This window comes from Rhizobium sp. WSM409, from assembly GCF_057653825.1.
In genome coordinates this window covers 57,672-168,911 of the sequence record NZ_CM172794.1, presented here as the reverse complement: position 1 = coordinate 168,911, position 111,240 = coordinate 57,672, and the positions used below count along the sequence as shown (strand labels likewise).

Sequence of the window (111,240 nt, the reverse complement as noted above, 5' to 3'; positions counted from 1 at the left end):
AGCGATGCAGTCCAGCTGTATGCATCAGCCATGGAGAAAGAAAATTATAAAGATCATGGTCTTGCTGCACAGCGCCGATGGCATGGCTTGGCAGTCTCCCCCCAAAGGCACCAGCCTGAAGACACTGAGCGAAGCCGAGGAGCAAGGCTTCATCTTGATCCGCGGGGAATTTCAGAAACGCCAATTCCGTCTGACAGAGCTGGGCTCCAACTATGTCGAGCGCGACAAGCGGCGTCTGGAAGCGCGCAGGCTCTGAACCGATAGTGCCGGCTAAGCGCGAATTGAACGCATAAGCCAGGCTTCCGACGGCCGAAAGGCCAGTCTGACAATCGCGCTTCGCAACAGGAGCGGTCATCCCCGCATGGGAAGTACCAGCTTACAGAGCATGCTGGGCTTACAGCGCATCCCGGATATCGAAGCGAACAATTTTATCGCCCTGCATGCGGAAGATGTGCGTCACGGTCTTGTCCTTCAGGCCATGAGCCCGCCCTTCCAGCGGCCGGCCATCGAGGTCGAAGACCGACTGGATCACCTCGACAGCGATAGCGCCGTCTGGCGTTTCCTCAAAGGCCACCGGCTCGACGTGTGGACTGATGACGGCCCATTGGCGTGTCCAATAATCGCGTACAGCCTCACGACCATGAACATGGCCACCATCCATGCCGTTGGCCCAGGCGACATCATCGGAAAGCACGGCAAGCACAGCGTCGATGTCTCTGGCGTTGAAGCTGGCATAGATGCGCTTGATCATTTCGACGTCATTTTGAGACATATCGTTTCCTCAGTGGAGATTGAAACATTCGCTGTGCGGCATCGAAACGCCATTGCCTCGTGCCGCGCATCAAGTTACATACGTACATATATATCTTACGGTCAAGCGCAGGCAAGGGGTAAGCCGAATGGACGACGACGTGCTTTCAACGCCGGGGCATCTCGTCAGTCTTGCGGCGCGGGGCTTTGCCCGTCTCAGCGAGTCACGCCTTAAACCGCTCGGCTTCGGTGTCGGCCAGTTGCCGGTGCTGGTCGCGCTGCAAGATGGCAAAGCCAGCACTCAACGCGACCTCGCCCGCTTTGCCAGGATCGAGCAACCGCCGATGGCGCAGATGCTCGCACGCATGGAGAGGGATGGCTTGATCAAGCGGACACGCGACCCGGCTGACCGCCGCAGCAGCCGTATCGTGCTGACGAAAACTGCACAGGAACGTATGCCGAAGGCAATTGCGGCCCTATTCCAAGGGAATCGTGAGGCACTGGCCGGGTTCACGGATGCGGAAGCGGGACAACTTGCAGATCTGCTGACGCGGCTGATCGACAATCTGGATCAAATTGCGAGCGCAGAGCCTTCGTCAGGTGTTTGATGGTTTTGTGGCCAAACGGACAGTGTCTATTCGGGGACTGTGCCGCCTTCATTCGCGGTCGTACTGCCTTTCGGCGGGGAGCGCCGCTTCTCCAAAACGCGTGACAGCAAGTTCCGTTTTCTCTTGCGCTTGATCAGGTCGATATCGCTGACAAGCTTTGCGCCGCCCTCGCGCCGCTCGAGCGTGATCTTGCGGCTATGGAAGACTTCCAGCTCAGCGCGATGCGCGACGCTCAGGATGGTGACTTCAGGCAATTCATCGATCACCATCTGCATCATCTTATCCTGGCTCTTCTCATCGAGTGCTGCCGTTGCTTCATCCAGCACGATGATATCGGGTTGGTGCAGCAGCAGACGCGCAAAGGCGAGCCGCTGCTTTTCGCCACCCGACAAGGTCTGGTCCCAGGGCGCATCTTCCTCGATCTTGTCGTTCAGATAATCCAGTCCCACCTTGTCGAGAGCCGCCTTGATCTCGTCCAGCGGCCAGCTATCGGCGGCGCCCGGATAGGCGACCGCACGGCGAAGCGTGCCCGAAGGGATATAGGGCCGTTGCGGCAACATGAATAATCGCCGGTCGGCATGGAAATTGACGCTGCCGCCGCCCCACGGCCAAAGACCCGCGATGGCCCGCACCAGCGTGCTCTTGCCCGACCCGGATTCACCGGACACAAGCACCCGCTCGCCGGGCTCGATTTCGACCCGGGTTTCCGTCACCACGGCGGTGCCATCGTCAAGCGACACGGAGAGATCGTTGAGGCTGAGCATCGCCTCGCCTTCGGTTTCACCATGCTTGATGCGCCCGAGCGAGTCGCTCTGTTCGGCGCGCTCCAGCCCGTCGAGCGACATCATCAGCGAGGCGATGCGCCGTGCACAGGCATTCCAATCGGCAAGACGGGGATAGTTGTCGACCAGCCAGCCGAACGCGCCCTGAACGATGGCAAAAGCAGAGGCGGCCTGCATGACCTGTCCGAGGCTCATGCTGCCTTCGAGAAATTTTGGTGCGCAAAGCAGGACCGGGACGACTGGCGCAATCAGCATCGACCCATGCGACACAAGCGTTGTGCGCATGTGCTGGCGGGCAAGCAGCGCCCATTGCCTTAGCACATTGGCGAAGGTCTTATCGAGGTCGTTACGCTCCTCCTCTTCGCCGCCGAGAAGCGCGATGCTCTCGCCGTTTTCCCTGACATGCGTCAGCGTGTAGCGAAACTCGGCTTCTGCTTGATTTTTGGCCTCGGAGACGTGGACGAAATAGCGGCCGATGACCGCCATCGAAGTAGAGGTGATCGCGGCGTAGAGGACCGCAGTGACGACGAGAAAGCCGGGAATGGTAACGGGGAAACCTGCGATCGGCAGAGTGAGAGCCCCGCCGATCGTCCAGAGCACCACGATGAAGGTCGAGGCCGCCAGAAATGCGGAAATGACACCGGCGATGAAATCGACGGGTGCTTCGGTGGCAATCCGCAAATCCTCGGAAATGCGCGCTTCCGGGTTCTTGTGGTCGCCGCCGATGAGATTCAACTGATAGTAACGGCCGTTTGCAAGCCAGCGCGCGATGACTGATGTTGTCAGCCAGGAACGCCAGCGACGTTGGATCATCATGCGAACGGCGACCTGTATCGTGACAATGGCGACGGTTCCGAGCACAAGCGGCACGAATACGGCGCTCAGGAAATAGACGGTGCCGGCATCGTGTCGCTCTATGGCGTCGAAGATCCCGCGGTTCCACAGATTGATTCCGTACTGGAAGCCGACATTCATGCCGATCAGGGCCAATAGCCCGATCGAGAAGGGCCAAGCGAACTTGTCGCCACCGCGACCCCAGTAACGGCGCGCGCTGATCCAGAAACGTTTGAGCAGATACCGCTTGCGCGCCTGCTCGGCCTCTTCAGGTGTCAACTCCGGATCGGGCTCGATGGCATCTGGTGGCGGCATGACCTCGACAGTCGATGCCGTCTCCTGGGGCGAGTTCCCGGCACCGTGCGGTTCGGTGCCGTCGACCGATTTCGGTTTAAGTTTAGCGTCGGCCATAAGCGCGATAACGGCTTACACATCGAAATGTTTCATGATGGCTGCCATCCGCAGTATCGAAAACATCTGCCCCTCACCCTAACCCTCATATGCGCTAGGTTAAGCGAGCGTGTAGATCGTCGCATTGTTTTCGGCGTCGTCGCGGCGGCTCACAGAGGTGGCGACGACTTCGCGTGACGAGATTACAGACGGCCTGCCACAGAAGTGGTCCGCGGATGGCGGCGCAAATGGTGGCCAGGGCGATCTTCATGAGACGCCAGCGCGATGGGCTTGCCAATGGGGGGCTAGCCAGTGGGGTTGCCACATCCAGAGGGGGGAGAGTCCGGGACTTGCCCGGCAATCTGTTCGGCGATGATGGCGACGATCAGTCTGGCGTAGAGCCATGCCCGGGCCAGTTCCGGCTTCTTGGCCGGCAAGCTGTCGAGGCCGGCCAGGCTCTTGAACCGTTTGAACGCCAGCTCGATTTGCCAGCGGAAGCGATAGAGGGTGAGGATATCGGCCGGCGGGAAGGTGGCGGTCGGCAGCGAGGTCAGCAGCAGAATGTACTTCGCCGCCTCGAGACTGCGCGGATCGGGTTTTTTGCCGTGCTTGCGGGCGGCTTTGAGCAGACGCTCCTGCTCGGCTTGGGCCTGTTGCGGATCCTTGCGCCGGACAATGAGGCGCAGGACCAGCGGCGGTGGTGGCGGCGTCCCCGTCATGCCTTCGTGGACACGAACCTGCACCTCGCCTTCCTGCTCTTGCTGAGCGGCGAGTGCGGCAAACAGATCAAAGGGCTCGCCATTCGTCTGCAACAGGCGCAACGAGTTCCAGCCGGTCCGCACGATGAAGTCTGCACCGGCATCGATCACCGGCCGCAGGTCGCGCGGTCTTGCATAGTAGCGATCGGCCAGCACGATATCGCCGGGTGCGTAGGTAAGGCGCTGAAGGTTCTCGGCACCATGGATGTCGGTCAACTCAAGCTGATCGACCTGAGCCGTTGCCAGATCGTAGCCGACATGCAACCGCCATGTCGTGCGGTCAGCGCCCGGATGGCAGATCGACGTTCCATCGAGCACACGCAAGCGATATCCCGCAAAGCGCCCCGTCGGCACTTTGGCCTGTTCGGCAATCAGCGCGGCCACGATGTCGCCAAGCCAAGGCGCCGCTTTGCACAGCCGCTCGAGCAGCGATGGGTCTGACAAACGGGCGATCCCGCCCGCTTCGGCCCATGCACAGGTCTCGCGTAGCGACATGCCAAGGCCGCCATAGGCAAGTGCCAGCCGCAACAGCGTCTCGGCATTCTTGATTTCCCGCACCCGCGTAAAAGCACCGCGCAACCGCGCCGTTGCTTCCAAGTCAAAACCCGCCGGAAGCCGCTCGCGCACTTCCGGCCAATGATCCAAAACCTCAGGACGAATCTTCATCCAAAGCTTGAATCACAACCAGATTCCTTATGTCCAGGGCTAAACCTAGCGCATATGACCCTAACCCTCTCCCCGTTCTGACGGGGAGAGGGGACGTGCCATACGAGACGCGATAGAGGGACGGAGAGGTCGCGGCATATCCCCTTCGCCCCGCAAACGGGGGTCCGAAGGACGCGTCGAGACCCGTGGCTCGACCCCGGTTGGTGCCGGCAGGCGGATGAGGGGGCTGGCATCGGCGATCTCTGGGCCGAGATGTCCCCCGCTCAGGCGTTCTCTGTGGCGACTTGCGGCAGGGATTGCAGCAGGGTCTGGCGGGCGGAGTGCAGATGGGCGCGGCAGGCGGTTTCGATTGCTGGTTGGTCGCCGGATTCCAGCGCTGCGATATAATCCAGATGTTCGTGGATGGCGCGCTCGTTGCGCTGGCGGGCGGCGGCCTTGTTCCACTGGTAGTGATAGTGGAAGACGATGGCGATCGCGTCGTAGAAATCGGCGATGAAGCGGTTCTTCGAGGCGCGGTGGATCAGCAAGTGGAAGCGTTCGTCGAGGACGGAGAAATCCTTGAAGCGCTGGTTGATGTCGGCAAGCATGGCGTGATGTTCGTCGCGCATAGCGGCAAGATCGGCCCAGCTTTGATTATCCCTGGGAAGCCGGCCGAATTCGGCGGCGGAATGCAGCTCGAACATTTCGCGCACATCGGCAAGCTCGAGGGCGAATTCGCGGGTGAACCCTTTGAGCGTCCAGTGGCTGTTCGGCCGTTTCTCAATGAGGCCGAAGCGGGAGAAGCGGATCAGGAATTCGCGCACGCTGGTGGTGCCGGTGCCGATCTCGCGGGCAAGCTCCAACTCGTTGATCTGCATACCGGGTGCTGCATCATCGGCAAGGATGCGCTGCATGAAGCTGCGCTCGATGATATCATGCAGGGAGTCGGTTTCTTCGGAGGGAAAGAGATCATGGTCAGTCGGCTGGCGCAGCACGATCTTCTGGCGTTTGTTCCAGCGGATGATGCCTTCTTCGCTGAGCCGTGTGAGGATGGCGCGCGCCGTCGAGCGGCTGACGCCGAGTTGGGCGGCGATCTCCGGTTCCGACGGCAGCGCCGTATCCGTGCGCAGGGCTACGGCATACCTGTTATAGGCTTCCTTGAAGACCGTATTCTGCCTTGCCACCAGACCCCGCTTTCCGCCCTCGTATCCACCGCCCGCTCTCCAGCAGGGCAGAAAAATCGGGGCTTGTTCAAACGACCTTTAGCTTATTTCCGGTCGCCTGCGGCTCATTGCCTCCCTCGTCCACAGGATCAATATTCCCGTTGACTTGAAAATGTTTATTGTAGATAAAAAACAAAATCAATGCGCTTTCGCCGATGCAGCGAGCCTTTCCCAGGGAGAATAAATTGGACAAACTGCCTTGGATCATCCTTTCGGCCGGCGACAATGTCGCGGTCGCAACGGCGGCAATCGCGCCGGGTTCGACGGTTGCCGGCATTCAGACCCGTGAGAAGATCGACCCCGGCCACAAGGTGGCGATAGCGGATATTCCGCTCGGGGGACCCGTGGTCAAATACGGACAGGCGATCGGCCGCACGACGGCCGAGGTCAAGGCCGGCGACCATGTGCACAGCCACAACCTGCATTTCGAAAACGACCGGCTGGCGGCAACCGCCAATTCGGCGCCGGAAGCGGCGACAGCCGACGACGTCGGGCGCACCTTCATGGGCTATCGCCGCGCCGACGGGCGGGCGGCAACGCGCAACTATATCGGCATCATCGCCAGCGTGAACTGTTCCACCACGGTCTGCCGGGCAATCGCCGACGAGGCGAACCGGACGATCCTGCCGCATTATGAAGGCATCGACGGTTTTGTGCCGATCGTGCACGACCAGGGCTGCGGCATGAGCTCGACCGGCGACGGCATGAACGTGCTGCACCGGACGCTCGCCGGCTATACAAGGCACGTGAATTTCGGCGGCGTGTTGATGATCGGCCTCGGCTGCGAGGTCAACCAGCTGACGCTCTACGGCCAGAGTGGTGCCGGCGCCTCGAAGCGGCATTTCAACATCCAGGATGCCGGCGGGTCGCGCCGCGCGGTCGAGCGCGCCATGGGCATGCTGCGCGAAATCGCCGCCGATGTCGGCAAAGAAAAGCGCGTGCCGATGTCGATCGGCGAGATCATCATCGGCCTCCAATGCGGCGGCTCGGATGGCTTTTCCGGCATCACCGCCAATCCGGCGCTCGGTGTCGCGGCCGATCTGCTGGCAGCGGCCGGCGGCACGGCGATCCTGTCGGAAACCTCGGAAATCTATGGTGCCGAACATCTGCTGCGCAGCCGCGCCGTCAGCGACGAGGTGGCAAAGAAGCTCGACGACAAGATCGCCTGGTGGGAAGATTACGTCGCCCTGCACGGCGCCTCGCTCGACAACAACCCCTCGCCCGGCAACAAGCGCGGTGGCCTCACAACCATCCTCGAAAAGTCGCTCGGCGCGGTTGCCAAAGGCGGGCGTTCGCCGCTGACGGCGGTCTATGGTTATGCCGAGCGGGTCACGGCCCCCGGCCTCGTCTTCATGGACACGCCCGGCTACGACCCGGTCTCGGCGACCGGCCAGGTGGCCGGCGGGGCGAACATGATCGCCTTTACCACTGGCCGCGGGAGCTGCTTCGGTTGCCGGCCGGCGCCGTCGCTGAAGCTTTCCAGCAATTCGGCGCTCTATGCCTCGATGGAAGAGGATATGGACATCGATTGCGGCACGATCGCCACCGGCGATGCGACGATCAGCGGCAAGGGCCGCGAGATCTTCGACCTCATCGTCGATACGGCATCGGGGAAGAAGACCAAGAGCGAGCTCTTCGGCTACGGCGACAATGAATTCGTGCCCTGGCATCTCGGTGCGACGCTCTGACCTTTTTGTTTTACGCGATCCCGGACGGAAAACCGCTTCACACTTTTCCTGGGATTGCTCCCTAGACCAAGCTCAAGTTCTTCGCGAGGAGGCATGATGAAGACGAGACGGATCGGCAAGACCAAGCTGGAGGTGACCGAAATCAGTTTCGGCGCAGCCGCTCTCGGCGGTCTCTACCGCGCCTGCCCGCGCGAGCAGGCAATGGACACGCTGCAGGCGGCCTGGGATAGCGGCATCCGCTATTTCGACGTGGCGCCCTGGTATGGGCTCGGCCTTGCCGAACGGCGGGTCGGCGATTTCCTGCGCGACCAGCCGGACGGCTCTTACGTGCTGTCCACCAAGGTCGGCCGGCTGCTTCGGCCGGTGCCGACCGACACCGTGCCCGACTACAGCTATGTCGATCCTCTCTCCTTCGATGCCGATTACGACTATTCCTATGACGGCATCATGCGTTCGGTCGAGTTCAGCTATGCGCGCCTCGGCCTCAATCGCATCGATATTCTCTATGTGCACGATCTCGGTGTCTATACACATGGCGCGGCGAAGAATGCGGTCCACCAGAAGCAGTTTCTCGATTCCGGCGTGAAGGCGCTGGAGGAACTGAAGTCGTCTGGCGCGATCTCCGCCTTCGGCCTCGGCGTCAACGAGGTGCCCGTCTGCCTCGACGTCATGCGCCATTCCGATCTCGACTGCATCCTGATGGCCGGCCGCTACACGCTGCTCGACCGCTCGGCCGTCGCTGAACTGCTGCCGCTCTGCCGGCAGAAGGGCACCTCGCTCGTCGTCGGCGGCGTCTTCAACTCCGGCATTCTCGCCACCGGCCCGGTGCCGGGTTCGCATTTCGACTATATGCCGGCTGATGACGATGTGCTTGCCAAGGTCGGCGCCATGGAGGCGATCGCCAAACGCCACGGTGTGCCGCTGGCGGCGCCCGCCCTGCAGTTTCCGTTGCGCGAACCGATCGTCGCATCGGTGCTGATCGGCACGGCCAAGCCGTCGAGCCTGACGCGCAACATGGAGATCGTCGAGCCGCGGCTTGCCGACGAGATCTATGCCGAATTCGAACCCTATACGCTGGTCGCGCCGCCGCTCGGCGCCGAAGCGGTCCGAGTCTGAGGAGAGATTATGCTCAAGGGTATTCATCCGCTGCTTGGCCCCGACCTGCTCCATGCGCTGAAGACCATGGGACATGGCGACGATATCGTCATATCGGACGCCAATTTTCCCTCGGGCTCGATGGGCCCGCCGGTCATTCGCGCCGACGGCGTCAGCGCCACTGACATGGCCGAGGCCATCCTGACGCATATGCCGCTCGACACCTTCGTGCCGGAAGCGGCGTGGCGGATGGAGGTGGTCGGCGATCCCGATGCGGTGCCGGAGGTCTGCACCGAATTCCAGCAGATCGTTGCCAAGTGCGCCGGCGATTTCCGCATCGTGCCGGTGGAGCGTTTTGCTTTCTACGCGATGGCCCGCAAGGCGACCTACATCGTCGCGACGACGGAATTCCGGCTGTACGGCAACCTGATTTTGAAAAAGGGCGTCGTCCATCCGCACGAGATCAACAAGGCCTGATCCCTATTTTAGGGCAGCGTGGTATTGGAATAAAATCAGTTGCTTGGCAGGAGTTTAGCAAAGCAAAAAAGCCGGTTTGACGCTCTTGCAATTTGATTGCGCCTCGGCTAGCTTCACCTGGCAAATGTTTTTTATCGATAAAAATCGTCCGCCTGCGTTCTGCGGCCGATTTATTTGGAGGAGAACGCACCCTGAGAGGAGAACCCTTATGAGTATCGTGAAATCCCTTCTATCCCGCCGCGCCTTTACCGCGCTTGCAGGTGCCGCAGTCATCGCCTCGGCAATGCCGGCACCATCGTTTGCCGCCGACGTGACGATCCCGATCATCGTCAAGGACACGACGTCCTTCTATTGGCAGATCGTTCTGGCCGGCGCCCGCAAGGCCGGCAAGGATCTCGGCGTCAACGTGCCGGAACTCGGCGCACAGGCCGAATCCGACGTCAACGGCCAGATCAGCATTCTGGAGAACGCCGTTGCCGGCAAGCCGGCCGCTGTCGTCATTTCGCCGACCGAATTCAAGGCGCTCGGCAAGCCGATCGATGAAGCGGCCAAGTCGGTTCCGATCATCGGCATCGACTCGGGCGCCGACTCCAAGGCGTTCAAGTCGTTCCTGACGACCGACAACGTTCAGGGCGGCCGCATCGCCGCCGATGGTCTGGCTGCCGCCATCAAGGGAATGTCGGGTAAGGAAGAGGGCGAAATCGTCATCCTCACCAACCTTCCGGGCGTCGGCTCGCTGGAACAGCGCCGCGAAGGCTTCCTGGATCAGGTGAAGACCAAATATCCGGGTCTTAAGGTCATCGCCGACAAGTACGGCGACGGCCAGGCAACGACCGGCCTCAACATGATGACCGACCTGATCACGGCAAACCCGAACCTCGTCGGTGTCTTCGCCTCGAACCTGATCCTGGCGCAGGGCGTTGGCCAGGCGATCGCCGAAAACAAGCTCGGCGACAAGATCAAGGTCATCGGCTTCGACAGCGACGACAAGACGGTCGGCTTCCTCAAGGACGGTGCGATCGCCGGCCTCGTCGTTCAGGACCCCTACCGCATGGGTTATGACGGCGTGAAGACCGCGCTTGCCGTCTCCAAGGGCGAGAAGGTCGAGGAGAATGTCGACACCGGCGCAAACCTCGTCACCAAGGCGAATATGGCTGATCCGAAGATCGACGCGCTGCTGAACCCGAAGATCAAGTAACAACGACAGACAGGCCGCGCCGGCTTCAAAAACCGGCGCGGCCTTTTCTATCCATGGTATGGTCACCAGGGGTGGAGAGCAGAGGCGATACAAGGAGGAGAGGTCCATGATCGGACTGGAAGAGGTCAGTCATCGCCATGATGACAGTGCGACGCTGAAAGAAGCCAATCGAATTCCCGCCGGATCGCCTATCCTCGAACTCAAGGGCCTGCAGAAGAATTACGGTCATGTGCAGGCGCTGAAGCCAGCGACGCTGACCTTTCTTGCCGGCGAAATCCACGCCATCGTCGGCGAAAACGGCGCCGGCAAATCCACCCTCATCAAATTGCTGACCGGCGTCATCACCCGCACCGCCGGCGAAGTGCTGTGGTGCGGCCAGCCGGTGGGGCTGGCGACGCCGAACGAGGCGATCGCCCGCGGCATCAATGCCGTGCACCAGGAAGTCGTGCTCTGCCGGCACCTGACGGTCGCCGCCAATCTCTTCCTCGGCGACGAGGTCAACCGCTTCGGCCTGATGCGCAAGAAGCAGATGGAGAAGATGGCGCAGGCAGTGCTCGACGATCTCGGCTTCGGCCTGCCGGCCGGTGCGCTGTTGAGCTCACTGACGATCGGCCAGCAGCAGTTGGTGGCGACGGCGCGCGCGGCGATGCGCGGCACGCAGTTCCTGATCTTCGACGAACCCACGGCCTATCTGACGCGCCAGGAATCGGCGCAGCTCTTCAAGCTGATCCGCCGGCTGCAGGGCGAAGGCGTCACCATCGTCTATATCAGCCACCGCATGGAGGAAGTGTTCGAGCTTGCCGACCGTGTCTCGGTGCTGCGCGACGGCACGCATGTCGGTACGCGCCTGATCGGCGAGACCAACGACGCCGAGCTGATCGCGCTGATGATCAACCGCTCGATCGAACAGATCTACCACAAGGAAGAGATTGCGATCGGCGAGACGATCCTCACGGTCAACGGCCTCTCCGGCCCGGGCTTCGAAGATGTGTCGCTGAGCGTCAAATCAGGACAGATCGTCGGCCTCTATGGCCTGATCGGCGCCGGGCGCAGCGAATTCGCGCTCGGGCTCTACGGCCGCCAGCCGACGACAGCAGGCGATGTCCAATGGATGGGCAAGCCTGTCGATATCCGCAACGAACGCACCGCCATGGAGCTCGGCATTGCGCTGGCGCCGGAAAGCCGGCGCGACCAGGGGCTTTGCCTCAACCTGCCGATCGGCCTCAACATCAACCTGCCGGTGTACGGGCGGCTGAGCCACGGGCCGGTGATCAACCACGCGCGCGAATCGGCCAATGCCGACCAGCAGATCCGCAATCTCAGCATCAAGACGCCGAGCCGGCGCGTTCCGGCCTCCAGCATGTCGGGCGGCAACCAGCAGAAGATCGTCATCGGCAAGTGGCTGAGCCATGGTGCCCGGCTTTTCATCTTCGACGAGCCGACCGTCGGCGTCGACGTCGGCACCAAGGCGGAAATCTACCGGCTGTTCGCCAAGCTTCTGAAGGAGGGCGCCGGCATCATCCTGATCTCCTCCTATCTGCCCGAGGTCTACGAACTGGCCGACCGGCTGCACGTCTTTCGCGCCGGCAAAATCGTCGCGAGCCATGATTACCACGCGGCGACGCATGAAGAAGTGCTCAGCGAAGCGATCGGCGTCTGAGCCAAAAGAATAAGAGGGAGAAAATTCATGACTGCCACCCCCACCGAAATCGTCGCGCCGCCGCCGCGCCGGAAAATGAACATCCTGTTCGGCCTGACGCTGATCGGCCTGCTGATCTTCCTCTGGATCGTGCTCGGCGTTGTCACTCCGAGCTTCTGGACGCCGCTCAATATCTCCAACCTGCTGCGTCAGGGTGCGATGACGGCGATCCTGGCGCTCGGCCAGACCTTCGTCATCATCACCGCCGGCATCGATCTTTCGGTCGGCGCCATCGTCGGCTTCTGCACCGTCATCATCGCCTGGCTGCTGCAGGCGGGCGTGCCGGTCTGGGGTGCGATCGCGCTGACGCTGCTCATGGGTGTGGCGATCGGCGCCTTCCATGGCTTCGGCATCGTGCATATGGGCCTGCCGCCGTTCATCATCACGCTGGCAACCCTGACATCACTGCGCGGCATCGGCCTGCTGATCACCAACGGCTCGACGATCAACATCACCAATGAGGGCTTCAGCAATTTCGCCCGCGCCGATCTGCTCAGTATTCCGAGCCTGTTCTGGATGGTCATCCTGGTGGCGGTCCCATCCTTCATCTTCCTGCATCTGAGCCGCTGGGGCCGGTATCTCTTCGCGGTCGGTTCGAACGCCGAGGCGGCGCGCCTTTCCGGCGTCAACGTCAAGGGCATGATCTACCTCGCCTATATCCTGTCTGCCTCCTTCGCCGCCTTCGTCGGCGTGCTGCTCGCCTCGCGCATCGCGATCGGCAATGCGACGCAGGCCGACGGCTGGGAACTGCAGGCGATCGCCTCCTCCGTCATCGGCGGCACCAGCCTGTTCGGCGCGGTCGGCTCGGTGCACGGCCCACTGATCGGCGCCTTCATTCTCGCCACCATCAACAACGGCGCGAACCTTCTGAACGTCAACTCCTTCTGGCAGCGCATCATCACCGGTCTGCTGATCATCGTGATCGTGTTCTTCGACCAGCTGCGCCGCCGCCGAAGCAATTGAGAGGCGAGCAAGAGATCGCTGCCTGCCCCTCATCCGCCTGCCGGCACCTTCTCCCCGTTTTGACGGGGAGAAGGGGATATGCCGCAAACCTCTCCGTCCCTCGCCAGCATCCCGTTTGGCACGTCCCCTCTCCCCGTTTTTTACGGGGAGAGGGTTAGGGTGAGGGGCAGATGTTTTCGATACGGCGCCACATCGGCGCGAGCCGGCCTGACAAACCGGCTTCCTCCTTTCGAAGAATGTGAGACCCGTCATGAAAGCAGTTCTTTGCCGGGAGCCCGGCGTGCTCGATATCGTCGAGCGTCCTTCGCCTACGGCTCCCGCCGCCGGCTGGGTGCGGCTTGCCGTCAGCCATGTCGGCATTTGCGGCACCGACTACCACATCTTCGAGGGCAAACATCCCTTCCTCGAATATCCCAGGGTGATGGGGCACGAGATCTCGGCGACGGTGCTGGAAGCGGGCGACGGCGTCACTATCGCAGTCGGCACGCCCGTCATCGTCAATCCCTATCTCTCCTGCGGGCAGTGTGTCGCTTGCCGCCAGGGTAAGCCGAATTGCTGCACCAACATCAAGGTGCTCGGCGTCCATACGGATGGCGCCTTCTGCGAGGAGATTTCGGTTCCGGCCGAGAACCTCTATGCCGCCAAAGGTGTAAGCCTCGAGGCGGCGGCAACCACCGAGTTCCTGGCGATCGGCGCCCATGCGGTGCGCCGTTCGATGACCGGCGCCGGAGCGCGGGCACTCGTCATCGGCGCCGGGCCTATCGGGCTCGGGGCGGCGATCTTCTCGCGCATTGCCGGCCATGAGGTGACGCTGCTCGATACCAGCACCGAGCGGCTGCAGATGGCGTCGGAACGCTTCGGCTTCACCTCCGGCATCGTTGCCAACGAGGCGACAGCGGAGACCGTCCGGGAAAAGACCAACGGCGACGGTTTCGACGTGGTCTTCGATGCGACGGGTTACGGCCCTTCGATGGAGAAGGCCTTCTCCTTCGTCGCCCATGGCGGCGCGCTGGTGCTGGTCAGCGTCGTCAAGGACGATATCCGCTTCTCCGATCCCGAATTCCACAAGCGCGAGATGATGGTAATCGGCAGCCGCAACGCCACCCGCGTCGATTTCGAGCATGTGGCGGATTCGATCGCCAAAGGGCTGGTGCCGGTGGACAAGCTCATCACCCACCGCACGACGCTTGCCGATGCGCCGCGCGATCTCGCGCGCTGGGCGCATGAGAAGAATGGGCTGATCAAGGCGGTGATCAGTATTGGTGCTTAGGGCGTTTCCAGCGAAAGCGTGACGTGATTTCCGTGCGCTTCGCGCCGGCGGCTGCCCCTCACCCTAACCCTCATATGCGCTAGGTTAAGCGAGCGTGTAGATCGTCGCATTGTTTTCGGCGTCGTCGCGGCGGCTCACAGAGGTGGCGACGACTTCGCGTGACGAGATTACAGACGGCCTGCCACAGAAGTGGTCCGCGGATGGCGGCGCAAATGGTGGCCAGGGCGATCTTCATGAGACGCCAGCGCGATGGGCTTGCCAATGGGGGGCTAGCCAGTGGGGTTGCCACATCCAGAGGGGGGAGAGTCCGGGACTTGCCCGGCAATCTGTTCGGCGATGATGGCGACGATCAGTCTGGCGTAGAGCCATGCCCGGGCCAGTTCCGGCTTCTTGGCCGGCAAGCTGTCGAGGCCGGCCAGGCTCTTGAACCGTTTGAACGCCAGCTCGATTTGCCAGCGGAAGCGATAGAGGGTGAGGATATCGGCCGGCGGGAAGGTGGTGGCCGGCAGCGAGGTCAGCAGCAGAATGTACTTCGCCGCCTCGAGACTGCGCGGATCGGGTTTTTTGCCGTGCTTGCGGGCGGCTTTGAGCAGACGCTCCTGCTCGGCTTGGGCCTGTTGCGGATCCTTGCGTCGGACAATGAGGCGCAGGGCCAGCGGCGGTGGTGGCGGCGTCCCCGTCATGCCTTCGTGGACACGAACCTGCACCTCGCCTTCCTGCTCTTGCTGAGCGGCGAGTGCGGCAAACAGATCAAAGGGCTCGCCATTCGTCTGCAACAGGCGCAACGAGTTCCAGCCGGTCCGCACGATGAAGTCTGCACCGGCGTCGATCACCGGCCGCAGGTCGCGCGGTCTTGCATAGTAGCGATCGGCCAGCACGATATCGCCGGGTGCGTAGGTAAGGCGCTGAAGGTTCTCGGCACCATGGATGTCGGTCAACTCAAGCTGATCGACCTGAGCCGTTGCCAAGTTGTAGCCGACATGTAACCGCCATGTCGTGCGGTCAGCGCCTGGATGGCAAATCGACGTTCCATCGAGCACACGCAAGCGATATCCCGCAAAGCGCCCCGTCGGCACTTTGGCCTGTTCGGCAATCAGCGCGGCCACGATGTCGCCAAGCCAAGGCGCCGCTTTGCACAGCCGCTCAAGCAGCGATGGGTCTGACAAACGGGCGATCCCGCCCGCTTCGGCCCATGCACAGGTCTCGCGTAGCGACATGCCAAGGCCGCCATAGGCAAGTGCCAGCCGCAACAGCGTCTCGGCATTCTTGATTTCCCGCACCCGCGTAAAAGCACCGCGCAACCGCGCCGTTGCTTCCAAGTCAAAACCCGCCGGAAGCCGCTCGCGCACTTCCGGCCAATGATCCAAAACCTCAGGACGAATCTTCATCCAAAGCTTGAATCACAACCAGATTCCTTATGTCCAGGGCTAAACCTAGCGCATATGACCCTAACCCTCTCCCCGTAAAACGGGGCGAGGGGACGTGCCCTGCGAGAGCTGGGCGGGGGACGGAGAGGTCGCGACATATCCCCTTCGCCCCGCGAGCGGGGAGAAGGTGGCGGCAGCCGGATGAGGGGCAAGCCGCGGTCGCTAACTCACCGCCTCGATCGCCCTGCGCATCTGCCTGACAACGGCGACATCCGTCTTGTTCGTGCTTCTCGCCTCGAAACCAAAAGCGACCGCGCGTGGATCGGCGCTTTCGACCGGAGAACTGCAGGAGCCGTGGACCTCGCGGGCGCCGGTCGCCTTCAATATCTCTCCGACATTGGCCGGGCGGATGCCGCTGCCGGGCATGATGGCGATCCGGCCGGTGGCCTTTGCCGAAATGCGCTTCAGCGTTTCGAGACCGTCGGTGGCCTTCAGCGCGCAGCCTGATGTCAGGATGCGTTCGCAGCCGAGCTCGACTGCCTGCTCCAGCGCCTGGTCGGCATCCGGCACCAGATCGAAACCGCGATGCAGCGTCGAGCCGAGGCCTGCGGCATGCGCCTTCAAACGGTGGATCAACGGCATGTCGAGCGTACCATCCGGCCGGTTGGCGCCGATGACGACGCCGGCAAGGCCTGATGTGCGTACGGCATCGATATCGATCATCATCGCCTCCTCGTCCGCCCCGTCGAAGATGAAGGGCCCGGCGTGAGGGCGGATCATCGCGTAGACCGGAATGGAGGCCCTGGCGGCGATCCGCATCAGGCTCGGCAGCGGCGTCAGGCCGCCGAGCTCCAGCGCCGAGCAGAGCTCGATGCGCCCGGCCCCACCTTCGATCGCGGCGGCGAGGCCCTCGGCGCTGTCCACGCATACCTCAAGCAAGATCGTCACGCTGCAGTCTCCCTGGCTCCGGCATCCACCGGCCTTATGGCTCGTACGACGGATTCCGACGTAATTCTCGCCGCCGCCTCGATGATGACAGTGCAGGCATCGGCGGCGGCTTTGCGATGGTTGAAGGCGACGTGATAGGACATCGGCAGATGCTCGTCGAGATCGACGATGCGCACCTTGTCGGCAATCGGCATGGCGCTGACGCGGCCGAGGAAGGAGACGTAACCGTGATTGGCGACGAGGTCGACGATCACGGGCAGCGAATCCGCCGCGGTGATATCCTGGCCGCGCCGGCGCCGGTTGGGCGCCCGTTCGTAGCTGAAGGCCATGGCCGCATGGCCCAGGCCGGTGCGTGGGCTCGGCATGCAGATCGCATGGCCGGCAACGAGATCGGTGACATTGGTCTCGGTACTGTCAGGCGGCGCGATCACTACCATATCGGTCTGCAGCAATTCGCGATGCCGAAAGCTTTCGAGACCGAAGACCGAATCCAGGATTGCGACATCGATGCGGCCGTTCTTCAGCGCCTCGCGCAGATCGTCGGCGGTCATCGACACCAGCGAGATCTCATTGTTGTTGCGGCGCGCATTCCATTCCGAGACCAGCGATCCCAGGCAGCGCGCCACCCAGCTTTCCGATCCGGTCGGAATGATCGAGCCGATACGCAGCGACCGGGCGGTGCGCCGATAACGCTCGTCGGCCGACGACTTGAGATCGTTCCACGCCTGGCTGATCGCCATGAAGATCTGGTAGGCGCGCCTGCCCTCCTCCGTCAGCACTGAGCCCTGTGCCTGGCGCTCGAACAGGCGATGATTGAGAAATTTCTCAAGATTGGCAAGCTGAAGCGAAAGCTGCGGCTGACCGAGGCGAAGGCGGCGGGCGGCCCGGTTGATGCTGCCCTGGTCGGCGACTTCGAGAAAGCGCTCCATCGTGACGATCTTGACGGGAATGCGGGATGTCCAGGACTCGTCGATCTCGGCGCTGGCGCCGTCGTGACCGGCCCATTGGCCAAGCTCACCGATCGCAGCCATGATCGGCTTCAGGCCTTCCAGCACCCTGCCGCTCGCAATTAGCATCGCCAGCTCGCCGGAGGCGCGTTCCGTCAGCGTCATCGCCAGTTCGGTCTCGAGATTATGGATTGCCGTCGAGACGGTGGAGGGCGACAGCTGGAAGCGCCGCGCGGTCTCGCGGACCGAACCGGAGGTCAGGACATGGCTGGCGATGAACAGGGCACCAAGATGCAAACGGCCACCTCCGGAAAGTGCTGGAAAAACCGGACGATATGATGTGTTCAGGAAAAAAGATATCCCTGCCTCCGGAGAGCCGGGCTATCGTTCGATCATAGAAAAATCCGGGCGGCAGGAATCCGCAACAGAGCCTGGGAATATCGTGGAAACACGCAAGGGGACAAAAACAAATCGCGCCGGCCTTGGAAAAGGGAATGCGTTTCCGCGCGCGGACGTGCATTCGCCGCCATAATCGTGCCGCGACCGCAAATACTGGAGGGGGCTTGCATCGATTTTTCGGGCATGCACGCTATTTCCATCACGCACGCAATTCCGGCATGATGGCGGCCTCACCGCCTTCGCCGGCGGATTTCCTATGCGCAGGCCTCCCGCCCGGGGCTTGGGCCACTGCATAATTCCTTAAATCGGTATCGATTTAAGATAAAATTATGCAGCAATTCAAAGTGCTACAACGTCCTGGCACGTCTGAAAGACATGCGGCGCTGTAGGTCAACGGTTTTTGAAAAAGGGGACTTTCCATGCTGAAGAAACTCGCACTTGCCGTTTCGCTCTCCGCCTTCGCAGCGGGTGCGGCCCATGCCGCCGACATCGTCGTCTCGTCGAAGATCGACACGGAAGGCACGCTGCTCGGCAACGTCATCGCGCTCGCTCTCGAAGCGAACGGCATCAAGACGCAGGACCGCATCGCGCTTGGCGCGACACCCGTCGTGCGCAAGGCGATCACCGCCGGCGAAATCGACATCTATCCCGAATATACTGGCAATGCCGGCTTCTTCTTCAACAAGGCCGATGACGCCGCCTGGAAGAACATCGACCAGGGCTATGAGCTGGCGAAGAAGCTCGATTACGACGCCAACAAGATCGTCTGGCTGACGCCGTCGCCTGCTAATAACACTTGGGCGCTCGCCGTGCGCAGCGACGTTGCCGGCCCGAACAAGTTGAAGAGCCTCACCGACTTCGGCAAATGGGTTGCCGGCGGCGGTGCCGCCAAACTTGCCGCCTCCGCCGAATTCGTCAATTCGGCCGGCGCGCTTCCCGCCTTCCAGACGACCTACGGCTTCCAGCTGAAGCCCGACCAGATGGTCGTTCTTTCCGGCGGCGACACGGCGGCAACGATCAAGGCGGCCGCCGACCAGACGAACGGCGTCAACACCGCCATGGTCTACGGCACCGACGGCGCCATCGAAGCGGCCGAACTGACCGTTCTCGAAGACGACAAAAACGTGCAGCAGGTCTATGCCCCGACGCCGATCATCCGCGAAGAGGTGTTGAAGGCCAATCCGAAGATCGAGGAAGTGCTCTCGCCGATCTTCAAGAGCCTGACTGCCGACGAATTGCGCAAGCTCAACGCCAAGATCCAAGTCGACGGCGAGCCGGCAAAGTCGGTCGCCGAAGCCTATCTCAAGGAAAAAGGCTTCCTGAAGTAGTCATTGCCCGCTCCGCCCGATTACGGGCGGAGCTTTCTTTCCTGACAGGATTGGCTTTCCTGACAGGGTTGGCCAGACAGGATTGGGATTCATGGCAGAAACCTTAGCGGTCCGCAGGCTGGACCGGCTTGGCGTGGTTCTGGTGGCCGGCGGCATCGCGGCAACGGCACTGATGCCCTTCATCTACGTGAAGGCAAACCGCATCGCCGCCGGCAAGCCGATGCTGCTGATGCAGCTTCTTCCCCAGCCTTCCGTCATCATCCTGACCGTGCTTCTCCTTCTCACCGCCTTCGCCACGCTGTTCCTACGCCATGCGATCGCGCGGCTTGCGATTGCGACACTCTGTCTTGCGGCGCTGATCGTTGCGATCGGCCTCGTCTCGGCCGCGGCAACGCCGCCCGGCAGCACGGTGGCGCGCATGACGCCCGGCGGCGGCTTCTGGGTGCTGTTTGCGGTGATCGGGCTCGTCATATCCGATGCGCTGGTGAAGATCCGCCTTGCGCCCTGGATGCGGATCGCAGCCCTTGCAGCCTATACGGCGCTGCTCTTCATCTCGCTCTCCTCCGGCCTGCTCGACAGCCTTTCGATCATGAAGGAATTTTCGACGCGGGCTCCGCAGTTCGAGACGGAGGCGATCTCGCATCTGCTCTTGGCGTTCGGCTCGCTTGCGATCGCCATTATTCTCGGCCTGCCGCTCGGCATCCTCTGCTTCTGGGTACCGAAGCTACGCGCCATCGTGCTGCAGGGCCTCAGCCTCATCCAGACGATCCCGAGTCTGGCGCTCTTCGGCCTGTTGATGCTGCCGCTCGGTTACCTCGCCACCCATGTGCCGCTCGCCGCCGCAATCGGCATCCGCGGCATCGGCACGGCGCCTGCCTTGATCGCGCTGGTGCTCTATTCGCTGCTGCCGATCGTCGCCAACACCGTCGTCGGCCTGCAGGGCGTCGATCCCTCGGTGCGGGACGCCGCGGCCGGCATGGGGCTGACGCGGTGGCAGATTCTGACCGGCATCGACATGCCGCTCGCCTTTCCCGTCATCCTCACCGGCATCCGCATCGTGCTGGTGCAGGCGATCGGCATGGTGACGATCGCCGCACTGATCGGTGGTGGCGGCTTCGGTATCTTCATTTTCCAGGGGCTCGGCCAGACGGCCATGGACCTCGTCCTACTCGGCGCCGTGCCGACCGTCTTCTTCGCCTTCTCATCGGCCGTCATCCTCGATGCGGTCATCGAAAGCATCCGGGGATCTGCCGCATGACCATGATCGAGATCAGGAACGTCACCAAGCGCTACGGCACGGCTACTGTCGTCGACAACGTCTCGATGAGCGTCGAGAAGGGCGAGATCACCGTCATCGTCGGCACATCTGGCTCCGGCAAATCGACGCTGATGCGGATGATCAACCGGCTGGTGCCGATCACCGAAGGCGAGATCTTCGTCGGCGGACAGAATGTGATGGACGTTCCGGTGACCGAGCTTCGCCGCAAGATCGGCTATGCGATCCAGGGGCACGGCCTCTTTCCGCACCGGACCGTGGCGCAGAATATCGCCACCGTGCCGCAGCTTCTCGATTGGGATTCCGCCCGCATCGCCAAACGCGTCGAGGAACTGCTTGGGCTCTTCAACCTCGATCCGGCAACCTTTGCCGACAAATATCCTCACCAGCTCTCCGGCGGCCAGCAGCAGCGCGTCGGTGTCGCCCGGGCGCTGGCCGCCGAACCGGAGCTGCTGTTGATGGACGAGCCCTTCGGCGCGCTCGATCCCGTCATCCGCGGCAAGGCGCAGGACGACCTGCTGGCGATCCAGAAACAGTTCGGCACGACTGTCATCCTCGTCACCCACGACATGGACGAGGCCTTCCATCTCGGCAACCAGATCGCGGTGATGAGCGAGGGTAGATTGCTGCAATGCTCGACGCCGGAAAAGATCCTCACCGAACCCGCCGATCCCTTCGTGCAGCAATTGACCGGCACCTCCGACCGGGCGCTGAAGCTGATGTCGCTGCTGCCGCTGAAGGAAAGCATGGAGCCGGCCAAGAAAGGTCTCGCCTATGCCCTGCCGCAATCGCTCAGCCTGCGTGACGCATTGGCCGAAATGATCTGGCAGGGGGTCGACGAGGCGGCGGTTCAGGATGCGCAAAAGGCGCCGGTGGGATCGATCTCGATGACGCGGCTGCTCGAACTGGGCCGCAAGGCATGAAGCTCGTCGTCGCCAATCTCTTCCGCCTGGCGGCGCTGGCTTTGCTGCTCATCCTGCTGTTCAGGACGGAGTGGCTTTCCTTCATGCTGGTGCCGCTGACCAGCAACAATGCGCCTGCCGTCTATACGCAGAACAGCCTTGCTTCACTGGCCGCCGGCCATCTGCAGCTGGTGATCGGCTCGATCGTCTGCAGCGCCGTGCTCGCCGTTATCGGCGGCATCTTCGTGACGCGGGAAAGCGGGGCTGACTTCCTGCCGCTGTCGCGCGCCATCGCCAATGCGGGGCAGACCTTTCCACCCGTCGCGGTGCTGGCGCTCGCCGTTCCCGCCACCGGCTTCGGCGCCATGCCGACGCTGATCGCGCTCTTTCTCTACGGCCTGCTGCCGATCTTCGAAAACACCGTCGCCGGGCTGAAGCAGGTTTCGCCACAAGTGCTCGATGCCGCCGACGGCATGGGTATGAACGGCACGCAGCGGCTGTTTCGCGTCGAGCTGCCGCTTGCCCTGCCGCTGATCCTCGAGGGGCTGAAGGTTGCGACCGTCATCAATATCGGCACGGCGACGATCGGCTCGACGGTTGCGGCCAAGGGTCTCGGCGAGGTCATCATCGCCGGGCTGATCTCCGACAATACCGCCTTCATCCTGCAGGGCGGCCTGATCGTCGGCCTGATGGCGGTGCTGATCTATGATGCCATGGGCCTCGTCGAAGCGGCGATCACCCGAAGAATCGGCTTGCGCCCGGCGTAAGAGGACGGGTACCAAGATCGCAGTGATCGGCACATTGGGAGGCAGACTTGGCGAAGATGATCCACTCCATGATCCGCGTTCTCGATGAGGCGCGCTCCGTCGAATTCTACGAGAGGGCATTCGGCCTTTCGGTCGCCGACCGCGTCGATTTCGAAACCTTCACGCTGATCTATATGAGCAATGCCGAGACCGGCTTCGAGCTGGAACTGACCGTCAACAAGGGCCGAACCGCGCCCTATGACCTCGGCAATGCCTACGGCCATCTCGCCGTCTCCGTCGAAGAGGTGGCGGTCGAGCGCGAGCGGCTGTCGAAGCTCGGGCTCAAGCCCGGTGAACTGGTGGAGCTCAACCGCGACGGCAAGCTCTTCGGCCTGTTCTTCTTCATCAGCGATCCCGACGGCTACAAGATCGAGGTGCTGCAGCGCCACGGCCGGTTTCTCTGAGGCATCTGACGCCGAACCACCGATACGTTCCAAACCACAGATAATCCCACAGCTTCAAGCGGCATGCATCAGGAGCCCGCCATGATCGAAAAGACTGCGCTCAATTCCGGCTGGACGCTCTACTGCAACGATACAGCCAGGCCCGGTCTGCCGGCTGCAATACCCGCGACGGTGCCGGGCTGCGTGCATCTCGACCTTCTCGCCAACCGGCTGATCCCCGATCCCTATATCGACGTCAACGAAATCACCAATGACTGGATCGGCAAGACCGACTGGACCTATCGCTGCAGCTTCGAGGCGATGCCCGACGATGCCAGGGTGCATGAACTCGTCTTCGACGGGCTCGATACGGTCGCGGTGATATCGCTCAACGGCGAAAAGATCGGCCGCACCTTCAACATGCACCGCACCTATCGTTTCGATGTTTCCCGGCTTCTGAAGGCTGGCCAGAACGAACTCACGGTCACCTTCCGCTCCGCCTACGCCTATGGAGCGGAGATGGAAAAACATTACGGCTACCGTCCCAACAACTACCCGGGACCGGGCAATCTGATGCGCAAGATGGCCTGTAATTTCGGCTGGGACTGGGGGCCGACGCTGGTGACGGCAGGTCTCTGGAAGCCTGTACGGCTGGAAAGCTGGGACCGGGCGCGGCTTGCCGAGACACGGGTATCGGCAACACTTGCCGGCGGCGACGGCCTGGTGAAGGTCCATGCCCGGCTGGCGCGGCATGGAGATAAGACGCCGTTGAGGCTCGTTGCCGAAATCGGCGGCGTGAGCAAGACGGTGGCGATTGGGCCGGACGAAGATGCGGTTTCCTTCGAGCTTGCCCTCCCCTCGCCGCAGCTCTGGTGGCCGCACCATCTTGGCGCACAGCCGCTCTATCCAATGACGCTGAGGCTGATCGACGACGCCAGCGACGGTCTGCTCGACAGCTATCAGCGCGAACTCGGTTTTCGCTCGCTGCGGCTCGATACTTCGGCCGACGAACACGGCTCGGCCTTTACCTTCGTCATCAACGACGTGCCGCTCTTCATCTGCGGGGCGAACTGGATTCCGGACGATTGTTTTCCTCCGCGGGTGACGGCCGAGCGTTATGCCGCGCGGATCGAGGAGGCAAAGGCCGCCAATATTCATATGCTGCGCGTCTGGGGCGGCGGCATCTTCGAGGCCGACGAGTTCTATGAGGCCTGTGACCGCAAGGGCATGCTGGTCTGGCAGGATTTCCTCTTTGCCTGCGCCGCCTATCCGGAGGAAGAGCCGCTCAGAGGCGAGGTCGAGGCGGAGGTGCGTGACAACGTCGTGCGGCTGATGCCGCATGCCTCGCTGGTCCTCTGGAACGGCAATAACGAGAACATCTGGGGCTTCGACGAATGGGGCTGGCGGCCGATCATCAAGGCGAGCGAAAGCTGGGGGCTCGGCTACTATCTCGACCTGCTGCCGAAACTCTGCACCGAACTTGATCCGGACCGGCCCTATTATCCCGGCAGTCCCTATTCCGGCTCAATGGAGATCGAACCGAATGCCGACGGCCATGGCTGCAAACATATCTGGGACGTGTGGAACGATGTCGGCTACGAGGTCTACCGCAATTATATCCCGCGCTTCTGCTCCGAATTCGGTTGGCAGGCGCCGGCCGCCTGGGCAACGATCGAAGAGAGCGTGCACGACGCGCCGCTGACGCCGCAATCGAACGGCGTCTTCCACCATCAGAAGGCAACGGAGGGCAATGACAAGCTGATCCGCGGCCTCTCCGGCCATCTGCCGGAGCCTCGGACAATGGATGACTGGCATTTCGCCACCCAGCTCAACCAGGCGCGTGCCATCCGTTTCGGCGTCGAGCACATGCGCTCGCATCGCAATATCTGCAAGGGTGCGGTGGTCTGGCAGTTCAACGATTGCTGGCCGGTGACCTCGTGGGCAGCACTCGATTCCGCCGGACGCCGCAAGCCGCTTTGGTATGCGCTGAAGGCGGCCTATGATCCGCGCCTGCTGACGATCCAGCCGCGCGGCGGCGGACTTGCGGCGGTCGCCGTCAATGAACGAACCCTGTTCTGGCGGGCGAAGATCAGCGGCAAACGCCTGAAGCTCGACGGCACGGTGCTTGCCGAATTCGAATTCTGGCGCTTGCTCTGCGACCGTTTCGAGGCAAAGGAATTTCCGCTGCCCGAGGAGATCGTCACTCCCGACTTACCGAAGGACGAGCTCATCGTCGTGCAGATGCTGGACCGGCGGGCCTTCCACTATTTCGTCGAGGATATCGAGCTTGCCCTGCCGGCACCGCGGCTGACTGTCGATGTCGTCGGGATCGACGGCGGGTATCAGGTCAAGGTGACGGCGCAAAACTTCCTCAAGGATCTTTGCCTGATGGCCGACCGGCTGGATCCGGATGCCGTCGTCGACACGATGCTGGTGACGCTGCTGCCGGGCGAGAGCCATGTGTTTGCGGTGAAGACGGCAAGGACGATCGTGGCAGCCGACATTGTCGTCGGCACCGTATTGCGCTCGGCCAATGATCTTGTTGTCGGTTCGCGCTAGTGGCTGCCCCTCACCCTAACCCTCTCCCCGTAAAAACGGGGAGAGGGGAGGTGCCCTGCGAGAGGCTGAGGGAACGGAGAGGCCGCGGCACACCTCCCCTTCGCCCCGCGAGCGGGGAGAGCGACTGTCTTGTTTGTCAAGCGGTTTGCCATGGTCGTCCGTCCCTGATGATGGCGTTGAGGATGGTGAGTAGCTTGCGCATGGTTGCGACGATGGCGACGATCTTGGGCTTGCCGGCCGCGACCAGCCGGTCGCGGAAGGCCTTGAGGTCGGGGTTGTATCGGCTGGCGACGAGGGCGGCCATGAATAGGACGGCGCGCACTTTGCCTCTGCCGCCACCGATGAAGCTCTTGCCTTTCCATTTTCCCGACTGCCGCGTCCATGGGGCAAGACCAGCCAGCGATGCGATCTGGCGCCGGTCGAGGCTGCCGAGCTCCGGCAGTTCGGCCAGCAGCGTGCGCGCTGTCGTCGCTCCGACACCCGGCACCGAGGTCAACAGCGCCTCGCGCACCCGCCAGACCGGCGACTTGCGGATATGGCTGTCGAGATCGGCATCGAGGCTTTCGAGCTCGCGCCGCAAGGCTTTCAGCAAGCGCTTGATGCTTTTCTGCGCCTGCTTTGCCAGCGCCATGCGCAACCGGTTCTCCTCGGCCACGATCATCTGCACGATCTGGCGCCTGCGGGCCACAAGCTCGGAAAGAGCCTGCGTCTCGGCATCGCGCAACGGCCGGATCTCGGGCTTCGTCGCCAGAACGAAGGCGGCGATGACGGCGGCATCGATCGGATCGGTCTTGGCCTTGCGGCCGATCGCATGGGCATAGGCGCGCACTTGCGCCGGATTGACGACAAGGACCGTCAATCCTGCCGATGACAACCCGGCCACCGCCAGCGTCTCGTAGCCACCCGTCGCCTCAAGCGCGATCGCATCGGCGCCGATGGTTTTCAACCGATCAATCAGTTCATCGATGCCGGCATGGTCATTGCTAACGGCAAAGGCTTCCGCTTGCGGTAGGACCGCCACGTCGAGCCGATCCTTCGAAACATCGATGCCAACGATCTTTTCCATCTGATCCCATCCTTGCCTAATCGGGCTTTGCCTTCGCAAGCGGCCCTGGCGACTGTTCGGGTTCAATGGAACAGCGGATGGAGACCCACGCTCTCCCACGGGCTTGGTGTCCCAAAGGTGCATCGGTCTTCCATCCGCCACCGCAACAGGCATTACAGCGCCAAGAGCGGGTAAAGGGAAGTTACAAAGGTGGCGGCAGCCGGATGAGGGGCAACCATTGGCGCGAACCAACAATAGGCAGCCATCGGCACGAACCAAACACCAAAAAGGCCCCGCATCCGCGGGGCCCTTCCAGCTCGGCCTATCGGACGACGTTACATCCAGTAGGGCGGCACGCCGTAGTAATCATAGACCCGGCGGCCATTGTCGTTGTACCAGGTGTCGTCATCGTCCGAATAGCTCGGGGCGCCTTCGATCTGCTCCTTGGTCAGGTCGATGCGATAGCCATCCAGCTGGGTGTCGTAGTTCAGCTTTTCCCAGGGAAGCGGATAGTGATCGTGGCCGATGCCCAGGAAGCCGCCGAAGCTCAGCACCGCATAGGCAACACGGCCGTCGAGCTTTCCGATGATCAGGCGTTCGATCGAGCCGATATGCTTGCCATCGGCCCCATAGACACGGGTGCCTTCGACGCGGTCGCTGGCGATCAGCGAGTGGGTGCTCTTGACATTCGGGTCACGGCGGGTGGCGTCAGTATCCTGGTTCAACATTGTGCACCTCCTTTTGGTGTTCCTCGTGATGAGTATGCGAGATCAACGTCATGGCGGACTCAAAGTTCCCGATCCTTCCACCGATCGCGCAGCGAGCGAATGTTGACGTTTACGTTAAGGTTAGTATAGCTTCATTCGGCTTGAACCGTTCAGGTAATGGCATAAGCTGCCGGACTGGAAGATGGAGGACTCTTCCAGTCAATTGCGGGCCAGTCGCTTGCCGGCTCGGCGCCGGCGGTGGCAGCAAGGGAGAGAGGACAAAGATGAACAGCATTTCCGTCCATCCGAACGGAGCCAAGCCTGACAAACCCTGGCTTGCCGCCTATCCCGATATCGTTCCGGCAGAGATTCCGCCGCTGGAATATGCCTCGCTCGCCGAACTGCTCGAAAAATCTTGCGCCCGTTACGCCGACCGGACCGCCTTTTCCAGCATGGGCAAGGCGATGCGCTACCGCGAGCTGGAGAGCCAGACGCGCAAACTCGCCGCCTGGCTGCAAAGCACCGGCCTTCAGAAGGGCGACCGCGTCGCCGTGATGATGCCGAACGTGCTGCAGAACCCGATCGCGACCTATGCCATCCTGCGCGCCGGCCTCGTCGTCGTGAACGTCAACCCGCTCTATACGCCGCGCGAGCTCGAACATCAGTTGAAGGATTCCGGCGCCAAGGCGATCTTCGTGCTGGAGAATTTCGCACGCACGGTGGAGCAGGTCCTCAACAAGACGGACCTTCGCCATGTCGTCGTCACCTCGCTCGGGGAAATGCTGGGGCCGAAGGGACTGATCGTCAATTTCGTCGTGCGCAAGGTGAAGAAGCTCGTTCCCTCCTGGTCGATCCCTCAGCACAAGAGCTTCGGCCAGGTGCTGCGCGAAGGTGCGGGAAAAAAGCTCCAGCCGGTGACGCTGACGGGCAGCGATATCGCCTTCCTGCAATACACCGGCGGCACGACGGGCGTTGCCAAGGGCGCGGTGCTGACGCATCAGAACCTGCTTGCCAACAAGGCGCAGCTGTCGCTCTGGCTTCGATCGGCCTTCGAGCGCAAGAAAGAGCCGGAGGTGCTGAATTTCCTCTGCGCCCTGCCGCTCTACCACATCTTCGCGCTGACGGTGAATTCGCTGATGGGCATGTCGCTCGGCGCCCACAATATCCTGATCGCCAATCCGCGCGACATTCCCGGTCTCGTCAAGGAATTCGAAAAGTCGAAGGTGCATATCTTCCCCGGCCTCAACACGCTGTTCAATGCGCTGATGAACAATGCCGATTTCGCCAAGCTCGACTTCTCCTCGCTGATCATGTCGCTCGGCGGCGGCATGGCCGTGCAGCGCCCGGTCGCCGACCGCTGGCTGAAGATGACGGGCACGGCGGTGACGGAAGGCTACGGCCTTTCCGAGACATCGCCCGTTGCCACCGCCAACCGCTTCGATTCGCCTGAGTTCACCGGCACGATCGGTCTGCCGCTTCCCTCCACCGAACTCGACATCCGCGACGAAGCTGGCAATTCGCTACCGCTCGGCGACGTCGGCGAGATCTGCATCCGCGGGCCGCAGGTGATGGCCGGCTACTGGCAGAAGCCGGAGGAGACGGCGCGGGTGATGACCGATGACGGCTATTTCCGCTCGGGCGACATGGGCTTCATGGACGACCGCGGCTATACCAAGATTGTCGACCGCAAGAAGGACATGATCCTGGTCTCCGGCTTCAACGTCTATCCGAACGAGATCGAGGAAGTCGCCGCCATGCATGCCGGCATCCTCGAGGCCGCAGCCATCGGCGTGCCGGACGGACATTCGGGCGAGGCGGTAAAACTCTTCGTCGTCAGGAAGGATCCGAACCTGACGGAAGCCGAGGTGAAAGCCCATTGCATCGCCAACCTCACCAACTACAAACGCCCGCGCTTTATCGAATTCCGCACCGAGCTGCCGAAGTCGCCGGTCGGCAAGATCCTGCGCAAGGACCTGCGCGGCTGAATTTGACGATTTGATGAATTAGAGGCTTTCCTCAAGGGGCCATCCGCTTGCCGCGGGTGGCTTTTTTCCATTTCGACAGGTGGCTGAACTTGATTTGCGGGTGAGAAAGCGAATAGTTTCCGCAACCTTTCCGCCTCCAAAGGAGCCTCCCATGAACGCCATCGTCGAACAGCTGAAAAGCACCGCTGATGCCACCAAGGCAACCGATATCCGTGCCGCCTTCGCCACCGATTCGCAGCGCTTTTCGCGCTTTTCCGTCGCGCTTGACGACCTGCTGATGGATTTTTCCAAGACGGCGGTGAATGACGACATCCTCAAGCTCTTGGTGAAGCTCGCCGAAGACGGCGGCGTCGAGACGAAGCGCGAGGAAATGTTCTCCGGCAAGGCGATCAATTTCACCGAGGATCGCGCCGTTCTGCACACCGCGCTGCGCAACCGCTCCAACACGCCGGTTCTAGTCGACGGCAAGGATGTCATGCCCGACGTCAATGCGGTGCTTGCCGCCATGGGCAAGTTTGCCGACGACGTCCGCTCCGGCACGCTGAAGGGTGCGACCGGCAAGGCGATCACCGATGTCGTCAATATCGGCATCGGCGGCTCGGATCTCGGCCCTGTGATGGCGACGCTGGCGCTTGCCCCCTTCCATGACGGTCCGCGCGCGCATTTCGTCTCCAATATCGACGGCGCCCATATCGCCGATATCCTGAAGCTGGTGCAGCCGGAAACGACGCTGTTCATCGTCGCCTCGAAGACCTTCACCACCGTCGAGACGATGACCAATGCGCAGACGGCGCGCAATTTCATCGCCAAGGCGCTCGGCGAAGCGGCCGTGCAGCACCACTTCGCCGCCGTCTCGACGGCGCTCGACAAGGTCGCCGCCTTCGGCATCGACAGCGCCCGCGTCTTCGGCTTCTGGGACTGGGTCGGCGGCCGTTACTCGATCTGGTCGGCGATCGGCCTGCCGCTGATGATCGCAGTCGGCCCTGAGAATTTCGGCAAGTTCCTCGACGGAGCCCACGCCGTCGACAATCATTTCCGTAAGGCGCCGATTACCGAAAACCTGCCTGTGCTGCTCGGCCTGATCGGCTTCTACCATCGCAATGTGCTGGGCTACCCCACCCGCGCCATCCTGCCCTACGACCAGCGCCTGTCGCGTTTCCCGGCCTATCTGCAGCAGCTCGACATGGAATCGAACGGCAAGGGCGTCACCATCGACGGCACGCCGGTCGAAGGCAATTCCGGCCCCGTCGTCTGGGGCGAGCCCGGCACCAACGGCCAGCACGCCTTCTACCAGCTCATCCATCAGGGCACGAGCATCATCCCCGCGGAGTTCATGATCGCTGCCAACGCCTTCGAGCCGGAGCTGCGCCACCAGCACCAGCTGCTGATCTCCAACGTTCTCGCCCAGTCGGAAGCCCTGATGAAGGGGCGCACCTTCGCAGAAGCCAAGAAGCAGCTGACCGACAAGGGCATGGACGACAAAAAGGCCGATTTCATCGCGCCGCACCGCGTCTTTAACGGCAACCGGCCGTCGATCACCTTCGTCTACGACAAGCTGACCCCTTATGCGCTCGGCCGGCTGATCGCGCTTTACGAACACCGCGTCTTCGTCGAAGGCGTGCTCTTCCGCATCAACTCCTTCGACCAGTGGGGCGTCGAGCTCGGCAAGGAACTGGCAACGGGTCTGCTGCCTGTCGTCGAAGGCAAGGAAAGTGCGGCCGCGCATGACTCTTCGACGCAGGGCCTGGTTGCGGCACTGGCGAAGCTTGCAAAGTAAGCGATCGAGATTGCCCCTCACCCTAACCTTGCCGGGGTCAAGCCACTCGTCTCGACCCGTCCTCCGGACCCCCGTTCTGACGGGGAGAGGGACATGCCCTGCGAAAGGCGAGTGAGGAACGGAGAGGTCACGGCAAATTTCCTTCTCCCCGTCAGAACGGGGAGAGGGTGCCGGCAGGCGCGCTGACGCTGGCTCCAACCTTACAAATCAATCTCACGCGCCGGGGCGGATTGGCGCCAACATCGACATTGCCGCCGCAATGGTGAACTGATAGCGGTCGGCCTGGCACATCCCTTTTGATGGGGCCCACGGTGCGAAACCGGATGAACGTTCTCCTAATCAAAAAATTATAGAATGAATTCTTTCAATTCGTTGGAATCGCCCTAGATTCAAGCAAAATCTGTGCGGAAAATGCTCCGTTCGTTGTTCTTGTTGGCATCTGCACCGGACCGCTCGCGTCCGGGTCGGCTCTGTCGATGTCGGCGCCTTCACCGCATGGTCCCTGCCCAAGTTCAGGAGATGCCTCAAGACGCTCGTCACACAGCGTTTTCATGGCCCATCTTCACCAAAGGAAGCTCATGAGCCGTCTTGTCGTCGTTTCCAATCGTGTTCCCATGCCAGCCAAGGATGGGAGCGCCGCTGCCGGCGGCCTGGCCGTGGCGCTACAGGCAGCCCTGCAGGAGCGGGGCGGCATCTGGATGGGATGGTCGGGAGAATCGAGCGGGGACAGGGAACCTGGCCCGCTGTCGCAGCTGCAGAAAGGCAACATCACCTATGCGCTGACCGATCTCACCGACACCGATGTCGAGGAGTATTATCGCGGTTTTGCAAACCGCGTTCTCTGGCCCATCTGCCATTACCGCCTGGACCTCGCCGAATATGGCCGGAAGGAAATGGCCGGCTATTTCCGCGTCAACCGCTTCTTCGCACATAGGTTGGCGCCGATGATCGAGCCGGACGACATCATCTGGGTTCATGATTACCACCTCATCCCGCTGGCGGCCGAACTGCGCCAAATGGGGCTGAAGAACCGGATCGGCTTCTTCCTGCACATTCCCTGGCCGCCGGCCGACATTCTCGTCACGATGCCCGTCCATGAGGAAATCATGCGCGGGCTCTCGCATTACGATGTCGTCGGCTTCCAGACCGACTACGACCTCCAGAACTTTGCCGGGTATCTCAGAAGGGAGGGAATTGGCGACGACCTCGGAAATGGATTGTTCGATTCCCATGGGCGGATATTCAAGGCCGGCGCCTATCCGATCGGGATCGAAACTGCTGCCTTCGCCGAGTTCGCCGAGAGAGCCGCAAACAATATCATGGTACAGAAGACCCGGCGCAGCGTTGAAGGCCGGGACATGATCATCGGGGTCGACCGCCTCGATTATTCGAAGGGCATCATTCAGCGGCTGGAAGCGTTCGAAACCTTCCTCACCAGCAATCCTGCCTACCAGAACAAGGTCACCTATCTGCAGGTCACGCCAAAATCGCGATCGGAAGTTCCCGAATACGAGCATATGCAGAAGATGGTCGCCGAACAGGCAGGCCGCGTGAACGGCGCCATCGGGACGGTCGACTGGGTGCCGATCCGCTATGTCAACCGATCGATCAGCCGCAACGTGCTCGCAGGCATCTACCGGCTGGCGACGATCGGGCTGGTCACGCCGTTGCGCGATGGTATGAACCTCGTCGCCAAGGAATATGTCGCCGCCCAGGACCCGGATCGGCCGGGCGTATTGGTGTTATCGCGCTTCGCCGGCGCGGCTCGAGAGTTGAAGGGCGCACTGCTGGTCAATCCTTACGATGTCGAAGGCACTGCCAATGCCATCGCCAAGGGCCTTTCCATGTCGCTGGAGGAGCGCCGCGACCGCTGGAGCATGATGATGGAGCATCTGCTGTCTCACGACGTCTCACTTTGGTGCGAAAACTTCTTGGGGGATCTGGTGCTTGCTCCCGAGCTTCGCCCGGAGCGTGACCCCGGATAGTTTCCTGATCGATCGTCGTCGACCCGTCCTCGCGCATCTGACCCCTCGGGCAACCCCTCCTTCGGATTCCCGAGGAGAGAAGAGGGAATCGAGAGGCCGCGGCATATCCCTTCGCCCCGCAAGCGGGGAGAAGGTGCCGGCAGGCGGATGAGGGGCGGAGGCTTGCTCGAGCCTTAAAGCCCGATCTCGCGCGCCCAGGGCGGATTGGCGCCGGCGCGGGAGACGGTGACGGCGGCGGCTTTGGCGCCGAGGGTCAGGGCGTTGCGCAGCGCCTTTTCGTCGAGCAAGGCGACTTGCGCCTTGGTCAGCAGATTATCCATCTTCAGCGACGCCAGGATGCCGGCATCGAAGGTATCGCCGGCGCCGACCGTATCGACGACGGTGACCCGTTCGCTCGGTACCGTCACCTTGCGCTCCTTGGTATAACCGGAGGCGCCTTCTGCGCCCTTGGTGATGACGACGAGCTTGGCGCCGTGGTTCAGCCAGTGGGCGGCGAGCGCATCATGGTCGCCTTGCAGGCCGAACCATTCGAGATCCTCGTCGGAGAATTTCACGATGTCGGATTTGCCGGCCATGCGCTTGATGCGGGCCATGTGCGACGGCTTGTCCTTGATGAAACCGGGACGGATATTCGGATCGAGCGAGATGACGCGGCGTGCGGCTTCGCGGTCGAGCAGGGCTTCGTAGGTTTCGCCGCAGGGGCTGGGGATCAGGCTGATCGCGCCGAAATGCAGCGCCTCGCAATCATCGCCGAGATCCGGCAGGTCGGCCGTGGTGATCATCCGGCCGGCCGTGCCCTCGTCGTAGAAGGCATAGGTCGCCTGGCCGTTGACCAGCTTGACGAAGGCGATGGTCGAGGGACGCGGCGTGATGGCGCATGGGCTGTAATCGACATTGCTCGCCTTCAGCGTCTCGAGCAGGATTTCGCCCATCATGTCATCGGCAATGCCGGTGAAGAAGGCCGTGGGGATGCCGAGGCGACCGAGCGCGATTGCGGTGTTGAAGATCGCGCCGCCGGCATAGGGCGCAAAGCCCTTTTCGCCCAGCGTCGTGTCCCTCGGCAGCATGTCGATCAAGGCTTCGCCGCAGCACAAAATCATCGTATTCCTCCAACAGCACTTATGTGTTCATCAACCGATTAAGCGAGCTTTTGTCAACTAGCTAGAGCGAAAGCTCACTCACCCCGCCATTCCTTCCCGACCAGGCGAGCGGCGCATCGAGGAAGGCCTCGACTTCCGACAGCGTCTTGTCGTCGAAGAGCTTCTGCTCCCTGGCAACGGCCAGAACATTACGCCAGGTGGCGATGTGATGCAGCCTGACCTTGCCATCGGCAAAGCGCTGTTCGCCGAAGATGCCATAGAAGAACAGCGCGATGCCGTGATCGACGATACCGCCGGCGGAACGGACGGCATCGATGAACTTGAACATGCTGCCGCCTGCTGTCGTCAGGTCTTCGATAACAAGCACGCGCGACCCTTCCGGCATGTTGCCTTCGATCTGGGCATTGCGACCGTGGCCCTTCGGCTGCTTGCGGACATAGATCATCGGCAGGCCGAGACGATCGGCCAGCAGGGCGGCGAAGGGGATGCCGGCGGTCTCGCCACCGGCGATGCAATCGAACTGCTCGAAGCCGGCATCGCGCAGCAGGGTGCTGGCGGCGAAATCCATCACCGTCGAGCGGATGCGTGGGAAGGAGAGCAGCTTGCGGCAATCGATATAAACAGGGCTCGCCATGCCGGAGGAGAGTTTGTAGGGCTGGGCGGCATTGAAATGCACCGCCTTGATTTCCCAGAGCATCTTGGCCAGCAATTCAGCCATCACGGCGCGGTCGGGAAATGTGGTCTGGATCATGCGGCTCTCCTTCGGCTTGGATCCTTGCGGGAATAGCAGCAAGAGCCCGCCGTTTCCAGACGAAAGGCGGGCTATTGCTGCAGCAGGCGGCCGATATCAACGATCTGCATCTTCTTGAAGAGGGCGATCGCCTGGGCGCCCTCTTCCGCATCCAGCGACACCGCATAACGCACGGCGGCGGCAAGCAGCTGCATCGTCAGCCGGGCGATCGCGAGCAGTTCCCTGCGGTCGCGATCCGGCCACAGGCGGACCAGCACGGCGAGAAATGCCTGGGCATGGAATTCCATGTCCTCGGCATCGACCTGCTGCAGCAGCTTGTCGGTATGGGTCGCATGCCAGATATCGCGCATGACGGGCTCGCGGCGGAAGAAGGCGTAATATTCGTCGACAATATTCGCGAGCGCGCCCTGGAGGGCCGCAGCGTCGGTGACCTTCGCCAGCTCCTCTTCGACGCACCGCCTGCCCTCTTCGTTGAAGCGCTCGGCCAATGTGCGGATGATCGAGGTCTTGTCGGGGAAATATTGGTATAGGGCGCCGAAGGAAAGGCCGGCCTTTTCGACGATCTCGCTCATCTTCAAGCCGTCGCTGCCGTGGCTTTCGATCAGCTCGGCGGCCACGGTGAGGATCTTTTCGAAGCGCTCGCGGCCGCGCTGCTGGCTGGGAATGCGGCGCAGCTGACCGGTAGACTCCTGCTGGCGCCTGCGCGTTGCGACCGGCTGTTTCGACATGCTCTCTCCTTTTCCACGTTGACAAACAAAATAAGAGAGTTTATCTCATTTTGCAAATGAGAGAGTTTCTCTTGTTTGCAAAGTTTGGGAGGAGTTTTGACATGCAGACTTCCGAAATCGTCCTCGTCGGCGGATCGGGAAAGACCGGCAGCCGCATCATCAAGCGTCTGGAAGCGCGCGGCCTCACCGTTCGCGCGGCATCACGCTCCAGCGCACGGCCCTTCGACTGGGCAGACAGGTTGACCTGGCGCGGCGCGCTTGACGGCGCATCGAGCGCCTATGTCGCCTTCCAGCCGGACCTGTCCGTCGCCTGGGCGGCGGAAGCGATCGAAGCGCTCGCCAAGGTCGCGGTGGAATGCGGCCTTGAGCATATCGTGCTGCTCTCCGGCCGCGGCGAAGAGGGCGCGCAGCGAAGCGAAGCGGCGCTGAAGGCTTCCGGCATAAACACCACCATCCTGCGCGCCTCCTGGTTCTGCCAGAATTTCAGCGAGGGCGCCTTTATCGAGCAGATTCTGGGCGGCCGGCTGCAATTGCCGGCGGGCGAGATCAGCGAACCTTTCATCGATGCCGACGACATCGCCGATGCCGCCGTCGCCGCCTTGACCGATCCGCGCCATCGCAACAAGACCTACGAACTGACCGGCCCGCGGGCGCTGACCTTCCGCCAGGCGGTTGCCGAAATCGCTCAGGCCACCGGGCGGCCGATCGAATATGAGCAGGTGTCGATGGCGGATTTCACCGGCGGACTTGCGGCGGCCGGCCTGCCCCAGGGCCTGATCGATCTTCTGGAGGAGCTTTTCGGCCAGGTGCTCGATGGCCGCAATTCCAGCGTGATGGGCGGTGTCGCCGAAATTCTTGGCCGCGCCGCCACCGATTTCAGCGAATATGCCCGCCGGACCGCGGCAACCGGAATATGGAGCGCCTGACCATGCAGATCGTTCTCACCCTCTCCCTCGTGGCCGCGGCGATCGGCAGCGGCCTCGTCGCCGGCATCTTCTTCGCCTTCTCGACCTTCATCATGACCGCCTTCTCGCGGATCCCGGCGGAGCAAGGCATTGCGGCGATGAACTCGATCAACGTGACGATCGTCCGCTCGCCCTTCATGGGCCTCTTCGTGCCGACGGCGATCCTCTGCCTCGTCATCGCCGTGCTCGCCCTGATCGACTGGCGCGGCGGGGCATCCTTTCTGATGCTGGCGGGTGCAGCCCTCTACATTTTCGCCTCCTTCCTCTCGACCATCATCTTCAACGTGCCGATGAACGATGCGCTGGCAAAGGTCGGCGGCAATGGGACGGAAGCGGTTCAGCTCTGGGCCACCTATGTCAGGGACTGGACGTGGTGGAACCATGTGCGGACCATCGCCTCGCTACTCGCCTCGGTCGCCTTCGTGCGGGCGTTGATGATCGTCTGAATGGTTGCTTCCCGGCGATCCAACGCGCCTTTCAGGAATCGGGTGGTTGGCCCCGGGCGGGCATGCGATGTTGGGCAATCGCCGCGAAAGGACCGTCATGTTTACGCTTCACGATTATCTGCCGTCGCAAAATGGCTGGAAGGTCCGGGTTTTGCTCGGCCTGCTCGACATGCCCTATCACAGCCGTATCGTCTCGATCTTCGAGGGCGAGAACCGCACCGAGACGTTCCTGGAACTCAATCCGGTGGGCGCCATCCCGGTTCTCGAACTCGACGATGGTCGTGCGATCGCCGAATCCAATGCGATCCTCACTTTTCTTGCCGAGGGCACGCGCTTCTTGCCGTCAGATCACTATCTGCGCGCCAAGGTCATGCAATGGCTGTTCTTCGAACAGTATCATGTCGAGCCGGTCATCGGCTCGCTGCGCTTCTGGACGTTGACGGGACGGCTGGAGCGTAACCAGAGCATGGTCGCGGGCAAGCGCGAAGCCGCAGCCCGCGCGCTTGCCGCCATCGATCGCAGGCTGACCGACAGCCTGTTTCTTGTCGGCCAGCAGCTGACGATCGCGGATATCGCGGTTTACGCCTATAGCCACCGGGCCGAGGATTGCGGCTTTTCTCTCGCAGCCTATCCTACGTTTTCTGCCTGGTCCGGCCGCGTTCGGGATGCCATCGGCGCCGATCATCCGGTCTATCCCTATAGTATGGACCCACATTCGGCCGGCTAAGACAAAGTCCTACTCGTTCCGGCTATTTGCCAGCATCCCGGGTGCGGAACGCGCGCCAGGCTGAGATCACAGCGAGCAACAAGAACAGCCCTGCCAAACCAGCCCACAGAGAGCCGCCTTGCGTTAGATTGTCACCGTCGGGAGTGAGGCAACTGGATAGGGCTTGCGATATGCAACCTCGGAACTTCCAGTACCTTTCATAGAATAACCATCCGAAAAAAATCGACAGAAACGTTAGGACGAAGACTGGAAGGTATTCATTTTGCTCCTCTCGGCAGGCATGCCCGCGACCCACGGCGCCGTCCCGCGCCAGCGCCCCGGAGCGCCGGCATTCAAGAGAGCCTCATCCTTGTACGTTGCCGTTGCTGTATAAAGGGGCTGTGCGGCGGGGATGCGTGTCATCCTTGGGTCTTGAACTCGTACCTCAGCAAGCATCTCCGTCGCCATGTCTTCGCTCGAACGGTTGGTTGGGCTTCGAGCCCGCGTTGCAAGGAGGAGCAGTCATGCATATCCAGCAATCTTTCATGGTCGGTATCGATGTCTCGAAGGCCCATCTCGACGTTGCCGTTGAGGGCAAACGCGCCGTTGTCCGCTTCGACAACAATGCGCCAGGCTGTGCCGCACTCACTGCGGCAGTGGCCGGCGCAGAGCTTGTCGTCGTCGAGGCGACCGGCGGTTACGAGATGGCAATCGTCAGAACGCTTATGGCCGCCGGTATTGCCGTCGCCGTCGTCAATCCCCGCCAGGTGCGCGACTTCGCCAGGGCCAGCGGTCGTTTGGCCAAGACCGATCAGGTCGACGCCCGCGTCACGCTCCACTTCGCCAGAGCGATGCGGCCGGCACAGATCCCCCATATCGACGACGGCCGCATCGCGCTTGCTGCGCTTGTCACCCGCCGTCGCCAACTCATCGACATGGCGGTCGCCGAGAAGAACCGCCTCGAGCATGCGCCTGAGGCCGTCGCAGCGCTGATTGGCGAGACCCTCGCCGCCCTCAGGGCTCAGCTCGCCCGCGTCGATGCCGCCATCGCGCTCGCCATCGAGGCCGAGCCCGACATGGCCGCACGCCGCAATCTGCTGCTGACCGTGCCGGGCATTGGCGAGGTCAGTGCCGCCGTGCTCATCGCCGAACTGCCCGAACTCGGCGCCATCGACGACAAGAAGCTCGCAGCCCTCGTCGGCGTCGCCCCCATCGCTCACGACAGCGGCACATGGCGTGGACAACGCCATATCGCCGGCGGCCGCGCCACCGTCCGATGCGCCCTCTATATGGCTACGCTCTCGGCCATCCGTTGCAACCCGGCCATCAAGACCTTCCACAAAAGGCTGCGCGACGCGGGCAAACCGCCCAAGGTCGCCATCGTCGCCGCCATGCGAAAGCTCATCATCATGATCAACACTATTCTTAAAAGACGAACCCCATGGAACCAGCCCCAACAACACGGTTGCTGAGGTGCCCCGCAAGGGGCCTCGAAGGACGAGGCGGGCGTTCCGGCGTCGGATCTATGCAGGAAGCAGTGTTGCCGCATATCCTTCGAGGCTTCGCCCTGCGGGCTGCGCACCTCAGGATGAGGTACGTTGGAGGGTACCGCGGCTCCCTCTTCTCCCCGCCGGGGAGAAGAGACATGTGGCAGCGCCTTGCGTCTCTCCTTAGCCGGAGCGTGACTAAAGACGAGTTGGCCGGCTACTTCTGCTCGCAAAAGGCGATGCGGTTGCTGAAGGGGTCGATGACGGTCATCTCGAGCCCCCACGGCGCTTGCTCGACGCCGGGCTTCATGTAGCGGTAGTCCTTGCCTGAGAGCTCGGCGTGATAGGCCCTGATATTGGCGACGCGGACGAAGGCCTTGGCGCCGGGGCTGGCGTCGCCGGAATGTTCGCTGAGGTGCAGCGCCATGCCGTCGCGCGAGACCTGGCAATAGAGTGGGAAGTTTTCGCCGAAACGGTGCTCCCAATCGAGATGGAAGCCGAGAAAGCCGCAATAGAACTCCATGGCCTTTTCGACAGAGAAGATGCGGAAGATCGGCATCGGCGGCTCGATGCCGATGGCAGAGGGGTTAGCCCCCGCCGCATCGATCTTTGCCGAGAGGATATTCCACTGATCGAGCCCGAACTGCCGGGCGACGATTTCGAGCGTCTCGCTGTGGGTGAGCGAAATGTCGCGGTCGGCAAGGGCCTGCCGCAATGTCTTTGCCATGAGCTTGGCATCGCGAAAATCGCGCATGATGTCATCCTTCCGTTGGCGGCAAACAGGAAGATCAGTGCCCGCGTCTGCTGACCCGTTCGCCATCGATCGCCAAACGGCAAGGGATGTGAAGGATGTTGTCTGGATACATTCACCTTAACGCAGAAGCGTCGCGGGGCGGCTGGCCGCATCCGGCCGAGGGCGATAATATGAGAGGGTCGGTCAGGAATCAAGACGCGGTGCGTGTTGCCTCGACGGGAACCGCCTTGAGGTAGCTGGCAAGCTCGACCCGGTTGCGGCCGGCGCGCTTGGCGACATAGAGCGCCTTGTCGGCGGCACTCAGCATGGTGTCGAAATCCAAGCTCTTCGAACGGCCGGGGGCGACGCCGACGCTGACCGTGCATGTCAGCACCTCGTCGTCGATATGGATCTCGCGCGCCTCGAACGCCCGGCGGATGCGCTCGGCCGTCAGTTCCGCCCGGCCGGGCATGATCTCCTTCAGCACCAGCACGAATTCCTCGCCGCCGAGCCGGGCAGCGGTGTCGCCGGTGCGGCAATGCGCCGAAAGTTCGCCGGAAAAGACATTGAGCACGCGGTCGCCGGCGGCATGGCCGAAGCGATCGTTGACGGATTTGAAATGGTCGATATCGAAGACGATGACGGCCGTCGTCGTTCCCATCGGGCGCGTGCCGTATTGGTCGAAGAGGGCGCGGCGGTTGAGCAGGCCGGTCAGCGGATCGGTGATCGCATCGAGGCGATGGCGGGCAGCGAGCCGCCATTGATGCAGCGCCAGCGACAGCGCGCCGATCCCGGTCATGCCGGCGATGCAGACGGCAAGGCTCAGATCTTCGGCCCAGTTGCTGGGGGCTTTGCCGAGCACCAGCTTGCCGTCTGAAATCAGCACCGCGGCGCAGAGAACGAAGGAGATCGCCGTCAACGTATAGAGCACCGTGATGCCGAGGAGCGGCGCCGGTGCTTCGGCACGGGCGAGCCAGTATTGCCGGGCGGTGGCAAAGAGCAAAAGGGCGATGGCAAGATTGTCGGCGATGAAGGCCAGGCCGTCATAGCCTGACAGCATCGGCACGACGGAGAAGACCATCGCCGCAAGCGCGCGGATCGCGATGGCGGGGAGAGACACCCGGCCGGTGAGGAATTGTTTGCCGGCCCCCCAGATGGTGGCAAAACCGGCATGAAACAGCACGAAATTGGCGACGCCGAGCCATGTCTCCGGCGTATCGACATAGGCGCTATAGACGAAAATGCCGCTGACGACGAGGACAAGGCCGACGGTGGCGGTGAGCAGCACGGTTTCCGAGCGACGGACAAGCCAGCTGCCCATCAGCGTCACCGCAAGGCAGGCCGCGGAGACGCCGAGCGCCAACAGGAGGGAGTTATAGTCAAGCATCATGCTTTTCAGTCTCCGCAGCTATTGTCGCTTCGAATGGCAGCTTATGGGTCCGCGAGGAGGAATGTCTTATGCATCCGTTAACAAATGATGCACCGCACAATACAAATGTTACGCGTTTAACGTCGCGCCGAAGTTTAAGATGAATATTCTATTTAAAATTGAAATCTGAAAGCTTACGCCTGCTGTACCACCTGCCAATGCAGGGGAAACATCGGATCGAACACCGTCACGGGACCGGCGCCGGTTTCAATCCTCGCGGGAAAGACGACCGGGTCGGCCTGCCTCGCCAGGGTGATGCGCTCCTCGTTCGGCTGAAGCCCGTACCAGGCCGGCCCGTTCAGCGACACGAAGGCTTCGAGCCGCTCCAGAGCGCCCTCCTGCTCGAAGACATGGGCGAGGCAGCTCATCGTATTGACCGAGGTATAGATGCCGGCGCAGCCGCAGGCGCATTCCTTCAGCGGATCGACATGCGGGGCGGAATCCGTGCCGAGGAAGAAGCGGGCATCACCGCTGACGGCCGCCGCACGCAAGGCCAGCCGGTGGTTTTCGCGCTTGGCGACGGGCAGGCAGTAATAGTGCGGGCGGATGCCGCCGACGAGGATGGCGTTGCGGTTGATGATCAGATGGTGGGTGGTGATCGAACCGGCGAGATTGCCCTTGGCCGTCTTGATGTAATCGACGCCATCGGATGTCGTCACATGCTCCATCGTCACCTTCAGCTCCGGCAGGCGCTGGCGCAGCGGATCGAGCACGGTTTCGATGAAGACGGCCTCGCGATCGAAGATATCGACCTCCGGCGTCGTCACCTCGCCATGGACGCAGAGCGGCAGGCCGATCTTTGCCATGCGCTCCAACACCGGCATCGCCTTTTCCATATCGCGGACGCCGCCATGCGAATTGGTCGTGGCGCCGGCGGGATAAAGCTTGACGGCGGTGATGAGGCCGCTGTTCTTCCCCTCCTCGACGTCATCGGGGCTGGTATGTTCGGTCAGATAAAGCGTCATCAGCGGCTGGAAGCGATGGCCATCAGGCAAGGCCTTGAGGATACGTTCGCGATAGGCCTTGGCGTCAGCTGACGTGACGACCGGCGGCACGAGATTGGGCATGATGATGGCGCGGGCGAAGGTGCGGCTCGTATCGGCGATCACGCCCTCCAGCATGGCGCCGTCGCGCAGATGCAGGTGCCAGTCATCAGGACGGCGGATGGTGATCGATTGCATGGCAGGCCTCCGAAGCGATGCGTCTGCCGTCTCGATAACACTAAAGCGCGCCGCATTGAAATTGAATCATGCGACGCGCTTTAGCTCTTTTTTCCTGCGTGTCGCGCGGTATTACGCCAGCGCGATCTCCAGCGTCACATCGGCCGGGCGGCGGTTTTCGAGGATCAGCCGGCCGTTCGGCAGGTCGTTGCCGTAGACCTTGGCGTTGGCGGCCTCCTCGGTGAGGTTGTAACCGCGCCAGCGCGCCCAGAGCCGCTCCTCGAGCACCTCGATCGGCGGCGCCAGCATGATCGAAAAGTCGAAGACGCCTTCGAGTTCGGCCCATTTGCCCAGCGAAAAGAGCAGATAATTGCCCTCGACGATGATGAAGCGGTGATCCGGGGAAACGGGGCGAGCCGACGCAATGGCGAGTTCACGCGAGCGGTCGAAGACCGGCACCAGAACCTCCTGATCGGCCAGCCTGACGGCGCGGATGATATCGAGGAAACCGCGGACATCGAAGGTCTCGGGAATCCCCTTGCGCGCCAGCAGGCCGCGTTCGATCAGGATGGCGTTGTCCATGTGGAAGCCATCCATCGGCAGGACTTCGGCACTTTCGCCCTTGGCCTTCAGCGCTTCCGCCAGATTGTCGGCCATGGTCGATTTGCCGGCACCCGGCGGTCCGGCGATGGCGACCAGGAAACGCTTGGAATGGCCGGCGCGGTCAAGCACCTCGCCGGCGATTTCATCGATGCGTGCATTCATGCGGCGACGGGCTCCGTCGGCACCGCCTTGGCGCCGGTCATGAAGGCGACGGCGTCGGACATGGTGTATTCCTTCGGATCGATCACCGTCAGCCGCCGGCCGAGACGGTGGATATGGATCCGGTCGGCCACCTCGAAGACATGCGGCATGTTGTGGGAGATCAGCACGATCGGCAGGCCGCGGGCGCGCACGTCGAGGATCAGCTCCAGCACGCGGCGGCTTTCCTTGACGCCAAGCGCGGCCGTCGGTTCATCCATGATGATGACCTTCGAGCCGAAGGCGGCGGCACGGGCGACCGCAACACCCTGGCGCTGACCGCCGGAGAGCGTTTCCACTGCCTGGTTGATGTTCTGGATGGTCATCAGGCCGAGTTCGGACAGCTTGTTGCGCGCCAGCTTTTCCATGGCCGGCCGGTCGAGCATGCGGAACATCGAGCCGAGCACGCCCGGTTTGCGGATCTCGCGGCCGAGGAACATGTTGTCGGCGATCGACAGCGCCGGCGACAAAGCAAGATTCTGATAGACGGTCTCGATGCCGGCGTCGCGCGCCTCCATCGGCGAGCGGAACTGCACCTGCCGGCCTTCGAGGGTAATCACCCCCTCGTCCGGGGTAACCGCGCCCGATATTGCCTTGATGAGCGAGGATTTGCCGGCGCCGTTATCGCCGATGACGGCGAGGATTTCACCCGGATAGAGGTCGAAATCGGCATTGTCGAGCGCGGTCACGCGTCCATAACGCTTGACGAGACCGCGGGCGGTGAGAAGGGGTTCGCGAGCCATGATTACACCGAAACCTTTCTGATCCACTGATCGATGGCGACGGCGGCGATGATCAGCACGCCTGTCAAAAGGACTTTCCATTGCGGGTCGGCGCCGAGCATGTTGAGGCCCATCGACACGACGCCGACGATCATCGCACCGAAGAGCGTGCCGAGAATGGAGCCGCGGCCGCCGAACAGCGAGATGCCGCCGATCACCGTCGCGGTGATCGCCTGGAGGTTAAAATCGGTGACGGCCGACGACGGCGAGATCGAGCCGTTGCGGCCGATCGAGACCCAGGCGGCCAAGCCGGCAATGACACCCGAGATGGCGTAAACGGTCAGCAGCACCTTCTTGGTCTGAATGCCCGAGAGCTTGGCTGCCTCCGGATCGTCGCCGACGGCATAGACATGCCGGCCCCAGGCGGTGTGATTGAGGACATACCAGAGCACCAGGACGAGCAGCACCATGGCGATGACGCCGAGGGTCAGCACGGCGCTGCCGAGCTTGAAGCTCACGGCGAAAAGATGCAGCAGCGGCGCCTTTTCGTCGACGTCGGTATCGCGGATCGTCTCATTGGCGGAATAGATGAAATTCGTCGCCATGACGATGTTCCAGGTGCCGAGCGTGACGATGAAGGGCGGCAGCTTCATGTAGGCGACGAGGAAGCCGTTCAGCAATCCGCAAAGGCCGCCGACAAGCATGCCGGCTGCGACCGCGATCGGCGTCGGTATGCCGTAGGTGATGGCGACATTGCCCATGATGACCGCCGAGATCACCATGATGACGCCGATCGAAAGATCGATGCCGGCGGTCAGGATGACCAGCGTCTGGGCGGCGCCGAGAATACCGACGATGGCGATCTGCTGCAGGATGAGCGTCAGCGTATAGGACGAGAAGAACCGTCCGCCGATGGTGATCCCGAAGATGACGATCGCCAGCACCAGCACGATCAGCGGCACGGCGGCCGGCGTCGAGTGCAGAAAATGCTGCGCGCGCTTGATCAGCGAGACTTTCTCGTGCTCGAAGGAGGCAACGCTCTTGTCGCTGCCGTCGAGGACACGTTCGAATTCCTGTGTTCCGGTCATGGTTCCTCCTCCGCATCCGCGCGCCGAACTCGCGCGGGGGCCGTCACCGATATCCATCCGGTCTTTGATTAGCCGGTTCGTGAGGCGACGGCACATCGTCCGTCGAAAACGGCCGGGGATCAAGCCCCGGCCGGTCTGCTTTCAACAATCAGGGCTCAGCCCCAGCACTTGTCCGTGCCTTCCTTGGTGTCGATCGACTTGACGCCGGAAACCGGCTTGTCGGTGACGAGCGAGACGCCGGTGTCGTAGAAGGACTTGCCTTCGGTCGGCTTCGGCTTTTCACCGCTGTCGGCGAACTTCTTGATCGCTTCGACGCCAAGGGCTGCCATCATCAGCGGATATTGCTGCGAGGTAGCGCCGATGACGCCTTCCTTGACCGACTTCACGCCCGGGCAACCGCCGTCGACCGAGACGATCAGCACGTTCTTTTCCATGCCGACGGCCTTCAGCGCCTGATAGGCGCCGACAGCGGCCGGCTCGTTAATCGTGTGGATGACGTTGATGCTCGGATCCTTCTGCAGAAGGTTTTCCATGGCCTTGCGGCCGCCTTCTTCATTGCCGTTGGTCACGTCATGACCGACGATACGAGCATCGTCCTCGTCGCCGATCTTGTTCGGGTCCTTCGGATCGATGCCGAAGCCCATCATGAAGCCCTGGTCGCGCAGAACGTCGACCGTCGGCTGTGACGGCGTCAGGTCGAGGAAGCCGACCTTGGCATCCTTGGCCTTGTCGCCCATCGTTTCTTTGGCCCACTGGCCGATCAGCTTGCCGGCGAGCAGGTTGTCGGTGGCGAAGGTGGCGTCGGCGGCATCGGCCGGCTCGAGCGGCGTGTCGAGCGCGATGACCAGCAGGCCGGCATCACGGGCCTTCTTGACCGAAGACACGATGCCCTTGGTGTCGGAAGCAGCAATCAGGATGCCCTTTGCGCCGTCGGCAATGCAGCTTTCGATCGCGGCCACCTGGCTTTCGCTGTCACCGTCGACCTTGCCGGCATAGGACTTCAGCGAGACGCCGAGTTCCTTGGCCTTGGCCGTCGCACCTTCCTTCATCTTGACGAAGAAGGGGTTGGTGTCGGTCTTGGTGATGAGGCAGGCAGCAACGTCAGCCGCCATAACAGGAGCGGAAAAGGTGACACCAAGCGCGAGCGCGCCGAAAGCGAGAACAGATTTCTTCATGGAACTCCTCCCAGAGTTTGCCGGCGCCGCCCCTGCGGGGCCGGAAGCTTAAGATATGACACTTCGCCGTGGATCGCTAATGCCTCCCAGCGGTCCCGTGCCCTTGACGACGGCAATTAAGAGCGAAAAGAAATCGGCTTGTCAATAAATAAATCCAATTGAATTATTAATTCGATGTGGCATGCTCCATCGAATTCGGGCATAGGCCAACGATCGGGAGGAGCGGCCATGTCGACCTTGGATGGACCGGAACACACGCCGGTCCCGCCACCAATTCTGAATCCGGCCGGAGGTGCGAACCAGGTCAGGGTGCGAGCCTATAACGAACGGCTCGTGCTGTCGCTGGTGCGTCTCTACGGCACGCTGTCGAAGGCCGATATCGCGCGTCGCAGCGGACTGTCGGCGCAGACCGTCTCCGTCATCATGCGGGTGCTGGAAAAGGAAGGGCTGCTGTCGCGCGGGGAACCGGTGCGCGGCCGTGTCGGCCAGCCGTCGATCCCGATGCATATCAATCCCGATGCCGTCTATTCCTTCGGCCTGAAGATGGGCCGGCGCAGCGCCGATCTGGTGCTGATGGATTTCGTCGGCCGCATCCGCATGCAGCTGCACCGGACCTATGCCTATCCGCTGCCGGATGAAATCCTCGCCTTCGTCACCTCGGGCATCCGGGAGCTGGAAGACCGGCTCGACGACAAGCAACGTAGCCGCATCGCCGGCCTCGGCATCGCCGCCCCTTTCGAGCTCTGGAACTGGGCCGAAGAGGTGGGCGCCCCGCCGGGCGCCATGGAGGTCTGGCGCGACGTCGACCTGCAGGCCGACATCGCCGCCCGCGTCTCCCATCCGGTCTTCATGCAGAACGATGCGACCAGCGCCTGCGGCGCCGAACTGGTCTTCGGCGTCGGACCGTCCTACCCAGATTTCGTCTATTTCTTCATCGGCTCCTTCATCGGCGGCGGCATCGTGCTCAATTCGGCGATCTTTTCCGGCCGCACCGGCACGGCGGGCGCGATCGGGCCGCTGCCGGTGCGCGGCAAGAACGGCGAGACGATGCAGCTGCTCGAAATCGCCTCGATCTTCGTGCTCGAAAACATGCTGCGCGAGCGCGGCATCGATCCCGAGCCGCTCTGGTATTCGGCCGACGGCTGGGTGGATTTCGGCGAGCCGATGGAAGCCTGGATCCAGGACAGCGCCAAGGCGCTGGCGCAGGCGATCGTTGCCGCCGCCTCGATCGTCGATTTCAGCGCGGCTGTGATCGACGGCGGCTTTCCCGATTGGGTGCGCAGCCGGGTGGTGCAGGCCACGATCGACGAAGCCGCCAAGCTCGACCTGCAGGGCGTCGTCATGCCCGAAATCATCGAGGGCGCGGTCGGCGCGCAGGCGCGCGCCATCGGCGGCGCCAGCCTGCCGATCTTTGCGCGTTACCTCACCGACCAGAACGTACTCTTCAAGGAGGTAGACCATGCTGAAAGGACTTGACCCGCTGCTGAGCCCGGAGCTGCTTTTGACGCTTCGCGCCATGGGTCACGGCGACGAGATCGCCATCGTCGACGGCAATTATCCGGGCGTCGAACATGCCCGCCGGCTGATCCGGCTCGACGGCCACCACCTCATCCCGGTCCTCAATGCCGTGCTCAGCGTGCTGCCGATCGACGACTTCGTGGCGGAAGCGATCTTCCGCTCGACCGTCAAGGCCGAGCGCGACAAGCTCGACCCGGTGCATGAGGAGATGATCGACTGCTGCGCCCGCCACGAGCCGCACCGGCAGGTGGTGCCGCTGATCGGCCAGGATTTCTACGGAAGGGTGAAGACCGCCCATGCGTTGATCCAGACTGGCGAGCCCAGGCTCTATGCGAACATCATCCTGCGCAAGGGCGTGATCTATCCGAAAGAGCCGGGCACCCATGCCGCGGCCGGAGTCGATCCGTTCGTCTATTAGAATAATTCCGGCAAAAGTGCACAGCGGTTTGGTCGTCGGTAAGCTTTGGCTTTCGGTCCTGCTGAAGGTCAGTCTTTCGCCATTCGTTCGATGGATGTTATGGTGCGGCGGTTGCGTTGGTCCGCCGCGCCGGCAAACCGCTCGGCAAGCCAAATGCTGCGAACGGCGCCTCACCACCAGGAGCGGACGTCGCGCGGCTCTATGGACACGTGCGGGATCAGGCCGGTGAAGCGATGAGGAGACGGGTCTCACATGGCACCAGACATGAGCACGGTCCCTCGTCGCAGCACCACTGGTCTGCGCAAGTTTCTGGATCCTGAGCAGCAGCGCGATTGGGTAGAAGGCGAGGCGGATTTGATCGACGCCGAAGAGCGCTCGGAGTCCCTGGAACAGCGGTTCAAATACGTCGCCCGGTACGAGAAGCTGCTTCGTCGCCCGCAGGCGCAAGACGTTCTGGAAATTCTCAGGGTATATGGGCAAACCTGCATCCCCATCCCTCGCAAGACCGAGCGTCACTACTGGTCGGTTTCTTGTCTGCCCTCGACCTCAGACAAGCCGCTCATCCGCGTCAATGCGAGCTGGATGGAGCTTTTCACGCTCTATGCCGACGGCGAGGGCCTGCGTGCACGATTCCTCGTGCATCTTTCGCATTTCACTACGGACCATTCACCCGCGCAGGGCGATGTCGACGAGCCTTTTCTCGAGGACTGCGTCACGACGCCCGAAGACGTCGGTTATTTTTTTCCGCGCGGCGAGGACATTTTCGGCATCACTGTGCGGGGCTCGGCCTCGATCCGCAAATTCCTCGCGGAGCGCCGCATCTTGCGCGCCATTCGGACTTTCAATGTGACGCACATGAACCGAGGTCGGAACGCCTATCAGGCGAGCCACTGCTACAGCCTGGCGGATACCATGCTGGCAGATTGATCGCTCCGGGATGCGCCCGGCACCCATCCGGGGTCTGACGGCGGTCGGTTCGATGCCGATCCTCCGGCGGATTCTTCAGCCGATCGAAAGAATGGCTGTGTGCAGCGACCGATGGACCGGAACCGAATCCTCATCCAATTTGCGGCAAAGATATCCATTGTGCGCAGCGAAACTCCCGTGCCTTCGCAAAGGCAATCCACCATTAACCTACCAGGCGCATAGACGATCTTTGGGATTTGTCGGTGCTGCGCGGCTTCATCAGCCACTGCGATACCGGCCCTCTTAATTCCGCCCGAATGAATTGAGGCGGTCTTCGATCACGGCGTAGGACCGCCGATGCCGTGAAGTTGCGCCATCCGTCATCGGCATTCGGTGATACGAGCGTACCAAACTGGCCATGACGGCTCTTCACACAACAGGAGCCTGTTCATATGCCTCGCAGCCAACCAACCAGACCGCAGATCGAGATCGTTGCCTGGCTCGCGATCTTCCTGCTTCTCTTCTGCCTATCTTGGCTCTTCCAATGGCATGAAGGGCTGGATGAGTTTATCGAGAAGCATCATGACTATCCGCTGGACCACGCGCTCCTCGCCCTGAATATCTCCGGGTTTCTCGGGCTCATCTATTCCGCGCTGAGGATCCGGGATCTTTCGAGGGAGGTTCATCGCAGGCTGCAGGCCGAAAAGAACGTAGACTGGATTGCCTGTCACGACACGCTGACCGAACTGCCTAACCGCAGATTTCTGGATTCTATATGCGCGCAGGCGATGAGCGATCAGAGGGCACAAGAGACCTATGCCGTGTTCAGCATCGATCTCGACGGCTTCAAGAAGGTCAATGATCTCCTGGGGCATGATCACGGTGATGCGGTGCTGAAGACTGTTGCTCAGCGGCTCTCTTCCCTCTTTCCCCGTGAGCGCGTTTTCCGCCTTGGGGGAGACGAGTTCGTTGTTCTGGCGCGGCGCACTGGAAATCCCGATCTTGTTGCGTTGGGGAACCGCATCGTGACCGTGATCGGCAAGCCGTTCACATTCAATGGTGTCGCCGTCGACCTCGGCGCCAGTGTCGGCTTCGCGCTTTTTCCGGAGAACGGCGATGACCTCGGTCAGGTCATTCGACATTCCGACTGTGCGATGTATGTCGCCAAAAAGCAGGGGCGCAATCTGGTGAAGCCCTTCGTGCCTTCGATGCAGGACGAGTTGGCGAAGCGGGTCCGGCTGGAAGCTGATCTGAGAGCAGCCATCAAGAAGGCAGAGATCGTTCCCTACTATCAGCCGCTCGTGGACCTGAAAACGAATAGGATTATCGGCTTCGAGGCCTTGGCACGCTGGAAGACGGCCTCCGGCGAATTCATCCCACCGAACGAATTCATTCCGGTGGCAGAGGAAGCCGGTCTGATCGTCGAATTGACAGACCAGCTGCTTCGCCACGCCTGCGCCGATGCGCTTTCCTGGCCAAATGAGCTCGTCCTGTCATTCAACCTTTCTCCGATCCAACTAAGCGACCGACTGCTGGGGCTTAGAATTCTCAAGATATTGGGCGATGTCGGTCTGCCGGCGCACAGGGTCGAGCTTGAGGTGACGGAGAGCGCCATCATCCAAGACGCCGTCACTGCGCGAATCGTCCTCGACGATCTGGTGAACGCCGGCGTCAGGATTGCTCTCGACGACTTTGGAACAGGTTATTCCAGCCTCTCACAACTATCCAACTACCGGTTCGATAAGATCAAGATCGACAGGAGTTTCGTCTCTTCATTCGAAACCAATGATAAGCAGGACAAGGTGATCAAGGCCATCATCGCTCTCGGTGCGGGACTTGGCGTGACGATAACCGCCGAGGGTATCGAAGAAGAGAGCCAGCTTCAGCGGCTTCAGGATCTGGGTTGCGACATCGGCCAAGGATATCTGCTTGGTAGGCCAGCCCCGGCCGCGGAGCTTGCCACAGATCACGTCAGCACTAGAATTTTGCAACGCGGTTGATGGGCCGCGGCGTGTCGGATTCAGCCGCGAGATGCTCGAGGCTGTCGTCGAACAAGCGCTGTCCACCTGGCCGACCGGCCGTCCATGCTCTCCGAAACATCATCTTAAAGCTTAAGAGAGAAGCACGCCGGCCGTCGTCGCCTCCGTGACATCCTCGGGTCAAGCGGCGCATCCAACGAAGCATCGTGCGGACGCTGACACCTCGCCAGCGCCCGGAGCGGCGGCGTTTAAGAGAGCCTCATCCTGAGGTGCCCCGCAGGGGCCTCGAAGGACGAGGCGGGTATTGCGGCGCCGGATCATGCAAGGAGCGGCGTTGCGGCGTGTCCTTCGAGGCGATCCTGCGGATCGCACCTCAGGATGAGGTATATTGGAGGGTGCCGCGGCTTAGCTCTCTCTTCTCCTCAACGGGGTCCGGGTTGGAGTGAGGGGGTCATCGGGACGAAAAGAGGGACCAACATCTGTCGACCCCCCGTTTTTGCCGACGCAGGCAACAGATCCCGATTCAGGTGTTCAAGCCGCCATCCACTGTGAGGATGGTGCCGGTGATGTGCCTTGCAGCAGGGCTTGCGAGGAAAGCCACAGCAGCCGCCACATCTTCCGGCTCGCCATAACGGCCAAGTGGGATCAGGGCACGCTGGAAATCGGCGAAGTCGCCATCGGCGGGATTCATATCGGTGTCGGTCGAACCCGGCTGAACGAGGTTTACGGTGATATCGCGAGATCCGAGTTCCCGCGCGAGGCCGCGGGTAAACGAGTGGAGCGCGGATTTTGTCATGTAATAGACCGTGCCGGTGTCGCCGACGATGCGTTCGGCGCCGACCGAGCCGATGGTGATGACGCGGCCTCCCGCCTGCAGATAGGGAATGGCGGCCTGCGAAGCGAGCAGAGGCGACCGCACATTGACATCCAGCAGCGCATCGATCTGCTCGACGCTGACGTCGGCGATCGCACCGTAAAGCGCGATTGCGGCATTGTTGACGAGAATGTCGAGACCGCCAAGTGCCTGGGCGGCCTCGTCGACCGAGCGCTTCACGGCCGCCGGATCGGCGCTGTCGGCCTGGATGGCAAGCGCTTTGCGGCCCTTGCCCTCGATCGCTCGGACGACTTCGGCGGCGCGATCGGCCGAACGCTCATAGGTTATGGCGACATCCGCGCCTTTGTCGGCAAGCGCCAATGCGATGGCGGCACCGATGCCACGCGAGCCACCTGTGACCAGGGCACGCTTTCCAGCCAGTTCTGTCATGATCTTCTCTTTCTGTAGTGATCGACACATAAATAGCTAGGCACGTTGCGATGGGGTGTCAATGGGTTTATATAATGATCGATGCAAAAATCGGATGAGACCTCGAACGTCGATGAAACCCCGACCCGCGGGCGCGGACGGCCGCGGGCGTTCGATCGGGAAGCAGCCTTGGCGCAGGCGACCCGCCTGTTCTGGATCAAGGGCTTCGAGGCGACCTCGATCGCCGACCTCACCGAGGCGATGGGGATCGGATCGCCGAGCCTTTACGCGGCATTCGGCTCGAAAGAGGCGCTCTATGCCGAGGCGCTGCGCCACTATCGCGACAACAACGAGGCGCTCGTCTGGGGAGGCTTCTTTTCCGCGGGCACGGCCCGTGAGGCGGTGAGGTCGTTTCTGATGGATTCGGCCGCTGCCCTGACCGGCTGTGTCGTGGATATTCCCCGCGGCTGCATGGTGGCGCTCTCTTCGGTCGGCAGCGAGGGCCATGTGGAACTCGGCGAACTCGTGCGAGCCGCCCGCGCCGTCACGCTCGACCGCCTGAAGCTGCGCCTGAACCAGGCGATATCAGAGGGCGAAATTCCCGTCTCGACCGACGTCCATGCACTCGCCCGTTTCGTCCAGACCGTTCAGAACGGCATGTCGATCCTGGCCCGCGACGGCGCGACCCGCGGCGAACTGGAGGCAGTCGCCGAGTTGGCCATGCTGGGTTGGGACACTCGAACCGGGGATTCTGAGCGCAGGCAGACTTACGCCGATCATGCGTAACCTTTAGGCAGTCGGTCGCGGAAGCTCCGTAGGATCGTTGGAGCGTGCCGCTGCCCCTCATCCGGCTGCCGCCACCTTTGTAACTTCCCTTTACCCGCTCTTGGCGCTGTAATGCCTGTTGCGGTGGCGGATGGAAGACCGATGCACCTTTGGGACACCAAGCCCGTGGGAGAGCGTGGGTCTCCATCCGCTGTTCCATTGAACCCGAACAGTCGCCAGGGCCGCTTGCGAAGGCAAAGCCCGATTAGGCAAGGATGGGATCAGATGGAAAAGATCGTTGGCATCGATGTTTCGAAGGATCGGCTCGACGTGGCGGTCCTACCGCAAGCGGAAGCCTTTGCCGTTAGCAATGACCATGCCGGCATCGATGAACTGATTGATCGGTTGAAAACCATCGGCGCCGATGCGATCGCGCTTGAGGCGACGGGTGGCTACGAGACGCTGGCGGTGGCCGGGTTGTCATCGGCAGGATTGACGGTCCTTGTCGTCAATCCGGCGCAAGTGCGCGCCTATGCCCATGCGATCGGCCGCAAGGCCAAGACCGATCCGATCGATGCCGCCGTCATCGCCGCCTTCGTTCTGGCGACGAAGCCCGAGATCCGGCCGTTGCGCGATGCCGAGACGCAGGCTCTTTCCGAGCTTGTGGCCCGCAGGCGCCAGATCGTGCAGATGATCGTGGCCGAGGAGAACCGGTTGCGCATGGCGCTGGCAAAGCAGGCGCAGAAAAGCATCAAGCGCTTGCTGAAAGCCTTGCGGCGCGAGCTCGAAAGCCTCGATGCCGATCTCGACAGCCATATCCGCAAGTCGCCGGTCTGGCGGGTGCGCGAGGCGCTGTTGACCTCGGTGCCGGGTGTCGGAGCGACGACAGCGCGCACGCTGCTGGCCGAACTGCCGGAGCTCGGCAGCCTCGACCGGCGCCAGATCGCATCGCTGGCTGGTCTTGCCCCATGGACGCGGCAGTCGGGAAAATGGAAAGGCAAGAGCTTCATCGGTGGCGGCAGAGGCAAAGTGCGCGCCGTCCTATTCATGGCCGCCCTCGTCGCCAGCCGATACAACCCCGACCTCAAGGCCTTCCGCGACCGGCTGGTCGCGGCCGGCAAGCCCAAGATCGTCGCCATCGTCGCAACCATGCGCAAGCTACTCACCATCCTCAACGCCATCATCAGGGACGGACGACCATGGCAAACCGCTTGACAAACAAGACAGTCGCTCTCCCCGCCTGCGGGGAGAAGGGCATATGCCGCGACCTTTCCGTTCCCCATTGGCCTCTTGCATGGCACGTCCCCTCTCCCCGTTTTTACGGGGAGAGGGTTAGGGTCATATGCGCTAGGTTAAGCGAGCGTGTAGATCGTCGCATTGTTTTCGGCGTCGTCGCGGCGGCTCACAGAGGTGGCGACGACTTCGCGTGACGAGATTACAGACGGCCTGCCACAGAAGTGGTCCGCGGATGGCGGCGCAAATGGTGGCCAGGGCGATCTTCATGAGACGCCAGCGCGATGGGCTTGCCAATGGGGGGCTAGCCAGTGGGGTTGCCACATCCAGAGGGGGGAGAGTCCGGGACTTGCCCGGCAATCTGTTCGGCGATGATGGCGACGATCAGTCTGGCGTAGAGCCATGCCCGGGCCAGTTCCGGCTTCTTGGCCGGCAAGCTGTCGAGGCCGGCCAGGCTCTTGAACCGTTTGAACGCCAGCTCGATTTGCCAGCGGAAGCGATAGAGGGTGAGGATATCGGCCGGCGGGAAGGTGGTGGCCGGCAGCGAGGTCAGCAGCAGAATGTACTTCGCCGCCTCGAGACTGCGCGGATCGGGTTTTTTGCCGTGCTTGCGGGCGGCTTTGAGCAGACGCTCCTGCTCGGCTTGGGCCTGTTGCGGATCCTTGCGTCGGACAATGAGGCGCAGGGCCAGCGGCGGTGGTGGCGGCGTCCCCGTCATGCCTTCGTGGACACGAACCTGCACCTCGCCTTCCTGCTCTTGCTGAGCGGCGAGTGCGGCAAACAGATCAAAGGGCTCGCCATTCGTCTGCAACAGGCGCAACGAGTTCCAGCCGGTCCGCACGATGAAGTCTGCACCGGCGTCGATCACCGGCCGCAGGTCGCGCGGTCTTGCATAGTAGCGATCGGCCAGCACGATATCGCCGGGTGCGTAGGTAAGGCGCTGAAGGTTCTCGGCACCATGGATGTCGGTCAACTCAAGCTGATCGACCTGAGCCGTTGCCAAGTTGTAGCCGACATGTAACCGCCATGTCGTGCGGTCAGCGCCTGGATGGCAAATCGACGTTCCATCGAGCACACGCAAGCGATATCCCGCAAAGCGCCCCGTCGGCACTTTGGCCTGTTCGGCAATCAGCGCGGCCACGATGTCGCCAAGCCAAGGCGCCGCTTTGCACAGCCGCTCAAGCAGCGATGGGTCTGACAAACGGGCGATCCCGCCCGCTTCGGCCCATGCACAGGTCTCGCGTAGCGACATGCCAAGGCCGCCATAGGCAAGTGCCAGCCGCAACAGCGTCTCGGCATTCTTGATTTCCCGCACCCGCGTAAAAGCACCGCGCAACCGCGCCGTTGCTTCCAAGTCAAAACCCGCCGGAAGCCGCTCGCGCACTTCCGGCCAATGATCCAAAACCTCAGGACGAATCTTCATCCAAAGCTTGAATCACAACCAGATTCCTTATGTCCAGGGCTAAACCTAGCGCATATGAGGGTTAGGGTGAGGGGCAACCATCGGCGCGAACCATGCTCCTCGCAGTCAAATCTCCCCAGCCGATGGCCCCCACACATCCGTCAGCGCAAAACCGTTCGGATGCGGGTCAAAGGGGTCGAGTGCTACCTGGGTCAGGCCGAAGGTGAAGCCGCGGCCGGTGATGGTGGGGATGACGGCGGGGCGGCCGGCCACCTCGGTCACCGCCTGGAGGCCGACTTCGAATTCGGAGCCGATGATCGACTTCGAGGTGAAGGTGTCGCCGACCTTGGCCTTGCCGCGGGCATAAAGGGTGGCGAGATTGGCGGAATTGCCGGTGCCGCAGGGCGAGCGGTCGGCCCGGCCCGGCCACATGGTGGTGCAGGTGCGCACCGTGCCATCGGCTTCCGTGTCGCGGAACATCACATAGGCGACGCCCGAGATCGCCGGGATCTCGGGATGGACGACCTTGATGTCGCGGTTGATCAGCTCCTTGAGGATCATGCCGGCCTGGACGAGGCCGGCGGCATTGGCCTTCTCGATCGTCAGACCGATCTGGCCGACATCGACGAGCGCATAAAAGATGCCGCCATAGCTGATATCGGCCTTGATCCTTCCCCAATGCGGCGTGTCGATCGCGACATCGAGCTCATGCACGAAGGAGGGCACCATGGTGAGCTTGACCTTCTCGCAGCGCCCGTCTCGGCAGGTTGCCGTCGCCTTGACGAGGCCGGCGGCGGTTTCGAGCGTCACGATCGTCTCCGGCTCCTTCATCTCGACGATGCCGGATTCGAGCAGTGCCGTGGTGACGCAGATCGAGTTCGAGCCGGAGCTCGCATGCGCCTGATCGGGCTGCAGGATGATGAAGGCGGCGTCGGCCTCCGGGTGCCGTGCCGGCAGCAGCAGGTTGACCGAGCCGATCGGCGCGCCGCGCGGCTCCAGGCAAAGGAAGCGGCGCAGTTCGTCGCCCTTCGGATCGGTGTTCAGCCAATGCAGTTGGGCGGCGATGGTCTCGCCGGGGATCTTCGGCACGCCGCCGATCGCGACGCGGCCGATCTCACCTTCGGCGTGGACATCCAGCAGCTGGATCGTGCGCTTCCATCTCATATCGAAAACTCCAGATCAGACGTGACGGGTGACGCCGCCATCGACGCGGATATTCTGGCCGGTGATATAACCCGCGCCGTCGGAGAGCAGGAAGGCCGCGGTCTTGGCGATCTCCTCCACATGGCCGATGCGCTTCATCGGCACCTTCTCGGCGGTCTCGGGCTTGTGGTTGAGACTATCGATATAACCCGGCAGGATGCAGTTCATGCGGATATTATCGGCCGCATAACGATCGGAATAGAGCTTGGTGAAGGCGCCGGCAGCGGCGCGGTAGGTGCAGGAAACCGGGAAGACCAGCGTCGGCTCGTAGGCGGCGAAGGTGGTGATGTTGACGAAGGCGCCCTTGCCCTGTTTCAGCATAACCGGTGTGACCAGGCGGGCCATGCGCACCAGCGACAGGATCATCATGTCGGAACCGAGCGTCCAGTTCTCGTCTGAAATATCGAGCAGGTCGCCCTTCGGCGGATGGCCGCTCAGGTTGACGACGGCATCGATGCGGCCATAGGTCTTCATCGTCAGGTCGAAGATCGCCTTGAGATCCTCGGCCTTTTCGGCCACGCCGCGCGAAGCGACGCCGCCAAGTTCAGCCGCCAGCTTCTCGCAGCTTTCCGAAGGCGACATCAGCGCCAGCCGATAGCCCTGGGCCGAGAGCTCGCGGGCGATCGCCTCGCCCATGCCGCGGCCGCCGCCGGTGATCAGCGCTACGGGTTTGGTGGTATCGGACATCGGGGCCTCCTAATAACGGTCTATGCGGAACGGGGTCATATCGAGGGATGGTTTGAGCCCGGTCACCATATCGGCGATCACCAGCGCTGTCGTTGCCGAAAAGGTCAGGCCGAGATGGCCGTGGCCGGTCGCATAAAAAACGCCGGGCAGTTTCGACGACGGCGAAATGATCGGGATCGTATCGGGCAGCGCCGGACGGTGCCCCATCCATTCCGTCGTCTCCTCGACCTTCAGGCCGGGCAGCGCGCGCTGGGCATGGCGCACCAGCACCCGCGGACGGCGGAAATCGGGCGCGGCATCGAGGCCGGCGAGCTCGACATTGCCGCCAACCCGGATGCCGCCCGCCGTCGGCGTCACCATGAAGGCGCGATGCGGCCAGATCACCGAATAACGCATCGCGATGCCGGGCTTCATGATCTGCGTGTGATAGCCGCGCTCAGTTTCGAGCGGGATCGGCTCGCCGAGCTTTTCGGCGAGGAAACGGGTGTGGACGCCGGCGGCAAGCACGACCGAACCGGCCTCGATCCGCCTGCCATCCTCGAGGAGAACGACGGCCGTGCCATCGCCCCTGCGCTCGATATTCCTGACAGTGCCGGAGACGAAGGTCGTGCCCGCAGCCTTTGCGGCATCGGCGAGTTTGACCACCAGCTTGTAGGGGTCGCGGATCGACTTGTTGTCGGGGAGCAGTACGGCTTTGGCGATCGCCGGTGACAAAGTGGGTTCGTAATGTTGGATGGCGCCGTTGCTCAAAACCTCGAATTCGAGGCCGTAGCGCTGCATCATGGCGAGATGGCCACGGTCGGCGGCAAATTCCGCCTCGGTCTCGTAGATCGCGAGACAACCCTCCTCGGTCATCAACTCGGGTGCGCCAATCGCCTGGAGCATCTGCCTGAAATCGCCGAGCGCCCGGTTCGACAGGCGCATGCCGGCATCCTCGATCTCTCGGAGGCGCGAGGGCCGGCCGGCAGCGAGGAAGCGCAGGAACCAGGGCAGCATCCTGGCGGCATAGGAGGGCCGCAGCCAGACGGGACCTTCCGGATCGAGCAGCCAGCCGGGGATCTTCTTCCAGGTCGAAGGGCCGGAACCGGCGGCAAAATCGAGCGCGATGCTTGCCATATTGCCGAAAGAGGTGCCGCGACCCGGCTCGCCCTTGTCGATCAGCGTCACATCAAACCCGCGCCGCTGCAGCTCGAAAGCGATCGAGGCGCCGATCACGCCTGCGCCGACGACCGCTACCGTCTTCTTCGTCTCATCCGCCATGCCATCAACCCATCGCACGGCAGACAAAATTGCCGTCGTGAATCTGATATATCACATCAAGATGCGATGCCTAGAGAATTTCCGTTTTTTCCGAATCACGGAAATTCTCTATTTCTTTGTTTTTTTCGCAATTCCGAAACGCAAAACCGCTGTGCACTTTTGCTGGAATTGCTCTGTGGAATTTTTACTGGCTTGCCGGCAGGCCGGCGCCGACGCTGTCGCCGACCGAACCGACGGTATTGTTCATCGACTGGCCGAGACGTTTCAGCTGGGCATCGTAGTTGCGCCGGGTGCGCGGATCGAAGATCGCAATCGGCGTGCTGACGGCGACGCTGACGGCACTTCCGGCGGTCTGGGCAGCGCCCATCGCCACGGCGCCGACGGCCTCGCCGAGGCCGACATTGGAATCGGTGATCGTCTGGCCGGCAATCAGCCGGTCGCCGATCAGCTTCACCACTTCGGGGCTTTCGGCGAATTTGCCGTGGTTCAGCCGGTCGCCGCCCTTGAGCTTGGTGAGGTCGAGCACGGTGATGCCGGCCGCTTCGAGCTTGCTGCGATAGGGTTCGACGGAAGGATCGATCTGGCCGAGCCGGTCGACATTGCCGGAGATGCGCCGCGACAGCGCCAAAGCGCGATCGTCCTGCGAGACGAAGATGGTGAAGTGCGGCCTTTCCTTGCCGAGGCTGGCGAACTGGCGGCCGAAAACGTCGACATCGAGATCCGGCGAAGCGAGGATGACATTGTTGATCTTCGAGGCGACATGACCGTTGCGGATCGCCATCTGCCGCAGCGCTTCGACGGTGAGCCAGGTGCCCATCGAATGGGCCATGATGGTGACGTCGCTAACGGCGGGATTGGCGGCGGTGCGGGTCAACAATTCCTCCAGCGCGTCGCGGGAATAGTTGGTGCTTTCCTTGTCGTAATTATAATCGAAGATGCTGCCGCGCGAAGGCCAGGTGAAGACGACGGGCGCAACGTCGGCATGCGAATCGTGGACGATCTGCGCGAAGCGGTAGACGGCATCCTCATAACGATTGTTGAAGCCGTGGACGAAGACCAGTACGCGGCGGCTCTTCGGCATATGGGACTTCAGCCACGTCTCGCCGGCCCGCTCGCCTTCCAGCGGATCGACAGAAACTGTGACGAAATCGCGCAGCGGATCGGCCGGCAGGCGGCTTGGCCATTGCACCTGGCCGACCTTGCGATTGGCTTCCGGCGGAATGGAGACGTCGACGGCATTGACGGCAAGCCCGGTGCCGCGTTCGCCGGAGAAAAGCACGGCGGGATTGTCGTCGGCAGCGCGCGTCGTCGCGACGAGCAGGTCGACCTTGGAGGTGCCGGGGGCCGCGGTGCCGGCCGCCTGCATGACACCGACCGGCCTGCCGCCGCAGCCGGCGAGCGCCATCGTTGCAATCAGAAGACCTGTCAGAGCCGCGGGCAAGCCGCCTCTTTTGCCGATCATGACCAAACTCCAATCGGTTCACGCACCGGACAGGCGGCGCCCGTTCAAATAGTCCGACGAGGCTTGCCGAGTCAAACCGCGGGCGGTGGAAGCCTTTGTTTTGCGCAATCCCTCGTGAAAACGCAGGACTGGCGTTGCGCGGATCGGCAACCGATCGATTTCGATTTAGGGCGGAAGATTTGGGGGGGAAAAGAAAAAAGCCCGACGCGGGAGGAGGTGCGCCGGGCTCTTGATCCTGACTGACAACTGGGAGGAGGAGTGTTGTCAGTCCGATGTAAGAGCGCTGGGAGGAGGAGTGCGCTGCTTACGAAGATAGTAATAGCCAATTCTTTTGATTCGGAATAGCGAAAATACCGCAATGCAGCAATGCGCTAGATGCAAGGCTTGCCCTCAAAATAACAGGTATCCGCCTCATTTTGCAGCATGTTTGACCAGATGGTCAAAATTATGCCGAAAATTGTGGCCCTCTCGGATCGCCGATAGACTCGCCCCTCATCCGCCTGCCGGCACCTTCTCCCCGCTCGCGGGGCGAAGGGGATATGCCGCACCCTCTCCGTTCCCCACCACCCATCGCACCATCGCAGGGCACGTCCCCTCGCCCCGTTTTTACGGGGAGAGGGTGAGGGTCATATGCGCTAGGTTTAGCCCTGGACATAAGGAATCTGGTTGTGATTCAAGCTTTGGATGAAGATTCGTCCTGAGGTTTTGGATCATTGGCCGGAAGTGCGCGAGCGGCTTCCGGCGGGTTTTGACTTGGAAGCAACGGCGCGGTTGCGCGGTGCTTTTACGCGGGTGCGGGAAATCAAGAATGCCGAGACGCTGTTGCGGCTGGCACTTGCCTATGGCGGCCTTGGCATGTCGCTACGCGAGACCTGTGCATGGGCCGAAGCGGGCGGGATCGCCCGTTTGTCAGACCCATCGCTGCTTGAGCGGCTGTGCAAAGCGGCGCCTTGGCTTGGCGACATCGTGGCCGCGCTGATTGCCGAACAGGCCAAAGTGCCGACGGGGCGCTTTGCGGGATATCGCTTGCGTGTGCTCGATGGAACGTCGATTTGCCATCCAGGCGCTGACCGCACGACATGGCGGTTACATGTCGGCTACAACTTGGCAACGGCTCAGGTCGATCAGCTTGAGTTGACCGACATCCATGGTGCCGAGAACCTTCAGCGCCTTACCTACGCACCCGGCGATATCGTGCTGGCCGATCGCTACTATGCAAGACCGCGCGACCTGCGGCCGGTGATCGACGCCGGTGCAGACTTCATCGTGCGGACCGGCTGGAACTCGTTGCGCCTGTTGCAGACGAATGGCGAGCCCTTTGATCTGTTTGCCGCACTCGCCGCTCAGCAAGAGCAGGAAGGCGAGGTGCAGGTTCGTGTCCACGAAGGCATGACGGGGACGCCGCCACCACCGCCGCTGGCCCTGCGCCTCATTGTCCGACGCAAGGATCCGCAACAGGCCCAAGCCGAGCAGGAGCGTCTGCTCAAAGCCGCCCGCAAGCACGGCAAAAAACCCGATCCGCGCAGTCTCGAGGCGGCGAAGTACATTCTGCTGCTGACCTCGCTGCCGGCCACCACCTTCCCGCCGGCCGATATCCTCACCCTCTATCGCTTCCGCTGGCAAATCGAGCTGGCGTTCAAACGGTTCAAGAGCCTGGCCGGCCTCGACAGCTTGCCGGCCAAGAAGCCGGAACTGGCCCGGGCATGGCTCTACGCCAGACTGATCGTCGCCATCATCGCCGAACAGATTGCCGGGCAAGTCCCGGACTCTCCCCCCTCTGGATGTGGCAACCCCACTGGCTAGCCCCCCATTGGCAAGCCCATCGCGCTGGCGTCTCATGAAGATCGCCCTGGCCACCATTTGCGCCGCCATCCGCGGACCACTTCTGTGGCAGGCCGTCTGTAATCTCGTCACGCGAAGTCGTCGCCACCTCTGTGAGCCGCCGCGACGACGCCGAAAACAATGCGACGATCTACACGCTCGCTTAACCTAGCGCATATGAGGGTGAGGGTGAGGGGCTGCCATAGGCACAGACATCTTTCGCCGGTTTGCCCGTCAAGCAGCCTTGAAGACTTTGCTGCCCTCGGCGTCGAGGGCGGAGAATTCCTCGTCTGACAGCGCGATATCAACCGCCGCCACGTTTTCCTCAAGATGCTTGACCTTGGAGGTGCCGGGGATCGGCAGCATGACCGGGCTGCGCTTCAGCACCCAGGCGAGCGCGATCTGGCTGGGTGCGGCATTGTGCTTTTTGGCGATCGTATCGAGCAGCGAGCCGGGCTTGGCGAGATCGCCGGCGGCGAGCGGGTACCAGGGGATGAAGCCGATATTGTGCTTGGTGCAATAATCGAGGACGTCCTCGCTGGTGCGATCGACGAGATTGTAGCGGTTCTGGACGGTCGCGACCTTGAAGTGCTTCGAGGCGGCCTCGATGTCGGCAACGGACACTTCGCTGAGACCCGCATGGCGGATGAGGCCGGTATCGAGCAGCGATTTGATCGCATCGAACTGTTCCTTGGCCGGCACCTTCTGATCGATCCTGTGCAGCTGCCAGAGATCGATCTGCTCGACGCCGAGATTGCGCAGGCTCTTATGCGCCTGCTGGATCAGGTATTCCGGACGTCCCACAGGCAGCCAGATATCGGGTCCGTGGCGGGTCAGGCCGCCCTTGGTGGCGATGACCGACTTGCCGCCATAGGGATGCAGCGCTTCCTTGATCAGCCATTCGGAGACATCGGGGCCGTAGGAATCGGCCGTATCGATAAAGTTCACGCCGAGTTCCGGCAGGCGCTTCAGCGTACGGATGGATTCGGCATGATCGGAAGGCTCGCCCCAGATGCCCTTGCCGGTGACGCGCATGGCACCGAAACCGAGACGATTGATCTCGATATTGCCGCCGATCTTGAAGGTGCCTGACTTCGCTGCGTTGTATTGGGCTGCGTTGTAACTGGACATGGTCTTTCCTCTCTTATCAATCAATCATTGAAATTCGGTGGAACGGTCGGAGGCGGTTAAACAGCGGCGGCACGAATGCCGAGGCTTTCGGAGATGCCTTCGAGCGCGAATGTCTGCCCTGATCGAAAGCGATGCCCGGCATGGTGATGATCCGCCTATCGCGGGATCAGCAGAATGTGGCCGCTACGACGCTTGCAGATATAGGACGGCCCAGTCCCGATAACAGGGCCCGATGACAGGGATGAGTGGAAACATCGACATCGAACCGACGCATCGGGCGAGCGCAGTGATCCTCAGGCGGGCTGGGTCAAAGCCTGGTCTTCGCCTCGTCGCCGAATTCCGCCAGCATCTTCCAGAGGTCGGCGAAGATCTCCCGGGCGAAATCCTCAAGCGAGGCGCCCGGCGGGCGCTGCTGCCAGAGTTCCGCCCCGACGCGCAGCGCACCGATGACGACAGCCGCAAGGACGCGCATGCGGGGCCGCTCAAGCGGATCACCTCCCTTGCGCAGCAGCAGCGCCTCGGCGAGCTTCTGTTCGAGCCTGGCGTATTTCAGCTGGTCGCGGGCCTTCAGCGCCGGCGTGCGATGGATGAGTTCGCCAAGCGCCAGGCCAGGCTCGTCGACGGCAGCGATGACGGTTGCCGTGATCGCCGCCTCGACGGCGGCGACCGAGGATTCTGCCGCCGGCCTTGCGGCGACCGCCGCCATCAAGCGATCGGCGAAGGCATCCTGCCAGGCGAAAACCACCTCTTCCTTGGAGGGGAAATAATCGAAGAAACTGCGCTTGGAGACATCGGCCGCCTCGGTGATGTCCTCGATCGTCGTGCCCTCAAAGCCGCGCTGCAGAAAGAGGGACATCGCCGCATGCTCAATGCGCTCGCGCGTCTGCCGCCGCTTGCGTTCCCGCCTGCCTTCGGTTGTCTCCGTCCGCTTGTTCTCAGCCATTCCGGCCCGGCATCATCGTTCAGCCGCCGGTTTCGTTGGAAAAGGCGGCGACGTCGTCGATTTCAGTCTCGCTCTGGCGATAGCTGATGCGCTCGCGCGACAGTTCCAGCGGCTTGCGGCGTGAAATCCTGTAGACGGAGGCCGGCGGCAGGTTGCGCACCGTGCCGCCGATGCGCACCGCCTTCAGGCCGAGACGATCGAGGATCGGCCGCGGCACCGGGCAGCGCGGACCATAGGTAAACTGATAAATGGCTCCGCCCGGGCGCATATAGGCGAAGGCGCCGGCCATGATCGAGGCGATCTTGCGGGGCGACATGGAGAGCAGAGGCAGGCCGCTGACGACTGCGCCGACCGGTTCGCCCTCGAAAATATCGGCATGGGCGAGATGGGCGGCATCCATCTGCAACACGCGCGCCGTCGGGAACCGTGCCTGCAGCGAGGTGATGAACTCCGGGCCGTACTCGATCAGGGTCAGATCCGCTTCGCTGACGCCGCGCGCCAGCAGCGCCCGGGTGAAGACGCCGGTTCCCGGGCCGAGTTCGATGATCGGACCGTCGAGTGCGGCAATTTCACTGGTCATGATCCTGGCAAGCGAATCCCCCGACGGCGCGATGGCCGCGACCCGAAGCGGGTTGCTGATCCAGGAGCGGAAAAAATGCAGGAAATCGGAGCATGCGGCCTTTGCAGTCATGACTATCCCACCTGTCTGAAATTCGATTGATTATAAAATGCGACCATCGCGGCGAGCATGGCAATTCCAAGGCAGACGCGTCAATCGCTCTTGGCTGCGGCTTTTCGCAACACCCACTGTCACCAGTTTGCATGATTCTGTACTTATTGCATTTTTGCATTCGATGCAACATTTTCCAAACGGGCGACAATGGACCCAGCGCAACCAGTCACCCCGCATGCGAAAGGGCGACCCTGAGGCCGCCCCTTCAGCCCATTGCGGGCCGCTCACGATCGCGAAAACGCCGAAGCGCCTTGTCAGTAGTTGCAGCTAGAGCTGCTCGTCGGGTTGAAGCCGAGCTTGCAATCCTGGTTGAGCGGCTTCTTCGGGTTCATCATATAATGTGTCGAGCCCGTGGTTTCCGAGGCGCGCTCGCCGATCGAACCGGTGGTGCGCCTGTCGTGCTCAACCTTGGTTTCCTGTTGGGCAACCGGACGCGTCGTCGCACCCTGCTCCGTCGCGCTCGACTGAAGGGGAGCTGCCGTTGCCGAGAAGGCCGAGAGGCCGAGAATTGTGCCGAAGGCAGCGGCCATCAGGCCGTTCTTGAAAGTCGTGGTCATCATCGTCTCCTTGGGAGGATTCGGGGAATTTACGCCCCGGAGTTAGGAAGGCGATCTGTCACATACTACGGTGCCAAAGCAGAGGTCACGGACATGTGAGCGGCGGCCCGATCGAGAAAAAGGCGGCTCATCGCCGCCTTTTTCATTTGCCGGCTCAATAGCCGTTATCGCAAGGCATGCTACCGGGACCGATCGATCCAGAAAACGTAGGGTTGCACATTTCCGGAGCTGCCGGCCTGTTCACCGGCGGGCGGACGATGGAGCCTGTGGTGCCGGCCTCGACGCCGAAAGCAGCAAGCGGATACCAGTAGCCATCGGAATGGCGGCGGGTGCCGGGGCGCTCGGTGCGGAAACCTTGATAGCCATGCCAGGACCCGGGATGTGGTTTATATTGCACCATTTTCACGCCCGAGACAGCAGGCGGCCGAACCGCCTGGGCGGGCGCCGCCTGCGCGGGGATGATCGATGTGAGGGCGAGAAGGGCGCTAAGCGCGACGGTGGAAGGGGCAAGTCTGAGCATTTTCATGATAAACCCTCCTTACTGGATTTATCTCGAGAGAATGCCTTTCCCGCGTGCGGAGTTCCGCCGTTGCCTGCAACTTCCAAAACTCGTGATTGCAGGCGATCCGGCGTGACTAAATCGCCGAAAAACGTGAAAAGTCGCGATCAGGAAGAGGGCTCAAACGGCGCTGGTGAGGAAAGCTGAATTCTCTGTTCTCAATTCGCGTATAATGTCCGGTAGCCCTGGCCGGAGAGGCAGGCGACATATTGGCGATGGGCGGCGGCGCGCGCTATCGTTTCGGCCTCCAGCTCATCGGCCCCGGCATATCCGGTCAGTTGGGCGCGCAGCTGATACTGCTTCCTTGCCTCGTCATACATGGCGTTGCCGTCGGTCATGCAAATGCCGTGCGCAACAACAGGCGGATTGACCGGCACGCCGACCGCCAGGAGTACGGGATCATTGGCATGGTCGATGCAGCCGCCAAGGGCCGTCATCATCGCCAGGGCAGCCAGAGCCCGAAAAATTCCCACCGTCATGCATTCCTCCGGCTGAAGCGCCTCAAAGATCATCAAACCTGCGGATACATCAGGAAGGTTGCGCGAAACTAGGCTGACGGCTTGCCTCAATTCCGGCCGGACGGCGCCGCCCGTCCCAGAGATGTTTAAAATATTTCTAAAATAGTATATTAATGCTTGCTTATAGTCGTAGACGTTAATCTTTCAGGAGGGAAGGATTATGGCTTCGCCGTGGGTAAACGACGCGCTGTCGCACGCACAATCTGCGTTTTCCGGCAACAACAACACAGATATCCTTGAGGTTGGAGGCGGCTCCCGCACGCATATCCCCTTGAAAGGTGCGAGATATACCGTCGTTGATATCTCCAAGGAGCAGCTGGAGAAGAACAGGGACGCGGCCGAGCGGATCCTCGGCGATGCTCAAACCATCGACTATGGAGATCGTCACTTCGACGCCTGCGTCTTCTGGGACGTTCTCGAGCATTTGGAAAGCCCGCGCTCTGCCTTGTTGAGGGCCCATGACACCCTGTCTCCCGGTGGCCTGGTGTTCGTCAAGGGTCCGATCCTGAACTCAGCCAAGGGGATCTTCACCGATCTGACGCCCTGGTGGACCCACGTCTTGTTCTATCGCTATGTTCTCAGGCAGAAAAACGCCGGAAAGCCGGGCTATGCCCCCTTTCGCGTCGAGCACGCCGCGGAGGCATCCCATTCGGAGATTGAAGGGACATTGAAGGAACTCGGCATGGATGTGGTCTTCGTCGGCGAATATGTGTCGACGCAGGTGCACGCGCTCAAGGACCGAATTCCCCCACTTTATTGGCTCTATGAAGCTTTCGGCCTTCTGCTTCGCACGACTTCGGCTGGGAAGATCGGGGGGCGGGAGACGGAGTTCCTGATCGTGGCAAAGTGCCTTCGTTAGGGACAGCCCCACCAAGATCTATATAGCACTTCGGAATCCCGAAATTGGTTGCGGCATTGAAATCATTGCCTGTTTCTTCACCTGCGCAGCTCACGAAGCGCGGCGAATTTCGGAATCCCGAAGCGGGGGGATTTCGGGATTCCGAAGTGGGGTTTTTTTCTTCCTGCCGACGCGTCCGCGTTTGTCGGCGGCAATCTTGCGGTCGGTCTCGGACCATTTCCGGCACCTTTCCGCCGTGCATCGCTTCCACTCGTCGGTGGGCGGCGCACCTTCATGGTCACCGACAAAAGTCAGCGTGAACCGGTTGGGATGCGCGACACCGCTGCCCGCCCGGCCGCGGCGAACTTTTATCAACCCCTTATATTCGAGCTCATCGATCGCATCGGCCACATATTCGCCGGTCACGCCGTAAGACACGAACTGAGGATGGGTCACGACAAGCTTGCCGTTTTCCAAGGCGGCGTGCGACGTGTGCTCGATGACGATGCGGAAGAAGGCGCGGCAGGCATTCGCACTCAATGTCGTGAAGGCCGCAGATTCCAGCAACTGAATGGTGAACCATTGCCAGCGAAGACTGCCGTCATCCATGCCGCTCGGCGGAGCGGTATGCCTGCGCACCATCGCCCGCGTCTTTCCTTGACTGGTTCGGCTTTTGTCGCGAGGGTTGAATTCCGCCATCAGCCCCTCGCCCGTGTTGTCGATCGGTATCCGCCCGCCCTCCGGAGCCTGTTGCGGGAACTCCGTTCATGCCGCGCGTGACGGCCAAAGCTCGTCCACACCATCACCTGACCTCGGAGAAAAAATTTGCTCAACATCTAACAGTCCGTGGTTGCATTTGCGGCAAACCTAGCGCAAGAACGATCCGTGAACTAGGAAAATATTCTTAGTTATGATCTTCTATTATCCAGTCCCTTCTGATAGGATCCCTGCAATGAATCTCGGGGGTAGAAGCGCGATGCGAATAAGCTGTATGGGGGAGAAGAGCGTGGCCGTTTGCGTCCGGCGATTGTTGGCATTGATTTCGATCGTGCTGGGAAGCGCCGTCCAGGCTTTTTCCTGCGATCAGCCGATTGTCATATCCAATTGGTCGTTCTGTGCGCTCGCCAACGTGAGCGAAGAGGGCGGCGACGCTGATTGGAAAGTCGTTCCTGCCTGGACTCGCGAGAAAGCCATAAGCGCGTATTTCGGAAACGATCCGCGGCTCCTAGCAAACCACGGACTTTGCAACGCCAAATTCCATCACGTCGTACTCTGCCAGCCGGGATGGCAAACGGGCAACCCGGATGAGTGCTCATATCTGGTTTGCAGCGGCTATTACTCATCTTTGGTCGGGAAGGAAGAAAGGGAAGACTATTTGAGAGACCACCCGACCGCTCAATAGTTTTTCCCTTCGCTGCCTTGGTGAGACTGGAGCGGCCGACGAGAAGTGCTTATCGTTGATCTCCCGATCTCCATCTTGAAAACCTGAAGCAGTTTCGCGCAAAACGATTATCACAGTGTCGGCACTACCCATCCTCTTCGTCAGCCAATCAGCTCGCGGCCGGCAGCCGGAAGGCGCCGCTGGCGGAACAGTTGAGAGTTCCCGGGGCGAAGATTCTCGTCCGGTTACGCCCATGAGGGCGCCAGCTGTGTAAAGGCGGGCTTCAATCTTTCACTTCAGAAATCAGACGTATCAGAGTTCCATCATTCGCCGCAGCGCTAATTGCCGTTGCGATCTGCCGGAGCGGTCCACGCGCGACGAGCATCTCTGGCGGAGGAGGTTTTCCGGGACCCGGATCGATAAAGGCCGAACACAGGTGATCCGAGTCGCGCATCGCCATGAATGATGTGGCGACAATCGCTTCGCCGCAGGCGGCGCATCGGAGAATGTAGGAACCGCGGTGGACGATCGATTCTGTTTTGTCCAATCCGCAGGACGGGCAGGCCAACATATCGGTCATTGCTTCACCCCAGCCTGAGCACGCAGCTTATGAGGCAGCCGCCAGAACCACTGCGATCGCGAGCAGCAAGGGACCCATCCACTTGAAATGGCGAATCAACGGTGGCCGGCTGGCCGGCTTGCCTGGATATGGCAGATAACCAAAGCCGACTGATGTCATCCACAGGCCGGCGCAAAACATGATGATTTCATCAATATAGGCTGCGATCATGACTTTCCTGCCTTCGGAAGGGCTCGACGATATCTCCGTCTCCGCGCCCGATGCCACTCATCCTACCCATCAGCACGGCCAGACGGAAGAGAAGAGTGGAGCTGAGAGATTAAACTTGGGGTAGCATAATTACTTCGAATCCCCTAGGCATTCGAAACTCGCAACGCGCCAATCCGCGACAGCCACTCTCTCGGGAAAATATTCCGTGCACAACGCCAAATTCATTCGCCACGCTGCCGTCTCCGCATGCGTCGCTTTTGCGGCATTTCAGGCCGGGCAGGTTCTGGCCGATTCGGCCAATGACAAATTCTTTGACGCAGCCCTTTGCAAACCACCCTATACGATGACATCGGCAATGAAGGTCTATGATGTCGTGGAAGCTTTGGCCAAGCCGGACACGTCATCCTTGGGCGCGGCGATCTACAAACTCCCGAACCAGATAGGCCGCGACGGCTTTAAATCGACCGAGGTTTTCTTTGCAAGCAACGCGGTCGGAATTTTGGTCGAGGGCGAACGCGCCGACGATCTGGCCGCAAAATACGGTTTGAAGCCGGAGACCTCGGATCTACTGGGCACATCCACCAAGGGCTATTCGCGCGAGCTGCCGGCAGATCTGCAGCCGGAACCAGGAATGGCCGGGCCTGGAAAGGTCTCCATCGTTGCCCGCCAAGGCAACGCCTTGCCAGGAAAGACATTGCTGGCGTGTGAATTCGTTCAGGAGTTCTAGGCGTCGCATGCAAATGCGCGGTTATATTCGACTGCGGGTTTCATTGCTTCGAGGGCTCACACAGAGACTGTCGTGGGGGCGGCCATGAGTTTCCGGGCAAGACATGGGTCCTATAAGGCGGGCGACGATGTCCTCGCTGCTGGAGAAACTATCTCGTTCACCCGCTCACCTCGCCACGCTGGATGAACCGCGCTATGTGAGCAGCCTATAGAGAGCACGCAGCGGAGGTGCTGAGATCATGCAAACCATTTGGAAGAAGCCGGTGACGCTTGCCCTTGAAGGGCCGGATCAGTGGGTGGTGATCCAGACGACCCAGGCCGCGACATGGGCGCTGGTCGAAGACTGGCCGACCGAAGAGGGTCCTGCCCTGGATAGAGCCTGTGCGGTTTGCGCCGATGTGATGTCGGGCAAACGAAACCGGGAAGAGGCGCGGCAGGCGTTCATCGACGCTGCGATCGAAGCCGGAATCCCGATTAAGGAATGAGGCCACGACCCGTGCGGCGCCTATCTGGCGCTGGAAGGCGAGCGATCATCTCGGCCCGCCATCCAGCGTGATGATGCAGAGATTATGCGCGATCAGCCATCATAATGGCCCGACAATGCCGCGTCCGCAGACTTGACCACCACGGCCAGATTGACGCCCTTTGTCACGATTGCCCCGGTTGCTCGAAGGTCGGTTACCGCTTTCAGCCCGCCCGACTTGGGAGACGGAAGAGGCACCACCGTGCCGGCGTCCAGATCAGCGACCCAGAGATCATCGTCGCCTTCAACACTAATAACAACAACTCTAGCCATGCTTTTTCCCTCTTCTAATGATTGGTGTTTAAAATCCAGCTTTCTTCAGGCCTTCTCGGTAAAGATCCTTATGCCATTGCTCCTTACTCGGAACCGCAGACAGCCATTTGTCCACGTCGAAGTCCGGATTGACTTCGCGAAACCTCCTGACGAAGATCCGCGCCTTGTCCTGATGGCCCAACATGGCCCAGCTTGCGGCCGCTAGCCTGTCGGCCAAACTGGCATCGGCCATCTGCCCAATGTAATCCAGCGAAGCTTCGAATTCGCCAAGGGCATAATTTGCGCCGGCAGCGGTCCAGAAATAGGTGTCGGGGCTGAGCGGGTTCAGCTCGATTGCCCGCTCGATCTTTCGCAAGGCGATGGCAGGGAGCGAACAATGAACCAAAGTGTCGGCGTAGTCGGCAATAACATCCGCATAGTGCGGGGCGAGGCTCTCCGCCACTTCCATTGCCTCGGCGCTTTCGTCAAATGCACCCTGCAACAATTTCGCCACGCCGAACTCGCGATATCCATCGGCAAAATCCGGACGCGTTTCGGTGGCCTGCTTTGCCAAGGTCTCTGCCGTTTTCAACAGATCGATATCACCCCGCGCGGTCAACAGCCATTCCTTGGAGTAAGTCCGCGCCATTGAACTCAGCGCCGGTGCGAAATCGGGGCTGAGGCTGAGCGCGGCTTTCATCTCCTTGCGCGCACGCCGTAGATTCGGAAGCGTCAGCCGCGCCAGATGCCGCCTGCCAACGAGATATCGATGGTAAGCCGCCGGGTTCAAATCCTCGCGCAACGCCTCATGGCGCTCGATTTCGCTGGATATGGAAAGAGCAATCCGTCGAGAGACAGTCCTCCTGTCTTTGACAAGATCCCGATGATCAAGGCTGAACCTCTCTGCCCAGACAATTTGATTCTGGTCAAAAAAGATCAGTTGGGCGAACAGGGTGACGTCATCGCCCGCATTGCTGATCCGAGTGTCGAGAATGTAATTGACGTGATGTCGTTCAAAGAAGGCCTTCTGGGTCTCCATGTGGTGGCCAATTTGCACCGCCGAATATGGGGCTATGACCTGCAGGCTGTTGAAGGCGCAAAATCCAATCGTGATATCCTCCACCAAAGACGCAGCTAAAAAACCGGCTTGGGGATGAATGGATTGATTTCTGGGTGGAAGCAGCACCAGGCGAGGAATTGCAATGCTGACGTCCTCGGGCTCAAGGGAAGCAGCGGTTACGTGTTTTTCCCTTGACGGCACTAACGCCGGGCGAACGGGTTTTGTGTCAGCACCGTCGGATGCGCCGCGTACCGCGATCCCTCGCGAAATCGAATTGCGCCGCTGTTCGAAATAGGTCCGAAGCGATTCAACCTCTTCCTCCGCCTTGAATATCTCTATCAGCAACTGCAGCGTATCCGGATCCTTCGGTTCCGTCCGAAACAGGATAATGGCGGCCTTTCGCAGGAGTTCTGATTCCGCTCTCGACTGCGCTCGTCGCGATACCGTTTTCAATGTATTTGCGAGAAGGTCGATATGGCATTTTTCGCGCTCGGCAAGCCACTGTTGAAACTCGCGGCTGTGGCAGTGAACCGGCCCCAGAAAGGGTTGGTTCAGCAGCTTCACAAGATGTTTAAGCAGAGAGAACGACGCGACCGCTTCGTCGGTCTCGGATAGCAGGAGGTCGGAAGACAAGAACTTTCGGTCGAGAGAGACCATGTTGCCCTGGGATGAGAGAATGTTTATTCCGAGTTCGGCTTGACGGGCCTTCACTCTCGAAATCAGCTTACGCAACGTCGAAAGCGCAACGTCCCTATCGGCATCGCCCCACAGAAAACGCGCCAAGGTCGTTCGATCCGCCGAACTTTCACCGGTCGTCAACAAATAGACGAGAAGCAGCAAACCTTTCTCGGGAAAGGCGACGAGGCTCCCCTCCCCGTCAACGAGCTGCAACCTACCAAAGGTGTTTAGAACAAAAGCCATTTTGCCTTTACGTCACCACGTACCCGGGTATTCACATGAAAAGTGAAATGCACGCACTGCAATAATAAAGTCGCGAATTCGTTATGCGGCGGGCACCTTGTCCCAATGTCCTACGAAATTCAATATGCGCGAGAGACGCAAAGGTTGCGTTATGCTTGAGATCCTCGCCATTGCGAATAGATTTTTCGCAAACCAGCTTATTGCCGGTTAGCTTTAGAATAATTCTATATGTAATATCGTTTTCCGAAACACCTGCGATAGCGGTGTTTAGGCATTTTCCGCGGGGTTGAAGATATCCTTAGGCAAATTACTGCAAAGCCAAAAACCCAAATCAATCAATCGAGCAGCGCTGCTCGCTCTGTTGCTAATGAAACTTCCACCTGATCGCCCGAACGAAGGATAGCGTCGGCAAAGCACCTGGAACGGCAAATTTCTTCCCGCGGTTCAACAGGTCGTGGCAGACTTTCGATGAAAAGAGAAATGGCGCACCCGAAGAGATTCGAACTCCTGACCCCCAGATTCGTAGTCTGGTGCTCTATCCAGCTGAGCTACGGGTGCGTGCAAAATGCGGCGGAGCCGCTTGCGTGGCGATCCTCTAAAACGTCCTTCGGGACAATGCAAGAGCATTTCTGAAAAAATCGCGTCTTTGTCTGCCAGCAGCCGCACCTTGCGAAACCCCGTCACTTTTCAATGTGCGCCCGGCTGCGGTAATCCTCCAGCGAAACCGGGCGATCGGGGATCTCGATGCGGAACTGCGTGCCGACCGTCGGTTTTTCCACCAGCGCGATCGTGCCGCCATGGGCGAGCACCAGCTCGCGGGCGATGGTGAGGCCGAGGCCGGTGCCGCCGGAGCGGGCCGAGCCGCGGAAGGCGGCAAAGAGGTTCTGGCGCGCCTTCAGCGGCATGCCGGGACCGGTATCATCCACGGTGATGCTGACGACGCTGCCGACGCGCTGGGCGGAGACGGTGATGCGCCTGACGGAGCCCGGGCCGCCCTCGCCCGGCGAGGTCAGCGCCTGCAGCGCGTTGCGGCAGAGATTGTGGATGACGCGGAAAAGCTGTTCGCCATCGGCATCAACCTCAAGCTCGGCGCCGATCTGCTCTGCGAATTCGATGCCGCTTTGCGGATCGATCGCCAGCATGTCCTTGACGTCCTGGGTCAGTTCCAACAGGCGGATATGGCGGCGGCGCGGTGCGGATTCGCTCGCCTTGCCGTAGGACAGCACCTCGGTGGTGTAGCCGACGGCGCGGTCGATGGTGCGCAGCAGCTTCGGGGCGAAGCTTTTCACCATCGGATCATCGACATCGACCAGCCGATCGGACATCAACTGCGCAGACGCCAGGATATTGCGCATGTCGTGATTGATCTTGGAAACGGCGAGGCCGAGCGCTGCCAGGTTCTTCTGCTGCTTCAGCGTCTTCTGCAGCTCCATCTGCATCGAGGTGAGGTTGCGGCCGGCGACCGCCAGTTCGTCGCGGCCGCCGTCGCCGATATAGATATGGGCCGGGTTGTCAGGATCGGAGGAGAATTGCTGCATGCTGCCGGTCAGCCGGCGGATCGGGCCGATGAGGATGCGGTTAATCGCAAAGAAGATCAGCGTCGCCGTGAACAACGAGATCAGCACCGACAGCAACAGGACATTGCGGGAATAGACGAACATCGCCCTACGCAGCGGCCTGTCCTTCATCACCACCTCGACGCCGGTATTGGTGTCGCCGACGGGACCATAGACGCGGATCATCCTGCCGCCGCCGAAAACCAGCGTGTCGAGCGCATCGCGGATTGCCGTTACCGGCGGCACATCGGTGAGATCGTAGGCCTCATCGACGGAGGTCGGCATATCGGTCGTCGCCAGCAGCCGCGAGGTGCCGTCCTTGCGCAGTACGATCGCCTTGGTGCCGGTCGCCTCCAGCGTCTCTTTCTGCAGCGCGCGCGGCAGCTCGACCGGCTGCAGGCCATCGATGACGATGGCGGCGGCAGCGGCCGTATTCAGCCTGTCCTGCAGCCAGCGCACGCGCATGCTGGCGACCGAGGGAAAGAAGATCAGGATTTCGGCGAGCATGATGAAGAAGACGGTGAGCCAGAGCAGCTTGCCGGAAAGGCCGCCGAACAGGCCGGCAGACGGGCACGGCGCCCTTGCAGCCTCGCCGGCCGCCGGGCTTTCCGCCGAAGGATTATCGCCCTGATCTTGAATCGGCATTCTGGTCTCGCCCGATCGGCAGCACCCAGGCCGCCCTTACCGTTGAGCTCTATATTAGACCAAGATGCTCCGCTTTCAAATCTTTGCGAGCAGCGTCATGTCGCCACAAGAAAACGCCGCCCGGAGGCGGCGTTTGAAGGCACGTGATCAGGAAAGATCAGAACTCTTCCCAGCTCTGTTCGGCTGCGGCGGCATTGCCGCCGAAGGCGCGTGCGACCTTGGCGATTGCGCGGCGGGCGGGCGAGGCGACCGGCCGATGCGGCTCGTTGCGGACGAGCGCCGCGGGTGCCGGCGCATCATCCGACAGTTTGAAGCGGGCAATGAGGCGCACCAGGCCACCGGCTTCGGCCGAAAGCCTGTGCGTGGCGGCGGAGGTCTCTTCCACCATCGCAGCGTTCTGCTGTGTCACCTGGTCCATCTGGTTGACGGCGGTATTGACTTCCTTGAGGCCGGTCGACTGTTCGGTCGCAGCCGTCGCGATCGAATGGATATGGTCGTTGATGGCGATGACGCGGGTGCCGATTTCAGCCAGCGCCTCGCCAGTCGCCTGGACCAGCTTGACGCCGACCTGCACCTCGTTGCCCGATTTGGTGATCAGCGCCTTGATGTCCTTGGCAGCCGTTGCCGAACGCTGGGCGAGTTCGCGCACTTCCTGCGCCACCACCGCAAAACCCTTTCCGGCATCGCCGGCGCGTGCCGCCTCGACACCGGCATTCAGCGCCAGCAAGTTGGTCTGGAAGGCGATCTCATCGATGACGTTGATGATCTGGCTGATTTCGCGCGAGGCCTGCTCGATCCGGCCCATGGCCTCGACGGCATTGCGCACGACGACGCCGGAGCGGCCGGCATTCTCCTTGGCTTCGGACACCATGATGGTGGCTTCATGCGCCCGCTCGGTGGAATTCTGGACGACGGCGGTGATCTCGTCGAGGGCCGCCGAGGTCTCCTCGAGGGCGGCTGCCTGCTGCTCGGTGCGCTTCGACAGGTCATCGCTGGCATTGCGCAGCTCGGCGGTGTTGCCGTTCATCGCTTCCGTCGTCTCGCGCACTTCGCGCATCGTCGCCTGCAGGGTAACGAAGGTATTGTTGACGTTCTGCTGCAGCTCGGCGAAGGCGCCCTGGAAGTTGCCGCTCATCGTCTGGGTGAGGTCGCCTTCGGCAAGGCTTGCGATGACGCGGCGGGTCTCACCGATGCCGGCATCGACGCTCGACAGCAGCATGTTGATGTTGCCGGCGAACTGATTGAGGTTATCGTCCTCGTAATCCTTGCTGATGCGGTGGCCGAAATCGCCGGCTGCTGCCGCTGCCACGACGACAGACATGCTCGACTGCAGGTCGTCGCTCTTGGCGCGCATCGCCGCCTCCTGGGCGTTCAGGCGCTTGATGGCCAGGCCGTTCGCCTTGAAGACCGCAACCGCTGCGGCCATCTCGCCGATTTCATCCGGACGGCCGGCAAAGGGGACCTCGGCGTCGAAATTGCCGTCGGCAACTTCCTTGATCGCATGGGTGACGCGCTTGATCGGGCGGCTGAGATGGCTGGTGCCGATATAGAAGCCCATGCCGACGCCGACCGCGATGCCGATGCCGGTGATGCTGAGTACAAGCATCAGCACCCAGGAGCGGAAGCTCTCGATCTCGGCGTTGACGGTCTCCAGCGCTGCCTTGTCGGTGGCGACGACCGCATCGATTTCCGCCTGGAACGCCTTGCGGTTGGCGCGGTTGGCGTCATTGTTGCCCTGTTGGCCAGCGGCTTCGGGGCCGACTTCCGTGCCGAGACGGACCGTTTCCGTGCGGAAGGTGCGGAATTCCGCGGCGCGGGCGACGAGCTTGGCAAAGTCGGCCTTCTGGCTCTCGGGAACGAGCGGCGCCCAGCCCGAGATGACCTTGTCGATCTCGTCGAGATCGGCCATCAGGCCCTTGGCGAAGTTCGGCGTATCCTTGATCGTTTTGGCGGCATAGATGCCGCGCGCTTCCATGACCACCGCCGTGACGAAACGGTTGAGGCGTTCGCCTGCATAGGCACGGGCTGCGGCATGCTCGTAAGCCGTCAGGTTGCGACTGTATTCGTGCATGGCGGACAACGCCGTTGCGCCGATCAAAAGCGCCACCGCGCCCATCACGCAAACCAGCAGATTAATTTTGCCCCGGATCTTCAATGCAATGCCTCCTAGCTACGCTACTGCCTGGAAAGCAAATTCCCAGTCGATGCGTTGAATATCGGCGAAATTTATTAAAGTTCGATTTCTAATATTTACGATTGTGGCTTCGGAAATGATCCATGCCGAATACGGTTGTCCGACCTAAGCGCCTGAAAACAGGGGCAATCGATCTGCCACGACGAAAACTACAACCACTCGGGGCATGCCTCATTTCTTAACACCAGAGTGCGAAATTACTTTAGGGGCCGGCAGCGCAGAGCGAAATTATCCGGCATAATTGACTTTTACAGGCTTCATCCTTATAAGCCCGCGCACGTTCGGTCACTTAAGCCTTTCATGGCCCGCCCGTTCGAAAAACAACGCTCCTTGCACTATGCAAATTCAAGAAGGGCCGCACTCCGCGGTGTTTAAAATAAATGAAGCGTACCTACCAACCATCCAAGCTTGTTCGCAAGCGTCGCCACGGTTTCCGTGCGCGCATGTCCACGAAGGGTGGCCGCAAGGTCATCGCAGCCCGCCGCGCGCAGGGCCGCAATCGTCTGTCGGCGTAAGCCGGGCTGCCCGGTAAGAGATGGCGGGCGAATTGACGATCAGTGAGAAAAAACACACTGTCGGGCGGCTGAAGAGCCGCCCGCAGTTTCTTGCCGCGCGCGAGGGCGAAAAACGCCGGGGCGGCCTCTTCCTTCTCGAAGTCCTCGACCGGAAGGAACCCGACAGCCAGGCACGCGTCGGTTTTACAGTCACCAAAAAACATGGCAACGCGGTCGAACGGAACCGCATGCGCCGCCGCCTGAAAGAGGCGGTGCGGCTTCATGCGGGGTTTGCAATGCAGCCCGGACACGACTATGTGGTTGTCGCGCGCAGGGACGTGCTTGACGCGTCCTTCCAGGAATTGGCCGCGGAACTGAAATCCCGCGTGGAAACCAGGCCGAAACATCGGCGCTCCGGAGACGGACGCCCCAGGAACGTATGATGGAAAACAACCGCAATTACTTCATTGCGATCGCTCTCTCGGTGCTGATCGTCCTCGGCTGGCAATTTCTCTATATGAATCCACGCATCGAGGCCCAGCGCAAGGTGCAGGAAGCCCAGAAGGCGCAGCAGCAGACCGAGCAGGTGCAGCAGCCGGCAGCAGGCGGTCAGACGCCGGCCCAGCCGAGCGGTGCGGCACCTACCAGCCAGGCGGCCGCAACGGCGACGCTCGAGCAGGCGCTGGCAAAGAGCCCGCGCGTCGTCATCGACACTGCTGCCCTCTCCGGCTCGATCAATCTTGCCGGCGCCCGCCTCGACGACCTGAAGCTCAAGGGCTACCACGAGACCGTCGACGACTCGAGCCCGATCATCACGCTGTTCAGCCCGGCCGAAACCAAGGACGGTTACTTCACCGAGCTCGGCTATATCGGTAGTGACGCGACAGGCAGCGTTCCCGGTCCCTCGACGCTCTGGACGGCTCCGGAGGGCGCCAAGCTCACCGAAAAGACGCCGGTGACGCTTTCCTACACCAATGACAAGGGTCTGACCTTCACCCGCACCATCTCCGTCGACGAACGCTACATGTTCACCGTCGCCGACAAGATCGAGAATGCCGGCCAGGCTCCCGCCTCGCTCAATTCTTACGGCCGTGTCACGCGTTACAACAAGCCGACGACGCCCTCGGTCTACGTGCTGCATGAAGGCTTCATCGGCGTCATCGGCGACGACGGCCTCGTCGAAACCAAATATACCGCCGCCGAAAAGGAAGCCGTCAAGCCGGCCAAATCCACCGGTGGCTGGCTCGGCATCACCGACAAATACTGGGCCGCGACGATCGTTCCACCGCAGAGCGCTCCCTATGAGGCAAGCTTCTCGCATTTTGCCGACGGTCAGCCGCGCTATCAGGCCGACTACAAGGAAGATGCCTTCACCGTTGCGCCTGGCCAATCGATCGAGCTGAAGAACCTCGTCTTCGCCGGCGCCAAGGAAGTGCCCGTCATCGACGGTTATGAGGCCAGCTACTCGATCCCGAAGTTCGACCGGCTGATCGACTGGGGCTGGTTTTATTTCATCACCAAGCCGATGTTCAAGCTGATGGACTTCTTCTTCCGCTACTTCGGCAATTTCGGCGTGGCGATCCTGTGCACCACCATCGTCGTCAAGCTCCTGTTCTTCCCGCTCGCCAGCAAGCAGTACGCTTCGATGGCGAACATGAAGCGCATGCAGCCGAAGATGGAGGAACTGAAGGCGAAATTCGCAGACGACCGCATGGGGCTGCAGCAAGCGACGATGCAACTCTACAAGGAAGAGAAGATCAATCCGATCGCCGGCTGCTGGCCGGTGGCGCTGCAGATCCCGATCTTCTTCTCGCTCTATAAGGTGATCTACATCACCATCGAGATGCGGCATGCGCCGTTCTTCGGCTGGATCAAGGACCTTTCGGCGCCCGATCCGACGACGATCGTCAATCTGTTCGGCCTGCTGCCCTTCGAGGCGCCGACCATTCTGCATCTCGGCGTCTGGCCGCTGATCATGGGCGTCACGATGTTCCTGCAGATGCGCATGAACCCGACGCCGCCCGATCCGACGCAGGCGATGATCTTCACTTGGATGCCGCTGGTGTTCATGTTCATGCTGGCAAGCTTCCCGGCCGGCCTGGTCATCTACTGGGCCTGGAACAACACGCTCTCGGTGGCGCAGCAGTCGGTGATCATGAAGCGCCACGGCGTCAAGGTCGAACTCTTCGACAATCTGAAGGGTCTGTTCCGACGAAAAACGGCACCGTCGAAATGATGCCTGCCAAGCCCCGCTCCGGCGGGGCTTTTCTTTTGCGGCAGCGGAAGAAGGAGGCAAAGCCATAGCCTGCAAACGGCCTCGAAGCTTGACATCCGCCTGCAAAACCACGAAGCCCGGTAAAAGACCCAACCCAGAGATTGCAGAGCCCGCATGCCCGAAACCGAAAAGCCGCTCTTCGGCCACCCGTGGATCTTCATCCGCGGCGTACCGTCCCTGAACTTCCTGCCGCCGGAAGGGCCGTTGGAAGTGGCCTTTGCCGGTCGCTCGAATGTCGGCAAATCCTCGCTGATCAATGCGCTGGTCGGTCAGAAGGGCCTGGCGCGCACCTCGAACACGCCGGGACGCACGCAGGAACTGAACTATTTCGTTCCGGACGGTTATTCCGGCGAAGGCCAAGACCTGCCGCCGACGGCGATCGTCGACATGCCGGGCTATGGTTATGCGCAGGCGCCGAAAGAGCAGGTCGACAAGTGGACCAAGCTCGTCTTCGATTACCTGCGCGGCCGCGCGACGCTGAAGCGCGTCTATGTGCTGATCGACAGCCGCCACGGCATCAAGAAGAACGACGACGACGTGCTCGATCTGCTCGACAAGGCCGCCGTCTCCTACCAGATCGTGCTGACCAAGACCGACAAGATCAAGGCGGCTGGCGTGCCGAAGCTGCTTGCCGAAACGGCAGAAAAGATCCGCAAGCGCCCGGCCGCCTATCCCGGCGTGCTGTCCACCTCCTCGGAAAAGGGCGATGGACTGGACGAACTGCGCCAGGCGATCGCCGAAACCGTCGGTATCGCCCGCTGGAAGTAGAGGGCATACGCGCGCCGGACGCGGCGACTTGTCTGGTGTAAAGGCCTCAGCGACATCCAACAGTTGAATCTGCTTACAGTTGAAAACTAAAGGTTGACGAAGCAGCTTTGATGAGCTAGATAGCGAGCATCGAATTTTGCTTGCTGGCTTGGTTATCGCGCGATTGGCACCGCGCTCTGAACGAACTTCCTTTCAAAAATCGCTATCACCATCCGCATCGCCTTGGCGTTGCGGTTCTTCAATATTGCTATGAAAGGGTTCATCATCATGGCCACTGGCACAGTTAAATGGTTCAATTCCACCAAAGGCTTCGGCTTCATTCAGCCTGATAATGGCGGCGACGACGCCTTCGTTCACATCTCCGCCGTCGAGCGCGCCGGAATGCGCGAACTCGTCGAAGGCCAGAAGATCGGCTTCGACCTCGAGCGCGACAACAAGTCGGGCAAGATGTCCGCTTGCAATCTCCAGAACGCTTAAATCGGTATCTGCTTCCCTTTGACCACGGATGTACTGGCACTGCCGGAAGCACGTTATCAATCCAAGGCCAGGCGATTTGCCTGGCCTTTTTTGTTTTCGCTCGCGCGTCGAGCCCACCCGTATCGGAGCCAACATGACAGAGACATACAGCAAATCTCGACAGCGGGCGGAGATTGCCTTCGGCAACGTCCAGACCCAGTTCTTCGCGAAGAACCAGGCGGCCGAAGAGCTCGAATCCGACGCCCAGTCGCAACAGGCAAAGACGTTGCGGCTTCGGGAGGCCCGGCTTGCCAGGGAACAGAGTGACCGGGTGTCGGCAACCTCTGCCCTCATTGCAAAACGCGCCAGGGCCCGCTGAGATCACAACCCGATCGCCAAGGCTCGAGACTTAAAACGCGTCTGAAATGACGGGCTTACAGATCGCGCGCTGCACACGACCCAAAGCGTGCTGATATTCACTCGCATCAAGGAAGCATCAATGGCAGAGACTCCGCAGGAACTTCAGTCGATCAATACGGCCTGGCAGATCGCCATTCAGGAAATTCTGCGCATGGTGATCAGAGACATGTATCACGGCGGCGGCGAGGCTTCGTTCAAGACGCATATCAAGCGTATCGAAGAAGCGGCCGTCGACAGTATTTACACGGATTTGCGGCTGCGCGGGACTGATGAATGGACGGAAGTGCTGGTCAAGGAAAGGGCGAGCAATTTCGTCACGACCCTGCTGACGTCATTTACCTATGACCGGGCTTAAATCACCCTGTGGCCGGAAATCGATGGACGCGCCGCCGATCAACGCTTGCGTCCCAGCAGTTTTTAAAGCAACCCTAGTTCTCCTGCTGTGCGGGAAAAGCCGCGTCCAAGAGTAATATTTGATGACCGATAGCAAAGACCAGCCGATTTCGCCCGAAGGCGTCGGCAACTTGCCCCACCTTGCCGAAGCCCTTGACGATGACCGGTTTCGACACTTTCTCGATCATGTGCCATTCGCGGTGGCTGTCTCCGAACTCGGTGGGAACGAGCCGCTGATTTACGTCAACCTCGAATTCGAACGGCTGACGGCGCTTGGGGCAACCGAGGTCCAGGGGAAACCCTGGCCGGACATTGAATTGAATTCCACCGCCGTCTCCGGAGAGGTGCCGCTCACGGCAGCTGTGACCTCTGCTGAGGAATATATTGGTGCCTTCTCGCTGGTGGCCGAACCCGAGAGCACCGTCATTATCGATGTCTGGTCGAATACGATCGTCGACGATGATGACACGCCGCTTTTCCGATTGGTGGCCTTTGCTGCCCGCAGTGAGGCGACAGCCGCCGAGAGCTTCAGCGAACTGCTGACGGAGAAAGATGTCCTTCTGCGGGAACTACAGCATCGCGTGAAGAACAATCTCCAGATGATCACGGCGCTCATCCGAATGGAGGCGCGCAATGCTCAACAGAATGAGGAAAGCGAAAGATTTGCACGGCTTGCCGGGCGGATTGAAGCCTTGGCCCTGCTCTATCGCTCGCTGTCAGACGAAGAGAAAGGCGCCACTGTCGATCTTGGCACCTATGTCAGCCAGATTGCCGCCTCGGTGATGGCGGCCCATGCCGTGGAAGGGATCCGGCTGGACATGAAGGTCGATACCTGGCCGGTTTCGGTCGATGTCGCCATGCCGGCCGGCCTCGTCATCAACGAACTCCTCACCAATACGCTGAAGCATGCCTTCGTGGGGCGTGATGGCGGCGAAATCACACTCCGCTGTGTCGTCAGCGAAACCGGCTGCAGGATCACCGTTGCTGATAACGGGGTCGGTCTTCCCCAGGATGTGACCTGGCCGCAGCCGGGAAAGCTGAGCGCGATGATCGTACAGTCACTGAAACAGAATGCCCGCGCCGAGGTTGAAGTCAGCTCATCCCCTGACACCGGCATGAGTGTCTCCCTCGTCTTCCCGAGAGCTGAAGCGGCCCAATAGAGCGCCGCGCGCCTTTTCAGACGCACTAGGGACGCTCTATCATTTTGAATCTGCGCGTAATCCTTTCCGAAAATCGATTCCGATTTTCGGGGTTATGCGATAGCCACCTCATCAATTTGTGTTTGGGGCGCCCTTAGAGCGTTCAGCTTTTTATGGAAGCGCAGAACCGCTCTAACCTTTTGTTTTTGCGCAATTCCGGACGGAAACCCGCTCTGCACTTTTCCTGGAATTGCTCTAGGAGCGCCCCAATGCGTCTGGCGATACGAGCGGGCTTACATCTTCGGCAGCAGCACCTTGTCGACGACATGGATGACGCCGTTCGACTGTTTGACGTCGGCGATCGTCACATGGGAGACACCGCCGTTTTCATCGGTCAGGGTGATCTTGCCCATGTTTTCCTTGGCTTTCAGCACGCAGCCGCCGACGGTCTTGATGTCGTGCTCGCCGCCGTCATCCTTGATCATCTTGGCAACGGTCTTGGCCATCGCATCGGCGGCAACGACGTGGCAGGTCAGAACCTTGGTCAGCGTCGCCTTGTTTTCCGGCTTCAGAAGCGTATCGACGGTGCCCTTCGGCAGCGCGGCAAAAGCTTCGTTGGTCGGCGCAAAGACGGTGAAGGGGCCCTTGCCTTCGAGCGTGCCGACCAGGCCTGCCGCCTTGACGGCTGCGACCAGCGTCGTGTGATCTTTGGAATTCACGGCGTTCTCGATGATGTTCTTGCTATCGAACATCGCAGCGCCGCCGACCACTGGATTCTTGGCGGCGGCAAAGGCGACGGCGGACATGGCTGTGGCGAGCGCGACGCCGCGCAATACGGACTTGATCATGATTTTCTCCTCACCGGATACAGTCCGCCGGCTTTATGCCTGAGCGTCGTCCGGACATTTCGAACTACGGAGGGCCGCGCCGAAGAGTTTCAGACAGGAGAAATTTGATCGACGGCCAGCACGATCATGGCCGGCGATCATGGCCGGTGCAGGGGGCCGCTTGCGATCACCGGGCCGGTTGCCTGGCCGGTCGGCGAGCCGCCGAAGGGTTCGAGGCTGACGGCAAGCGTTGCGCCATCGGCGACCTGGCTACGCAGATCGGCGGGAATGACAAGTTCACCGCTTTCGCCCGGCTTGAAGACGCCGAGCGATCTCGTCATGCCGCTGCCCGGTACCAGCCAGAGTTCCAGCGACTTCTCCTCCGGCTTGCCGGCGGCGACCGGCACGATCTTCAGCCGGCCGCTCTGCAGCTCATAGGAGGCGAGAAGATTGATGGTGCTGTTCTGGCCCGAAAGCGAGGCTACCAGTGGTGCCGGCCCCTGCGGCTCCGGCACCACGCCGGAGGCGAAGATGACAGCGCTGACGGCGACGACGATGCAGGCGAAGCTCAGCGAGCGCCAGAAAACGGCGGAATTCCAGAGCCCCTGCGAAAAGGATGGGGGCTGGCCATCGCCGAACAGCCGTGCCTCGATCTGCTTGAAGGTTTCCCGGTTCGGAGCAACGCCTTCATACTCGTCGTTGAAGGCGGAGAGGTTGGTTTCCCAGCGGCTGACGATCGCAGCGAAGGGCCGGTCGTGGCGCATGCGCTCTTCCACCACCCGGCGATCCTGCAACGACAGGACGCCAAGCACATATTCGCCGGCGAGAACCTCGTCGCGGGAGCGGTCTCCCTTGCTTTTATCGGGCGATGTCATCGTTCCATGCACTCTCTCAGTTTCAAGAGGCTGCGCCTGAGCCAGGTCCGCATCGTGTTCAGCGGAATACCAAACTGATCGGCCAGTTCCTGATAGCTCAGCCCTTCGACATAAGCCCGTTTCACCGCGACCGCACGATCAGCTTCCAACTCTTCCATGCAGGTGTCAATCCGCCTTCCTTCATCCTTGGTCACCGTCTGCATTTCCGGGTCGGCTCCGGCATCGGCCAGATCATAGACCGTGTCCAATTCGTCGGCGACGGGCTTGCGCGCCCTCAACGCATCGATCGACCGGTTGCGGGCAATTGCCGCCAGCCATGCCGAGGACGAACCCGAGGCGACGGAGAAGCTGCGAGCGCGTTGCCAGATGCTGATATAGGCTTCCTGCAGGGCCTCTTCGGCTTCCGTGCGATCCTTCAAGATACGCAGGCAGATCGAGAAAAGTTTCGGTCCGGTCTGATTGTAGAGGGCCACGAAAGCCCTGCGGTCGCCGAGTGCGACGCGGCCGATCAGGTCTGCGATGTCATCGCCTTGCATGCCGTTCCTCATCTCAAGCTTGCGTGCGCCAGACCGTAACGGCGTCCGGCTACGCGCCAGATACGAAAAACTATTGCCCTCTGGATTATTCCCTCGGTCAGAAACTTGCGATAAAAGGCCGCGAACAATTCTGCGGGGTTCCCATGAACGAAACCGAAAGCGAAATGCAGGCACGGCTTCTGGCCAAAGCTCTGCCCTTCATGCAGCGTTACGAGAACAAAACGATTGTCGTGAAATATGGCGGTCACGCCATGGGCAATGCCGAGCTCGGCAAGGCCTTTGCCAGCGACATCGCGCTGTTGAAGCAATCGGGCGTCAACCCGATCGTCGTTCACGGCGGCGGCCCGCAGATCGGCGCCATGCTGAGCAAGATGGGCATCGAATCGAAATTCGAGGGCGGCCTTCGCGTCACCGACCAGAAAACGGTCGAGATCGTCGAAATGGTGCTCGCCGGCTCGATCAACAAGGAAATCGTCGCGCTCATCAATCAGACCGGCGAATGGGCGATCGGCCTTTGCGGCAAGGACGGCAACATGGTCTTCGCCGAAAAGGCGCGCAAGACCATCAAAGATCCGGATTCGAACATCGAGCGCGTGCTCGATCTCGGTTTCGTCGGCGAAGTGGTCGAGGTCGACCGGACGCTGCTCGATCTGCTTGCCCGCTCCGAGATGATCCCGGTCATCGCCCCCGTGGCGCCTGGCCGCGACGGCGCCACCTACAATATCAATGCAGATACCTTCGCCGGCGCCATTGCCGGTGCGCTGAACGCCACCCGGCTGCTGTTCCTGACCGATGTGCCGGGCGTGCTCGACAAGAACGGCCAGCTCATCAAGGAGCTTTCTGTCGCCGAAGCACATGCGCTGATCGCCGATGGCACGATTTCGGGTGGCATGATCCCCAAGGTCGAGACCTGCATCGATGCGATCAAGGCCGGCGTGCAGGGCGTCGTCATCCTGAACGGCAAGACCGCCCATTCCGTGCTGCTCGAGATCTTCACCGAGCACGGCGTCGGAACGCTGATCGTTCCCTGAACCAGGCTGCGCCCTTCACTTGCGAAGGGCGGATCTTCCTGACGCGGAAACAGGGTATCGAGGAAACAAATGCGCCTGACAGACTGCTATAATTTTCACGATTTCCGGCGCATGGCCAAACGGCGTCTTCCCGGACCGATATTCGACTATATTGACGGCGGTGCCGACGACGAGGTGACGTACCGGCGCAATACCGCGGCCTTCGAGGCCTGCGATCTGGTGCCCGACGTTTTGCGCGGTGTGGCCGATGTCGACATGTCGGTAACTGTCATGGGCCAGAAGCTCGCAATGCCGGTCTATTGCTCGCCGACGGCGTTGCAGCGGCTTTTTCACCACCAGGGGGAGCGGGCGGTCGCGGCGGCGGCGGCAAAACATGGCACGATGTTCGGCGTCTCCTCGCTCGGCACGATCAGCCTGGAGGAAGCCAGACAGATCAGCAACGGGCCGCAGGTCTATCAGTTCTATTTCCACAAGGACCGTGGCCTCAACCGCGAGATGATGGCGCGAGCGAAAAATGCCGGCGTGCAGGCGATGATGCTGACGGTCGACAGCATCACCGGCGGCAACCGCGAGCGCGACAAGCGCACGGGCTTTGCCATTCCCTTCAAGCTCAATCTTGCCGGCATGACCCAGTTCGCGATCAAGCCTTCCTGGGCGATCGACTGGCTGACGCATGAGCGCTTCCGGCTGCCGCAGCTCGAAAACCACGTCAAGATGGATGGCGGCGCGCTGTCGATCAGCCGATACTTCACCGAGATGCTGGACCCCTCGATGTCGTGGGACGACGTGGCGGAGATGGTGCGCGAATGGGGAGGGCCATTCTGCCTGAAGGGCATCATGTCGGTCGAAGACGCCAAGCGCGCGGCCGAGATCGGCTGCAGCGGCATCGTGCTTTCCAATCATGGCGGGCGCCAGCTCGACGGCTCGCGCAGCGCTTTCGACCAGTTGGCCGAGATCGTCGACGCCGTGGGCGACCGGGTCGACGTGATGATGGATGGCGGCGTGCAGCGGGGAACGCATGTTCTTAAAGCGCTGTCGCTGGGGGCGAAGGCCGTCGGGCTCGGGCGCTACTATCTCTTCCCGCTTGCCGCGGCCGGACAGCCCGGTGTCGAACGGGCGCTGGAGACGATGCGCACCGAGATCGAGCGCGGCATGAAGCTGATGGGCTGCACCTCGGTCAGCCAGCTCAGCCGGCGGAATCTGCGCTTCCGTTCCTGAGCGGAACGGGATTTCATTGCGGGCCGCAGCCTTTCGTACTAAAGCGCGTCGCGATCTTTCGGATTCGCTCGTCGCGCTTTAGCTTTTTGTTTTTACGCATGCCGTTGTCGCAAAACCGCCGCACACTTTTGCGCGACATGCTTTAGATCTGCGGCCCTCGGGCATTCGACGTCAGAGCAGGCTATAAATCGCCGCCGCCTCCTGTTTCAACTTTTCCATCATCGATCGGTAAGGCCCCGGACCATAACTGATGCGGCCAACGCCGAGCTTGGCGAGCGTCTTCACGTCAGGGGCGCCTGTCCGCATCATGATGTTGACCGGCAGCGGCGATGCGGCGCAGATCTTCTCGATCAAGGCGGGATCCATCAAGCCAGGAACGAAGAAGCCGCTGCCGCCGGCGGCCGCATAGGCCTTGCCCCGCTCGATCGCCTCTTCCACCAGACCGGCATGTTTGGAAAGATCGCTCTCCGCCAGGAAGAGATCGGTGCGAGCGTTGATGAAGAAGGGAATGCCCTTGCCTTGCGCCATGGCGCGAATGGCGCGGATGCGGGCCGCCTGCCTCTCGGCCGGATAAAGCCCGCCACCGCCGACCACCTGATCCTCGAAATTGATGCCGATAGCGCCGACCTCCACCAGCTTGGCGACGTTGGCGGCGGCACCCTCAGGCTCAGCCGAATAAGCGCCTTCGAAATCGACCGAAAGCGGCAGATCGACGACAGCGGTGATGGATTTTGCCGTCTCGACCAGCACCGACATCGGCAGCTTCTCACCGTCGGCATAACCATGGGCAGCGGCGACCGACCAGCTTCCTGTTGCAAGCGCCTTGGCGCCGGCATCGGTCACCGCCTTGGCCGTGCCGGCATCCCAGATATTGTAAAGAACAACCGGGTCGCCCTTGCGGTGCAATGCTCCGAATGCCTTGGCCTTTTCACTCTGGTTCATGCCGTCTCCTCCACGTTAGGTGCTTGTGCTCTGATCTTCTCTTCATGCCGCAACAGCCATTGCTTGCGCCAGAGCCCGCCGCCATAGCCGGTCAGCGAACCATCCGCGCCGAGGATGCGATGGCAGGGCACGATGATGGCAAGCTGGTTGGCGCCATTGGCGCGGCCGACGGCACGCACGACCTCCGGCCTTTCCATCTCCCTTGCAAGATCGCCATAGGCGCGCGTCTGGCCGGCAGGGATGTCCATGAGCTTTGCCCAGACATGTTTTTCGAAGGGCGTGCCGCCAAGCGCCAATGGCGTCTTGAAGACGGTGAGCCGCCCTTCGAAATAATCCCGGATTTCTGCCTCGATCTGGTCGATCGCCGGCGTGCGGCCGATTGCGACCGAAGAGCGGACACGCTTCTGCAGTGCCTCGAGTTCGGTGGGCAGCGCTTTGCGGTCGTGGAATTCGAGAAGGTGCAGATGCGTCCGGTCGGCAACGGCCACCATCGGTCCGAGCGGCGTCTCGAACCAGTCGGCAAACAGAAGTTCACGGTTTTGCGACAGCGCCGGCGCCTTGCCGACGAGCCGCTGAAAAGCCGTCCGGAAACCACTTGGGGAGTCATATCCGGCCTCAAGCTGAGCATCGATAACGCGCGCGCCATCGGCCAGTTGCCGGGCCGCCTCGCCCAGTCGGCGATAGCGGACGATATCGTGGAAGGTCATGCCGAGCCCGCGTTTGAAGGCGCGGCGCACGGTCGAGGGATCGTGGCCCCGGCGCACAAGCTCATCCTCGCTCCAGCGCAACTGCGGCTCGCGGTCGACCGCGGCAAGCAGCTCGTCGACGATCGGCTCCCTGCCCGGCTGCTCCAGCGGCCTGCAGCGCTGGCACGGGCGGAAGCCGGAGTGCATGCAGGCGGCGATCGTATCGAAAAAGAGCGTGTTTTCCCGCTTCGGCTTGCGCGCCGGGCAGGTCATGCGGCAGAAGATGCCTGTCGTCTTGACGCAGACATAGGCCTGGCCCTCATAATCGGCGCTGCGCGCGATCAGGGCATCATAGAGCGTATCGTCATTGGGGCGTTCGAAAAGCATGAGCGCTTTCTAGCATTCCGTGCCTGCGCCGTCCGCCGAAAATCGGGCGTCTATTCTTTCTTGCCGATTTCCTTGGCGGATAAGCCGTGCCATAAGACCGCCATGACCAAGATCGACCGCACGCCTGATAAAGCCGATTTCGAGCACGTTACAGATTGGGTCTTCGACCTCGACAACACGCTCTATCCGCATCATGTCAATCTCTTCGCGCAGATCGACAAGAACATGACTGCCTATGTCGCGGCACTCTTGCAGATGGAGCGGGAAGAGGCGCGCAAGCTGCAGAAGCAATATTATCTCGAGCATGGCACGACATTGCAGGGCCTGATGATCCATCACGGCATCGACCCGAACGACTTTCTCGAAAAGGCGCATGCGATCGACTACACGGCGCTGACGCCGCAGCCGGAACTCGGCGAGGCGATCAAGGCGCTGCCGGGGCGCAAGTTCATCTTCACCAATGGCAGCGTCAAACATGCAGAGATGACGGCGGAGGCGCTCGGCATTCTCGAGCATTTCGACGACATTTTCGATATCGTCGCCGCCGACTACGTGCCGAAGCCGGCGCAGGCGACCTACGACAAGTTCATGGCGCTGAAGCGGGTCGAAACCACCAAGGCCGCCATGTTCGAAGATCTACCGCGCAACCTGACTGTGCCGAAGGCGCTCGGCATGCAGACTGTGCTGCTGGTGCCGCGCAATCTGGAAGAGACGGTCGTCGAATGGTGGGAAAAGACCAGCGGCGATGAGGATCACATCGATTTTGTCACCGACGACCTTGCCGCTTTTCTCGGCAAGATTACCGGCTGAAGCATTACCAAGTTTTCACTTAGCTTACCGATGTTTAACTGGGTCTTGCGGGCCTGCTGCCATAGCTTCTTTCGTGAGGGGACACCTTACGAAAGGCAAACACGATGTACCGCAACAAGCTGATACTGGCAGCGCTTTCCTCCACCCTCATCTTCGGCGCAGCCGCCGGAGCCGGCTATGCAGCGCCCGGTGACGGGCCGCGTCAGCACCCCGGCAGGCACGGTCCCATGCACGGTCCGGGGCCTGCCGCCTTCCGCGAAATCACCTATGTACGCATGCTCAAGCAGTTCGACACCAACAAGGACGGACAGATCTCCAAGGACGAGGCGACCGCAGGCATCGACAAGATCTTCGCTGCGATCGACACCAACAAGGACGGCTCGCTGACCCCAGGCGAAATCGGCGCATACCAGAAAGCGCAGATGCAGGCGATGAGAGATCAGCGCAAGCAGGATGCCAGCAATAACAAGGATGCGAAGACCGCAGACGCGACGCCTGATAATAACGACCAGGGCCGGCCGCCTCAGGGTGGTCACGAGGGTCGTGACGGACATCGCTGGATGCGCCATGGCGGCAACATCATGCGTGCCTCGATCATGATGCACCGGGTCGACACCGACCAGAACGGCCAGATTTCCAAACAGGAAGCCGAAGCCGGCATGGACAAGCTGTTCACTCGGATGGACCGCAACAAGGACGGCGTCATCTCGATCGATGACATGCCGGACCGGCCGCTTCTGTAAGGCCGGACGAGCCGATGTATCTCCACTCTTTCCCTGCTACGGCGGGGAAAGAGTGGGAGATTCGTCGAAACGCCGCGTTCTGGCTCCTATTCGCGGTGTTCGTAGAAGTCCTGGACGATCTTCCAAGCAGCTTCAGCCGTATCGACGAAGCTGATCAGCTTGACGTCGTCGGGCGCGATCGTGCCGAATTCGGCCAATGCCTCGAAATTGATAATGCTCCTCCAGAAGGTCTCGCCGAAAAGGATCAGCGGCAGGCGCTCCATGCGGCCGGTCTGGATCAGCGTCAGGCATTCGAAGAATTCGTCGAGCGTGCCGAAGCCGCCGGGAAAGACCGCGATCGCCTTGGCGCGCACCATGAAATGCATCTTGCGGATGGCGAAATAGTGGAAGTTGAAGCTGAGCTCCGGCGTCACATAGGCGTTCGGCGCCTGCTCATGCGGCAGCACGATGTTGAGGCCGATCGAAGGGGCGCCCTCGTCGGCCGCGCCGCGATTGCCGGCCTCCATCACGCCCGGCCCGCCGCCGGTGACGATGACATATTCGTGGAAATTGAAGGTGGCTGAATATTTCGAGCAGAGCCGGGCAAATTTGCGCGCCTCGTCATAATAGACCGAGGCCGCCTCCAGGTTGACGCGCTGGATATCGTTGCGGGCTGCCCAGGCGCTCTGGCCGGGGGCGGGAATGCGGGCGCCGCCGAACATGACGACGGTCGACTTGATGCCGCGTTCGGTCAGCATCATTTCCGTCTTCAACAGCTCCAGCTGCAGACGGATCGGCCGCAACTCCTCGCGGCAGAGGAAATCCTGGTCGACATAGGCCAGGCGGTAGGCAGGCGACATCGTCTGCGGCGTCTTCGGCACGGCTTCGGCGCGCTGCTTGTCGGTCGAACTGCTCTTCAGCGGGTCCCATACGCCATCCTTGCGCCTCGAACCGCCGTTTCGTCCCTTCGCCATGTCTAAATGCCTTTCGGTATTGCCGGCTACGAAGCCGGATATGTCGCTATAACGCCTTGAATCCAGGTATGATCTTGTCGGAAAAATCATTCCGTTCTACGGCTTCATGCTGTAGAGCAGGGTAAACCCCGCCAACCGCAATTCCGGAGACACCCCGTCTCCACGATAAAGATCGAAGTTTAAGGAATTCTCATGAGCGCCACCGACCTCGCATCCCTCGAAAAGATCATCGAATCCGCCTTCGACAATCGCGACAATGTGAACACGTCGACGAAGGGCGAGGTTCGCGATGCGGTCGAAGCAGCGCTCGATCTGCTCGATGCCGGCAAGGCCCGTGTCGCCGAACGCTCCGCCGACGGCGCCTGGACGGTCAATCAGTGGCTGAAGAAGGCCGTGCTCTTGTCCTTCCGCCTCAACGACATGGACGTGGTGGAGGGCGGCTCGGGCAACTCGACCTGGTGGGACAAGGTTCCCTCGAAGTTCGAAAACTGGGGCGAGAACCATTTCCGCGCCGCCGGCTTCCGCGCCGTGCCGAACTGCGTCGTGCGCCGCTCGGCCTATATCGCCCCGAACGCCATCCTGATGCCCTCCTTCGTCAATCTCGGCGCCTATGTCGGCGAAGGCACGATGGTCGATACCTGGGCGACGGTCGGCTCCTGTGCGCAGATCGGCAAACATGTGCATCTCTCCGGCGGTGTCGGCATCGGCGGCGTGTTGGAACCGATGCAGGCGGGCCCGACGATCATCGAGGACAATTGCTTCATCGGCGCCCGTTCCGAGGTGGTCGAAGGCTGCATCATCCGCGAAGGCTCGGTGCTCGGCATGGGCGTCTTTATCGGCAAGTCGACCAAGATCGTCGACCGCGCCACCGGCGAGGTGAGCTACGGCGAAGTGCCGCCCTATTCCGTCGTCGTCGCCGGCTCGATGCCGTCGGGTAATGCGACGATGGGCAACGGCCAGCCGGCGCCGCATCTCTACTGCGCCGTCATCGTCAAGCGCGTCGATGAAAAGACCCGCTCGAAGACCGGCATCAACGAGCTGCTCAGAGATTGATGACACCGGGACATTGATCCGGTAAACAGACGGCGTCTTTTTACGCGAGGCGGCCCCGCCTTGCCATGTCTTTGCCATTCCCGCCGGATAGTTCGACCGCCATGACCGCTACCGACCCCGTCGCCAATCTCCAGACGCTGATTCGCTGCCCGTCCGTGACGCCCGCCGAAGGCGGCGCGCTCACGGCGCTGGAGGCGATGCTTGCGCCGCTCGGCTTTGCGCTCGACAGGGTGAAGGCGAGCGAAGAGGGAACACCCGAGATCGAAAACCTCTATGCCCGCCTCGGCAAGGACGGCCCGCATCTGATGTTTGCCGGCCATACCGATGTCGTGCCGGTCGGCGACGAAGCTGCCTGGACGCATCCACCGTTTGAGGCCCAGATTTCGAAGGGCGAGCTTTTCGGCCGCGGCGCCGTCGACATGAAGGGCGGCATCGCCTGTTTCGTCGCCGCCGTCGCCCGCCATATCGAGAAAAACGGGCCGCCCAACGGCTCGATTTCCTTTTTGATCACCGGCGACGAAGAGGGCCCGGCGATCAACGGCACGATCAAGCTGCTGCAATGGGCGGCCGAGCGCGGCGAGCGCTGGGATGCCTGCCTTGTCGGCGAGCCGACCAATCCGGACAGGCTCGGCGACATGATCAAGATCGGCCGGCGCGGCTCGCTGTCGGGTAAAATCACCGTGCACGGCGTGCAGGGCCATGCCGCCTATCCGCATCTTGCCGACAATCCGGTGCGCGGCATGCTGCAGCTGACGCAGGCGCTGATGGACCCGCCGTTTGACGCCGGCACCGGCGATTTCCAGCCTTCGAACCTCGAAGTGACCACGGTCGACGTCGGCAACCCGGCGACCAACGTCATTCCGGCCAAGGCATCGGCAAGCTTCAACATCCGCTTCAACGATAGCTGGACCGTCGAAACGCTGCGGGCCGAAATCCTGCGCCGTCTGGAAGCCGCCGCCGGCAACGGCGCATTGCGGCCGGGCCGCGATCCGGTGGCCTATGATATCGTCTGGGCCGACCGGCCGAGCCATGTCTTCCTGACGCGCAACAATGCGCTGATCGCCTCACTGTCTTCAGCCGTCGAAAGTGTTGCCGGCCAGTCGCCGCGGCTTTCGACCACCGGCGGCACATCGGATGCGCGCTTCATCAAGGATTATTGCCCGGTCGTCGAGTTCGGCCTCGTTGGCCAGACCATGCACATGGTCGACGAGCGCGTCGCTGTCGCTGATCTGGAGACGCTGACGGCAATCTACGAAACTTTCATCGCCCGCTGGTTCGCCAATGCCGGGCTTTAGGGAGGTTCAATATTACCTGGCCGGCCTCTGGCTGCTGATCCGGCTGGATCCGCGCGGCTTCCGCTACCTCGATATGTCCGAGCGCGGCGTCAATCGCTCGTTCTGGGCGATGCTCTGGTGCCTGCCGCCGATGGGTATTTCCTGGCTCTGGTGGCGGCAGGCCTTCCTGCGGTCGATGCCGCCGGAAGCCGATGTCGATTTTCCCTTCTATATCAGGCTCGGCCTCGTCGAGGTCGCCAACTGGTTCGTGCCGCTGGTCTTTGCAGGGGTTCTGCTGCTTGCCTTCCGGATGGGCGAGCGTTTCGCGCCCGTCGTCGTCAGCGTCAACTGGCTCGGCGTGCCGCTCTCCTATATCAACGGGCTGCTGCTGGCGCTGGTGTTCTTCCTGCCTGGATCCATCGGCCTCGTCTCGCTGCTGCTGCTCGCCTTCATGCTGGCGCAGGTCTTCGTGCTGGCCCGCATTATCCGGATGATCTGCCACGGTCACGCGCTGATGACCGGGGCGCTGACACTGGTGCTGCTCGTGCCATCGATGATCCTTTCGGAATATCTGCAGCACTTCCTCGGCATCTATCCCGTCTGACCAAGTTTACGAGGGATCGTCAGCATCCCCGTCATTGGCATCGGTATCGGTGACCGGCCTTCGGCGATCGGGGATCACGTCGGGATAATCCACCTGCATGAAATAGAGCCCGTCCGGCGGCGCCACTGGGCCGCAGGCCTTGCGGTCGCGCGCTTCAAGCGCCGCCTCGACATCATCAGGCGTCCATTTGCCTTCGCCGGCGAGCTTCAGCGTGCCGGCGAAGGAGCGGATCTGGTTGTGAAGAAAACTCTGCGCCGTGGCACGGATCTCGATCAGTTCGCCGTTGCGCGTCACATCCAGCCGGTCGAGGGTGCGCACCGGGCTGTTTGCCTGGCAATGGGCGGCGCGGAAGGTGGAGAAATCGTGCTTGCCGACCAGCCTCTGGGCGGCGGCATGCATGACCTCGTGGTCGAGCACCTTCGGCACCCACCAGGCCTTGCCGGCTTCGAGCGCCAGCGGCGCCCGGCGGCTGACGATGCGATAGAGGTAATGGCGCCGCAGCGCCGAAAAACGGGCGTCGAAGAACTCGGGAGCCGCCTCGACCTCGAGAATGGAGACCCGCTCGCCGGCGAGCCTCAGATGCGCGTTCAAGGCATTCTGCAACTGGTAGGGCGACCACTCCTTCGAAAGATCGGCATGGATCACCTGCCCCATGGCGTGGACGCCGGAATCGGTACGGCCCGCGCCGCGCACCAAGACCGTCTCACCGGTCAGCGACAGCACCGCCGCCTCGATCGCGCCCTGCACCGAGTGGCCGTTTTCCTGCCGCTGCCAGCCGACATAGGGGCCGCCGTCATATTCGACGGTCATGCGGAAACGCGGCATCAGGTGAGCCTCGTGCCCGCCGCAAGCGGCGTGCCCCTGAGGAAATCGGCCGCCGCCAGCGGCTTGCCGCCGGCCTTCTGCAGCCTGGTCAGCCGCAGCGCGCCCGAGCCGCAGGCGATCACGAGATCGTCCGTCAGCAATAGCCCGGCAGCACCCTGCCCTTCAGCCAGCTCGGACGCCAGCACCTTGACCCGCTCCGGCTTGCCGCCGATTTCGAGCTCGAACCAGGCACCCGGAAACGGCGCCAGGCCGCGAATGTGATTGTGCACGTCGCCGGCGTTCCTGGAAAAATCGATGCGCGTCTCGGCCTTGTCGATCTTGGCGGCATAGAGCACGCCGTCTTCCGGCTGCGGCGTCAGCGGAAGGTCGTTCATTTCGAGTTTCACCATGGCTTCCGCCATCGCCTTGGCGCCGACCAGCATCAGCCGGTCGTGCAACTCGCCAGCCGTCATGTTCGGGCCGATCTCGACCTCGCGGGTGAGTGCCACGGCGCCGGTATCCAGACCCTTGTCCATCTTCATCACCATCATGCCGGTCTTTGCGTCGCCGGCCATGATCGCCCGCTGGATGGGTGCCGCACCGCGCCAGCGCGGTAGCAGCGAGGCATGACCGTTGTAGCAGCCATCGCGGGTGCCGTTCAAAATCGCCTCCGGCAGCAGCAACCCGTAGGCAACGACGACGCCGACATCGGCATTCAAGCCACGAAACCTCTCGCGCTCCTCGGGGTCCTTAAAATTGACCGGGGTGAAGACCGGCAGGCCGAGCAGTTCGGCGGCCTGATGCACCGGCGATTTCTGCAGATCGAGGCCGCGCCGCCCGCCCGGCCGCGGCGGCTGCGTATAGACCGCAACGATCCTGTGGCCGGCATCGACGAGCAGGCGCAGGGTCGGAACCGAGAACTCCGGCGTTCCCATGAAGATGATGCGAAGAGACATTTTATCTCGCCAATTGAGGATCAACCGTCTTCAAACGGGTTTACGAGCTTGAGATCAAGCCCTTCGAAATCTCTGGTGTTGCGGGTCGCAAGCGTCGCGCCGTTTGCAAGGCAGATGGCGGCAATCATGGCATCCTTGGTTTCCATCGGTCGTCCCGCCTTTCTACGCTCGGCCGCCAGCAGGCCGTAGCGATGCGCTGCACTGAGGGCAAAACCGAGTATGCGGCCGGCAAATTCAGACTCGATCCGGTTGAAGTCGGACACCAGTGCTGTCTTTCGCCTGCCATCATCAAGGAGTTCAAGACCGTAACGCATTTCCGCGACGGCAATCGTCGTCAGGAAAAGCGTCTCGACGTCATAGGCGTCCAGCCAGTTCAATATCCGATCGCTGTGGATCCTCCCCTGCATTTCTGAAATCACATTCGTATCGAGAACGATCATGTGTCGAAACGCGGCGGTTCACGGTCCCGTTCATGGCGGGATGCGGCAATGGCCTCCACCTCATCTTCGCTCAATCTTTCCTCACTCATCAGGGAACGCAGGCGCTGCCCGGCGGAATCCCTCGAGCGCTCCACCGCAATCTGTCGGCGCATGATTTCAATCGCCTCTTCCGAAAGGCTGCGGCCGTTGCGTTGTGCGCTTTCCTGAAGCTGCCGCTTCATCGCATCCGGAACGTCTCGAATAAGCAAGTCGCCCAATTCGGCACCTCCATCATGATATCAGTGATATCATAGTGCGTCGCCGCTGGATTTTCAACGCAGTGTCAGAGCGCCTTCGACTTCGCCGCCTTGGTGAATTTCTTGATCACCATCTCCCGCTTCAGCCGCGAGATGTAATCGATGAACAGCACGCCGTTCAGGTGGTCGATCTCGTGCTGCAGGCAGGTGGCGAGCAGGCCGTCGGCTTCCACGGTCTGTTCCTTGCCGTTCCGGTCGAGATACTTGACCGAGACGACAGCCGGGCGCTCCACCTCGGCATAATAATCCGGAATCGAAAGACAGCCTTCCTCATAGACGGAGCGCTCGTCGGAGGATTTGACGACCTCCGGGTTGATGAAGACCTGCGGCTGCTTTTCCTCGCCCTCGCGAGCGATGTCGATGACGAGCATGCGGCGCGGCACGCCGATCTGGATGGCAGCGAGGCCGATGCCCGGCGCGTCATACATGGTTTCCAGCATATCGTCGGCAAGACGCTGCAGGTCGGAATCCACCCGCTCGATCGGCTTCGACAGCTGGCGGAGAACGGGATCGGGAAGAATGATGAGTGGCTTGATGGTCATGGCGTTCCCATAACCCATCTTTTCCGACTATGGAATTATCCGGCAGCCGGGGAATACGCTTTTTTGCATCCCCGCCTGGAATTTCGCCATATTCGCCTCAGGCCGCCCGGCGGGCAGCACCCGCGGAACGGCCCTCCGGCCGGGCGCGGAAGCGCCGCAGCAGCTCGATCAGGGTCTCCACCTCGTCCTTCAGGCGGCGGGTTTCCGCCGAAGAGTGCTCGACCATGTCCGAATTCTGCTGGGTGATCGCACCCATGTTGCGGACGGCGAGGCTGACCTCGTTGACGCCGGTCGCCTGATCACGGGCGGCGGCGGCGATATCGGCGACGAAACGGTTGATGATGTCGATGCGGCTGATCATGTCGTTCAGCGCCTCGCCGGTGCTGGAAACGATGCCGACACCCTGATTGACCTGGGTCGAGCTCTGCGAGATCAGGTTCTTGATCTCCTTGGCTGCTTCCACGGTACGCTGGGCGAGCTGGCGGACTTCCTGGGCGACGACGGCAAAACCCTTGCCGGCATCGCCGGCACGGGCCGCCTCGACACCGGCGTTTAGCGCCAGCAGATTGGTCTGGAAGGCGATCTCATCGATGACGCCGATGATCTTGGAGATCCCGGTCGAGGATTTCTCGATGCCGGCCATCGCCGAGACGGCGCTGGTGACGAGCTCGCCGGAGTTCTTCGCCTTCTGCTGTGTCTCGCGCACGGCCTCCGACGCCTTCTCGGCATTGGCGGCCGTCTGGCCGACGCTGACGGACAGCTGCTGCAGCGCGGCCGAGCTCTCCTCGACGCCTGCCGGCTGCTGGGCGGTGCGCAGTGCCAGATCGTTGGTCGCGTTGGAAATGACGTCGGCGCCGGTCTTGATATGGCCGGAGGTCTCGCGCACGGAGGCGAAGGATTGGCGAAGGGCGCTGACGGCGCGATTGTAGTCCTCGGCCATCTGCCAGAAATTGCCCGGCAGGTCGGACGGCAAAGTAGCTTCGAGATCGCCGTTCGACAACGCTTCCAGACCGCGGCGCAGCTGCTCCAGCGCGATCGCCTGGTCGGATTGGGCCTCAGCGCGCTGCTCTTCCAAGGCGCGGTGCTTTGCTTCAAGCACCTCGAGATAGACCGAGATGGAATAATCCATGTCGAGCATGCCTGATTTGACGACCGCCGACAGCTTCTCGGCCAGCAGCTTGCCTTGCTGGCGCGCGAAGAACGAAGGCCACTGCTTTTCCACGATGCCCTTGACGAGTTCGGACATGACGATGGCGTAACCGCCGATAGACCAGCGCGGTTCCAGCCCCATGCGCTCATGCATGCGGCCGACGGTGGTCACGCCGTCGACATAGCTCTCGTCGAACGTGCCGCCAGTAAGATTGACCCAATGATCCTGCTGACGCTTTTTGGCATGGCCCAGTTGGGACTTGTCGGCGACAGCGGGGGTCTTGGCCATCTTGGCGTAGAATTTATCGAGGGCGCCGCCGATCAGCTCTGAGATGACAGGGCGCAGATCCCGCATCGACTTGCGCGCCGTTTCATCCAGCTCGATGAAATCGAGGCGCTGCCTGAGGGCATTGTCGGTCTGCTGGGCGGTCATGGGGATCTCTGTACTTGGCGCGACGCGCGCGGGAGGGGATTTCAGCGCCGCAGGTTTTGGCCAATATGGTTGAGCAATCGTTAAGCCGCGGCGACATTTCTTTTCGGTGGACGCGGAAGAGCAACGGCTTGCGAAGATATTGAGGATCGTCCACTCTGTTCACGTTTTGATCTATAAATCGGCGCTTCTTCTGTTATGCTTGCGGCATGACCGTCCATTCCGAATCGCTCGCCCTTTCCCTTGCCTCGATCAGCCCGGCCATGCTGGCGCTTGTCGGCGGGGGTCTCGCCGTCCTCGTCCTGCTGGTGATCGTGCTTCTGCTGCGCGGCTCCGGCCTTCGCCGCGAGCAGGCGGAGGAAGCGAACTTTCGCGCTGAGGAAAACGAAGCGCGCATGGGCGAGCTTTTGAAGATTCAGGCAGAGATGCAGGGCCGCATCGCGGCGATGACCGAGGTCTTCGGCGCGCGGCAGAGCGAACTCAACCAGACGATCAGCCAACGCCTCGACGGCATGTCGCAGCGAGTCAGCTCGACGATCACCGAGCAGACCAAATCGACGCATGAGAACCTGCAGCGGCTGCAGGAGCGGCTGGCGGTCATCGATGCCGCGCAGAACAATATCCAGACGCTCGCCAAGGATGTCGTCGGGCTGCAGGCCATTCTGTCCAACAAGCAGACGCGCGGCGCCTTCGGCCAGTCGAGAATGGAAACGATCGTCGCCGACGGTCTGCCGATGGGCGCCTACGCCTTCCAGCAGACGCTGTCCAACGGTTCGCGGCCGGACTGCACGATCCGCATGCCGAACGGCGCGCCGCCGCTGGTGATCGACGCAAAATTTCCGCTCGAAGCCTGGAACGCTATCCGAGACGCCGGCAGCCCCGAGGCCGGCAAGATCGCCGGCCAGCAATTCCGCCGCGACATGGAGGTCCATATAAGGGATATTTCCGAGAAATATCTGATCCAGGGGGAAACCCAGGATACGGCCTTTCTCTTCGTGCCGTCCGAATCGATCTTCGCCGAGATCCATGAGCACTTCGAGCCGGTGGTGCAGAAGGCGCACCGTGCGCGCATCGTCATCGTCTCACCGTCGCTGCTGATGCTGTCGATCCAGGTCATCCAGGCCGTGCTCAAGGATCAGCGCATGCGGGCGCAGGCGCATCTGATCCAGGGCGAAGTGGCGATCCTGATGGACGATCTCAGCCGCCTCGACGAGCGGGTGCGCAAGCTGCAGGGCCATTTCGCCATGGCGCAGAAGGATATCGACATGGTGGTCACATCAGCCGACAAGCTCACCAGGCGCGGCGCCAGGATCGAAGCGCTGGAATTCGAGGCCGGCGGCGATGCCAAGCCTGCCCGCGACAGCGAAGCCGCAGCCAAATCGGTGGAGAGCCGCACTGGTCTTCTGAAGCTGCGGGTGGTTGACGAGGAGTGACCGCTTCGGGCAGTGTCGCGCCCGCATGAAACAGTAGGAGCATGATGTCGTCAGCATGCTCCAGAAGACGGGACACATTCATGATCACAGTTTTCGGGTCCATCAACATGGATCTCATCGCCACGACCGAGCGCCTGCCGAAGCCCGGCGAGACGGTGGCCGGCAACGGCTTTGCCACGGCCGCCGGCGGCAAGGGCGCCAACCAGGCGCTGGCAGCGCGCCGCGCCGGCCGGTACGTGCATATGGCCGGCGCCGTCGGCAAGGATGCTTTTGCTGCGGAAGCGCTGGCCCTGCTCGATGATGCAGGCACCGACCTTTCTCTGATCAAACATGTCGACGGTCCAACAGGCACGGCGCTGATCCTCGTCGGCGGCGACGGAGAAAACATGATCGCCGTCGTTCCCGGCGCCAATGGCCAGGTCACGCCTGCCGATGCCGAGACCGCGATCGGCCGCATGGACGAAGGCGATGTCCTGATGCTGCAACTCGAAGTGCCGGCTGCTGCCGTCGAAGGCGCGCTGTCGGCCGCCCGCGCCAAGGGCGTCACCAGCATCCTCAACCTTGCGCCGCTGATCCCCGATGCCCCGCGTCTCGGCCGGCTCGCCGATATCGTCATTGCCAACGAGACCGAGTTCGAGCGGCTCGCCGGACAAGAGGGCATGGACGCCCAAGCGCGGGAGGCAGCCCTTGTGCGTCTGCATGCGGAGACGGGGCAGACGCTGATCGTGACGCTCGGCGCCGACGGTGTCATCGCCATTCGCGACGGGTCGATTTCGAGGGCGCAGGGTCTCAAAATCCAACCTGTCGATACGGTCGGTGCGGGAGACACTTTCTGCGGCTATTTCGCCGCCAGCCTCGACGACGGCCTCGATTTTGTCTCGGCGTTGCGCCGTGCGGCAGTCGCCGGTTCGCTCGCCTGCCTCAAGGCCGGAGCGCAACCGTCGATCCCCTTGAGCGAGGAAGTCGCAGACAGGATATAAATCTTGAAGGATAGACGGCGGCAGCCCCCTCATACGCCTGCCGGCACCGTCTTCTCGAGGGGAGAAGAGATTTGCGGCAACGTCTCGATTCCCCCTTCTCCCCAGCGGGGAGACGGTGGCCCGAAGGGTCGATGAGTGGACTTCCAGCACCGAGTTTGCTCAACAAGTTCCGCTCAGGCTCTTCATCGTCGTTGGCTTGAAGAAAATCAACCAGGCCATGATGCAGATGGGCCAGGGGGCACAGCAGAATGCGGCGATGGTGGAGGAAGCGACCGCTGCGAGCGTCGCACTCAACGACGAGGCACAAACGCTGAAGGCGCTGGCCACGCGTTTCAGCGTCTCGGGTTCGGGCAACGCCGTAGTCCTCGCCTCTGTCGCCCGAAAGATGCGGGCACCGGCGACTTCAGCCCCTTCGCCTCGATCTTTCCGCCCCTCATAATGCAGAAGGCGCCTGGGAGATCAGGCGCCTTTTTGCATTTCGGGAAGGAATTAATGCCGCTCAGGCAGCGTTCGACGTCTGCTCTTCGTTGAGGAAGGCGTAGATCGCCGAGGCGGAATCGGTGGCGCGCAGCTTGGCGACCAGATCGTGATCGCGTAGCACGCGGGCGATACGCGACAGAGCCTTGAGATGATCGGCGCCCGCGCCCTCCGGCGCAAGCAGCAGGAACACGAGATCAACAGGCTGGTCGTCCAGCGCCTCGAAATCGACCGGCTGCTCCAGCCGGGCGAAGATGCCGACGATCGAATGGATGTTTCCCAGCTTGCCGTGGGGAATGGCTATGCCGTTGCCGACTCCGGTCGAGCCCAGGCGTTCGCGCTGCAGGATGACGTCGAAGACCTCCCGTTCGGAAAGCCCGGTGATCCTGGAGGCTCTTGCAGCCAATTCCTGAAGCAACTGTTTCTTGGAATTTACTCTGAGGGCGGGAATGATCGCATCCTGATGGAGCAAATCTGCCAATGCCATTTCTTTTTCCTTCTGTCGCCGGGATCAAATGCAAGGAGCGGCGGCAATACCGCCGCTCACCACCCTGATCTCAGCCTTTGATACTGGCTGAATCGATCCAGCCAATATTTCCGTCGTGCCGACGGTAAACGATGTTCAGATGTTCCTTGCCGGGGCTGCGGAACAGGAGAAGCGGCTCGTCGGTCATGTCGAGCGCCATCACTGCGGTGGCGACCGACATGGTCTTCAGCTGCTTCGTGCTTTCAGCGACGATCGCCGGAGCGAAATCGTCAGCGATTTCATCATCGTGATCAGGAACGGAATCCATAACCGTGTAGGAGACCTCTGCAAAACCATTCAGATGGTTTCCGGCGTGATGGTCCTTCAGCTTGCGCTTGTAACGCCGCAGCCGTTTTTCGATCCGCTGGGAGGCGGCGTCGAAAGCCAATTGCGGGTCGGTCGCCTCGCCGGCCGCATGCAGCACCACCCCGCTGTCGAGATGAAGCTTGCAATCCGCCGAGTAACGAGAACTCGCCTTTTCCACGGTCACCTGGCCGGAATATCCCCCGTCGAAGTATTTCGTGATGGCCATACCAATTTGGTCCTCGATCCTTTGACGGAAAGATTCACCAATTTCCATATGTTTCCCGGATACACGCACACTCATGGAGTTTCCCTTCTTATGGTCGTTTGCGGGTATCAGTTTACGCCAAGCCTCAGGTTCATCCAAGCACTTCGCACAATCTCAAGCAAGATCGGCTTAGGCCTGCGGGTCCTTAGTGCCCTTCTGATGCTGGGGATAACTCCAGACGCCGTTCACGGCATCGATTGCGGCGGGCTTCTAGCCAGAGCTTGCCGAAAAGTCAATAGGGCGCCGAATCACCGTCGGCGGCACTCGGTCAACGTGTGGCGGATACCCAGTCGGGCAAGGCATGCCGCCGATCGCCACCCCATACAGTTTAGGCGTTTCGTGCCTGCGTTGTGCCCCTCCTTGCAGGGATCGTCATGGCGGCGACACCTGCTATGACGCAGACGAGCCCGATCCAGGCCGTCGGGCTCAGCCTTTCGCCGAGAAAAACGATGCCGATCGCAACCCCGATCGGCACTCTGAGATAGGCTTGCGCGGTGGTTCCGACCGAACCCAGCGTCTGGACGAGACGGAAATAGATCACAAAGGCGAGCGCCGTCGAAAAGGCGGAGAGGGCCAGCAGCGCCAGCATCGATGCCGGCGAAGGATCGATTTCCCACGGCCGATCGACGACGAGGCTCATCGGCAAGAGAACAACCGCGCCTGAGATCAACGAGCCGGCCGCCGGCACCGCGGGGTCGAGCCCCTTGAAGTTCTTGCTGAAAATCGCGGCACCTGCATAGCAGATGGTCGCCAGGATGATGGCAAGCTGCGCCATCAGGCTTTCGCCGAGACCGCCGAGCGCTTCGACGCCGATGACGAGGCAGATGCCGGCAAGCCCGGCCATGACGCCAAAAAGCCTTCGCAACGTCACCTGCTCATGGCGGGTGATCAGCACGGTCAGCAGGAAGGTGAAGATCGGCGTTGCCGAATTCAGGATCACCGCCAGTCCGGCATCGACGGACTGTTCCGCCCAGGCGATCAGAGTGAAGGGGACGACGCTGTTCAGACAGGCCTGAACGAAAAACCGCCGCCAGGTGGCGAGATCGCGCGGCAGGCGGACACGCCGGTGGCGCAGGACGGCCAGCAGAATGCCGCCGGCAATCAGCGTGCGAGCGGCGATCAACGTTATCGGCGGGATCGTCTCGACGCCGATCTTGATGAAGCTATAGGAGGAACCCCAAAGGGTCGCCAGCACCAGCAGCAGGAAAAGCTCCCTGGCAAGGTTGGAATTTTGCGGCATCATGGTCGGCATTTCGATATTCGTTGAAGACAATTCACAGGGTTTCGGCGCCGTTTGCATGTCTAAGACGCAGGGCGCTGGAGAGGAATAACGGGATTTGCGGGCCGGATGCTTCGATCGAGGCCGAAGCGTTGCCGCGTTAGAAACCGGCGACCTTGGCGAGCGCCCGCTTCTCGCGGCGGCGCTGGACCGAAGAGGCAATGTTCATCGCCTCCCTGTATTTCGCAACGGTGCGGCGGGCGAGATCGACCCCGCCCTTCTTCAGCATGTCGACGATATCGTCGTCGGAAAGCACCGCCTCCGGGCTCTCCTGCAGGATCAGCGCGCGGATCTTGTGACGCACGGCTTCGGCCGAATGGCTGTCGCCGCCTGCGACGGCGCTGATCGAGACGGTGAAGAAATATTTGAGTTCGAAGAGGCCGCGCGGCGTCAGCATATATTTGTTCGACGTGACCCGGCTGACGGTGGATTCATGCATCTTGATCGCTTCGGCGACCGTCTTCAGGTTCAGCGGGCGCAGATAGTCGACGCCGTGCAGCAGGAAGGCGTCCTGCTGGCGGACGATTTCGCTTGCCACCTTCATGATGGTTTTAGCCCGCTGATCGAGGCTGCGCGTCAGCCAGTTGGCGGTCTGCAGGCAATCGGAGAGGAAGGCGTGATCCTCGCCGTTCTTTGTCACCCGGGAAAAATAAGACTGGTTGACCAGCACTCGCGGCAGCGTATCCGGATTGAGCTCGACCAGCCAGCCGCCATCCGAGGAGGCTCTGACGACCACATCGGGCATGATCGCTTCGGAAATACCCGCCTCGAAACCGCTGCCGGGCTTCGGATTGAGCTGGCGGATCTCGCCGAGCATGTCGAGAAGATCTTCCTCGTCGACGCCGCAAAGCCGCTTCAGCGTGGCAAAATCGCGCCGGGCAAGCAGTTCGAGATTTTCGACCAGAGCCTGCATGGCCGGGTCATATCGGTCCTTCTGCTTCAGCTGGATCGCCAGGCATTCGGCGAGGCTGCGGGCGAAAACACCCGGCGGATCGAGGCTCTGGAGGGTGGCGAGCACGCGCTCTGCCTGTGCGAGGCTCGTGCCCAGCCTCTCGCCCGCCTCGACGATATCGGCCTGCAGATAACCGCAGTCGTCGAGCTGGTCGACGAAATTCTGCGCGATCAGCCGGTCGGCCATGTCGGGCAGGACGAAGGGGATCTGCTGGGCGAGATGATCGCGCAGCGACACCTGGCCGGCGACGAAATCGTCGAGATCGTAGTCGGCGCCCTCGCCGCTGCCCGGCATCGACTTCCACTGGCTGACGAGCTCCGGCGCATCGAGGCGCTGCGGGGCACCGTCGTCAGGAAAGACATTGGTGTAATTGGCGTCGAGCTCGTCGTTCAGCCGGCTGGTGCTGGCGCTGCCGCCATTGTCATACCAGTCGCTGGAGAGCGCCTCGGTGCGGTTATCGTAACCGTCGTCCGACCCGGCATCCTCCGGCTGATGAGCATACTCTCCATCTTCGGCTTCGCCGCGTTCGCCGCCCGCCTCGCCGTCATTCGACGGAAATTCGAGCAGCGGGTTCTTCTCCACTTCCAGGGCGATGAACTGGTTGAGTTCGAAATGCGTCATCTGCAGCAACTGGATGGATTGCATCAGTTGCGGCGTCATCACCAAAGACTGAGTCTGGCGCAGGAAAAGATTGGCGGACAGTGCCATGACGGACGCAAAACTCCCCTCGATTCCTCCGGGAAACCGCGTCCGATCAAGGCTTCAGGCCACGGAAATCCAAGTTGGCCCAAAAATTGCTTTTTTATTGTATTTGGTCAAGCGGAACTATGCCGGCATAGTGAATTTCTGCCGATCCGGCCTAAAATCATCCGGATCTGACGTCAGAGGCTGAAATTGTCGCCGAGGTAGAGCCGGCGCACTTCCGGATTGTTGACGATGTCGTTCGCCCGGCCATGGGTCAGTACCTCACCGGCATGGATGATGTAGGCGCGGTCGATGAGACCCAGCGTCTCGCGGACATTGTGGTCGGTGATGAGAACGCCGATGCCGCGTGCCGTCAGGTGGTGAACGAGATTCTGGATGTCGGCGACCGAGATCGGGTCGACGCCGGCGAAGGGTTCGTCGAGCAGCATGAAGGTCGGGTCGGTCGCAAGCGCACGGGCGATTTCGAGGCGGCGGCGCTCACCGCCGGAAAGGGCGACGGCGGCACTCTTGCGCAGCTTCTGGATATGGAATTCCTCCAGCAGCTCGTTCAGCTTCTGCTCGCGCTCGGCCTTGTCCTTGACATGCACTTCGAGGACGGCGCGGATATTCTCTTCCACCGTCAACCCTCGGAAGATCGAGGCTTCCTGCGGCAGGTAACCGACGCCGAGGCGCGATCGGCGGTACATCGGCATGGTCGTGACGTCGTTGCCGTCGATCTCGATCGTGCCTTCATCGACCGGCACCAGGCCGGTGATCATGTAAAAACAGGTGGTCTTGCCGGCGCCGTTCGGGCCGAGCAGGCCGACGGCCTCGCCGCGGCGCACCACCAGCGAGACGCCGTTGACGACGCGCCGCGTCGCATAGGTCTTCGTCAGACCGCGTGCGATCAGCGTTCCCTGATAGCGGCTCTTGTCGGCGGCGCCCGCAGCTTGTGGCCCGGGCTTGCCGAACATGGTGGATAGCGATGTTAATTTCACGTGGGAGGCCGGCTTCTCAGTTCTGCTTCTGCTGCGGTGTATTCGGCTTCGACTTCGGATCGAGCTGAATCTGGACACGCCCGCCGCAGCTTTCAAGCTCCGCCTGGCCGGTCTGCATGTGAACCGTCAGCTTGCAGCCGGTAAAAACATTCGGCCCGTCCGACAGAATAACTTTTTTTCCCTCATCCGCGGTGAGGATGAATGTCTGCGAGGCCATGTCGAAATTGCCGTCATCGGCGGTCGCCGTCTGCGTGCCCGAGGTCAAAAAGACCTTGTCCGTCACCAGGATCTTGTCGATATCGGCACTCCCCGATGCAAGCGAGGCAGACTGCTGCGGCTGCGCTGCGGGTTGGGCCGCCGGTTGCGTCCCGTCAGTGGCCGGCTTTGCCGCCTTGTCCTTGTAATAGACGGTCATCTTGCCGGACTGCATCGTCGTCGCCCCCTGGACGACCTTGACGTTGCCGGTAAAGAGAGCGGTGTGTTCCTGGTCGTGGATCTCCAGCTTGTCGCTTTCGATCTGGATCGGCTGGTCGTTGGACAGCTTCATGCCCGGCATCGTGGCCGTCGCCTGCTGCGCGCCCGCGCCCGAGGCCGTCAGAATAAGGGCAAATGCGCCGGCAATGAATGCCATGCCTGTCTTGCAAGTGGAAAAGCGACAATCTTTTGTCATGGATGACCCGGCTGGTTAAGTGCCCTGTTTATGGATGGTGGATGGATCGACATTCATGCGAACATTCCCCTCGAATGTGATCACCCGCCCCTTATCGGTTATCTGAAGCGTCTTCGCAACAATGGAGGCATTGTCCTTGGTGATGGTGACGGGGTCGTCGCTCCGCATGTTTCCGCCCTTGATGTCGAGCTGTGCCGACTGGAAATTCGCATTGAGGCCGCTGCTCAGCACCAGGGTGAAGGGGGCCGTCATATGCAGATTGTCGGTGGCACGATTGTAATCGGCGGTCGAGGCGACGACACGGGCGATCAGGCCGTCATTCATCGGCACGGCGGCCTTGATGGTCTCGAGCGTGATGAGATCGGGATTGCGGATATCCTGCAGCGCCCTTTCGGCCAGCATCGAATAATTGATGCCGTCGGAATTGCGACCTGATATCGCCGGCTTTTCCATCACGACCTTGCCGTTCTCGATCTTGGCGCCTTCCATCTTGATGTTTTCGGGCAGATAGATGCTGACTAACGCCACCGCGGTGAGGCTCGCCGCGACGATGAGGGCCGCCACCGGCAGCAATATCTTCAGCCGCCGCACGCGGGCGGAATGGAACAACGCATCGCCATAGGCATTCTTGCCGGACCCTGAATAGGCGGCATGTCCGTTGTTCTTCAGGGTATCGAGCATAGGCCTCGTCCATGTGCGGTGATCGCCGCGCCTTCATAACAAAGCCGGCCGCCAATCACAGTTCGTTTCGCATTATTACATTGGCTTGCCAATATGGAATTTTTTCTGCAACAAGCAACAAAACGGAAAAACATTCAAAAGTGGCATTCGTACGGGCCGCTGCCACCCTATTTCACCGGATCGATCGGCGGCATGCCGAAGCTGGTGCCAGCGCTGGAGGTTTCTATGGACAGTTCGATCATCGCCGATCGCCGGCGGCTGCGTCGTAAGCTCGGCTTCTGGCGCGTCATCGCGGTGGCCCTCATCGTGGCACTTGGTTTCGCCTTCTACCGCTTTGCCCTCGGCGATGCCGGGACGGAGCGCCCGCACATCGCCCATGTGACGATATCCGGGCTGATCGTCGATGACGACGAGCTTCTGGAGCGGCTGAAGAAGGTCGAGATCAGCGATCAGGTGAAGGCAGTGGTGATTTCGATCTCCTCGCCCGGCGGCACGACCTATGGCGGCGAAAAAATCTTCAAGGCGATCCGTGCAATCTCTGCCAAGAAGCCTGTCGTCTCCGACGTGCGCACGCTTGCCGCCTCCGCCGGCTACATGATCGCCACCGCCGGCGATACGATCATTGCCGGCGACAGCTCGATCACCGGCTCGATCGGCGTCATCTTCCAGTATCCGCAGATCCAGCCGCTGCTCGACAAGATCGGCGTCTCGCTGCAGGAAATCAAGTCCTCGCCGCTGAAGGCCGAGCCCTCGCCCTTCCACGAGGCAAGCGAGGAAGCCAAGGCGATGATCCGCAACATGGTGGTCGACAGCTATAACTGGTTCGTCGACCTGGTCGCCGACCGGCGCAAGCTGCCGCGCGACGAGGTGCTGAAACTGGCCGACGGCACGATCTATACCGGCCGCCAGGCGCTGAAGGTGAAACTTGTCGATGCAATCGGCGGCGAGGCTGAGATCCGCGCCTATCTGACGTCACGCGGCGTCGACAGTGATCTGCCCATGGTGGACTGGGACAAGAAGAGCAATACGCCCTTTCTGCTCGCTGGGGCTGTTTCTCGGTTGATTACGATCTTCGGTTATGATGATCTCATGAAAACCCAGGATATCAATGGAATCCTGCCCCCAAAGTTGCTTCTTGACGGGCTGCTTTCAGTTTGGCAGGTTGGCCACGATTGATAAGAAATCAATAATTTAAGGGGGCGAAAGTGATCAAGTCTGAATTGGTGCAGATTGTTGCGGCACGCAACCCGCATCTCTATCATCGCGACGTCGAGAATATCGTCAACGCGGTTCTCGACGAGATCACGGATGCACTGGCTGCGGGTAACCGAGTCGAATTGCGCGGGTTTGGCGCCTTTTCGGTCAAGAACCGCCCGTCGCGCTCCGGCCGCAACCCGCGGACCGGCGATACCGTCTTCGTCGAGGAGAAGTGGGTTCCCTTCTTCAAGACCGGCAAGGAGCTGCGCGAGCGGCTCAATCCCGGCCAGGCCGACGAAGAGGATTGAACCGTCGCTGCCTGCGGCGAAACCGCACTTGAACTCGAGGGCCGTTTTCCTATTCTGGTAACGCATCGTGCTTTGCGTGTCCTATCAAGGACACATAGCGCTGCAAGCATGAAACGCGCCCCTCAAAAAGACCGGCGCAATCTGCCGCGTGGAGACCTCAAATGGCCAAGAAGATCGTCAACCTGTTGATTCTGCTGCCGCTCGGCGTCATCCTCATCGTCTTCTGCGTCGCCAACCGGCAGAGCGTCACGCTCGCCTTCAATCCGTTCCGGCCTGATGATCAGGTGCTGGCGGTTTCTGCGCCCTTCTTCGTCTTCCTGGTCGTCGTGCTGATCGCCGGCATGCTGATCGGGGCGGCCGCGACCTGGTTCAGCCAGGGCAAACACCGCAGGCGCGCCCGCACCGAGGCCAAGGAAGCCATCCGCTGGCAAAGCGAGGCCGACCGCCACAAGAACCGCGCCGAGGAAATCGCCGGGCAGCTGCCGGCGCGGTAAAACCGGTCAATATTCGATTGGCTCGGATTCGGCGGCCGGCTTTCGGCGGCTGTCAAGCCGGAAAAAAGCTCAGTTCCTCGTAGTCGCCCTCCGGCGAGGTGCCGTTGCCGGTCACGTGGAAACCGTGGGAAAGGTAGAACGCCTTTGCCCGCCGGTTCTTCACCAGGCATTTCAGCCGGT

At 61.5% G+C, this 111,240-nt stretch carries 111 protein-coding genes, 1 tRNA gene and 1 pseudogene (1 of these 113 cut by a window edge); 54 read left to right on the top strand and 59 right to left on the bottom strand.

Going from position 1 to position 111,240, the window contains the following annotated elements:
• Positions 1-4 precede the first annotated feature (4 nt).
• Positions 5-256: a hypothetical protein gene (locus AC25BC_RS00845; protein ID WP_012755897.1), complete on the top strand. Its 252-nt coding sequence runs from the start codon at positions 5-7 to the stop codon at positions 254-256.
• Between the two features lie 138 nt (positions 257-394).
• On the opposite strand, the gene AC25BC_RS00840 is transcribed toward AC25BC_RS00845, so the two are convergent.
• Positions 395-772 (bottom strand): nuclear transport factor 2 family protein, encoded by a 378-nt coding sequence (locus AC25BC_RS00840; protein ID WP_012755896.1) that lies wholly within the window; start codon positions 770-772, stop codon positions 395-397.
• Between the two features lie 127 nt (positions 773-899).
• On the opposite strand from AC25BC_RS00840, the gene AC25BC_RS00835 reads away from it, so the two are divergent.
• Complete coding sequence (locus AC25BC_RS00835) at positions 900-1,358, top strand: MarR family winged helix-turn-helix transcriptional regulator (RefSeq protein WP_012755895.1); 459 nt, start codon at positions 900-902, stop codon at positions 1,356-1,358.
• A gap of 26 nt (positions 1,359-1,384) precedes the next feature.
• Here the strand turns inward: AC25BC_RS00835 and AC25BC_RS00830 are convergent, their stop codons facing one another.
• From AC25BC_RS00830 to AC25BC_RS00820, 3 genes are all read right to left on the bottom strand, one after another.
• A complete protein-coding gene (locus AC25BC_RS00830; RefSeq protein ID WP_128440355.1) occupies positions 1,385-3,385 on the bottom strand; it encodes an ABC transporter ATP-binding protein/permease in 2,001 nt (666 codons plus the stop codon).
• A 284-nt stretch (positions 3,386-3,669) separates the two neighbouring features.
• Positions 3,670-4,788 carry an IS4 family transposase gene (locus tag AC25BC_RS00825; protein ID WP_487778533.1) on the bottom strand — a complete coding sequence of 373 codons (1,119 nt, stop codon included), beginning with the start codon at positions 4,786-4,788 and terminating at the stop codon, positions 3,670-3,672.
• A 263-nt stretch (positions 4,789-5,051) separates the two neighbouring features.
• The gene (locus tag AC25BC_RS00820; protein ID WP_012755892.1) at positions 5,052-5,951 is read right to left on the bottom strand and encodes a GntR family transcriptional regulator; all 900 of its coding nucleotides are present in this window, start codon (positions 5,949-5,951) and stop codon (positions 5,052-5,054) included.
• Between the two features lie 224 nt (positions 5,952-6,175).
• On the opposite strand from AC25BC_RS00820, the gene AC25BC_RS00815 reads away from it, so the two are divergent.
• The 7 genes from AC25BC_RS00815 to AC25BC_RS00785 all read left to right on the top strand — a co-directional run bounded on the left by AC25BC_RS00815 (position 6,176) and on the right by AC25BC_RS00785 (position 14,380).
• Positions 6,176-7,678 carry a UxaA family hydrolase gene (locus tag AC25BC_RS00815; protein WP_012755891.1) on the top strand — a complete coding sequence of 501 codons (1,503 nt, stop codon included), beginning with the start codon at positions 6,176-6,178 and terminating at the stop codon, positions 7,676-7,678.
• 96 nt (positions 7,679-7,774) lie between these two features.
• Positions 7,775-8,794 (top strand): aldo/keto reductase, encoded by a 1,020-nt coding sequence (locus AC25BC_RS00810; protein ID WP_222052533.1) that lies wholly within the window; start codon positions 7,775-7,777, stop codon positions 8,792-8,794.
• A gap of 9 nt (positions 8,795-8,803) precedes the next feature.
• Positions 8,804-9,250: an RbsD/FucU family protein gene (locus AC25BC_RS00805; protein WP_029875451.1), complete on the top strand. Its 447-nt coding sequence runs from the start codon at positions 8,804-8,806 to the stop codon at positions 9,248-9,250.
• A 208-nt stretch (positions 9,251-9,458) separates the two neighbouring features.
• On the top strand, positions 9,459-10,448 hold the full coding sequence (locus AC25BC_RS00800; protein ID WP_029875452.1) for an ABC transporter substrate-binding protein: 990 nt from the start codon (positions 9,459-9,461) through the stop codon (positions 10,446-10,448).
• Positions 10,449-10,554: 106 nt separating this feature from the next.
• Positions 10,555-12,108 carry a sugar ABC transporter ATP-binding protein gene (locus AC25BC_RS00795; RefSeq protein WP_222052534.1) on the top strand — a complete coding sequence of 518 codons (1,554 nt, stop codon included), beginning with the start codon at positions 10,555-10,557 and terminating at the stop codon, positions 12,106-12,108.
• A 27-nt stretch (positions 12,109-12,135) separates the two neighbouring features.
• A complete protein-coding gene (locus AC25BC_RS00790; RefSeq protein ID WP_003545129.1) occupies positions 12,136-13,110 on the top strand; it encodes an ABC transporter permease in 975 nt (324 codons plus the stop codon).
• 250 nt (positions 13,111-13,360) lie between these two features.
• Positions 13,361-14,380, top strand: coding sequence for a zinc-binding alcohol dehydrogenase family protein (locus AC25BC_RS00785; RefSeq protein ID WP_222052535.1), 1,020 nt, complete (start codon positions 13,361-13,363; stop codon positions 14,378-14,380).
• A 269-nt stretch (positions 14,381-14,649) separates the two neighbouring features.
• Here the strand turns inward: AC25BC_RS00785 and AC25BC_RS00780 are convergent, their stop codons facing one another.
• From AC25BC_RS00780 to AC25BC_RS00770, 3 genes are all read right to left on the bottom strand, one after another.
• The gene (locus tag AC25BC_RS00780) at positions 14,650-15,768 is read right to left on the bottom strand and encodes an IS4 family transposase (RefSeq protein WP_017993194.1); all 1,119 of its coding nucleotides are present in this window, start codon (positions 15,766-15,768) and stop codon (positions 14,650-14,652) included.
• Between the two features lie 201 nt (positions 15,769-15,969).
• Positions 15,970-16,695, bottom strand: coding sequence for a copper homeostasis protein CutC (locus tag AC25BC_RS00775; RefSeq protein WP_222052536.1), 726 nt, complete (start codon positions 16,693-16,695; stop codon positions 15,970-15,972).
• Entirely contained in the window at positions 16,692-17,939 is a 1,248-nt protein-coding gene (locus AC25BC_RS00770) for a LysR family transcriptional regulator (protein ID WP_222052537.1), read from the bottom strand. The genes AC25BC_RS00775 and AC25BC_RS00770 overlap by 4 nt, the downstream gene beginning before the upstream one ends.
• Positions 17,940-18,460: 521 nt before the next feature.
• On the opposite strand from AC25BC_RS00770, the gene osmF reads away from it, so the two are divergent.
• The 6 genes from osmF (at position 18,461) to AC25BC_RS00740 (ending at position 25,295) form a co-directional block, all read left to right on the top strand.
• On the top strand, positions 18,461-19,369 hold the full coding sequence (osmF, locus tag AC25BC_RS00765; protein ID WP_018072367.1) for a glycine betaine ABC transporter substrate-binding protein OsmF: 909 nt from the start codon (positions 18,461-18,463) through the stop codon (positions 19,367-19,369).
• Between the two features lie 91 nt (positions 19,370-19,460).
• Positions 19,461-20,627: an ABC transporter permease gene (locus tag AC25BC_RS00760; protein WP_222052538.1), complete on the top strand. Its 1,167-nt coding sequence runs from the start codon at positions 19,461-19,463 to the stop codon at positions 20,625-20,627.
• Entirely contained in the window at positions 20,624-21,568 is a 945-nt protein-coding gene (locus AC25BC_RS00755; protein ID WP_164055433.1) for an ABC transporter ATP-binding protein, read from the top strand. Before AC25BC_RS00760 ends, AC25BC_RS00755 begins: the two co-directional genes overlap by 4 nt.
• The gene (locus AC25BC_RS00750; RefSeq protein WP_130761631.1) at positions 21,565-22,314 is read left to right on the top strand and encodes an ABC transporter permease; all 750 of its coding nucleotides are present in this window, start codon (positions 21,565-21,567) and stop codon (positions 22,312-22,314) included. The genes AC25BC_RS00755 and AC25BC_RS00750 overlap by 4 nt, the downstream gene beginning before the upstream one ends.
• Positions 22,315-22,361: 47 nt before the next feature.
• A complete protein-coding gene (locus AC25BC_RS00745) occupies positions 22,362-22,757 on the top strand; it encodes a VOC family protein (RefSeq protein WP_011650298.1) in 396 nt (131 codons plus the stop codon).
• An 81-nt stretch (positions 22,758-22,838) separates the two neighbouring features.
• Positions 22,839-25,295: a glycoside hydrolase family 2 protein gene (locus AC25BC_RS00740; protein ID WP_487778532.1), complete on the top strand. Its 2,457-nt coding sequence runs from the start codon at positions 22,839-22,841 to the stop codon at positions 25,293-25,295.
• 136 nt (positions 25,296-25,431) lie between these two features.
• On the opposite strand, the gene AC25BC_RS00735 is transcribed toward AC25BC_RS00740, so the two are convergent.
• Both AC25BC_RS00735 and AC25BC_RS00730 read right to left on the bottom strand, forming a co-directional pair.
• Positions 25,432-26,361 (bottom strand): IS110 family RNA-guided transposase, encoded by a 930-nt coding sequence (locus AC25BC_RS00735; protein WP_222077623.1) that lies wholly within the window; start codon positions 26,359-26,361, stop codon positions 25,432-25,434.
• Between the two features lie 314 nt (positions 26,362-26,675).
• Positions 26,676-27,068, bottom strand: a complete 393-nt coding sequence (locus AC25BC_RS00730) for a PRC-barrel domain-containing protein (RefSeq protein WP_011650296.1) — start codon at positions 27,066-27,068, stop codon at positions 26,676-26,678.
• Positions 27,069-27,331: 263 nt separating this feature from the next.
• On the opposite strand from AC25BC_RS00730, the gene AC25BC_RS00725 reads away from it, so the two are divergent.
• The 3 genes from AC25BC_RS00725 to otsA all read left to right on the top strand — a co-directional run bounded on the left by AC25BC_RS00725 (position 27,332) and on the right by otsA (position 32,794).
• The gene (locus AC25BC_RS00725) at positions 27,332-29,032 is read left to right on the top strand and encodes a long-chain fatty acid--CoA ligase (RefSeq protein WP_029873814.1); all 1,701 of its coding nucleotides are present in this window, start codon (positions 27,332-27,334) and stop codon (positions 29,030-29,032) included.
• A 151-nt stretch (positions 29,033-29,183) separates the two neighbouring features.
• Complete coding sequence (gene pgi, locus AC25BC_RS00720) at positions 29,184-30,809, top strand: glucose-6-phosphate isomerase (protein ID WP_026157562.1); 1,626 nt, start codon at positions 29,184-29,186, stop codon at positions 30,807-30,809.
• A gap of 578 nt (positions 30,810-31,387) precedes the next feature.
• The gene (otsA, locus tag AC25BC_RS00715; RefSeq protein WP_222052545.1) at positions 31,388-32,794 is read left to right on the top strand and encodes an alpha,alpha-trehalose-phosphate synthase (UDP-forming); all 1,407 of its coding nucleotides are present in this window, start codon (positions 31,388-31,390) and stop codon (positions 32,792-32,794) included.
• Positions 32,795-32,967: 173 nt separating this feature from the next.
• On the opposite strand, the gene AC25BC_RS00710 is transcribed toward otsA, so the two are convergent.
• From AC25BC_RS00710 to AC25BC_RS00700, 3 genes are all read right to left on the bottom strand, one after another.
• Positions 32,968-33,894, bottom strand: a complete 927-nt coding sequence (locus tag AC25BC_RS00710) for a carbohydrate kinase family protein (protein ID WP_164046502.1) — start codon at positions 33,892-33,894, stop codon at positions 32,968-32,970.
• 61 nt (positions 33,895-33,955) lie between these two features.
• Entirely contained in the window at positions 33,956-34,645 is a 690-nt protein-coding gene (locus AC25BC_RS00705; protein WP_222052546.1) for an orotate phosphoribosyltransferase, read from the bottom strand.
• 71 nt (positions 34,646-34,716) lie between these two features.
• Positions 34,717-35,373, bottom strand: coding sequence for a TetR/AcrR family transcriptional regulator (locus tag AC25BC_RS00700; RefSeq protein ID WP_222052547.1), 657 nt, complete (start codon positions 35,371-35,373; stop codon positions 34,717-34,719).
• Between the two features lie 101 nt (positions 35,374-35,474).
• Between AC25BC_RS00700 and AC25BC_RS00695 the strand changes: the two genes are divergently transcribed.
• From AC25BC_RS00695 to AC25BC_RS00680, 4 genes are all read left to right on the top strand, one after another.
• Entirely contained in the window at positions 35,475-36,299 is an 825-nt protein-coding gene (locus AC25BC_RS00695) for an NmrA family NAD(P)-binding protein (protein ID WP_222052548.1), read from the top strand.
• A 2-nt stretch (positions 36,300-36,301) separates the two neighbouring features.
• A complete protein-coding gene (locus AC25BC_RS00690; RefSeq protein WP_260687418.1) occupies positions 36,302-36,784 on the top strand; it encodes an anthrone oxygenase family protein in 483 nt (160 codons plus the stop codon).
• A 97-nt stretch (positions 36,785-36,881) separates the two neighbouring features.
• Positions 36,882-37,511, top strand: a complete 630-nt coding sequence (locus AC25BC_RS00685; protein ID WP_012755867.1) for a glutathione S-transferase family protein — start codon at positions 36,882-36,884, stop codon at positions 37,509-37,511.
• 503 nt (positions 37,512-38,014) lie between these two features.
• A complete protein-coding gene (locus AC25BC_RS00680; protein WP_012755866.1) occupies positions 38,015-38,962 on the top strand; it encodes an IS110 family RNA-guided transposase in 948 nt (315 codons plus the stop codon).
• A gap of 232 nt (positions 38,963-39,194) precedes the next feature.
• On the opposite strand, the gene AC25BC_RS00675 is transcribed toward AC25BC_RS00680, so the two are convergent.
• From AC25BC_RS00675 to AC25BC_RS00645, 7 genes are all read right to left on the bottom strand, one after another.
• A complete protein-coding gene (locus AC25BC_RS00675) occupies positions 39,195-39,731 on the bottom strand; it encodes a glyoxalase superfamily protein (RefSeq protein ID WP_012755865.1) in 537 nt (178 codons plus the stop codon).
• Positions 39,732-39,921: 190 nt separating this feature from the next.
• Positions 39,922-41,100 (bottom strand): GGDEF domain-containing protein, encoded by a 1,179-nt coding sequence (locus AC25BC_RS00670; RefSeq protein WP_012755864.1) that lies wholly within the window; start codon positions 41,098-41,100, stop codon positions 39,922-39,924.
• A 173-nt stretch (positions 41,101-41,273) separates the two neighbouring features.
• Complete coding sequence (gene pyrC / locus AC25BC_RS00665; RefSeq protein ID WP_012755863.1) at positions 41,274-42,320, bottom strand: dihydroorotase; 1,047 nt, start codon at positions 42,318-42,320, stop codon at positions 41,274-41,276.
• A 111-nt stretch (positions 42,321-42,431) separates the two neighbouring features.
• Complete coding sequence (locus AC25BC_RS00660) at positions 42,432-43,064, bottom strand: nucleoside triphosphate hydrolase (protein ID WP_012755862.1); 633 nt, start codon at positions 43,062-43,064, stop codon at positions 42,432-42,434.
• Positions 43,061-43,843, bottom strand: a complete 783-nt coding sequence (locus AC25BC_RS00655; protein WP_003556145.1) for an ATP-binding cassette domain-containing protein — start codon at positions 43,841-43,843, stop codon at positions 43,061-43,063. The genes AC25BC_RS00660 and AC25BC_RS00655 overlap by 4 nt, the downstream gene beginning before the upstream one ends.
• 2 nt (positions 43,844-43,845) lie before the next feature.
• Positions 43,846-44,910, bottom strand: a complete 1,065-nt coding sequence (locus AC25BC_RS00650; protein WP_012755861.1) for an ABC transporter permease — start codon at positions 44,908-44,910, stop codon at positions 43,846-43,848.
• 155 nt (positions 44,911-45,065) lie between these two features.
• The gene (locus AC25BC_RS00645; protein WP_003556143.1) at positions 45,066-46,085 is read right to left on the bottom strand and encodes a sugar ABC transporter substrate-binding protein; all 1,020 of its coding nucleotides are present in this window, start codon (positions 46,083-46,085) and stop codon (positions 45,066-45,068) included.
• Positions 46,086-46,313: 228 nt separating this feature from the next.
• Between AC25BC_RS00645 and AC25BC_RS00640 the strand changes: the two genes are divergently transcribed.
• The 4 genes from AC25BC_RS00640 (at position 46,314) to AC25BC_RS00625 (ending at position 50,927) form a co-directional block, all read left to right on the top strand.
• Positions 46,314-47,561 (top strand): ROK family transcriptional regulator, encoded by a 1,248-nt coding sequence (locus AC25BC_RS00640; RefSeq protein ID WP_012755860.1) that lies wholly within the window; start codon positions 46,314-46,316, stop codon positions 47,559-47,561.
• Positions 47,545-48,021 (top strand): RbsD/FucU family protein, encoded by a 477-nt coding sequence (locus tag AC25BC_RS00635; protein ID WP_012755859.1) that lies wholly within the window; start codon positions 47,545-47,547, stop codon positions 48,019-48,021. Before AC25BC_RS00640 ends, AC25BC_RS00635 begins: the two co-directional genes overlap by 17 nt.
• Before the next feature lie 252 nt (positions 48,022-48,273).
• Positions 48,274-48,948 (top strand): hypothetical protein, encoded by a 675-nt coding sequence (locus tag AC25BC_RS00630; protein WP_012755858.1) that lies wholly within the window; start codon positions 48,274-48,276, stop codon positions 48,946-48,948.
• Positions 48,949-49,379: 431 nt separating this feature from the next.
• On the top strand, positions 49,380-50,927 hold the full coding sequence (locus tag AC25BC_RS00625; RefSeq protein WP_012755857.1) for a putative bifunctional diguanylate cyclase/phosphodiesterase: 1,548 nt from the start codon (positions 49,380-49,382) through the stop codon (positions 50,925-50,927).
• Between the two features lie 502 nt (positions 50,928-51,429).
• Here AC25BC_RS00625 and AC25BC_RS00620 read toward each other — a convergent pair.
• Positions 51,430-52,170 (bottom strand): SDR family NAD(P)-dependent oxidoreductase, encoded by a 741-nt coding sequence (locus AC25BC_RS00620; protein ID WP_012755856.1) that lies wholly within the window; start codon positions 52,168-52,170, stop codon positions 51,430-51,432.
• Between the two features lie 81 nt (positions 52,171-52,251).
• Between AC25BC_RS00620 and AC25BC_RS00615 the strand changes: the two genes are divergently transcribed.
• Positions 52,252-52,935, top strand: a complete 684-nt coding sequence (locus AC25BC_RS00615) for a TetR/AcrR family transcriptional regulator (RefSeq protein WP_012755855.1) — start codon at positions 52,252-52,254, stop codon at positions 52,933-52,935.
• 264 nt (positions 52,936-53,199) lie between these two features.
• Positions 53,200-54,129 (top strand): IS110 family RNA-guided transposase, encoded by a 930-nt coding sequence (locus tag AC25BC_RS00610; RefSeq protein ID WP_222077623.1) that lies wholly within the window; start codon positions 53,200-53,202, stop codon positions 54,127-54,129.
• Between the two features lie 322 nt (positions 54,130-54,451).
• Here AC25BC_RS00610 and AC25BC_RS00605 read toward each other — a convergent pair whose 3' ends face one another.
• From AC25BC_RS00605 to AC25BC_RS00585, 5 genes are all read right to left on the bottom strand, one after another.
• A complete protein-coding gene (locus tag AC25BC_RS00605) occupies positions 54,452-55,570 on the bottom strand; it encodes an IS4 family transposase (protein ID WP_017993194.1) in 1,119 nt (372 codons plus the stop codon).
• Between the two features lie 105 nt (positions 55,571-55,675).
• On the bottom strand, positions 55,676-56,713 hold the full coding sequence (locus tag AC25BC_RS00600; protein ID WP_012755853.1) for a 4-hydroxyproline epimerase: 1,038 nt from the start codon (positions 56,711-56,713) through the stop codon (positions 55,676-55,678).
• A gap of 15 nt (positions 56,714-56,728) precedes the next feature.
• A complete protein-coding gene (locus AC25BC_RS00595; protein WP_221966001.1) occupies positions 56,729-57,439 on the bottom strand; it encodes an SDR family oxidoreductase in 711 nt (236 codons plus the stop codon).
• Positions 57,440-57,448: 9 nt separating this feature from the next.
• Positions 57,449-58,699: an NAD(P)/FAD-dependent oxidoreductase gene (locus AC25BC_RS00590; protein ID WP_012755851.1), complete on the bottom strand. Its 1,251-nt coding sequence runs from the start codon at positions 58,697-58,699 to the stop codon at positions 57,449-57,451.
• Between the two features lie 184 nt (positions 58,700-58,883).
• On the bottom strand, positions 58,884-60,161 hold the full coding sequence (locus tag AC25BC_RS00585; protein ID WP_012755850.1) for an alpha/beta hydrolase: 1,278 nt from the start codon (positions 60,159-60,161) through the stop codon (positions 58,884-58,886).
• Positions 60,162-60,845: 684 nt separating this feature from the next.
• Between AC25BC_RS00585 and AC25BC_RS00580 the strand changes: the two genes are divergently transcribed.
• Entirely contained in the window at positions 60,846-61,964 is a 1,119-nt protein-coding gene (locus tag AC25BC_RS00580; RefSeq protein ID WP_017993194.1) for an IS4 family transposase, read from the top strand.
• 252 nt (positions 61,965-62,216) lie between these two features.
• Here AC25BC_RS00580 and AC25BC_RS00575 read toward each other — a convergent pair whose 3' ends face one another.
• From AC25BC_RS00575 to AC25BC_RS00550, 6 genes are all read right to left on the bottom strand, one after another.
• A complete protein-coding gene (locus AC25BC_RS00575; protein ID WP_128438517.1) occupies positions 62,217-63,113 on the bottom strand; it encodes an aldo/keto reductase in 897 nt (298 codons plus the stop codon).
• 307 nt (positions 63,114-63,420) lie between these two features.
• Positions 63,421-64,056, bottom strand: a complete 636-nt coding sequence (locus tag AC25BC_RS00570) for a TetR family transcriptional regulator (protein WP_012755848.1) — start codon at positions 64,054-64,056, stop codon at positions 63,421-63,423.
• A gap of 19 nt (positions 64,057-64,075) precedes the next feature.
• Positions 64,076-64,747, bottom strand: coding sequence for a class I SAM-dependent methyltransferase (locus tag AC25BC_RS00565; RefSeq protein WP_012755847.1), 672 nt, complete (start codon positions 64,745-64,747; stop codon positions 64,076-64,078).
• Positions 64,748-65,043: 296 nt separating this feature from the next.
• Positions 65,044-65,346, bottom strand: coding sequence for a hypothetical protein (locus AC25BC_RS00560; RefSeq protein WP_012755846.1), 303 nt, complete (start codon positions 65,344-65,346; stop codon positions 65,044-65,046).
• A gap of 154 nt (positions 65,347-65,500) precedes the next feature.
• Positions 65,501-65,872 carry a hypothetical protein gene (locus AC25BC_RS00555; RefSeq protein WP_012755845.1) on the bottom strand — a complete coding sequence of 124 codons (372 nt, stop codon included), beginning with the start codon at positions 65,870-65,872 and terminating at the stop codon, positions 65,501-65,503.
• A 191-nt stretch (positions 65,873-66,063) separates the two neighbouring features.
• Positions 66,064-66,384 (bottom strand): hypothetical protein, encoded by a 321-nt coding sequence (locus AC25BC_RS00550; RefSeq protein WP_012755844.1) that lies wholly within the window; start codon positions 66,382-66,384, stop codon positions 66,064-66,066.
• A gap of 199 nt (positions 66,385-66,583) precedes the next feature.
• Between AC25BC_RS00550 and AC25BC_RS00545 the strand changes: the two genes are divergently transcribed.
• A complete protein-coding gene (locus tag AC25BC_RS00545; protein WP_113546454.1) occupies positions 66,584-67,282 on the top strand; it encodes a class I SAM-dependent methyltransferase in 699 nt (232 codons plus the stop codon).
• A gap of 90 nt (positions 67,283-67,372) precedes the next feature.
• Here AC25BC_RS00545 and AC25BC_RS00540 read toward each other — a convergent pair whose 3' ends face one another.
• Positions 67,373-67,960 carry a hypothetical protein gene (locus AC25BC_RS00540; protein WP_012755842.1) on the bottom strand — a complete coding sequence of 196 codons (588 nt, stop codon included), beginning with the start codon at positions 67,958-67,960 and terminating at the stop codon, positions 67,373-67,375.
• Between the two features lie 211 nt (positions 67,961-68,171).
• On the opposite strand from AC25BC_RS00540, the gene AC25BC_RS00535 reads away from it, so the two are divergent.
• The gene (locus AC25BC_RS00535) at positions 68,172-68,663 is read left to right on the top strand and encodes a hypothetical protein (RefSeq protein WP_017995903.1); all 492 of its coding nucleotides are present in this window, start codon (positions 68,172-68,174) and stop codon (positions 68,661-68,663) included.
• Between the two features lie 262 nt (positions 68,664-68,925).
• On the opposite strand, the gene AC25BC_RS00530 is transcribed toward AC25BC_RS00535, so the two are convergent.
• Together AC25BC_RS00530 and AC25BC_RS00525 are read right to left on the bottom strand one after the other, a co-directional pair.
• Positions 68,926-69,222 carry a hypothetical protein gene (locus tag AC25BC_RS00530; protein ID WP_017995902.1) on the bottom strand — a complete coding sequence of 99 codons (297 nt, stop codon included), beginning with the start codon at positions 69,220-69,222 and terminating at the stop codon, positions 68,926-68,928.
• Positions 69,223-69,249: 27 nt separating this feature from the next.
• Positions 69,250-69,432: a hypothetical protein gene (locus AC25BC_RS00525; RefSeq protein ID WP_012755839.1), complete on the bottom strand. Its 183-nt coding sequence runs from the start codon at positions 69,430-69,432 to the stop codon at positions 69,250-69,252.
• 205 nt (positions 69,433-69,637) lie between these two features.
• Here AC25BC_RS00525 and AC25BC_RS00520 point away from each other — a divergent pair, with 205 nt between their 5' ends.
• On the top strand, positions 69,638-70,159 hold the full coding sequence (locus AC25BC_RS00520; RefSeq protein ID WP_017995901.1) for a hypothetical protein: 522 nt from the start codon (positions 69,638-69,640) through the stop codon (positions 70,157-70,159).
• 238 nt (positions 70,160-70,397) lie between these two features.
• Positions 70,398-70,643, top strand: a complete 246-nt coding sequence (locus AC25BC_RS00515) for a DUF982 domain-containing protein (protein ID WP_012755837.1) — start codon at positions 70,398-70,400, stop codon at positions 70,641-70,643.
• Positions 70,644-70,735: 92 nt separating this feature from the next.
• On the opposite strand, the gene AC25BC_RS00510 is transcribed toward AC25BC_RS00515, so the two are convergent.
• From AC25BC_RS00510 to AC25BC_RS00490, 5 genes are all read right to left on the bottom strand, one after another.
• Positions 70,736-70,954, bottom strand: a complete 219-nt coding sequence (locus AC25BC_RS00510) for a hypothetical protein (protein ID WP_012755836.1) — start codon at positions 70,952-70,954, stop codon at positions 70,736-70,738.
• Positions 70,955-70,982: 28 nt separating this feature from the next.
• Positions 70,983-72,914 (bottom strand): hypothetical protein, encoded by a 1,932-nt coding sequence (locus AC25BC_RS00505; RefSeq protein WP_128438516.1) that lies wholly within the window; start codon positions 72,912-72,914, stop codon positions 70,983-70,985.
• Between the two features lie 481 nt (positions 72,915-73,395).
• Positions 73,396-73,472, bottom strand: a tRNA-Arg gene (locus AC25BC_RS00500).
• A gap of 122 nt (positions 73,473-73,594) precedes the next feature.
• Positions 73,595-75,115: an ATP-binding protein gene (locus AC25BC_RS00495; protein WP_012755834.1), complete on the bottom strand. Its 1,521-nt coding sequence runs from the start codon at positions 75,113-75,115 to the stop codon at positions 73,595-73,597.
• Positions 75,116-75,272: 157 nt separating this feature from the next.
• Positions 75,273-77,270: a methyl-accepting chemotaxis protein gene (locus AC25BC_RS00490; protein WP_012755833.1), complete on the bottom strand. Its 1,998-nt coding sequence runs from the start codon at positions 77,268-77,270 to the stop codon at positions 75,273-75,275.
• Positions 77,271-77,689: 419 nt separating this feature from the next.
• On the opposite strand from AC25BC_RS00490, the gene rpmH reads away from it, so the two are divergent.
• The 8 genes from rpmH to AC25BC_RS00450 all read left to right on the top strand — a co-directional run bounded on the left by rpmH (position 77,690) and on the right by AC25BC_RS00450 (position 83,275).
• Positions 77,690-77,824, top strand: coding sequence for a 50S ribosomal protein L34 (gene rpmH / locus AC25BC_RS00485; RefSeq protein WP_003545006.1), 135 nt, complete (start codon positions 77,690-77,692; stop codon positions 77,822-77,824).
• Between the two features lie 20 nt (positions 77,825-77,844).
• A complete protein-coding gene (gene rnpA / locus AC25BC_RS00480) occupies positions 77,845-78,246 on the top strand; it encodes a ribonuclease P protein component (RefSeq protein ID WP_003545005.1) in 402 nt (133 codons plus the stop codon).
• The gene (gene yidC / locus AC25BC_RS00475; protein ID WP_012755832.1) at positions 78,246-80,039 is read left to right on the top strand and encodes a membrane protein insertase YidC; all 1,794 of its coding nucleotides are present in this window, start codon (positions 78,246-78,248) and stop codon (positions 80,037-80,039) included. The genes rnpA and yidC overlap by 1 nt, the downstream gene beginning before the upstream one ends.
• Positions 80,040-80,192: 153 nt before the next feature.
• Positions 80,193-80,846 (top strand): ribosome biogenesis GTP-binding protein YihA/YsxC, encoded by a 654-nt coding sequence (yihA, locus tag AC25BC_RS00470; protein WP_012755831.1) that lies wholly within the window; start codon positions 80,193-80,195, stop codon positions 80,844-80,846.
• Positions 80,847-81,113: 267 nt separating this feature from the next.
• The gene (locus tag AC25BC_RS00465; protein ID WP_003545000.1) at positions 81,114-81,323 is read left to right on the top strand and encodes a cold-shock protein; all 210 of its coding nucleotides are present in this window, start codon (positions 81,114-81,116) and stop codon (positions 81,321-81,323) included.
• A gap of 133 nt (positions 81,324-81,456) precedes the next feature.
• A complete protein-coding gene (locus AC25BC_RS00460; RefSeq protein ID WP_003556111.1) occupies positions 81,457-81,681 on the top strand; it encodes a hypothetical protein in 225 nt (74 codons plus the stop codon).
• Positions 81,682-81,801: 120 nt separating this feature from the next.
• Positions 81,802-82,077: a hypothetical protein gene (locus AC25BC_RS00455; RefSeq protein WP_003556110.1), complete on the top strand. Its 276-nt coding sequence runs from the start codon at positions 81,802-81,804 to the stop codon at positions 82,075-82,077.
• A 121-nt stretch (positions 82,078-82,198) separates the two neighbouring features.
• Positions 82,199-83,275 (top strand): sensor histidine kinase, encoded by a 1,077-nt coding sequence (locus tag AC25BC_RS00450; RefSeq protein ID WP_012755830.1) that lies wholly within the window; start codon positions 82,199-82,201, stop codon positions 83,273-83,275.
• Positions 83,276-83,547: 272 nt separating this feature from the next.
• On the opposite strand, the gene AC25BC_RS00445 is transcribed toward AC25BC_RS00450, so the two are convergent.
• From AC25BC_RS00445 to AC25BC_RS00435, 3 genes are all read right to left on the bottom strand, one after another.
• Positions 83,548-84,102 (bottom strand): fasciclin domain-containing protein, encoded by a 555-nt coding sequence (locus AC25BC_RS00445; protein ID WP_012755829.1) that lies wholly within the window; start codon positions 84,100-84,102, stop codon positions 83,548-83,550.
• 137 nt (positions 84,103-84,239) lie between these two features.
• Positions 84,240-84,956: an anti-sigma factor gene (locus tag AC25BC_RS00440; protein WP_128438515.1), complete on the bottom strand. Its 717-nt coding sequence runs from the start codon at positions 84,954-84,956 to the stop codon at positions 84,240-84,242.
• Positions 84,953-85,492, bottom strand: coding sequence for a sigma-70 family RNA polymerase sigma factor (locus AC25BC_RS00435; protein ID WP_012755827.1), 540 nt, complete (start codon positions 85,490-85,492; stop codon positions 84,953-84,955). The genes AC25BC_RS00440 and AC25BC_RS00435 overlap by 4 nt, the downstream gene beginning before the upstream one ends.
• A 143-nt stretch (positions 85,493-85,635) precedes the next feature.
• Between AC25BC_RS00435 and argB the strand changes: the two genes are divergently transcribed.
• Both argB and AC25BC_RS00425 read left to right on the top strand, forming a co-directional pair.
• The gene (argB, locus tag AC25BC_RS00430) at positions 85,636-86,523 is read left to right on the top strand and encodes an acetylglutamate kinase (RefSeq protein ID WP_017995894.1); all 888 of its coding nucleotides are present in this window, start codon (positions 85,636-85,638) and stop codon (positions 86,521-86,523) included.
• Positions 86,524-86,592: 69 nt separating this feature from the next.
• Positions 86,593-87,741: an alpha-hydroxy acid oxidase gene (locus AC25BC_RS00425; RefSeq protein ID WP_012755826.1), complete on the top strand. Its 1,149-nt coding sequence runs from the start codon at positions 86,593-86,595 to the stop codon at positions 87,739-87,741.
• A 171-nt stretch (positions 87,742-87,912) separates the two neighbouring features.
• Here AC25BC_RS00425 and AC25BC_RS00420 read toward each other — a convergent pair whose 3' ends face one another.
• Complete coding sequence (locus AC25BC_RS00420) at positions 87,913-88,683, bottom strand: isocitrate lyase/PEP mutase family protein (RefSeq protein ID WP_128438514.1); 771 nt, start codon at positions 88,681-88,683, stop codon at positions 87,913-87,915.
• On the bottom strand, positions 88,680-89,756 hold the full coding sequence (locus tag AC25BC_RS00415; protein ID WP_128438513.1) for a bifunctional transcriptional activator/DNA repair enzyme AdaA: 1,077 nt from the start codon (positions 89,754-89,756) through the stop codon (positions 88,680-88,682). The genes AC25BC_RS00420 and AC25BC_RS00415 overlap by 4 nt, the downstream gene beginning before the upstream one ends.
• A gap of 102 nt (positions 89,757-89,858) precedes the next feature.
• Here AC25BC_RS00415 and AC25BC_RS00410 point away from each other — a divergent pair, with 102 nt between their 5' ends.
• Both AC25BC_RS00410 and AC25BC_RS00405 read left to right on the top strand, forming a co-directional pair.
• On the top strand, positions 89,859-90,566 hold the full coding sequence (locus AC25BC_RS00410; protein WP_012755823.1) for a pyrimidine 5'-nucleotidase: 708 nt from the start codon (positions 89,859-89,861) through the stop codon (positions 90,564-90,566).
• A gap of 104 nt (positions 90,567-90,670) precedes the next feature.
• The gene (locus AC25BC_RS00405) at positions 90,671-91,309 is read left to right on the top strand and encodes an EF-hand domain-containing protein (protein ID WP_113546448.1); all 639 of its coding nucleotides are present in this window, start codon (positions 90,671-90,673) and stop codon (positions 91,307-91,309) included.
• 86 nt (positions 91,310-91,395) lie between these two features.
• On the opposite strand, the gene AC25BC_RS00400 is transcribed toward AC25BC_RS00405, so the two are convergent.
• Positions 91,396-92,262, bottom strand: coding sequence for an LOG family protein (locus tag AC25BC_RS00400; RefSeq protein ID WP_012755821.1), 867 nt, complete (start codon positions 92,260-92,262; stop codon positions 91,396-91,398).
• A gap of 192 nt (positions 92,263-92,454) precedes the next feature.
• Between AC25BC_RS00400 and dapD the strand changes: the two genes are divergently transcribed.
• From dapD to AC25BC_RS00385, 3 genes are all read left to right on the top strand, one after another.
• Positions 92,455-93,315: a 2,3,4,5-tetrahydropyridine-2,6-dicarboxylate N-succinyltransferase gene (gene dapD / locus AC25BC_RS00395; RefSeq protein WP_012755820.1), complete on the top strand. Its 861-nt coding sequence runs from the start codon at positions 92,455-92,457 to the stop codon at positions 93,313-93,315.
• Positions 93,316-93,416: 101 nt separating this feature from the next.
• Positions 93,417-94,610 carry a succinyl-diaminopimelate desuccinylase gene (gene dapE, locus AC25BC_RS00390; protein ID WP_012755819.1) on the top strand — a complete coding sequence of 398 codons (1,194 nt, stop codon included), beginning with the start codon at positions 93,417-93,419 and terminating at the stop codon, positions 94,608-94,610.
• Entirely contained in the window at positions 94,597-95,193 is a 597-nt protein-coding gene (locus tag AC25BC_RS00385) for a hypothetical protein (RefSeq protein ID WP_012755818.1), read from the top strand. The genes dapE and AC25BC_RS00385 overlap by 14 nt, the downstream gene beginning before the upstream one ends.
• Positions 95,194-95,199: 6 nt before the next feature.
• Here the strand turns inward: AC25BC_RS00385 and truA are convergent, their stop codons facing one another.
• The 6 genes from truA to AC25BC_RS00355 form a co-directional block, all read right to left on the bottom strand.
• Complete coding sequence (gene truA, locus AC25BC_RS00380; protein ID WP_012755817.1) at positions 95,200-96,018, bottom strand: tRNA pseudouridine(38-40) synthase TruA; 819 nt, start codon at positions 96,016-96,018, stop codon at positions 95,200-95,202.
• Complete coding sequence (fmt, locus tag AC25BC_RS00375) at positions 96,018-96,953, bottom strand: methionyl-tRNA formyltransferase (protein WP_012755816.1); 936 nt, start codon at positions 96,951-96,953, stop codon at positions 96,018-96,020. Before fmt ends, truA begins: the two co-directional genes overlap by 1 nt.
• 20 nt (positions 96,954-96,973) lie before the next feature.
• Complete coding sequence (locus AC25BC_RS00370) at positions 96,974-97,393, bottom strand: type II toxin-antitoxin system VapC family toxin (protein ID WP_012755815.1); 420 nt, start codon at positions 97,391-97,393, stop codon at positions 96,974-96,976.
• The gene (locus AC25BC_RS00365; RefSeq protein ID WP_012755814.1) at positions 97,390-97,650 is read right to left on the bottom strand and encodes a FitA-like ribbon-helix-helix domain-containing protein; all 261 of its coding nucleotides are present in this window, start codon (positions 97,648-97,650) and stop codon (positions 97,390-97,392) included. Before AC25BC_RS00365 ends, AC25BC_RS00370 begins: the two co-directional genes overlap by 4 nt.
• A 65-nt stretch (positions 97,651-97,715) precedes the next feature.
• Entirely contained in the window at positions 97,716-98,231 is a 516-nt protein-coding gene (gene def, locus AC25BC_RS00360; protein WP_012755813.1) for a peptide deformylase, read from the bottom strand.
• A 97-nt stretch (positions 98,232-98,328) separates the two neighbouring features.
• Positions 98,329-99,813 carry a globin-coupled sensor protein gene (locus tag AC25BC_RS00355; RefSeq protein WP_128438512.1) on the bottom strand — a complete coding sequence of 495 codons (1,485 nt, stop codon included), beginning with the start codon at positions 99,811-99,813 and terminating at the stop codon, positions 98,329-98,331.
• Positions 99,814-100,019: 206 nt separating this feature from the next.
• On the opposite strand from AC25BC_RS00355, the gene AC25BC_RS00350 reads away from it, so the two are divergent.
• The 3 genes and pseudogenes from AC25BC_RS00350 to AC25BC_RS00340 all read left to right on the top strand — a co-directional run.
• Positions 100,020-101,243 carry a DNA recombination protein RmuC gene (locus AC25BC_RS00350; RefSeq protein ID WP_012755811.1) on the top strand — a complete coding sequence of 408 codons (1,224 nt, stop codon included), beginning with the start codon at positions 100,020-100,022 and terminating at the stop codon, positions 101,241-101,243.
• A gap of 80 nt (positions 101,244-101,323) precedes the next feature.
• Positions 101,324-102,223: a ribokinase gene (locus AC25BC_RS00345; protein WP_012755810.1), complete on the top strand. Its 900-nt coding sequence runs from the start codon at positions 101,324-101,326 to the stop codon at positions 102,221-102,223.
• A gap of 190 nt (positions 102,224-102,413) precedes the next feature.
• Positions 102,414-102,662, top strand: a pseudogene (locus tag AC25BC_RS00340) (methyl-accepting chemotaxis protein); the annotation flags it as partial.
• Positions 102,663-102,722: 60 nt separating this feature from the next.
• Here the strand turns inward: AC25BC_RS00340 and ptsN are convergent.
• From ptsN to lptC, 7 genes are all read right to left on the bottom strand, one after another.
• Complete coding sequence (gene ptsN / locus AC25BC_RS00335; RefSeq protein WP_128438511.1) at positions 102,723-103,187, bottom strand: PTS IIA-like nitrogen regulatory protein PtsN; 465 nt, start codon at positions 103,185-103,187, stop codon at positions 102,723-102,725.
• Between the two features lie 70 nt (positions 103,188-103,257).
• Complete coding sequence (gene hpf, locus AC25BC_RS00330; RefSeq protein ID WP_012755807.1) at positions 103,258-103,833, bottom strand: ribosome hibernation-promoting factor, HPF/YfiA family; 576 nt, start codon at positions 103,831-103,833, stop codon at positions 103,258-103,260.
• Positions 103,834-104,125: 292 nt separating this feature from the next.
• Complete coding sequence (locus AC25BC_RS00325) at positions 104,126-105,049, bottom strand: DMT family transporter (protein WP_128438510.1); 924 nt, start codon at positions 105,047-105,049, stop codon at positions 104,126-104,128.
• Between the two features lie 127 nt (positions 105,050-105,176).
• Complete coding sequence (rpoN, locus tag AC25BC_RS00320; protein ID WP_012755805.1) at positions 105,177-106,736, bottom strand: RNA polymerase factor sigma-54; 1,560 nt, start codon at positions 106,734-106,736, stop codon at positions 105,177-105,179.
• Between the two features lie 173 nt (positions 106,737-106,909).
• Entirely contained in the window at positions 106,910-107,686 is a 777-nt protein-coding gene (lptB, locus tag AC25BC_RS00315; RefSeq protein WP_003556077.1) for an LPS export ABC transporter ATP-binding protein, read from the bottom strand.
• A gap of 40 nt (positions 107,687-107,726) precedes the next feature.
• Positions 107,727-108,380, bottom strand: coding sequence for an LptA/OstA family protein (locus AC25BC_RS00310; protein ID WP_041935452.1), 654 nt, complete (start codon positions 108,378-108,380; stop codon positions 107,727-107,729).
• Positions 108,381-108,395: 15 nt separating this feature from the next.
• Positions 108,396-109,061, bottom strand: a complete 666-nt coding sequence (gene lptC, locus AC25BC_RS00305; protein ID WP_012755803.1) for an LPS export ABC transporter periplasmic protein LptC — start codon at positions 109,059-109,061, stop codon at positions 108,396-108,398.
• Between the two features lie 225 nt (positions 109,062-109,286).
• On the opposite strand from lptC, the gene sppA reads away from it, so the two are divergent.
• The 3 genes from sppA (at position 109,287) to AC25BC_RS00290 (ending at position 111,060) form a co-directional block, all read left to right on the top strand.
• On the top strand, positions 109,287-110,237 hold the full coding sequence (gene sppA, locus AC25BC_RS00300; RefSeq protein WP_012755802.1) for a signal peptide peptidase SppA: 951 nt from the start codon (positions 109,287-109,289) through the stop codon (positions 110,235-110,237).
• A 29-nt stretch (positions 110,238-110,266) separates the two neighbouring features.
• A complete protein-coding gene (locus tag AC25BC_RS00295) occupies positions 110,267-110,566 on the top strand; it encodes an integration host factor subunit beta (RefSeq protein ID WP_003544934.1) in 300 nt (99 codons plus the stop codon).
• 161 nt (positions 110,567-110,727) lie between these two features.
• Positions 110,728-111,060, top strand: coding sequence for a lipopolysaccharide assembly protein LapA domain-containing protein (locus AC25BC_RS00290; RefSeq protein ID WP_012755801.1), 333 nt, complete (start codon positions 110,728-110,730; stop codon positions 111,058-111,060).
• 52 nt (positions 111,061-111,112) lie between these two features.
• Here the strand turns inward: AC25BC_RS00290 and AC25BC_RS00285 are convergent, their stop codons facing one another.
• Positions 111,113-111,240: the end of a GNAT family N-acetyltransferase gene (locus tag AC25BC_RS00285; protein ID WP_026157554.1), read on the bottom strand. The gene runs 307 nt beyond the window's last position; 128 of the gene's 435 nt are visible here — the last part of the coding sequence; its start codon lies beyond the right edge, outside the window; it ends in the stop codon at positions 111,113-111,115.

What these genes read in the sequence shown, in the direction of transcription:
- AC25BC_RS00845 (WP_012755897.1), top strand. Translation starts at nt 5, where the DNA reads ATGCAGTCCAGCTGTATGCATCAGCCATGGAGAAAGAAAATTATAAAG.
- AC25BC_RS00840 (WP_012755896.1), bottom strand. Translation starts at nt 772, where the DNA reads ATGTCTCAAAATGACGTCGAAATGATCAAGCGCATCTATGCCAGCTTC.
- AC25BC_RS00835 (WP_012755895.1), top strand. Translation starts at nt 900, where the DNA reads ATGGACGACGACGTGCTTTCAACGCCGGGGCATCTCGTCAGTCTTGCG.
- AC25BC_RS00830 (WP_128440355.1), bottom strand. Translation starts at nt 3,385, where the DNA reads ATGGCCGACGCTAAACTTAAACCGAAATCGGTCGACGGCACCGAACCG.
- AC25BC_RS00825 (WP_487778533.1), bottom strand. Translation starts at nt 4,788, where the DNA reads ATGAAGATTCGTCCTGAGGTTTTGGATCATTGGCCGGAAGTGCGCGAG.
- AC25BC_RS00810 (WP_222052533.1), top strand. Translation starts at nt 7,775, where the DNA reads ATGAAGACGAGACGGATCGGCAAGACCAAGCTGGAGGTGACCGAAATC.
- AC25BC_RS00805 (WP_029875451.1), top strand. Translation starts at nt 8,804, where the DNA reads ATGCTCAAGGGTATTCATCCGCTGCTTGGCCCCGACCTGCTCCATGCG.
- AC25BC_RS00800 (WP_029875452.1), top strand. Translation starts at nt 9,459, where the DNA reads ATGAGTATCGTGAAATCCCTTCTATCCCGCCGCGCCTTTACCGCGCTT.
- AC25BC_RS00795 (WP_222052534.1), top strand. Translation starts at nt 10,555, where the DNA reads ATGATCGGACTGGAAGAGGTCAGTCATCGCCATGATGACAGTGCGACG.
- AC25BC_RS00790 (WP_003545129.1), top strand. Translation starts at nt 12,136, where the DNA reads ATGACTGCCACCCCCACCGAAATCGTCGCGCCGCCGCCGCGCCGGAAA.
- AC25BC_RS00785 (WP_222052535.1), top strand. Translation starts at nt 13,361, where the DNA reads ATGAAAGCAGTTCTTTGCCGGGAGCCCGGCGTGCTCGATATCGTCGAG.
- AC25BC_RS00780 (WP_017993194.1), bottom strand. Translation starts at nt 15,768, where the DNA reads ATGAAGATTCGTCCTGAGGTTTTGGATCATTGGCCGGAAGTGCGCGAG.
- osmF (WP_018072367.1), top strand. Translation starts at nt 18,461, where the DNA reads ATGCTGAAGAAACTCGCACTTGCCGTTTCGCTCTCCGCCTTCGCAGCG.
- AC25BC_RS00760 (WP_222052538.1), top strand. Translation starts at nt 19,461, where the DNA reads ATGGCAGAAACCTTAGCGGTCCGCAGGCTGGACCGGCTTGGCGTGGTT.
- AC25BC_RS00755 (WP_164055433.1), top strand. Translation starts at nt 20,624, where the DNA reads ATGACCATGATCGAGATCAGGAACGTCACCAAGCGCTACGGCACGGCT.
- AC25BC_RS00750 (WP_130761631.1), top strand. Translation starts at nt 21,565, where the DNA reads ATGAAGCTCGTCGTCGCCAATCTCTTCCGCCTGGCGGCGCTGGCTTTG.
- AC25BC_RS00740 (WP_487778532.1), top strand. Translation starts at nt 22,839, where the DNA reads ATGATCGAAAAGACTGCGCTCAATTCCGGCTGGACGCTCTACTGCAAC.
- AC25BC_RS00735 (WP_222077623.1), bottom strand. Translation starts at nt 26,361, where the DNA reads ATGGAAAAGATCGTTGGCATCGATGTTTCGAAGGATCGGCTCGACGTG.
- AC25BC_RS00730 (WP_011650296.1), bottom strand. Translation starts at nt 27,068, where the DNA reads ATGTTGAACCAGGATACTGACGCCACCCGCCGTGACCCGAATGTCAAG.
- AC25BC_RS00725 (WP_029873814.1), top strand. Translation starts at nt 27,332, where the DNA reads ATGAACAGCATTTCCGTCCATCCGAACGGAGCCAAGCCTGACAAACCC.
- pgi (WP_026157562.1), top strand. Translation starts at nt 29,184, where the DNA reads ATGAACGCCATCGTCGAACAGCTGAAAAGCACCGCTGATGCCACCAAG.
- otsA (WP_222052545.1), top strand. Translation starts at nt 31,388, where the DNA reads ATGAGCCGTCTTGTCGTCGTTTCCAATCGTGTTCCCATGCCAGCCAAG.
- AC25BC_RS00710 (WP_164046502.1), bottom strand. Translation starts at nt 33,894, where the DNA reads ATGATTTTGTGCTGCGGCGAAGCCTTGATCGACATGCTGCCGAGGGAC.
- AC25BC_RS00705 (WP_222052546.1), bottom strand. Translation starts at nt 34,645, where the DNA reads ATGATCCAGACCACATTTCCCGACCGCGCCGTGATGGCTGAATTGCTG.
- AC25BC_RS00700 (WP_222052547.1), bottom strand. Translation starts at nt 35,373, where the DNA reads ATGTCGAAACAGCCGGTCGCAACGCGCAGGCGCCAGCAGGAGTCTACC.
- AC25BC_RS00695 (WP_222052548.1), top strand. Translation starts at nt 35,475, where the DNA reads ATGCAGACTTCCGAAATCGTCCTCGTCGGCGGATCGGGAAAGACCGGC.
- AC25BC_RS00690 (WP_260687418.1), top strand. Translation starts at nt 36,302, where the DNA reads ATGCAGATCGTTCTCACCCTCTCCCTCGTGGCCGCGGCGATCGGCAGC.
- AC25BC_RS00685 (WP_012755867.1), top strand. Translation starts at nt 36,882, where the DNA reads ATGTTTACGCTTCACGATTATCTGCCGTCGCAAAATGGCTGGAAGGTC.
- AC25BC_RS00680 (WP_012755866.1), top strand. Translation starts at nt 38,015, where the DNA reads ATGCATATCCAGCAATCTTTCATGGTCGGTATCGATGTCTCGAAGGCC.
- AC25BC_RS00675 (WP_012755865.1), bottom strand. Translation starts at nt 39,731, where the DNA reads ATGCGCGATTTTCGCGATGCCAAGCTCATGGCAAAGACATTGCGGCAG.
- AC25BC_RS00670 (WP_012755864.1), bottom strand. Translation starts at nt 41,100, where the DNA reads ATGATGCTTGACTATAACTCCCTCCTGTTGGCGCTCGGCGTCTCCGCG.
- pyrC (WP_012755863.1), bottom strand. Translation starts at nt 42,320, where the DNA reads ATGCAATCGATCACCATCCGCCGTCCTGATGACTGGCACCTGCATCTG.
- AC25BC_RS00660 (WP_012755862.1), bottom strand. Translation starts at nt 43,064, where the DNA reads ATGAATGCACGCATCGATGAAATCGCCGGCGAGGTGCTTGACCGCGCC.
- AC25BC_RS00655 (WP_003556145.1), bottom strand. Translation starts at nt 43,843, where the DNA reads ATGGCTCGCGAACCCCTTCTCACCGCCCGCGGTCTCGTCAAGCGTTAT.
- AC25BC_RS00650 (WP_012755861.1), bottom strand. Translation starts at nt 44,910, where the DNA reads ATGACCGGAACACAGGAATTCGAACGTGTCCTCGACGGCAGCGACAAG.
- AC25BC_RS00645 (WP_003556143.1), bottom strand. Translation starts at nt 46,085, where the DNA reads ATGAAGAAATCTGTTCTCGCTTTCGGCGCGCTCGCGCTTGGTGTCACC.
- AC25BC_RS00640 (WP_012755860.1), top strand. Translation starts at nt 46,314, where the DNA reads ATGTCGACCTTGGATGGACCGGAACACACGCCGGTCCCGCCACCAATT.
- AC25BC_RS00635 (WP_012755859.1), top strand. Translation starts at nt 47,545, where the DNA reads ATGCTGAAAGGACTTGACCCGCTGCTGAGCCCGGAGCTGCTTTTGACG.
- AC25BC_RS00630 (WP_012755858.1), top strand. Translation starts at nt 48,274, where the DNA reads ATGGCACCAGACATGAGCACGGTCCCTCGTCGCAGCACCACTGGTCTG.
- AC25BC_RS00625 (WP_012755857.1), top strand. Translation starts at nt 49,380, where the DNA reads ATGCCTCGCAGCCAACCAACCAGACCGCAGATCGAGATCGTTGCCTGG.
- AC25BC_RS00620 (WP_012755856.1), bottom strand. Translation starts at nt 52,170, where the DNA reads ATGACAGAACTGGCTGGAAAGCGTGCCCTGGTCACAGGTGGCTCGCGT.
- AC25BC_RS00615 (WP_012755855.1), top strand. Translation starts at nt 52,252, where the DNA reads ATGCAAAAATCGGATGAGACCTCGAACGTCGATGAAACCCCGACCCGC.
- AC25BC_RS00610 (WP_222077623.1), top strand. Translation starts at nt 53,200, where the DNA reads ATGGAAAAGATCGTTGGCATCGATGTTTCGAAGGATCGGCTCGACGTG.
- AC25BC_RS00605 (WP_017993194.1), bottom strand. Translation starts at nt 55,570, where the DNA reads ATGAAGATTCGTCCTGAGGTTTTGGATCATTGGCCGGAAGTGCGCGAG.
- AC25BC_RS00600 (WP_012755853.1), bottom strand. Translation starts at nt 56,713, where the DNA reads ATGAGATGGAAGCGCACGATCCAGCTGCTGGATGTCCACGCCGAAGGT.
- AC25BC_RS00595 (WP_221966001.1), bottom strand. Translation starts at nt 57,439, where the DNA reads ATGTCCGATACCACCAAACCCGTAGCGCTGATCACCGGCGGCGGCCGC.
- AC25BC_RS00590 (WP_012755851.1), bottom strand. Translation starts at nt 58,699, where the DNA reads ATGGCGGATGAGACGAAGAAGACGGTAGCGGTCGTCGGCGCAGGCGTG.
- AC25BC_RS00585 (WP_012755850.1), bottom strand. Translation starts at nt 60,161, where the DNA reads ATGATCGGCAAAAGAGGCGGCTTGCCCGCGGCTCTGACAGGTCTTCTG.
- AC25BC_RS00580 (WP_017993194.1), top strand. Translation starts at nt 60,846, where the DNA reads ATGAAGATTCGTCCTGAGGTTTTGGATCATTGGCCGGAAGTGCGCGAG.
- AC25BC_RS00575 (WP_128438517.1), bottom strand. Translation starts at nt 63,113, where the DNA reads ATGTCCAGTTACAACGCAGCCCAATACAACGCAGCGAAGTCAGGCACC.
- AC25BC_RS00570 (WP_012755848.1), bottom strand. Translation starts at nt 64,056, where the DNA reads ATGGCTGAGAACAAGCGGACGGAGACAACCGAAGGCAGGCGGGAACGC.
- AC25BC_RS00565 (WP_012755847.1), bottom strand. Translation starts at nt 64,747, where the DNA reads ATGACTGCAAAGGCCGCATGCTCCGATTTCCTGCATTTTTTCCGCTCC.
- AC25BC_RS00560 (WP_012755846.1), bottom strand. Translation starts at nt 65,346, where the DNA reads ATGACCACGACTTTCAAGAACGGCCTGATGGCCGCTGCCTTCGGCACA.
- AC25BC_RS00555 (WP_012755845.1), bottom strand. Translation starts at nt 65,872, where the DNA reads ATGAAAATGCTCAGACTTGCCCCTTCCACCGTCGCGCTTAGCGCCCTT.
- AC25BC_RS00550 (WP_012755844.1), bottom strand. Translation starts at nt 66,384, where the DNA reads ATGACGGTGGGAATTTTTCGGGCTCTGGCTGCCCTGGCGATGATGACG.
- AC25BC_RS00545 (WP_113546454.1), top strand. Translation starts at nt 66,584, where the DNA reads ATGGCTTCGCCGTGGGTAAACGACGCGCTGTCGCACGCACAATCTGCG.
- AC25BC_RS00540 (WP_012755842.1), bottom strand. Translation starts at nt 67,960, where the DNA reads ATGGCGGAATTCAACCCTCGCGACAAAAGCCGAACCAGTCAAGGAAAG.
- AC25BC_RS00535 (WP_017995903.1), top strand. Translation starts at nt 68,172, where the DNA reads ATGATCTTCTATTATCCAGTCCCTTCTGATAGGATCCCTGCAATGAAT.
- AC25BC_RS00530 (WP_017995902.1), bottom strand. Translation starts at nt 69,222, where the DNA reads ATGACCGATATGTTGGCCTGCCCGTCCTGCGGATTGGACAAAACAGAA.
- AC25BC_RS00525 (WP_012755839.1), bottom strand. Translation starts at nt 69,432, where the DNA reads ATGATCGCAGCCTATATTGATGAAATCATCATGTTTTGCGCCGGCCTG.
- AC25BC_RS00515 (WP_012755837.1), top strand. Translation starts at nt 70,398, where the DNA reads ATGCAAACCATTTGGAAGAAGCCGGTGACGCTTGCCCTTGAAGGGCCG.
- AC25BC_RS00510 (WP_012755836.1), bottom strand. Translation starts at nt 70,954, where the DNA reads ATGGCTAGAGTTGTTGTTATTAGTGTTGAAGGCGACGATGATCTCTGG.
- AC25BC_RS00505 (WP_128438516.1), bottom strand. Translation starts at nt 72,914, where the DNA reads ATGGCTTTTGTTCTAAACACCTTTGGTAGGTTGCAGCTCGTTGACGGG.
- AC25BC_RS00495 (WP_012755834.1), bottom strand. Translation starts at nt 75,115, where the DNA reads ATGCCGATTCAAGATCAGGGCGATAATCCTTCGGCGGAAAGCCCGGCG.
- rpmH (WP_003545006.1), top strand. Translation starts at nt 77,690, where the DNA reads ATGAAGCGTACCTACCAACCATCCAAGCTTGTTCGCAAGCGTCGCCAC.
- rnpA (WP_003545005.1), top strand. Translation starts at nt 77,845, where the DNA reads ATGGCGGGCGAATTGACGATCAGTGAGAAAAAACACACTGTCGGGCGG.
- yidC (WP_012755832.1), top strand. Translation starts at nt 78,246, where the DNA reads ATGGAAAACAACCGCAATTACTTCATTGCGATCGCTCTCTCGGTGCTG.
- yihA (WP_012755831.1), top strand. Translation starts at nt 80,193, where the DNA reads ATGCCCGAAACCGAAAAGCCGCTCTTCGGCCACCCGTGGATCTTCATC.
- AC25BC_RS00465 (WP_003545000.1), top strand. Translation starts at nt 81,114, where the DNA reads ATGGCCACTGGCACAGTTAAATGGTTCAATTCCACCAAAGGCTTCGGC.
- AC25BC_RS00460 (WP_003556111.1), top strand. Translation starts at nt 81,457, where the DNA reads ATGACAGAGACATACAGCAAATCTCGACAGCGGGCGGAGATTGCCTTC.
- AC25BC_RS00455 (WP_003556110.1), top strand. Translation starts at nt 81,802, where the DNA reads ATGGCAGAGACTCCGCAGGAACTTCAGTCGATCAATACGGCCTGGCAG.
- AC25BC_RS00450 (WP_012755830.1), top strand. Translation starts at nt 82,199, where the DNA reads ATGACCGATAGCAAAGACCAGCCGATTTCGCCCGAAGGCGTCGGCAAC.
- AC25BC_RS00445 (WP_012755829.1), bottom strand. Translation starts at nt 84,102, where the DNA reads ATGATCAAGTCCGTATTGCGCGGCGTCGCGCTCGCCACAGCCATGTCC.
- AC25BC_RS00440 (WP_128438515.1), bottom strand. Translation starts at nt 84,956, where the DNA reads ATGACATCGCCCGATAAAAGCAAGGGAGACCGCTCCCGCGACGAGGTT.
- AC25BC_RS00435 (WP_012755827.1), bottom strand. Translation starts at nt 85,492, where the DNA reads ATGCAAGGCGATGACATCGCAGACCTGATCGGCCGCGTCGCACTCGGC.
- argB (WP_017995894.1), top strand. Translation starts at nt 85,636, where the DNA reads ATGAACGAAACCGAAAGCGAAATGCAGGCACGGCTTCTGGCCAAAGCT.
- AC25BC_RS00425 (WP_012755826.1), top strand. Translation starts at nt 86,593, where the DNA reads ATGCGCCTGACAGACTGCTATAATTTTCACGATTTCCGGCGCATGGCC.
- AC25BC_RS00420 (WP_128438514.1), bottom strand. Translation starts at nt 88,683, where the DNA reads ATGAACCAGAGTGAAAAGGCCAAGGCATTCGGAGCATTGCACCGCAAG.
- AC25BC_RS00415 (WP_128438513.1), bottom strand. Translation starts at nt 89,756, where the DNA reads ATGCTTTTCGAACGCCCCAATGACGATACGCTCTATGATGCCCTGATC.
- AC25BC_RS00410 (WP_012755823.1), top strand. Translation starts at nt 89,859, where the DNA reads ATGACCAAGATCGACCGCACGCCTGATAAAGCCGATTTCGAGCACGTT.
- AC25BC_RS00405 (WP_113546448.1), top strand. Translation starts at nt 90,671, where the DNA reads ATGTACCGCAACAAGCTGATACTGGCAGCGCTTTCCTCCACCCTCATC.
- AC25BC_RS00400 (WP_012755821.1), bottom strand. Translation starts at nt 92,262, where the DNA reads ATGGCGAAGGGACGAAACGGCGGTTCGAGGCGCAAGGATGGCGTATGG.
- dapD (WP_012755820.1), top strand. Translation starts at nt 92,455, where the DNA reads ATGAGCGCCACCGACCTCGCATCCCTCGAAAAGATCATCGAATCCGCC.
- dapE (WP_012755819.1), top strand. Translation starts at nt 93,417, where the DNA reads ATGACCGCTACCGACCCCGTCGCCAATCTCCAGACGCTGATTCGCTGC.
- AC25BC_RS00385 (WP_012755818.1), top strand. Translation starts at nt 94,597, where the DNA reads ATGCCGGGCTTTAGGGAGGTTCAATATTACCTGGCCGGCCTCTGGCTG.
- truA (WP_012755817.1), bottom strand. Translation starts at nt 96,018, where the DNA reads ATGCCGCGTTTCCGCATGACCGTCGAATATGACGGCGGCCCCTATGTC.
- fmt (WP_012755816.1), bottom strand. Translation starts at nt 96,953, where the DNA reads ATGTCTCTTCGCATCATCTTCATGGGAACGCCGGAGTTCTCGGTTCCG.
- AC25BC_RS00370 (WP_012755815.1), bottom strand. Translation starts at nt 97,393, where the DNA reads ATGATCGTTCTCGATACGAATGTGATTTCAGAAATGCAGGGGAGGATC.
- def (WP_012755813.1), bottom strand. Translation starts at nt 98,231, where the DNA reads ATGACCATCAAGCCACTCATCATTCTTCCCGATCCCGTTCTCCGCCAG.
- AC25BC_RS00355 (WP_128438512.1), bottom strand. Translation starts at nt 99,813, where the DNA reads ATGACCGCCCAGCAGACCGACAATGCCCTCAGGCAGCGCCTCGATTTC.
- AC25BC_RS00350 (WP_012755811.1), top strand. Translation starts at nt 100,020, where the DNA reads ATGACCGTCCATTCCGAATCGCTCGCCCTTTCCCTTGCCTCGATCAGC.
- AC25BC_RS00345 (WP_012755810.1), top strand. Translation starts at nt 101,324, where the DNA reads ATGATCACAGTTTTCGGGTCCATCAACATGGATCTCATCGCCACGACC.
- ptsN (WP_128438511.1), bottom strand. Translation starts at nt 103,187, where the DNA reads ATGGCATTGGCAGATTTGCTCCATCAGGATGCGATCATTCCCGCCCTC.
- hpf (WP_012755807.1), bottom strand. Translation starts at nt 103,833, where the DNA reads ATGAGTGTGCGTGTATCCGGGAAACATATGGAAATTGGTGAATCTTTC.
- AC25BC_RS00325 (WP_128438510.1), bottom strand. Translation starts at nt 105,049, where the DNA reads ATGCCGACCATGATGCCGCAAAATTCCAACCTTGCCAGGGAGCTTTTC.
- rpoN (WP_012755805.1), bottom strand. Translation starts at nt 106,736, where the DNA reads ATGGCACTGTCCGCCAATCTTTTCCTGCGCCAGACTCAGTCTTTGGTG.
- lptB (WP_003556077.1), bottom strand. Translation starts at nt 107,686, where the DNA reads ATGTTCGGCAAGCCCGGGCCACAAGCTGCGGGCGCCGCCGACAAGAGC.
- AC25BC_RS00310 (WP_041935452.1), bottom strand. Translation starts at nt 108,380, where the DNA reads ATGACAAAAGATTGTCGCTTTTCCACTTGCAAGACAGGCATGGCATTC.
- lptC (WP_012755803.1), bottom strand. Translation starts at nt 109,061, where the DNA reads ATGCTCGATACCCTGAAGAACAACGGACATGCCGCCTATTCAGGGTCC.
- sppA (WP_012755802.1), top strand. Translation starts at nt 109,287, where the DNA reads ATGGACAGTTCGATCATCGCCGATCGCCGGCGGCTGCGTCGTAAGCTC.
- AC25BC_RS00290 (WP_012755801.1), top strand. Translation starts at nt 110,728, where the DNA reads ATGGCCAAGAAGATCGTCAACCTGTTGATTCTGCTGCCGCTCGGCGTC.